General features: G+C 71.6%; 75 protein-coding genes, 1 tRNA gene and 3 pseudogenes. 33 read left to right on the top strand and 46 right to left on the bottom strand.

Going from position 1 to position 91,940, the window contains the following annotated elements:
* Positions 1-417 (bottom strand): annotated as a pseudogene (locus AB0D99_RS25180) (ATPase); the annotation flags it as partial.
* Between the two features lie 76 nt (positions 418-493).
* On the opposite strand from AB0D99_RS25180, the gene AB0D99_RS25175 reads away from it, so the two are divergent.
* Positions 494-1,342, top strand: a complete 849-nt coding sequence (locus AB0D99_RS25175; RefSeq protein ID WP_362366424.1) for a MurR/RpiR family transcriptional regulator — start codon at positions 494-496, stop codon at positions 1,340-1,342.
* 73 nt (positions 1,343-1,415) lie between these two features.
* Here AB0D99_RS25175 and AB0D99_RS25170 read toward each other — a convergent pair whose 3' ends face one another.
* From AB0D99_RS25170 to uvrC, 10 genes are all read right to left on the bottom strand, one after another.
* A complete protein-coding gene (locus AB0D99_RS25170) occupies positions 1,416-1,751 on the bottom strand; it encodes an RNA polymerase-binding protein RbpA (protein ID WP_003976875.1) in 336 nt (111 codons plus the stop codon).
* A gap of 77 nt (positions 1,752-1,828) precedes the next feature.
* A complete protein-coding gene (secG, locus tag AB0D99_RS25165; RefSeq protein ID WP_260228894.1) occupies positions 1,829-2,059 on the bottom strand; it encodes a preprotein translocase subunit SecG in 231 nt (76 codons plus the stop codon).
* A gap of 112 nt (positions 2,060-2,171) precedes the next feature.
* Positions 2,172-2,927 carry a triose-phosphate isomerase gene (tpiA, locus tag AB0D99_RS25160; RefSeq protein WP_362366430.1) on the bottom strand — a complete coding sequence of 252 codons (756 nt, stop codon included), beginning with the start codon at positions 2,925-2,927 and terminating at the stop codon, positions 2,172-2,174.
* A 30-nt stretch (positions 2,928-2,957) separates the two neighbouring features.
* Positions 2,958-4,169, bottom strand: a complete 1,212-nt coding sequence (locus AB0D99_RS25155; protein WP_362366420.1) for a phosphoglycerate kinase — start codon at positions 4,167-4,169, stop codon at positions 2,958-2,960.
* 110 nt (positions 4,170-4,279) lie between these two features.
* Positions 4,280-5,290 carry a type I glyceraldehyde-3-phosphate dehydrogenase gene (gene gap / locus AB0D99_RS25150; RefSeq protein ID WP_362366416.1) on the bottom strand — a complete coding sequence of 337 codons (1,011 nt, stop codon included), beginning with the start codon at positions 5,288-5,290 and terminating at the stop codon, positions 4,280-4,282.
* Between the two features lie 227 nt (positions 5,291-5,517).
* A complete protein-coding gene (locus AB0D99_RS25145) occupies positions 5,518-8,472 on the bottom strand; it encodes a M14 family zinc carboxypeptidase (protein WP_362366412.1) in 2,955 nt (984 codons plus the stop codon).
* Positions 8,473-8,677: 205 nt separating this feature from the next.
* Positions 8,678-9,667 (bottom strand): DNA-binding protein WhiA, encoded by a 990-nt coding sequence (whiA, locus tag AB0D99_RS25140; protein WP_137990081.1) that lies wholly within the window; start codon positions 9,665-9,667, stop codon positions 8,678-8,680.
* Positions 9,658-10,710 carry a uridine diphosphate-N-acetylglucosamine-binding protein YvcK gene (gene yvcK, locus AB0D99_RS25135; protein WP_362366408.1) on the bottom strand — a complete coding sequence of 351 codons (1,053 nt, stop codon included), beginning with the start codon at positions 10,708-10,710 and terminating at the stop codon, positions 9,658-9,660. Before yvcK ends, whiA begins: the two co-directional genes overlap by 10 nt.
* Complete coding sequence (rapZ, locus tag AB0D99_RS25130; protein WP_362366405.1) at positions 10,707-11,672, bottom strand: RNase adapter RapZ; 966 nt, start codon at positions 11,670-11,672, stop codon at positions 10,707-10,709. The genes yvcK and rapZ overlap by 4 nt, the downstream gene beginning before the upstream one ends.
* On the bottom strand, positions 11,669-13,777 hold the full coding sequence (uvrC, locus tag AB0D99_RS25125) for an excinuclease ABC subunit UvrC (RefSeq protein WP_362366402.1): 2,109 nt from the start codon (positions 13,775-13,777) through the stop codon (positions 11,669-11,671). The genes rapZ and uvrC overlap by 4 nt, the downstream gene beginning before the upstream one ends.
* Here uvrC and AB0D99_RS25120 point away from each other — a divergent pair.
* Positions 13,776-14,594: an SDR family NAD(P)-dependent oxidoreductase gene (locus AB0D99_RS25120; protein ID WP_362366397.1), complete on the top strand. Its 819-nt coding sequence runs from the start codon at positions 13,776-13,778 to the stop codon at positions 14,592-14,594. The two genes, uvrC and AB0D99_RS25120, sit on opposite strands and share 2 nt — an antisense overlap.
* 165 nt (positions 14,595-14,759) lie before the next feature.
* On the opposite strand, the gene AB0D99_RS25115 is transcribed toward AB0D99_RS25120, so the two are convergent.
* Both AB0D99_RS25115 and AB0D99_RS25110 read right to left on the bottom strand, forming a co-directional pair.
* Entirely contained in the window at positions 14,760-15,524 is a 765-nt protein-coding gene (locus AB0D99_RS25115; protein WP_362366394.1) for a hypothetical protein, read from the bottom strand.
* Positions 15,525-15,529: 5 nt separating this feature from the next.
* Positions 15,530-16,126 (bottom strand): papain-like cysteine protease family protein, encoded by a 597-nt coding sequence (locus AB0D99_RS25110; protein ID WP_362366391.1) that lies wholly within the window; start codon positions 16,124-16,126, stop codon positions 15,530-15,532.
* Between the two features lie 236 nt (positions 16,127-16,362).
* Here AB0D99_RS25110 and AB0D99_RS25105 point away from each other — a divergent pair, with 236 nt between their 5' ends.
* Positions 16,363-17,289, top strand: coding sequence for a hypothetical protein (locus tag AB0D99_RS25105; protein ID WP_362366388.1), 927 nt, complete (start codon positions 16,363-16,365; stop codon positions 17,287-17,289).
* A 150-nt stretch (positions 17,290-17,439) separates the two neighbouring features.
* On the opposite strand, the gene AB0D99_RS25100 is transcribed toward AB0D99_RS25105, so the two are convergent.
* A complete protein-coding gene (locus AB0D99_RS25100) occupies positions 17,440-17,865 on the bottom strand; it encodes a Rieske (2Fe-2S) protein (protein ID WP_362366385.1) in 426 nt (141 codons plus the stop codon).
* A 116-nt stretch (positions 17,866-17,981) separates the two neighbouring features.
* On the opposite strand from AB0D99_RS25100, the gene AB0D99_RS25095 reads away from it, so the two are divergent.
* Entirely contained in the window at positions 17,982-18,923 is a 942-nt protein-coding gene (locus AB0D99_RS25095) for a carbohydrate kinase (RefSeq protein ID WP_362366382.1), read from the top strand.
* A gap of 205 nt (positions 18,924-19,128) precedes the next feature.
* Here the strand turns inward: AB0D99_RS25095 and uvrA are convergent, their stop codons facing one another.
* On the bottom strand, positions 19,129-22,119 hold the full coding sequence (gene uvrA, locus AB0D99_RS25090; protein WP_362366379.1) for an excinuclease ABC subunit UvrA: 2,991 nt from the start codon (positions 22,117-22,119) through the stop codon (positions 19,129-19,131).
* Between the two features lie 189 nt (positions 22,120-22,308).
* Here uvrA and AB0D99_RS25085 point away from each other — a divergent pair, with 189 nt between their 5' ends.
* The 3 genes from AB0D99_RS25085 (at position 22,309) to AB0D99_RS25075 (ending at position 25,215) form a co-directional block, all read left to right on the top strand.
* Positions 22,309-23,010, top strand: coding sequence for a maleylpyruvate isomerase family mycothiol-dependent enzyme (locus tag AB0D99_RS25085; protein ID WP_362366376.1), 702 nt, complete (start codon positions 22,309-22,311; stop codon positions 23,008-23,010).
* 50 nt (positions 23,011-23,060) lie between these two features.
* Entirely contained in the window at positions 23,061-23,717 is a 657-nt protein-coding gene (locus tag AB0D99_RS25080; RefSeq protein WP_362366373.1) for an MBL fold metallo-hydrolase, read from the top strand.
* 220 nt (positions 23,718-23,937) lie between these two features.
* Positions 23,938-25,215: an MFS transporter gene (locus AB0D99_RS25075; protein WP_362366370.1), complete on the top strand. Its 1,278-nt coding sequence runs from the start codon at positions 23,938-23,940 to the stop codon at positions 25,213-25,215.
* Positions 25,216-25,292: 77 nt separating this feature from the next.
* On the opposite strand, the gene AB0D99_RS25070 is transcribed toward AB0D99_RS25075, so the two are convergent.
* The 5 genes from AB0D99_RS25070 to AB0D99_RS25050 form a co-directional block, all read right to left on the bottom strand.
* Positions 25,293-26,327 (bottom strand): TerC family protein, encoded by a 1,035-nt coding sequence (locus AB0D99_RS25070; protein WP_362366367.1) that lies wholly within the window; start codon positions 26,325-26,327, stop codon positions 25,293-25,295.
* A 231-nt stretch (positions 26,328-26,558) separates the two neighbouring features.
* Positions 26,559-28,496 carry a TerD family protein gene (locus AB0D99_RS25065; RefSeq protein ID WP_362366364.1) on the bottom strand — a complete coding sequence of 646 codons (1,938 nt, stop codon included), beginning with the start codon at positions 28,494-28,496 and terminating at the stop codon, positions 26,559-26,561.
* 123 nt (positions 28,497-28,619) lie between these two features.
* Entirely contained in the window at positions 28,620-29,198 is a 579-nt protein-coding gene (locus AB0D99_RS25060; protein WP_362366361.1) for a TerD family protein, read from the bottom strand.
* Positions 29,199-29,349: 151 nt separating this feature from the next.
* Entirely contained in the window at positions 29,350-31,479 is a 2,130-nt protein-coding gene (uvrB, locus tag AB0D99_RS25055; protein WP_362366356.1) for an excinuclease ABC subunit UvrB, read from the bottom strand.
* Between the two features lie 60 nt (positions 31,480-31,539).
* On the bottom strand, positions 31,540-32,442 hold the full coding sequence (locus AB0D99_RS25050) for an MHYT domain-containing protein (protein ID WP_362366353.1): 903 nt from the start codon (positions 32,440-32,442) through the stop codon (positions 31,540-31,542).
* Between the two features lie 193 nt (positions 32,443-32,635).
* Between AB0D99_RS25050 and AB0D99_RS25045 the strand changes: the two genes are divergently transcribed.
* Together AB0D99_RS25045 and AB0D99_RS25040 are read left to right on the top strand one after the other, a co-directional pair.
* A complete protein-coding gene (locus AB0D99_RS25045; protein ID WP_362366350.1) occupies positions 32,636-33,169 on the top strand; it encodes a methylated-DNA--[protein]-cysteine S-methyltransferase in 534 nt (177 codons plus the stop codon).
* 122 nt (positions 33,170-33,291) lie between these two features.
* On the top strand, positions 33,292-34,548 hold the full coding sequence (locus AB0D99_RS25040) for an MFS transporter (RefSeq protein WP_362366427.1): 1,257 nt from the start codon (positions 33,292-33,294) through the stop codon (positions 34,546-34,548).
* A 152-nt stretch (positions 34,549-34,700) separates the two neighbouring features.
* Here the strand turns inward: AB0D99_RS25040 and AB0D99_RS25035 are convergent, their stop codons facing one another.
* Positions 34,701-35,057, bottom strand: a complete 357-nt coding sequence (locus tag AB0D99_RS25035) for a cupin domain-containing protein (protein ID WP_362366347.1) — start codon at positions 35,055-35,057, stop codon at positions 34,701-34,703.
* A gap of 550 nt (positions 35,058-35,607) precedes the next feature.
* Here AB0D99_RS25035 and AB0D99_RS25030 point away from each other — a divergent pair.
* Genes AB0D99_RS25030 through AB0D99_RS25015 form a run of 4 tightly spaced genes read left to right on the top strand, consistent with a single transcriptional unit; the run spans position 35,608 to position 39,484 of the window.
* Positions 35,608-36,450: a hypothetical protein gene (locus AB0D99_RS25030; protein WP_362366344.1), complete on the top strand. Its 843-nt coding sequence runs from the start codon at positions 35,608-35,610 to the stop codon at positions 36,448-36,450.
* Positions 36,434-37,588 (top strand): hypothetical protein, encoded by a 1,155-nt coding sequence (locus AB0D99_RS25025; protein WP_362366341.1) that lies wholly within the window; start codon positions 36,434-36,436, stop codon positions 37,586-37,588. The genes AB0D99_RS25030 and AB0D99_RS25025 overlap by 17 nt, the downstream gene beginning before the upstream one ends.
* 49 nt (positions 37,589-37,637) lie before the next feature.
* Complete coding sequence (locus AB0D99_RS25020) at positions 37,638-38,552, top strand: pseudouridine-5'-phosphate glycosidase (RefSeq protein WP_362366338.1); 915 nt, start codon at positions 37,638-37,640, stop codon at positions 38,550-38,552.
* Positions 38,549-39,484 carry a carbohydrate kinase family protein gene (locus AB0D99_RS25015; RefSeq protein WP_362366335.1) on the top strand — a complete coding sequence of 312 codons (936 nt, stop codon included), beginning with the start codon at positions 38,549-38,551 and terminating at the stop codon, positions 39,482-39,484. Before AB0D99_RS25020 ends, AB0D99_RS25015 begins: the two co-directional genes overlap by 4 nt.
* 6 nt (positions 39,485-39,490) lie before the next feature.
* On the opposite strand, the gene AB0D99_RS25010 is transcribed toward AB0D99_RS25015, so the two are convergent.
* The 3 genes from AB0D99_RS25010 to AB0D99_RS25000 form a co-directional block, all read right to left on the bottom strand.
* Positions 39,491-40,141 (bottom strand): uridine kinase, encoded by a 651-nt coding sequence (locus AB0D99_RS25010; protein WP_362366332.1) that lies wholly within the window; start codon positions 40,139-40,141, stop codon positions 39,491-39,493.
* A 42-nt stretch (positions 40,142-40,183) separates the two neighbouring features.
* Positions 40,184-40,633 (bottom strand): cupin domain-containing protein, encoded by a 450-nt coding sequence (locus tag AB0D99_RS25005; protein ID WP_362366329.1) that lies wholly within the window; start codon positions 40,631-40,633, stop codon positions 40,184-40,186.
* A gap of 100 nt (positions 40,634-40,733) precedes the next feature.
* Positions 40,734-41,390: a winged helix-turn-helix transcriptional regulator gene (locus AB0D99_RS25000; protein ID WP_362366326.1), complete on the bottom strand. Its 657-nt coding sequence runs from the start codon at positions 41,388-41,390 to the stop codon at positions 40,734-40,736.
* 84 nt (positions 41,391-41,474) lie between these two features.
* On the opposite strand from AB0D99_RS25000, the gene AB0D99_RS24995 reads away from it, so the two are divergent.
* Both AB0D99_RS24995 and AB0D99_RS24990 read left to right on the top strand, forming a co-directional pair.
* Entirely contained in the window at positions 41,475-42,686 is a 1,212-nt protein-coding gene (locus tag AB0D99_RS24995; RefSeq protein ID WP_362366322.1) for a pyridoxal phosphate-dependent aminotransferase, read from the top strand.
* Between the two features lie 63 nt (positions 42,687-42,749).
* Positions 42,750-44,159, top strand: coding sequence for an MFS transporter (locus AB0D99_RS24990; protein ID WP_362366319.1), 1,410 nt, complete (start codon positions 42,750-42,752; stop codon positions 44,157-44,159).
* Positions 44,160-44,831: 672 nt separating this feature from the next.
* Here the strand turns inward: AB0D99_RS24990 and AB0D99_RS24985 are convergent.
* Positions 44,832-44,919 (bottom strand): annotated as a pseudogene (locus AB0D99_RS24985).
* A 36-nt stretch (positions 44,920-44,955) separates the two neighbouring features.
* Positions 44,956-45,690 (bottom strand): hypothetical protein, encoded by a 735-nt coding sequence (locus tag AB0D99_RS24980; protein ID WP_362366316.1) that lies wholly within the window; start codon positions 45,688-45,690, stop codon positions 44,956-44,958.
* Between the two features lie 81 nt (positions 45,691-45,771).
* On the opposite strand from AB0D99_RS24980, the gene AB0D99_RS24975 reads away from it, so the two are divergent.
* Together AB0D99_RS24975 and AB0D99_RS24970 are read left to right on the top strand one after the other, a co-directional pair.
* Positions 45,772-46,230 carry a hypothetical protein gene (locus AB0D99_RS24975; RefSeq protein ID WP_362366313.1) on the top strand — a complete coding sequence of 153 codons (459 nt, stop codon included), beginning with the start codon at positions 45,772-45,774 and terminating at the stop codon, positions 46,228-46,230.
* Between the two features lie 10 nt (positions 46,231-46,240).
* Positions 46,241-46,900, top strand: coding sequence for a DUF2293 domain-containing protein (locus AB0D99_RS24970; RefSeq protein WP_362366310.1), 660 nt, complete (start codon positions 46,241-46,243; stop codon positions 46,898-46,900).
* 15 nt (positions 46,901-46,915) lie between these two features.
* Here AB0D99_RS24970 and AB0D99_RS24965 read toward each other — a convergent pair whose 3' ends face one another.
* The 3 genes from AB0D99_RS24965 to AB0D99_RS24955 form a co-directional block, all read right to left on the bottom strand.
* Positions 46,916-47,707: a chaplin gene (locus AB0D99_RS24965; RefSeq protein WP_362366307.1), complete on the bottom strand. Its 792-nt coding sequence runs from the start codon at positions 47,705-47,707 to the stop codon at positions 46,916-46,918.
* 216 nt (positions 47,708-47,923) lie between these two features.
* Entirely contained in the window at positions 47,924-49,198 is a 1,275-nt protein-coding gene (locus AB0D99_RS24960) for an SWIM zinc finger family protein (protein ID WP_362366304.1), read from the bottom strand.
* Positions 49,195-52,050, bottom strand: a complete 2,856-nt coding sequence (locus tag AB0D99_RS24955) for a DEAD/DEAH box helicase (RefSeq protein WP_362366301.1) — start codon at positions 52,048-52,050, stop codon at positions 49,195-49,197. Before AB0D99_RS24955 ends, AB0D99_RS24960 begins: the two co-directional genes overlap by 4 nt.
* Before the next feature lie 268 nt (positions 52,051-52,318).
* Between AB0D99_RS24955 and AB0D99_RS24950 the strand changes: the two genes are divergently transcribed.
* Positions 52,319-52,651 (top strand): hypothetical protein, encoded by a 333-nt coding sequence (locus AB0D99_RS24950; RefSeq protein WP_362366298.1) that lies wholly within the window; start codon positions 52,319-52,321, stop codon positions 52,649-52,651.
* Between the two features lie 82 nt (positions 52,652-52,733).
* Here AB0D99_RS24950 and AB0D99_RS24945 read toward each other — a convergent pair whose 3' ends face one another.
* On the bottom strand, positions 52,734-53,429 hold the full coding sequence (locus AB0D99_RS24945; RefSeq protein WP_362366295.1) for a class I SAM-dependent methyltransferase: 696 nt from the start codon (positions 53,427-53,429) through the stop codon (positions 52,734-52,736).
* 131 nt (positions 53,430-53,560) lie between these two features.
* Here AB0D99_RS24945 and AB0D99_RS24940 point away from each other — a divergent pair, with 131 nt between their 5' ends.
* Entirely contained in the window at positions 53,561-53,833 is a 273-nt protein-coding gene (locus AB0D99_RS24940; protein WP_362366292.1) for a DUF6343 family protein, read from the top strand.
* Between the two features lie 98 nt (positions 53,834-53,931).
* Here AB0D99_RS24940 and AB0D99_RS24935 read toward each other — a convergent pair whose 3' ends face one another.
* The 4 genes from AB0D99_RS24935 to rpsA form a co-directional block, all read right to left on the bottom strand.
* Positions 53,932-54,300, bottom strand: a complete 369-nt coding sequence (locus tag AB0D99_RS24935; RefSeq protein ID WP_362366289.1) for a tetratricopeptide repeat protein — start codon at positions 54,298-54,300, stop codon at positions 53,932-53,934.
* A 150-nt stretch (positions 54,301-54,450) separates the two neighbouring features.
* On the bottom strand, positions 54,451-55,059 hold the full coding sequence (gene coaE, locus AB0D99_RS24930; protein WP_362366286.1) for a dephospho-CoA kinase: 609 nt from the start codon (positions 55,057-55,059) through the stop codon (positions 54,451-54,453).
* Positions 55,060-55,124: 65 nt separating this feature from the next.
* Positions 55,125-56,063: a PAC2 family protein gene (locus AB0D99_RS24925; RefSeq protein ID WP_362366283.1), complete on the bottom strand. Its 939-nt coding sequence runs from the start codon at positions 56,061-56,063 to the stop codon at positions 55,125-55,127.
* Positions 56,064-56,301: 238 nt separating this feature from the next.
* Positions 56,302-57,804, bottom strand: coding sequence for a 30S ribosomal protein S1 (gene rpsA, locus AB0D99_RS24920; RefSeq protein WP_019885395.1), 1,503 nt, complete (start codon positions 57,802-57,804; stop codon positions 56,302-56,304).
* Positions 57,805-58,151: 347 nt separating this feature from the next.
* Here rpsA and AB0D99_RS24915 point away from each other — a divergent pair, with 347 nt between their 5' ends.
* Both AB0D99_RS24915 and AB0D99_RS24910 read left to right on the top strand, forming a co-directional pair.
* The gene (locus tag AB0D99_RS24915; protein WP_362366279.1) at positions 58,152-58,979 is read left to right on the top strand and encodes a class I SAM-dependent methyltransferase; all 828 of its coding nucleotides are present in this window, start codon (positions 58,152-58,154) and stop codon (positions 58,977-58,979) included.
* 107 nt (positions 58,980-59,086) lie between these two features.
* A complete protein-coding gene (locus AB0D99_RS24910; protein ID WP_362366276.1) occupies positions 59,087-61,717 on the top strand; it encodes an ATP-dependent helicase C-terminal domain-containing protein in 2,631 nt (876 codons plus the stop codon).
* Here the strand turns inward: AB0D99_RS24910 and AB0D99_RS24905 are convergent.
* From AB0D99_RS24905 to AB0D99_RS24895, 3 genes are all read right to left on the bottom strand, one after another.
* Entirely contained in the window at positions 61,701-62,663 is a 963-nt protein-coding gene (locus AB0D99_RS24905) for a DUF3068 domain-containing protein (RefSeq protein WP_362366273.1), read from the bottom strand. The genes AB0D99_RS24910 and AB0D99_RS24905 overlap by 17 nt on opposite strands.
* Before the next feature lie 10 nt (positions 62,664-62,673).
* Positions 62,674-62,814: an SPW_0924 family protein gene (locus tag AB0D99_RS24900; RefSeq protein WP_362366270.1), complete on the bottom strand. Its 141-nt coding sequence runs from the start codon at positions 62,812-62,814 to the stop codon at positions 62,674-62,676.
* Between the two features lie 157 nt (positions 62,815-62,971).
* Positions 62,972-64,711, bottom strand: a complete 1,740-nt coding sequence (locus AB0D99_RS24895) for a lytic murein transglycosylase (RefSeq protein ID WP_362366267.1) — start codon at positions 64,709-64,711, stop codon at positions 62,972-62,974.
* Positions 64,712-64,944: 233 nt separating this feature from the next.
* Here AB0D99_RS24895 and AB0D99_RS24890 point away from each other — a divergent pair, with 233 nt between their 5' ends.
* Complete coding sequence (locus AB0D99_RS24890) at positions 64,945-65,805, top strand: DUF4184 family protein (RefSeq protein WP_362366264.1); 861 nt, start codon at positions 64,945-64,947, stop codon at positions 65,803-65,805.
* Between the two features lie 69 nt (positions 65,806-65,874).
* Here AB0D99_RS24890 and polA read toward each other — a convergent pair whose 3' ends face one another.
* Positions 65,875-68,583, bottom strand: coding sequence for a DNA polymerase I (gene polA, locus AB0D99_RS24885; RefSeq protein ID WP_362366261.1), 2,709 nt, complete (start codon positions 68,581-68,583; stop codon positions 65,875-65,877).
* Positions 68,584-68,706: 123 nt separating this feature from the next.
* On the opposite strand from polA, the gene AB0D99_RS24880 reads away from it, so the two are divergent.
* The 8 genes from AB0D99_RS24880 (at position 68,707) to AB0D99_RS24845 (ending at position 79,038) form a co-directional block, all read left to right on the top strand.
* Positions 68,707-70,989: an FdhF/YdeP family oxidoreductase gene (locus AB0D99_RS24880; protein WP_362366258.1), complete on the top strand. Its 2,283-nt coding sequence runs from the start codon at positions 68,707-68,709 to the stop codon at positions 70,987-70,989.
* Between the two features lie 75 nt (positions 70,990-71,064).
* Entirely contained in the window at positions 71,065-71,577 is a 513-nt protein-coding gene (locus AB0D99_RS24875) for a hotdog fold thioesterase (protein ID WP_362366255.1), read from the top strand.
* An 834-nt stretch (positions 71,578-72,411) separates the two neighbouring features.
* Complete coding sequence (locus tag AB0D99_RS24870; protein WP_362366253.1) at positions 72,412-72,813, top strand: hypothetical protein; 402 nt, start codon at positions 72,412-72,414, stop codon at positions 72,811-72,813.
* Positions 72,814-73,250: 437 nt separating this feature from the next.
* Positions 73,251-74,483 (top strand): branched-chain amino acid ABC transporter substrate-binding protein, encoded by a 1,233-nt coding sequence (locus AB0D99_RS24865; RefSeq protein ID WP_362366251.1) that lies wholly within the window; start codon positions 73,251-73,253, stop codon positions 74,481-74,483.
* A 106-nt stretch (positions 74,484-74,589) separates the two neighbouring features.
* On the top strand, positions 74,590-75,522 hold the full coding sequence (locus AB0D99_RS24860) for a branched-chain amino acid ABC transporter permease (RefSeq protein ID WP_362366248.1): 933 nt from the start codon (positions 74,590-74,592) through the stop codon (positions 75,520-75,522).
* Between the two features lie 5 nt (positions 75,523-75,527).
* Complete coding sequence (locus tag AB0D99_RS24855; protein ID WP_362366245.1) at positions 75,528-77,282, top strand: branched-chain amino acid ABC transporter permease; 1,755 nt, start codon at positions 75,528-75,530, stop codon at positions 77,280-77,282.
* A 2-nt stretch (positions 77,283-77,284) separates the two neighbouring features.
* Positions 77,285-78,325 (top strand): ABC transporter ATP-binding protein, encoded by a 1,041-nt coding sequence (locus AB0D99_RS24850; RefSeq protein WP_362366242.1) that lies wholly within the window; start codon positions 77,285-77,287, stop codon positions 78,323-78,325.
* Positions 78,322-79,038: an ABC transporter ATP-binding protein gene (locus AB0D99_RS24845; RefSeq protein ID WP_362366239.1), complete on the top strand. Its 717-nt coding sequence runs from the start codon at positions 78,322-78,324 to the stop codon at positions 79,036-79,038. Before AB0D99_RS24850 ends, AB0D99_RS24845 begins: the two co-directional genes overlap by 4 nt.
* 79 nt (positions 79,039-79,117) lie before the next feature.
* Here AB0D99_RS24845 and AB0D99_RS24840 read toward each other — a convergent pair whose 3' ends face one another.
* Positions 79,118-79,771: a response regulator gene (locus AB0D99_RS24840; protein WP_362366236.1), complete on the bottom strand. Its 654-nt coding sequence runs from the start codon at positions 79,769-79,771 to the stop codon at positions 79,118-79,120.
* Between the two features lie 98 nt (positions 79,772-79,869).
* Here AB0D99_RS24840 and AB0D99_RS24835 point away from each other — a divergent pair.
* Both AB0D99_RS24835 and AB0D99_RS24830 read left to right on the top strand, forming a co-directional pair.
* Positions 79,870-79,944 (top strand) — tRNA-Leu (locus tag AB0D99_RS24835).
* 109 nt (positions 79,945-80,053) lie between these two features.
* A complete protein-coding gene (locus AB0D99_RS24830) occupies positions 80,054-80,836 on the top strand; it encodes a helix-turn-helix domain-containing protein (protein WP_362366233.1) in 783 nt (260 codons plus the stop codon).
* A 15-nt stretch (positions 80,837-80,851) separates the two neighbouring features.
* Here AB0D99_RS24830 and AB0D99_RS24825 read toward each other — a convergent pair whose 3' ends face one another.
* The 3 genes from AB0D99_RS24825 to AB0D99_RS24815 all read right to left on the bottom strand — a co-directional run bounded on the left by AB0D99_RS24825 (position 80,852) and on the right by AB0D99_RS24815 (position 84,101).
* Entirely contained in the window at positions 80,852-81,805 is a 954-nt protein-coding gene (locus tag AB0D99_RS24825; RefSeq protein ID WP_362366230.1) for a DUF4331 family protein, read from the bottom strand.
* 54 nt (positions 81,806-81,859) lie between these two features.
* Positions 81,860-83,296: a pyruvate kinase gene (pyk, locus tag AB0D99_RS24820; RefSeq protein ID WP_362366227.1), complete on the bottom strand. Its 1,437-nt coding sequence runs from the start codon at positions 83,294-83,296 to the stop codon at positions 81,860-81,862.
* 133 nt (positions 83,297-83,429) lie between these two features.
* Complete coding sequence (locus AB0D99_RS24815; RefSeq protein WP_362366224.1) at positions 83,430-84,101, bottom strand: SIMPL domain-containing protein; 672 nt, start codon at positions 84,099-84,101, stop codon at positions 83,430-83,432.
* Between the two features lie 140 nt (positions 84,102-84,241).
* On the opposite strand from AB0D99_RS24815, the gene AB0D99_RS24810 reads away from it, so the two are divergent.
* A complete protein-coding gene (locus AB0D99_RS24810) occupies positions 84,242-86,041 on the top strand; it encodes a 5'-nucleotidase C-terminal domain-containing protein (protein ID WP_362366221.1) in 1,800 nt (599 codons plus the stop codon).
* A gap of 10 nt (positions 86,042-86,051) precedes the next feature.
* Here AB0D99_RS24810 and AB0D99_RS24805 read toward each other — a convergent pair whose 3' ends face one another.
* The 4 genes and pseudogenes from AB0D99_RS24805 to AB0D99_RS24790 form a co-directional block, all read right to left on the bottom strand.
* Positions 86,052-87,464: a SidA/IucD/PvdA family monooxygenase gene (locus tag AB0D99_RS24805; RefSeq protein WP_362366218.1), complete on the bottom strand. Its 1,413-nt coding sequence runs from the start codon at positions 87,462-87,464 to the stop codon at positions 86,052-86,054.
* Entirely contained in the window at positions 87,461-88,864 is a 1,404-nt protein-coding gene (locus AB0D99_RS24800; RefSeq protein ID WP_362366215.1) for an aminotransferase class V-fold PLP-dependent enzyme, read from the bottom strand. Before AB0D99_RS24800 ends, AB0D99_RS24805 begins: the two co-directional genes overlap by 4 nt.
* Before the next feature lie 128 nt (positions 88,865-88,992).
* Positions 88,993-91,488 carry an aminopeptidase N gene (pepN, locus tag AB0D99_RS24795; RefSeq protein ID WP_362366212.1) on the bottom strand — a complete coding sequence of 832 codons (2,496 nt, stop codon included), beginning with the start codon at positions 91,486-91,488 and terminating at the stop codon, positions 88,993-88,995.
* Positions 91,489-91,838: 350 nt separating this feature from the next.
* A pseudogene (locus AB0D99_RS24790) lies at positions 91,839-91,940 on the bottom strand (IS5/IS1182 family transposase); the annotation flags it as partial.

Below are 91,940 nucleotides of genomic sequence, written 5' to 3'. Positions count from 1 at the left end.
ATCGGGGGCGCCGGTGCCCGCGATCAGCACGAGCCCGTCCGCCGGAGCGCCCGGCCCCGTGGCGAAGGCGATGTCCGCGTCCCCCCCGACCTCGACCCCGGCGGGGTCGGCGCCGACCTCCGCCAGCGCCGCGGCGAGAGCCGATCCGGCCTTCTCGGCCCCGCCGCCGGGTCCGCCCCCGGCGAAGCCCGCCACCACGGAGACGAGGGCGCCCGCCCGGCCGTGCGGCACGGCGCCCCGCACGGCCGACACCAGGTTCCGTACGAGGTCGGCGTGGGGCACGCTCAGCGCGTTGCCCGGGCCGCCCGCGCCCTCCCCTAGCACCGCTCCGGTCCGCGCGTCGCAGAGGCGTGCCCTGATCCGCGTGCCTCCGGCGTCGATGCCGAGCACGCACGTCTGAATCCCGGATTCGCTCATCAGCTCGCATGGTGGTTGATAGATTCACCGATCGACAAGACCCGCGCACCAGGCAGGTCGGGAGGGAACCCGCACCGTGATCACCGCTCTGATCCGCTCCGAACTGCCCCGCATGTCGGGTTCCTTGCGCAAGGTCGGCGCCTGGGTCCTCGACGATCCGGGCCGGGTGTCCGGAGTCTCCGCCGCGGAGCTCGGCCGGCGCACCGGTACGTCCCAGGCGACCGTGACGCGCTTCTGCCACGCCCTCGGCCTCGGCTCGTACCAGGAGTTGCTGCTCGCCCTCGCGCAGGAGCGCGGCGAGAACGCCCGCGGCGGGCGGGAACGCCCCCTCGGGCCCGACATCGGCCCCGACGATCCGCTCGACCAGGTCGTCGCCGCCGTCACCCAGGCCGATCTGGGGGCGCTGCGCCGGACCGCCGACCGGCTGGACCTCGACGCGCTGGAGCGGGCCGCCCGGATCCTCGCCGAGGCACGCCGGATCGACGTCTACGGCGTCGGCGCCTCCGGCGTCGTGGCCCGGGAGACCGAGGCCCGGCTCTTCACCATCGGCTGCGACGCCCGCGGGTGGACGGAAGTGCATGCCGCGGAGACCTCGGCGGCGCTCCTCACCCCCGCGGACGCGGTCGTGGCGCTCTCCCACTCCGGGGCGACCCGCGAGGTCCTCTCCCCGCTGCGGCTCGCGGCCGAACGGGGTGCGCGGACGATCGCGGTGACCGGCGACGCCCGCTCACCGGTCGCCAAGACCGCCTCCACCCATCTGACGGCGACCTCGGCGGAGACCAGCTTCCGGCGCGGGGACTTCGGGGCCCGGCACTCGGTGCTGCTGATCCTGGACTGTCTCTACGCGCGCGTGGCCCAGCTGACCTACGCGCGCGCGACCGCCACGATGGCGCTCACCGCGCACATTCCCGGCAGCCACCGCTAGCCGCACGCGAACGGGCCCCGTCCGCGAATCGCTTCGCGGGCGGGGCCCGTTCGTCACACTGTCACACCACGCATCAGATCTCGCCGCGCAGTTTGGCGAGCGCCTCGGCGAGGATCGCCTCGCCGTCCGCGTCGCTGCGCCGCTCGCGTACGTACGCGAGGTGCGTCTTGTACGGCTCGGTGCGCGGCGGGTCCGGCGGGTTGTCCCGGTCCTGACCGGCCGGGAAGCCGCAGCGCGGGCAGTCCCACGTCTCCGGAACCTGTGCGTCACTGGCGAAGCTCGGCTGCGTCTCGTGCCCGTTCGAGCACCAGAAGGAGATGCGGAGGCGCGGCGCCGACTCGCCCCGCTCGGCCTCCCCCATCGGCCCCGCTCCGACCCGGCTTCCCCGGATCGCGTTGCCACTTGCCACGGTCGTAACTCCCTGCGTGATGGTGCTCGAAGATGCCCCAGTCTACGTAAGGCCCAACGCGCGTCCAGTGATTGGAGTTACACGTCCAACTTCATCAGAAGCGCAAGTACGACAATGCACGCGAACCACAGCAGACCGACCACGACGGTGATGCGGTCCAGGTTGCGCTCGGCGACCGAGGAGCCACCGACGGACGACTGCATGCCGCCACCGAACATGTCGGAGAGGCCGCCGCCCTTCCCCTTGTGCATCAGCACCAGCAGCATCAGCAGGCCGCTGAAGACGATCAGGGCGATCGAGAACCCCATAACCACGGCTGGACCAACTTCCTCGGACTAAAACGGACGGGGGTCGGGCAGGTCCTGCCCGACCCCCGCAAGGGTACGACGGATCGTCGCTACCGCCTACTCACTGATCACATCACTGGTCGCGGAAGCGGACGATCTTGACGAACTCGTCGGAGTCCAGCGCCGCGCCGCCCACCAGGGCGCCGTCGACATCGGGCTGGGCCATGATCGCGGCCACGTTGCCCGCCTTGACCGAGCCGCCGTACTGGATGCGGACCTTGTCGGCCAGCTCCTGCGAGTACAGCTCCGCGAGACGGCCGCGGATCGCTCCGCAGACCTCCTGCGCGTCGTCGGGGGTGGCGACCTCACCGGTGCCGATGGCCCACACCGGCTCGTAGGCGATCACGATGGACTCGGCCTGCTCGGCCGGGAGGTCCTTCAGGCCGCCGTCGAGCTGGTTCAGGGTGAACTGGACCTGCTGGCCGGCCTTGCGGACGTCCAGGCCCTCGCCGACGCACAGGATCGGGGTGATCCCGTGCTGGTAGGCGGCCTTCACCTTGGCGTTGCAGACCTCGTCCGTCTCGGCGTGGTACTGCCGGCGCTCGGAGTGGCCCACGGCGACATAGGCGCACTTCAGCTTGGCCAGCATGGCGCCCGAGATCTCGCCGGTGTAGGCGCCCGAGTCGTGCGCCGAGATGTCCTGGGCGCCGTACTTGATCTTGAGCTTGTCGCCGTCGATCAGGGTCTGGACGGAGCGCAGGTCCGTGAAGGGCGGCAGGACCGCGACCTCGACGGCGTCGTAGTCCTTGTCGGTCAGCGCGAAGGCGAGCTTCTGGACGTGGGCGATGGCCTCGAGGTGGTTGAGGTTCATCTTCCAGTTGCCCGCCATCAGCGGGGTGCGGGTGCTGCTCACAGGTGTTCAGTCCTCCAGTGCGGCGAGGCCGGGGAGCGTCTTGCCCTCGAGGTACTCGAGGGAGGCGCCGCCGCCGGTCGAAATGTGGCCGAAGGCATTCTCGTCGAAGCCCAGGGTGCGGACGGCGGCGGCACTGTCGCCACCGCCGACGACGGTGAAGCCGGGGCTGTCGAGCAGGGCCTGCGCGACGGCCTTGGTTCCGCCCGCGTAGTCGGGGTGCTCGAAGACGCCCAGCGGGCCGTTCCAGAACACCGTCTCGGCGTCGGCCAGCTTCGACGCGTACAGCTCACGCGTCTTCGGGCCGATGTCCAGGCCCTCCTTCGTCGACGGGATCTCGTCCGCGTCGACGGTCTCGAAGTCGGCCGGGGCCTTGGTCTTCAGGTCCGGGAACTCCGAGGAGACGAGCACGTCGACCGGGAGGACCAGCTCGACGCCGTTCTCCTCGGCACGCTTCATGTACTCCTTGACGACCTCCACCTGGTCCTTCTGGAGCAGGGAGATGCCGACCTCGTAGCCCTTGGCGTAGAGGAAGGTGTACGCCATGCCGCCGCCGATCAGGAGGCGGTCGGCCCTGCCGAGCAGCTCGTCGATGACGGCGAGCTTGTCGGAGACCTTGGCGCCGCCCAGGACGACCACGTACGGGCGCTCGACCTCGTCGGTCAGCTTCTTCAGGACGCCGACCTCGGTCGCGATGAGGTAGCCGGCGGCGTGCGGAAGACGGGCCGGGAGGTCGAAGACCGAGGCGTGCTTGCGGTGCACGGCGCCGAAGCCGTCGCCGACGTAGACGTCGGCGAGGGCGGCGAGCTGGTCCGCGAACGCGCCGCGCTCGGCGTCGTCCTTGGAGGTCTCGCCGGCGTTGAAGCGGAGGTTCTCGATCACGGCGACCTGGCCGTCGGTGAGGCCGGCGACGGTCGCCCGGGCGGACTCGCCGACCGTGTCCGTCGCGAACGCGACGTCGGCACCGAGCAGTTCACCGAGGCGGGCGGCGGCCGGGGCGAGGGAGAACGCCGGGTCCGGAGCGCCCTTCGGGCGGCCCAGGTGCGAGGCGACGACGACCCGGGCGCCGGCGTCGGCCAGCGCCTTGACCGTGGGCGTGACGGCGCGGATGCGGCCGTCGTCGGTGATGGTGGTGCCGTCCAGCGGCACGTTGAGATCGGCGCGGACGAATACGCGCTTTCCGGCGACGCCTTCGGCGAGAAGCTCGTCGATGGTCTTCATCTTCTACTGACTCCTTGGTACGCGGTGAAGCACACGAGACAGGGCTCGCACAGCGCATCATCGCGCTGTCCGAGCCCTGTGCTCACATCGAGGTGCCGGTTCCGGAGGCTTTAGAGCTGGTTGCCGACGAAGACGGTGAGGTCGACGAGGCGGTTGGAGTAGCCCCACTCGTTGTCGTACCAGCCGAGGATCTTCACCGAGTTGCCCTCCTGGACCATGGTCAGGGAGGAGTCGAAGGTGCAGGAGGCCGGGTCGCCGACGATGTCCGAGGAGACGATCGCGTCCTCGGTGTAGTAGAGGATGCCCTTCAGGTCGCCGTCGTCGGCGGCCTTCTTGAACGCGGCGTTGACCTCGTCCTTGGTGACCTCGCGCTGCAGCGTGACGACCAGGTCGGTGGCCGAGCCGGTCGGGACCGGGACGCGCATGGCGATGCCGTCCAGCTTGCCCTTGAGCTGCGGGAGGACCAGCGCGGTCGCCTTGGCGGCACCCGTGGTGGTCGGGATGATGTTCTCCGCGGCGGCGCGGGCGCGACGCAGGTCGGAGTGCGGGAAGTCCAGGATGCGCTGGTCGTTGGTGTAGGCGTGGACCGTCGTCATCAGACCCTTGACGATGCCGAAGTTCTCGTCGAGGACCTTGGCCATCGGCGCCACGCAGTTGGTGGTGCAGGAGGCGTTCGAGATGACGTGGTGGTTCGCCGGCTCGTACTTGTCCTGGTTGACACCCATGACGATGGTGATGTCCTCGTCCTTGGCCGGAGCCGAGATGAGGACCTTCTTCGCGCCACCGGCGATGTGCTTCTCAGCGTCGGCCTTCTTGGTGAAGATGCCGGTCGACTCGATGACGATGTCGACGCCCAGCTCGCCCCAGGGGATGTCGGCCGGGTTGCGCTCGGAGAGCACCTTGATGGTGTGGCCGTCGACGGTGATGGTGTCGGCGGTGTGGGTGACCTCGGCCTTGAGGCGTCCCAGGATCGTGTCGTACTTCAGCAGGTGGGCGGTGGTCGCGGTGTCACCAAGGTCGTTGACAGCCACGATCTCGATGTCGGCACCCTGCTCGAGCAGCGCGCGGAAGTAGTTGCGACCGATGCGGCCAAAGCCGTTGATGCCTACGCGGATCGTCACGAACCGATCTCCTCGTGAGAGTACGCCGGGTTTCGACGCCGGCGAGATTCTTTTTTAGGGATGTCCCCGACCGCTTACGACCCTACCTCTCTCATCGGCTCAGAGTGACATCGCGTGCGGTCGGAATAGCTCGAGAACGCACCATGGCCCGTTATTACCGGCGGGTTCGAGCCATGGTGCCCATTTCGTCCCGATCACTGACTGTGATCAAAAGGGCGGGTGTCCGCTCAGCCGTGCACGACCCCCAGTGCCCTCCGCAGAAGTGACGCGCGCCGCGCCTCGCCGGTGACGTGTTCCAGGCCGAAACCGAGCAGGACGGTGTCGCGCGTGGCGACCGCGGCCTGGGAGTGGAAGAGCCCCGGTGAGCGGGTCCACTCGCTGCCGTTGCCGGGGCTGCCCGCGGGCGGACCGGGGACGGACCAGGCGCCGAGCGAGGTCTCGAAGCCCTCGCTCTGGCCCGGCGTGCCACCGACGACGAGCGCGGTGTCGTCGACGAAGGCGCCCATCTCACCGGTCCCGGGGTCGGAGATGTACGAGAGGGACAGCTCGACCCGCTTGCCCGCGTAGGCACTCAGGTCGACGGACGCCTGCCGCCAGCCGTTGGAGGGCCCGGTGAAGGCGTTCCAGGAGCCGGTGGTGCCGGTGGTGGCGCAGCCGTCCTCGCCGACGGTCAGATAGCGGGCGAGGAAGGGGTGGCCCTGGACGTAGTAGCCCTCGCCGCAGTCGGCGGGGGCGGCCGTCGAGGTGCCGCCGTTGGCGTCGGGCAGTGTCGTCCAGTCGTCCTGGCCGACGGTGTGGGCCTCGACGACGAGGTTGTCGTAGCCGGGCTCGGTGTCGTAGCTGACCTGGAAGCGCAGGCTCGGCCTGTCGGCGGCGGTGACGCCGGTGAGGTCGACGGTGCGGCTGAGGCGGGACCAGGTGTCGTCGGAGTGCCGGACGGCAGCGAAGGACGCGCCCTCGTAGGGCTCGAAGGGGGTGCGGACGCCCGGGTAGTCGCCGGCGGACCTGCTGTCGGCGAACTGCGGGAAGCGGCGCGGTTCGAGCGTGTCCGAGGTGACGGTGTACGCGCCGGCGTCGTCCAGCGGGTTGTCCGTCGTGCCGCCGAGGCCGGCGGTGAGCCCCCCGAAGCCGTGGGAGCCGGCGAAGGCGGGCGGGGTCTTCAGCCCGGCCCGGTGGTAGGCCCCGAGGAAGTACTGGGCGAAGTCGTTGGAGCTCGCCCTGCCGATGTCGACGAGGCCGCCGGACTTCTCTCCCGCGTTGATCAGCTTGCCGCCCTCGTTGAGGTAGTCCCGCACGGCCAGCGTGACGGGCCCGGAGGGCTGCTCGGCGCCGGTGTACCAGACGACCGTACGGAAGTGGCCGAGCACGCCGAGCGCGTCCGGGGTGCCCTGGGTGGCGACGTCCCAGACGGCGGCCCTGCGGCCGCTGTCGGCGAGCGCCTCGACGTAGGCGGCGGTGTGCCGCGCGGCGTCGGTGCCGCCCTCCTCGGCCAGGACGAGCACGTCGCCGCGGGCGCGGTCGGCCACGGTGTACGTGAACGGCGCGGACGAGGTCGCCCTGCCCTCGCGGGTACGGGCAGTGAACCAGACCTGGACGGTGTCGCCCGGCCGGGCGCCCTCGACCTCGGCCCGGTACTCGTCGAAGTAGAGGTTGTCCTCGCCGCCGTAGGTCTCGCCGCCGTCCCACGCCTCCAGCCGCTCGGCGTGCGTCCGGCCGCCGTTGACGCGGTACTTGAGCTCCTTGGAGCGCAGCGACGTGCGGGCGGTCACGGCGACCTCCTGGTCGCCGCCGCGGGCGTAGGAGGTGGTGAAGGCGTCCGGGGTGAAGTCGGGGGCGTCGAGGCCGGTGACGGAGACGGGCCGGTCCGGGTGGGCCGAGGTCTCGGCGACGGCCAGGGCGAACGGGACGTTCTTGGCGAACTCCGCCTGGATCAGCTTCTCGTCGTCGGGGAAGGTGAAGACGGAGGCGCAGTCGGCGGGCTCCCAGGCGTCGTTCGGGTCGACGCGGGAGGCCGTGGCGCAGGTGGACATCTCCGGGGTGAACATCTGCATCCCGTTGACGTTCGCCGCGTGTCCGTCGGCCTCGCCGTTGGTGGTGTAGAGCTCGGACGAGACCTGCGGGCGGTAGCCGGGCACGGCGGACTTCTCCGGGGTGCCGGCGAGGGACTTGAGCGCCACGTCGTCGGGGGTGTCGGTGGCGACCTGCCAGCCGACGCCGTAGAGGAGCAGCTGGGCGGCGGAGTGGTAGTTGATGCCGTACTGGAAGCCGATGCGCTTCTGGAAGGCGTCGATCGCCTTGGTCTCGGGCTCGGACATCGGGCCGGTCCCGCGGTAGGTCTCGTCGGCCGGGTCGGGCGACGAACCCTCGTTGTCGTAGCCCCACTTGTAGGCGAAATTGCGGTTGAGGTCGACGCCGTCGCCGGACTCGATCCGCCCGTCGCCGTCGTTGTCGCGGAGGTTCTTGCGCCACTGCCGGTTGGCTGGGTCGGCGTGGGTGAAGTCGTAGCCGTCCGGGTTGGCGGAGAGCACGAACCACAGCTCGGTGGAGTCGACGATCTTCGTGACCCGCTGGTCCTTGCCGTAGCCGTCGAGGTAGTGGTGCATCAGCCGCCGGGTCATCTCGGGGGTGATCCACTCACGGGCGTGCTGGTTGGACATGTACAGCGTGGCGGGCCGGGTGCCGTCCTTGGCCTTCTTGGCGCCCTTGGTGACCTTGAGGGCGAGGATGTCCTGCCCCTTCACCGTCCTGCCGAGGGAGACGACCTTGGTGAGCTCGGGGTGGGCCTGGGAGGTGGCCAGGATCTCCTGCTTGAGCCCGTTCGCTCCGCCGTACGGGCGGAAGACACCGTCTCCCGCTCCCGCGACCCTCTTCTCGGCCCGGGTGGAGAGGGTGTGCTCGGTGAGTTCGACGCCCTTGCCCCGCAGCTGTCCGGCCTGCTTGTCGGTGAGGTAGAGCTCAAGCGTGGCGGAGCCCTTCTCCGGCACCTGCTCGGTCAGTTCGTGACCGTCGGCGCCGGCTTCCAGGAGCAGCGGCACCTGCTCCTCGGCGACCTGCGCGCGCCATACGGAGAGGGCGTCGCCGCCGTCTCCGCCGTTCGGTTCCGCTCCGGCGACGGGTGCCGTCGCCAGCCCCGCGATCAGCAGTGAAGCCGCGGCGAGGATCGATCTCGCTCTGCGTCTCATTAGCCCCCCTTGCTGTTGTCTGCCACGAAAGAGAACAGACGCCAGGCTGATCACCGTTCATGATCATGTCAAGGGCGCGTGCGGCCGCGTCGCGGATCATCCCCGATCGGACCAGAACGCCGCTGCCGGTGCCTCAGAAAGACACCGGCAGCGGCGAGTTGGGCGGGAGGCGGGGGCTCGGGGCCGACGGACTCCCGGATGGGGGTCAGCCGACCAGGCTGTCGTCCAGCTCCTCGGTGAGGCTCGACTCCGTGCCCGGGATGCCCAGGTCCTGCGCCCGCTTGTCGGCCATGGCCAGCAGACGGCGGATCCGGCCCGCGACCGCGTCCTTGGTCAGCGGCGGGTCGGCGAGCGCGCCGAGCTCCTCCAGGGACGCCTGCTTGTGCTCCATGCGCAGCCGGCCCGCGGCGGCCAGGTGCTCGGGCACCTCCTCGCCGAGGATCTCCAGCGCACGCTGCACCCGGGCGCCGGCGGCCACCGCCGCGCGCGCCGAGCGGCGCAGGTTGGCGTCGTCGAAGTTCGCCAGCCGGTTCGCGGTCGCCCGGACCTCGCGGCGCATCCGCCGCTCCTCCCAGGCCAGCACCGATTCGTGCGCGCCCAGCCGGGTCAGCAGGGCGCCGATGGCGTCCCCGTCCCGTACGACGACGCGGTCCACGCCGCGCACCTCACGGGCCTTCGCCGCGATGCTCAGCCGACGTGCCGCGCCCACCAGGGCGAGGGCGGCCTCGGGCCCCGGGCAGGTCACCTCCAGGGAGGAGGAGCGCCCGGGCTCGGTCAGCGAGCCGTGGGCCAGGAACGCACCGCGCCAGGCCGCCTCGGCGTCGCAGGTGGCGCCCGAGACGACCTGCGGGGGCAGCCCGCGGATCGGGCGGCCCCTGCCGTCGACCAGGCCGGTCTGCCGGGCCAGCTGGTCGCCGCCCGCCACGACCCGCACGACGAAGCGGGAGCCGCGCCGCAGCCCGCCGGGGGCCATCACGATCAGCTCCGAACTGTGCCCGAAGATCTCCAGGATGTCCCGCTTGAGCCGGCGCGCCGCCATCGCGGTGTCCAGCTCCGCCTCGATCACGATCCGCCCGCTCACCAGGTGCAGACCGCCGGCGAACCGCAGGATCGACGAGACCTCGGCCTTCCTGCAGCAGGTCCGGGTGACGGGAAGCCGGGAGATCTCGTCCTTCACCGCTGCCGTCATCGCCATGGGCCGATCCTTCCATGCATCCGAAAAATACGGTCGTACGCGGCGGCCAACAGCTCCGGATCATGCCTCGGTTGCCCTCCCCCATGGCCTTCGGCATGGGAGGGACCCCCGGCACGGGCCACCGGCGCCAGCTCGACCGCGGCACCGAGCCGCTTGGCGGCGTCGGCGAGGGACTCGCGATCGGGCACGGCGGCCTCGTCGGCCAGCACCACGTCCAGGGCGAGTTTAGGGGCGTGTCGTCCCAAAACCTCCAAATGACGCTGCGGAGAGAACCCCTCGGTTTCTCCCGGCTGCGGCGCGAGGTTCAGGGACAGCACCTTGCGGGCCTTGGTCTCGGTGAGCGCGTCGAGCAGCTCGGGCACGAGCAGGTGCGGAATCACCGAGGAGAACCAGGAGCCCGGGCCCAGCACCACCCAGTCCGCGTCGCGGACCGCGGCGACGGCCTCGGGCACGGCGGGCGGGTCGTGCGGGACCAGGTGCACGGACTGCACCTCACCGGGAGTGAGCGCCACCGTGGCCTGGCCACGGACCGTGTCGACGTCGTCCGGGCGCGCCGGATCGTGCCCCTTGACCATCGCCTGGAGCTCCAGGGGCACGGCGGACATCGGGAGCACCCGGCCGTGCGCGCCCAGCAGCTTGCCGACCAGGTCCAGCGCGAGGACGTGGTCGCCGAGCTGCTCCCAGAGGGCGACGATCAGCAGATTGCCGACCGCGTGCTCGTGCAGGTCGCCCTTGGACTGGAACCGGTGCTGGATGACCCGGGCCCAGGTCTGGCCCCAGTCGTCGTCCCCGCACAGCGCGGCGAGCGCCTTGCGCAGGTCGCCGGGCGGCAGCACGCCCAGCTCCTCCCGGAGCCGGCCGCTGGAGCCGCCGTCGTCGGCGACGGTGACGACGGCGGTGAGGTCACCGGTGATCCGGCGCAGGGCGGCGAGGGAGGCCGAGAGACCCATGCCCCCGCCGAGCGCGACGACCTTGGGCTGGGCGCCGCGCCTGCGGAGCGTACGGACCGAGAGGGTGGACGTACGCCGACGGTACGGCTTCACTCGCGCCCCATGTCCCGGTGGACGACGACGGTCTCGACCCCTTCCGCGGCGAGGCGGGCGGCCAGCTTCTCGGACGTGGCGACCGAGCGGTGCTTGCCGCCGGTGCAGCCCACGGCGATGGTGACGTACCGCTTGCCCTCGCGGCGGTATCCCGCCGCGATCAGCTGGAGCAGCTCGGTGTAGCGGTCGAGGAACTCCTTGGCACCGGGCTGGTTGAAGACGTACGCGGAGACCTCCTCGTTGAGCCCGGTGAAGGGCCGCAGCTCGGGGACCCAGTGCGGGTTCGGCAGGAAGCGCATGTCGACGACGAGGTCGGCGTCGACGGGCAGCCCGTACTTGAATCCGAACGACATGACGGTGGCCCGCAGCTCCGGCTCCTCGTCGCCGGCGAACTGGGCGTCCATCTTGGCGCGCAGTTCGTGGACGTTGAGGCTGGAGGTGTCGATCACCAGGTCGGCGTCGCCGCGCAGCTCGCGCAGCAGGTCCCGCTCGGCGGCGATGCCGTCGGTGATGCGGCCGTCACCCTGGAGCGGGTGCGGCCTGCGGACCGACTCGAACCGCCTGACCAGGGCCTCGTCGGAGGACTCCAGGAAGACGATCCTGCGGGTGACCTGCTGGGCGTCGAGTGCGGCGAGGGACTCCCGCAGGGCGTCGAAGAACTGCCGGCCGCGGACGTCGACGACGACGGCGATCCGGGCCACGTTGCCCTGGGAGCGGGCGCCGAGGTCCACCATGGTGGGAATCAGCGCGGGCGGCAGATTGTCGACGACGAACCAGCCGAGGTCCTCCAGGCACTTCGCCGCGGTGGACCGGCCGGCGCCGGACATGCCGGAGATGATCACCAGCTCGGGGATGGCCGCCGCGTCGGCGGTCTCACCGGCCTCCTTCGTGCCCGTACTCACGTGTCCTGCTCCGTCTTCTCGCTGCTTGTCTTGCTCGTCGTGCTGGTCGTGCCCGGTCATGCGGTGCTGCCCCCGTCGTCTTCCATGATCTCTCCTGTTGCCGTGTTCACGGCTGGTGCGGCCGGGGCCGCCTGCGCGAGGGCCACCGCCACGGCCTCGGCCGTCTTGCGGCCCATGCCGGGGACCTCGCAGATCTGCTCGATTGTCGCCTGTCGCAGCCGCTTCACCGAGCCGAAATGCTTGATCAACGCCTGTTTGCGGGTATCGCCGAGGCCGGGGACGGAGTCCAGGGGGCTGGTCCTGACGCGCTTGTTCCGCTTCGAGCGCTGGTAGCGGATGGCGAAGTCGTGAGCCGTGTCACGTACCCGCTGGAGGAGGTACAGGCCCTCGCTGGAGCGGGGCAGCACGACGGGATCGTCGTCGCCGGGCAGCCAGACCTCCTCCAGACGCTTGGCGAGGCCGCAGACGGCGATGTCGTCGATCCCGAGCTCGTCGAGCGCCCGCCGGGCGGCGGCGACCTGGGGCTGCCCGCCGTCGACGACGACGAGCTGAGGCGGGTACGCGAAGCGCTTGGGGCGCCCGTCGTCGGCGGGGACCTCGCCGGAGACGGGTCCCGAGCCGTTGGCACGGCGGGGTACGGCGTCGGCGCCCGGCCCGGTCCGCACGGCGGCCGCGGAGTCCGGAGCGCTCACCGAGCCGCCGGCGTCCACCGCGTCGCCCTCGGCGTCCACGGCCACGCCCTCCTGGTCCCACTCGCCCGTCTTCTCCTTCTCGGCGAGATAGCGCTTGAAGCGCCGACTGATCACCTCGTGCATCGAGCGGACGTCGTCCTGGCCCTCGAAGCCCTTGATCTGGAAGCGGCGGTACTCGCTCTTGCGCGGGAGCCCGTCCTCGAAGACGACCATGGACGCCACCACGTCCTCGCCCTGGAGGTGCGAGATGTCGAAGCACTCGATCCGCAGCGGCGCGGAGTCCAGGTCCAGGGCGTCCGCGATCTCCTCCAGGGCCCGGGAGCGGGTCGTCAGGTCGCTGGCGCGCTTGGTCTTGTGCAGCACCAGCGCCTGCTGGGCGTTGCGCGCGACCGTCTCCATCAGGTCCTTCTTGTCGCCGCGCTGCGGGACCCGGAGGGAGACCTGGGAACCCCGGCGACCGCTCAGCCACAGCGTGACCGCCTCGGCGTCCTCGGGCACGGCCGGGACGAGGACCTCCTTGGGGACGGCGTCGCCGCTCTCCTCCCCGTACAGCTGCTGGAGCGCGTGCTCGACGAGGCCGGCCGTGGAGACGGCCTCGACCTTGTCGGTGACCCAGCCCCGCTGGCCGCGCACCCGTCCGCCGCGGACGTGGAAGATCTGGACGGCCGCCTCCAGCTCGTCCTCGGCGAGCGCGATCAGATCGGCGTCGGTGGCGTCGGCGAGGACGACGGCGTTCTTCTCCATCGCGCGCCGCAGCGCCTCTATGTCGTCGCGGAGCCGGGCCGCCTTCTCGTACTCCATCTCCTCCGCGGCCGCCATCATCCGCTTCTCCAGCCGGCGGATGTACGTCCCGGTGCGACCGGCCATGAAGTCGCAGAACTCCCCGGCCAGTTCGCGGTGCTCGTCGGGGGTGACCCGGCCCACGCAGGGGGCGGAGCACTTGCCGATGTAGCCGAGCAGGCAAGGACGTCCGGCGGAGGCGGCATTGCGGAAGACGCCGGCGGAGCACGTGCGGACGGGGAAGACGCGGAGCATCAGGTCCACGGTCTCGCGGATGGCCCACGCGTGGGCGTACGGGCCGAAGTAGCGCACGCCCTTCTTCTTGTGGCCGCGCATCACCTGGACACGGGGGAACTCCTCGTCGAGGGTCACCGCGAGGTAGGGATAGCTCTTGTCGTCCCGGTACTTGACGTTGAACCGGGGGTCGAACTCCTTGATCCAGGAGTACTCCAGCTGGAGCGCCTCGACCTCGGTCGAGACGACCGTCCACTCCACGGAGGCCGCGGTGGTGACCATCGTGGCCGTGCGCGGGTGCAGGCTCGCGAGCGGCTGGAAGTAGTTGGCCAGCCGCTGGCGCAGGGACTTCGCCTTCCCGACGTAGATCACCCGGCGGTGATCGTCGCGGAACTTGTAGACCCCCGGGGTGTCGGGGATCTGTCCCGGCCTGGGGCGGTAGCTGGAGGGGTCGGCCATGCCACCCACCCTACTGGCGGCGACCGACACTCAGACCGCGCGCGCTCGTTGGCCGGGCATGGCGAACGAGGCGACAGGACGGCTCGCGGGCCGGGTGTGCGTGATCACCGGCGCGGCGAGCGGGATCGGGCGGGCGACGGCGGTGCTCTTCGCGCGGGAGGGGGCCCGCGTGGTCGCCGCCGACGTGGACGCGGAGCGTCTCGCGACGCTCGACGCGGACATGGTGGCGGTGGTCGGGGACGTCTCGCGGGACGAGGACGCCCGACGGATGATCACGACTGCGGTCGAGCGGTTCGGACGGCTGGACGTCCTGGTGGCGAACGCCGGGGTGATCCCGCTCTCCGACGTCACGGAGGCGACCGGGGACGACTGGGACAGGGTCATGGCCGTGGACGGCCGGGGCATGTTCCTGACCTGCAAGTACGCGATCGAGGCGATGGCCGGGCAGGAGGGCGGCGGGGCGATCGTCTGCACCTCGTCGATCTCCGGGGTGGCGGGCCAGGCCCGCCAGGCGGTCTACGGCCCGGCCAAGTTCGTGGCCTCGGGCCTGACGAAGCACCTGGCGGTGGAGTGGGCGGACCGCGGGATCCGGGTCAACGCGGTGGCCCCGGGCACGATCGAGACCGAACGGGTCGCCGCGGCCCGCACCGAACCGGGCGGGCCGGAGTACCTGTCGGAGATCGTCCGCGCCCACCCCATGGCCCGCTTCGGCACCCCGGAGGAGGTGGCGTCGGCCATCCTCTTCCTGGCATCGCCGGAGGCGTCCTTCATCACCGGCGTCGTCCTGCCGGTGGACGGCGGCTATCTGGCCCGGTGAGGGGCGGCGGGGCGGGTGCACGCGCTCCCGCCCCGCCCCTTCCCCCGTCATGGGCACCCGTTCCGCGTGGGGGTCCCCCGGGACGTCGTCCCGGGGGCGGAACGGACGGCTCCACGATCCGGCACGGGGGCCGCGCGGCCGGCGGCGTGCGGCCCCCGTCCGGCGTCAGTCCGCGCGCCTGCGGCGCACGGCCCGTACCCCGACCAGTCCCAGGGCCAGTACCGCGCCCCCGCCGGCCGCGGCGGCGGCGGCCGTGACGAGAGGCTCCTCGTGGGCGGGTGCCCGCGTCGCGTACCCGCCGGCCGCGCCCTTCCGGGCGTACGCGGAGGCCGGCAGCTTGTCTCCGTAGGCCGTCGCGACCCGCTCCCGGTACGCCGCCAGGCTCGTGCCGTTCCGTCCCACGGCCCGTACCGCGTCCTCGTCCAGCGGAAGCACCTTGGTGCCCTTCTGGACGTACCACGCGTCGATCTGCGGCTCACGGAACACGACTCCGCCCGGGAGCGCCCGCGCGCCCCGGGCCGCGTACCGGATCTCGTCGTCGCCGGTGGCGATGTTCACCACCTGCCAGCCACCGGCCTGCCGCACGGTCCACAGCGAGGCCGTCTGCCCGTCCGAGGCGACCGCCTTGCTGGCGTGGAACTCGACGCGGGCGACGGGCGCGCCCGCCTTCCCCGCCACGAAGTCCGGGGACAGCACCCGCACGGGCACGGACGCGCCCTCGATCCGGGGCCGCGCCGCCGAGCGGGCGAGGGCTCCGTCGCGGGCGAAGAAGCGGGAGAGCGTGTCCAGGGTCTCGGGTGCGGACGCCGCCTGCTCCGGGGTCGCCGCGGAAGGCGGTGCGTCGGCCGCGGCGGCCGGTACGGCGCCGAGGGCGACGAGGGCGACGGCGGACAGGAGTCCGGCGCCGGTCGCGCGTGCGCGTACGTTCATCGTCGTCACGCCCCTATCCGGTAGAGCGAGTGCGTCCAGGAGAACGACCCGTTGTTCACGTACCAGGCGTGCGAGGCCCAGTTGTAGCGGTCGCTGGAGGGCCAGGGATCGCCCCAGTAGACCCAGCTGTTCGCGTCGTCGTAGCCGTAGATCACATGCATGTGGCCGCCGCCGCTCGACCACTGGATCCGCGTCTCGATCGGACGGTCGGCGTTGATCTCGGTCTGCACGGTCGCGTAGCGCAGCCAGCCGGTCACGTAGGAGCCGGGGTTGACGCCCGCCCAGCGCAGTCCGGTCTGCACGTTGCCGAGGGTGGCCTGGTCGTTGGGGCAGTCGTAGCCCTGCTGCCGGTTGAAGGCGGCGTTGCAGAACTGGTTCTGGCTGTAGTTCCGGCCGAACCAGGTGGCGATGGTGTTGCCGGCGGCGGCCCAGCACCAGTTGGTCTTCTGCTGCGCCTGCATGGTGATGTCGAGCCGCTTGTACGCGAGGGCCGCTTGGGTGGAGGCGTCCTCGCTCGTCGGCGCGGCGGTCGCCGACGACATGGGGAGCAGGAAGAGGGCGGCAGCGGCGAGTGCCGCCATGGACAGCTTTCTACTGCGCATCGCGTTCCTCCCGGGGTGGGGGGCGGGGATGTGGGGAGTCGGAGGAGCGCGTCCGGACGCTGTCAGGAGCATCGAGCGTTGTCCGGAACGGGTCAACACGCTTCAATGCGGGGTGACGGCAGGCTGTGAACGGTGTGACCCGGGTGTGAACACGCGCCTCCCCGTCACCTGCGGCCCCGCCCCCGTCGGCGCGGTGGCCCGCCCCCTTCGTCGTGAACGTTCACTGAGGAGTCCCCGTGGGGCACACCGAGGCCGATCTGGCGCAATTGCTGCACACCGGACCGTTCCATCTGGCGCTGCGGACGGCGCTCGCGGTGCGCGGTCTGCCGCTCCAGCGGGTGCAGCACCATCTCGCCCACCGGGGGATCAAGCTCGGGGTGACCAGCCTCAGTTACTGGCAGCAGGGCGCCCGTCGGCCGCAGCGGCCCGAGTCGATGAAGGCGGTGCGCGCGCTGGAGGAGGTCCTGCAGCTGCCGGGCAACTCGCTGATCCGGCTGCTGGCCGAGGACGGCGGGGCGCGCGAGGTCGAGCGGCCGGCGGGGCGCTCCTACCGCTCGCTGGTGGAGGCGTCGGGGGCCGTGGAGGGGCTGCTGACGGAGCTGGAGTCGCCGGTGGACGGCGGGCTGCACACGGTCGGCCACCACGAGCGGGTGCGGATCGGCGCGGGCCGGGAACTGGTGGGCCGCGACTCGCAGCACGTGGTGCGGGCGCACCGGGACGGCATCGACCGCTATCTCGCCATCCATCACGGCGATCCGGGCTGTGATCCCTCGCGGGTGGCGGTGCGGGCGACGGACAACTGCCGCACGGGGCGGGTCCGGTGGCATGCGGAGACGGGGGTGCTGGTCGCGGAGCTGCTCTTCGACGCGCGGCTGCGCGCCGGGGACACGTACCTCTTCGGGTACGGATTCGAGGACGGCACGGGCGGTCCGAGCGGGGAGTACGTCCGGGGGTTCAGCTTCGCCGGCGGCCAGTACGTGCTTCAGGTGCGCTTCGACGAGGCCGCGCTGCCGGTGCGGTGCCGGCGCTTCGCGCAGGTCTCGGCCGGTGCGCCGCGCGGCGCCCGTGCGGACCTGACGCTGACCGGGCGGCACCGCACGGTGCACCTGGTGGAGCAGGGGGTACGGCCGGGGATCCTGGGGATCGACTGGGACTGGGCGTAGGGCCGGCGCCGGGCCCAGGGCTGGGACCGGCGCAGGGCCCAGGGCTGGGGCTGGCTGGGGCTGGGGCAGGGTCGGGCCCAGGGCTGGGGCTGGGGGCAGGGGCAGGGTCGGGCCCAGGGCTGGCACTGGCGCAGGGCCGGGCCCAGGGCGTCAGGCTTCGGGGCCCGCGACGAGCTTCCCGCCCTCGACGCGGACCGGGACCTCGGGGAGCGGGACCGTCGCCGGGCCCTTGAGGGCCTTGCCGGTGGTCACGTCGAAGCGGCTGCCGTGGCAGGGGCAGTTGCCCTCGTTGTTCTCGATCTTGTCGAGGACGCAGCCGGCGTGGGTGCACTGGGCGCTGAACGCCTTGTACTGGCCCTCGGCCGGACAGCTGACCATGACGCGCTGCTCGCGGTAGAGCCTGGCTCCGCCGACGGGCACGTCCTCGGGCGCGCCGAGGGTGACCGGTGCGGTCGGGGTCGGGACCTGGGCGTGGCCGAGCTTGGAATCGGTGGAGCAGGCGGCGACACCCAGCCCGGCGGCCCCGGCGAGCGCGGCGCCCTTCAGTACGGTGCGGCGGGTGGACTGGCCGGACATGAGCGCTCCACGGTGCGATCGGGGCAAGAGGTGACCGAACCGACGATACCGGCGGCTTCCCGCGCCCCTTCGCGGGGGTTGTCGTGGCCCGTGGGGCATGGGTTACGTTCACGGGCGTGATCGTCGTCGCCGGTGAGTCCTTGATCGATCTGGTCCCCGAGGGGACCGCCGTCACGCCGCTGTCCCCGCTCACGCCCCGGCCGGGTGGGGGCCCGTACAACACGGCCGTGGCGCTCGGCCGGATGGGCGCGGACGTGACGTTCTGTTCCCGGGTCTCCACGGACGCCTTCGGGGTGGCCCTGGTGGACGGGCTGCGGGCGGCGGGAGTCTCGGACCGGCTGGTGCAGCGCGGTCCGGAGCCGACGACTCTGGCGGTCGCCTCGGTGGGCGCGGACGGTTCGGCGGAGTACGGCTTCTATGTCGAGGGAACGGCCGACCGGCTCTTCGCCGCGCCGGAGCGGCTTCCCGAGGGGGTGCGGGCGGTGGCGTTCGGCACCTGCTCGCTGGCCCTGGAGCCGGGCGCGAGCGCGTACGAGGAGCTGCTTCGCCATGCGGCGGAGAAGGGTGCGCTGACGCTCCTCGACCCGAACATCCGCGCGGGACTGATCCCGGACGCCGCCGCGTACCGCGCGCGCTTCGTCGGCTGGCTGCCGTACGTCTCGCTGCTGAAGCTCTCCGAGGAGGACGCCGCCTGGCTGGGCGGTTCACCGGCCGAGTGGCTGGGGCGGGGCCCGTCCGCGGTGGTCCTGACCCGTGGCGGGGCGGGGCTGACGGTCTTCACGCCGTCGTTCGAGGTGTCGGTTCCGGCGGTCCGCGTGCGGGTCGCGGACACGATCGGCGCCGGCGACACGGTGAACGCCGCGCTGCTGCACGGTCTGGGTGACCGCGCGGTGGCCTCCCTGGACGCGGACGCCTGGTCGGCCCTGCTGTCGTACGCGGCGAGGGCGGCGGCCCTGACCTGCACCCGCCCGGGCGCGGAGCCGCCGTTCGCGAGCGAGCTGGGCGGTCGCGGCCCGCTCGCGAGCGAGCTGGGCGGTCCCGGCCCGTCCACGACCTGAGCCTCCCCGCCGGGGCGGGCGCGGGCACGGGCCTCCGCCTCCGGCGCCCGTCCGGGTACGGGCCCGGCCCCAAAGTCTCCGGCGCCCGGCCGGGTGCGGGGCGCGGGCATCCGGCGCCAGCCCGGGTGCGGGCCCGCGCCTCCCACACCCACCCGGGGCGGGGTGGGGAGAGCGCGGTGCGGGCGCCCGCCCCCACCCGGACCGGTCACGCCTTGCGTGCGCGCGCCGCCGTCTTCTTCGCGGGCGCGGCCTTCGTCGCGGCCGTCTTCTTCGCGGCGGCCTTCTTGGCGGGCGCCTTCTTCGCGGAGGCGGACGCCTTGCGTGCCGCCGGCACGGTCGCGTCGCTGATCCGGTCCGCGCCGAGGATCTCGCGGAGGAACTTGCCGGTGTGGCTCGCCGGGACCGACGCGACCTCCTCCGGCGTGCCCTCGGCGATCACCAGACCGCCGCCGCTGCCGCCCTCGGGGCCCATGTCGACGACCCAGTCCGCGGTCTTGATGACATCGAGGTTGTGCTCGATGACGATCACCGAGTTGCCCTTGTCGACCAGCCCGGACAGGACGGTGATCAGCTTCGAGATGTCCTCGAAGTGCAGACCCGTGGTCGGCTCGTCCAGCACGTAGACCGTGCGGCCCGTCGACCGCTTCTGGAGCTCGGAGGCGAGCTTCACGCGCTGCGCCTCGCCGCCCGAGAGCGTCGGCGCCGACTGCCCGAGCCGGACGTAGCCGAGACCGACCTCGTTGAGCGTGCGCAGATGGCGCGCGATCGTCGGAACCGCCTCGAAGAAGTCGAGGGCCTCCTCGATCGGCATGTCCAGGACCTCGGCGATGGACTTGCCCTTGTAGTGGACCTCCAGGGTCTCCCGGTTGTACCGGGCGCCGTGGCAGACCTCGCACGGGACGTACACGTCCGGGAGGAAGTTCATCTCGATCTTGATCGTGCCGTCGCCGGAGCAGTTCTCGCAGCGGCCGCCCTTGACGTTGAAGGAGAAGCGGCCCGGCAGATAGCCGCGGACCTTCGCCTCCATCGTCTCGGCGAAGAGCTTGCGGACGTGGTCGAAGACCCCGGTGTACGTCGCCGGGTTCGACCGCGGGGTGCGGCCGATGGGCGACTGGTCGACGTGGACGACCTTGTCGACGAGGTCGTCGCCGTCCACGCGCGTGTGCCGCCCGGGCACCGACTTGGCGCCGTTCAGCTCACGGGCCAGGTGGGTGTACAGGATGTCGTTGACCAGCGTCGACTTGCCCGATCCCGAGACTCCGGTGACAGCGGTGAGCACGCCCAGCGGGAAGGAGACGTCGATGTCCCGGAGGTTGTTCTCCCGGGCACCGTGCACCGTGAGCCGGCGCGTGGGGTCGACCGGGCGGCGGATCTCCGGGGTCCCGATGGCCCTCCGGCCCGAGAGGTACTGCCCGGTCATCGACTCCTTGTTGGCGAGCAGCTCCTTCAAGGGGCCGGAGTGGACGACCTTGCCGCCGTGCTCACCGGCGCCGGGGCCGATGTCGACGACCCAGTCGGCGACCTTGATGGTGTCCTCGTCGTGCTCGACGACGATGAGCGTGTTGCCCATGTCCCGCAGCCGGACGAGCGTCTCGATGAGACGGTGGTTGTCGCGCTGGTGGAGGCCGATGGACGGCTCGTCGAGGACGTACAGCACGCCGACCAGGCCGGAGCCGATCTGGGTGGCGAGCCGGATGCGCTGGGCCTCGCCTCCGGAGAGCGTGCCGGCGGCCCGGTTGAGCGAGAGGTAGTCGAGGCCGACGTCGACGAGGAACCTCAGTCGTTCGTTGACCTCCTTCAGGACCCGCTCGGCGATCTTCTTGTCGCGGGCGTTGAGCTTCAGGCGGCCGAGGAACTCGGCGCACTCGCTGATCGACATCGCCGCGACCTCGGCGATGGACCGCTCCATGACCGTGACGGCGAGGACGATGGGCTTCAGCCGGGTGCCCTCGCAGGTGGGGCAGGGCACCTCGCGCATGTAGCCCTCGAAGCGCTCGCGGCTGGAGTCGCTCTCGGCCTCGCTGTGCCGCCGCTTGACGAAGGAGACGGCGCCTTCGAAGGCCGGGGTGGTGTACGCCCGCTCGCGTCCGTACCGGTTGCGGTAGCGGACCTCCACCTGGGTCTTGTGGCCGTGCATCAGGGCCTTCTTGGCCCGCGCCGGGAGGCCGGCGTACGGCAGGTCCGTACGGAAGCCGAGCGCCTGGGAGAGCCCGCCGATGAGCCGGCCGAAGTACTCCTTGGTGTGGCCGTGCGACCAGGGGTGGATCGCGCCCTCGTCGAGCGACTTGTCCTCGTCGGGCACGATCAGCTCGGGGTCGACCTCCATGCGGGTGCCGATGCCGGTGCAGTCCGGGCAGGCGCCGAAGGGCGAGTTGAAGGAGAAGGAGCGGGGCTCCAGCTCCTCGAAGGAGAGGTCGTCGTACGGGCAGTAGAGGTGCTCGGAGTACATCCGCTCGCGCTCCGGGTCGTCCTCGGCGAGGTCGACGAAGTCGAGCACGACCATGCCGCCGGAGAGCCCGAGGGCGGTCTCGACGGAGTCGGTGAGCCGGCGCTTGGCGCTGTCCTTGACGGTGAGGCGGTCGACGACCACCTCGATGGTGTGCTTCTCCTGCTTCTTCAGCGTCGGCGGCTCGCTGAGCTGGATGGTCTGCCCGTCGACCCGCGCGCGGCTGTAGCCCTTGGTCTGGAGGTCGGCGAAGAGGTCGACGAACTCTCCCTTGCGCTCGCGCACGAGCGGCGAGAGGACCTGGAACCGGCTTCCCTCGGGAAGCTCCAGGACCTTGTCGACGATGGCCTGCGGCGACTGGCGGGAGATCGGCCGGCGGCACTCGGGGCAGTGCGGCTTGCCGATGCGGGCGAAGAGCAGGCGGAGGTAGTCGTAGACCTCGGTGATCGTGCCGACCGTCGAGCGCGGGTTGCGTGAGGTCGACTTCTGGTCGATGGAGACGGCGGGCGAGAGACCCTCGATGAAGTCGACGTCGGGCTTGTCCATCTGGCCGAGGAACTGCCGGGCGTACGACGACAGCGATTCGACGTACCGGCGCTGTCCCTCGGCGAAGATCGTGTCGAACGCGAGGGAGGACTTGCCCGACCCGGACAGCCCGGTGAAGACGATGAGGGAGTCACGCGGGAGGTCGAGCGAGACGTTCTTGAGGTTGTGCTCGCGAGCGCCACGAACGATGAGACGGTCGGCCACGCCGGTCCGCACCTTTCTTGAGAGAGCGGAGGCACAGGGAGTGCGGGTCGCAGATTTGTCTGGATGTGCCTGAGTACCCAACAACCAAGGATGCCGGATGCTTCCGTCGAGCCTATAGCACGCACATTCGATTTCCGGCCTCGCTCTCACCGCTTCACCCGAACGAGTGGCGGCGCTAGGGTCGGCGCCATGATCGACCATGTGCGTGACCTGGCCTCTGTACGCGAAGCGACCGAGCGACTCCTCGACGCAGCCGCCTCCCTGGACAACGCGGCGCTGGCCGAGCCGTCACGGCTTCCCGGCTGGACCCGTGGCCATGTCCTGGCCCACATCGCCCGCAACGCCGACGCCCTGGTGAACGTTCTCCAGGGCCGGCCCATGTATCCGGACGCCGCGAGCCGCGACGCCGACATCGAGCGCGACGCCCCGCGCCCGCTCGACGTCCACCTCGCCGACGTGCGCGAGAGCGGCGAGCGCTTCCAGGCCGTGGGCGACGAGCCCGCCGACTGGGAGCGGACCGTGGAGCTGCGCAACGGCGTCACGGACCGGGCGGGCCGCGTCCCCTTCCGCCGCTGGGTCGAGGTGGCCCTGCACCACGTCGACCTGGGCATCGGCTACGAGCTGGAGGACCTGCCGGAGGATTTCGTCCTGCGGGAGATCGAATTCCTCGCCGACCGCTGGTCGGGCCGCCCGGAGGTCCCTCCGGTGACGCTCCTCCTCGGGTACGACGAGAGCGCCCCCAGCTGGCGGACCGGCGGCGACAAGGGTGACCCGGTCGTCCTCGGCGGGACCCTCGCCGACCTCCTCGGCTGGCTGTCCGGCCGTGGCGACAAGGGCGCCCATCTCGCCGTCCTCACGGGCGACCACCTCCCGGAGCTCCCGCCGCTGTAGTCCCGGCTGTTGGGCCTCCGCCCGCGGGTGCCCGACGATAGGCTGAGCCCATGACGTACAGCGGAGCGGTGAAGGTCGGCGGACCGGCCGATGTGCACGAACTGACGGACCTGATGATCTCCAAGGTCGCGGTCGGCCCGATGGACAACAACGCGTATCTGCTGCGCTGCCGGGCGACCGGCGAGCAGCTTCTGATCGACGCCGCCAACGACGCGGACACCCTCCTCACGCTGATCGGTGACGACGGCATCGCGTCCGTCGTCACCACTCATCGGCACGGCGACCACTGGCAGGCGCTCGCCGAGGTGGTCGCCGCGACCGGGGCCCGGACGTACGCCGGGGCGTACGACGCCGAGGGCATTCCCGTGCCGACCGACGTGCCGGTGCAGGACGGCGACACGATCACGGTCGGCCGGGTCGAGATGACCGCCCGCAGGCTGGTCGGACACACCCCGGGCTCGATCGCGCTGATCTACGACGACCCGCACGGCCACCCGCACGTCTTCACCGGCGACTGCCTCTTCCCCGGCGGGGTGGGGAACACGTGGAAGGACCCGCAGGCATTCGCGAGCCTGATCCACGACGTGGAGGCCAAGCTCTTCGCGGTTCTTCCGGACGAGAGCTGGGTCTATCCCGGGCACGGCAAGGACACCACGCTCGGTGACGAGCGCCCGCAGCTCCCCGCATGGCACGCCCGGGGCTGGTGACGCTCCCGACGGGGCCCTGACCGGCACAGGCGCGCGGCCCACCGCCGCGTGCCTCCGCACGCCCCCGTAACTCCGGCGAGCGCCGGGTAGTTGGCGCGACATGCGCCCCAGTCACTCTCCGCGTACGCCCTCACCCACGGACGCCCCGCCCCGGGCCACTGCTCCGCCGGGCCCCCGGGGCCCCTCGGACGCGCCGGACACTCCCCCGGCCCCACCCTCGATGGGGCGGCTCGCCGCCGCGTCGCTCGTCGGCACGGCCATCGAGTTCTTCGACTTCTTCGTCTACGGGACCGCCGCCGCGCTCGTCCTCGGGCCGCTCTTCTTCCCGACCTTCTCCCCCGTCGCCGGCACCCTGGCAGCCTTCGGCACCTTCGCCGTCGGGTTCCTCTCGCGCCCGCTCGGCTCGGTCCTCTTCGGACACATCGGTGACAGGCACGGGCGGCGTCCCGTCATGTTCGCCTCGCTGGTGCTCACCGGCTGCGCCACGGTCGCGGTCGGCCTCGTCCCGACGTACGAAAGCATCGGCATCACCGCCCCCGTCCTGCTGCTCGTGCTGCGCTTTCTGCAGGGCCTCGGCCTCGGCGGCGAGTGGGGCGGTGCCGTCCTGCTCACCGCGGAACACGCGCCGGAGCGGCGCCGCGCCCTGTGGGCGAGCTTCCCGCAGATCGGTCCCTCGGTCGGCTTCCTGCTGGCGAACGGCGTGATGCTGGCGCTCTCCGCCGCGCTGACCGACGCCCAGTTCCGCGCATGGGGCTGGCGAGTGCCGTTCTGGGCGGCCGGACTGCTGGCCGTCGGCGGGCTGCTGCTGCGCTCCTCCCTCGCGGAGACTCCGCAGTTCCGGGAACTCAGCGCGAGCGGGCGGCGCGCGAACGCCCCGCTCGCCGAGGTGGCGCGCGACCACTGGCGACTCGTCCTGCTCACCGCGGGGGCGCTCGCCGTCGGCTACGCGGTGTTCTACACGGTCTCCACCTGGGCCCTGGCCTACGGCACCGAGCGCCTGGGCGTCTCCCGGACGACCATGCTGATCTGCATCATGGCCGCGGTGGCGATCAAGGGGGCCACGACCCCGCTGGCGGCGATGCTGGGCGACCGGTACGGGCGCCGGCCGCTCTGCCTGGCCGGCTGCGCGGCGTCCGCGCTGTGGATGTTCCCGATGGTCGCGCTGCTGCACACGGCCCGCCCGGTCCTGATGTTCCTCGGCTTCCTGGGCGCCCTGCTCGCCTTCATCACGATGTTCGCGGTGGTCGCCGCGTACCTCCCCGAGCTCTACGAGCCGAGGGTCCGGTGCACGGGCGCGGCCGTCGGCTACAACCTGGCGGGCGTTCTGGGCGGGGCGCTCACCCCGATCCTGGCGACGACCCTGGCCGCGGGTTCGGGGCCGCCCTGGGGCGTGGCGGCGTATCTGACGGTGGTGGCGCTGGTGAGCCTGGGATGCTTCGCGCTGCTCCCGGAGACGCTTCCCGCCCGGCCGGAGGAGCCGGAGAAGGTTCTCGCCTAGAACGCGCCGCGGCCGGTACGGGCGGTGGTGTGCCGCCCGCACCGGCCGCGGTGCGTCGCTGGGGTGCCGAGGTCAGGTCAGGCGTCGACGCTGTCCTTCTCGGCCTCGCCGGACTTCGCCGCCGGGACCTCGGTCGCCGGCTCGGCGGCAGCCTCGGCGGCCTCGCGCTCGGCCTGCTTCTTGGAAGCGATGAGGCTGGTGATCGTGGTGATGACCAGGACGCCACCGATGACCGTGAGCGAGAACGGGATGGAGATCTCGGGGACGTGCACCCCGGACTCGTGCAGTGCGTGCAGCACCAGCTTCACGCCGATGAAGCCGAGGATCACCGACAGGCCGTAGCTGAGGTGGACCAGCTTCTTCAGCAGACCGCCGATCAGGAAGTACAGCTGACGCAGACCCATCAGGGCGAAGGCGTTGGCCGTGAAGACGATGTACGGGTCCTGGGTCAGGCCGAAGATCGCCGGGATCGAGTCGAGGGCGAAGAGCACGTCGGTCGTGCCGATGGCCAGCATGACGACCATCAGCGGCGTCAGCACCCGCTTGCCGTTGACCTTGATGAAGAGCTTCGTGCCGTGGTACTTGTCCGCGACGCCGAACTTCTTCTCGACCGACTTGAGGAGGCGGTTCTCCTCCCACTCGTCCTCGTCGTCGCCGGCGCGAGCCTCCTGGATGAGCTTCCAGGCGGTGTAGATCAGGAACGCGCCGAAGAGGTAGAAGACCCAGGAGAAGCTGGCGATGATCGTGGCACCGGCGGCGATGAAGATCGCGCGCAGGACCAGGGCGATCAGCACACCGATCAGCAGCACCCGCTGCTGGAGGTGGGAGGGCACCGAGAACTTCGCCATGATCAGGACGAAGACGAAGAGATTGTCGACACTGAGCGACTTCTCGGTGATGAATCCGGCGAAGAACTCACCCGCCGCCTGGCCGTTGCCGAACATCGCCAGCCCCAGGCCGAAGAGGACGGCGAGCGCGATCCAGACGATCGTCCAGATTCCGGCTTCCTTGACCGACACGTCATGGGGCTTGCGCCCGATGAAGAAGTCGATCGCGATGAGGGCGGACAGACCGAGAATGGTCGCCACCCAGAGAGTCGTCGAAACGTCCACTGCGCCTCCGGCGTCGTACGGCTACTTGATCAGCGTCGTCGCTGCCGGAGGTCTCTTCCACCCGGGTCGTCTGGGACGAGCCGGGCCGACGCCCCGGGATCGGACCACTCGGGGTCCGTCCGTATTGACGGGAACGCCGCGCTTGGGGAGTACTCCCCTCCGCGCCGAGAAGACTACCCGAAGAACCAAGAGAAGGTAAAGGGGAGGGTAAAGAGGCACCAAGAAGGCAGGTCAACGCCCCCACTGGCGACGGGCGTCGGCCACCTGGGCGAGGACCTGACGGAGCACGGCGCTGCCGGGCGGGAAGCGGGGCGGCTCGTACGTCCAGGCGTGACCGACCCACGGATCGGCGAGGTGGTCCTCGGCCACGGGTGTGATCCGCAGCAGGGAGCGCCACAGCGGGTCGAGCACCGGACCGTAGGCGGAGGCGTCCTCGCGGTCCGCCACCAGCATCAGGTGGACGCCGACGGCCGGGCCCTCGTCCGCCAGGTAGCGCAGCTGGGTCACCGCCCGGTCGTCGAAGCCGTGCGGGAAGTCGTGGACGATCAGCAGCTGCTCCGCGGTGTCCATCCCGGGCGGCAGCGCGTCGGGCGCGCCCGCCCTCAGCGCCATCTGGACCAGGTCGACCCGCTCGGTCAGCCGCGCGAGGACGGCGGAGACCCCGGCCGCCCCGGCCGCGGGCGGCCCTGCCAGCACGCCCGCCTCGACCAGCGGGGCGAGCGCCGCGGCTCCGGAGCCCGCCGGGTCGACGACGTGGACGGCGAACTCACCGGTCGGGTGGACGGCGAGGAGCCGGGCGGCATGCGCGACGGCGGTGTCCAGGGCGAGCCGGCGCAGCTCGGCCTCGTCGAGGAGTCCGGCCGCCTCGGAGTGACCGCGTCCGGAGTCCACCCAGAGCCCGCGCTCCAGCGGGAGCCGGACGAGCATGGGGATGCGCAGGTCGGTCCGCTCGGGCAGATGCAGGTCGCCCAGGCGCAGCGCCATCGGCGCCTCCATGGGGACGCGGTACGCCTGCCAGACGGGGTTGTCCCAGCCGGCGTAGGCGGCCGGGAGCGCGGGTTCGACGACCTCGGACTCGGCGACGAGCTGGGCGAGGTCCCGGTCGAGGGCCTCCTTGGCGCGGGCGGTGAGCTCGTCGTGCTTGGCACGGGCCGCCTCACGGGCGGCGTCCCCCGCGCCTCCGATGCGGCCGCGCGGGTCGGAGAGCGCGCGGTCGAGCTCCTGGTCGAGGCGGGACTCGGCGAAGTCGCAGGCGCTGCGGTACGCGGCGGTGCTGCGTGCCAGGTCCTCGAACATGCCCCACACCTGGTTGTAGAGGCGCTCCTCCATGGACCAGCCGCTGGCGTCCCCCGCGACGGGGACGGGCGGGCCCTGCTGCGGCTCGGGGGTCGCCGTCGCACGGCGGGGGTGGGCGTAGCTGATCGGGCCGCCGGTGCCGCCCGTGGACGTCGTCGGCGCCGTCACCGGAACGGTGGGCGCGGGGTCGGACGCGCGCGTCGGACCGGGGCCGCGCGCCGGGTCGGACCCGGGCATGGTGTCCGAGCCGGTCGTGGGCGCCGCGTGGCGCACGCGCTCCGTCTCCGGGACGCGCGGGGGCGGGGCGGAGACCGAGCGGGCCAGGCCCCGGGCGACGGCGTCCAGGATCGACGCGGCCAGGTCGGCCGGGCGCTCCAGGCCCTGGTCGCCGAGCATCGCGGCCAGGCCGCCCTCGTAGCCCTGGCCCATGGCACGGACCTTCCAGGCGCCCTGACGGCGGTACAGCTCGACGGCGACGACGGCGGACTCGCGGTCGAGGCCGGTGATCGTGTAGCTGGCGATCTCGGCGCCGTCGAGGGCGGTGACGGCGACGAAGGGGGCCGCGAGGGTGCCGAAGCGGGCCGGGCCGCCGACGCCGACGGGGAGCGCCAGGAGCACGCAGACGCGGTGCACGGCGGCCGGCAGCGCCTCCAGGTCCACGGCGAGGCGGTGGTCGGCCGCGGCCTGCTGGGAGACCTCCACGCCGGGCAGCGAGGGCGAGCCCGGGTGGGCGATCCACTCGACGCCGGGGACGGTGCCCCGCTCGTCGGCGAGGGTGGCGCCGGCGACGACCGGTTGGCCGGCCGAGACCCGGATCTCCAGTCGGGTGTCGGGCAGGGGATGGTTCTGCCCCCGGACCAGCTCGGCCGTCATCGACTCTGTCCCCTCGGCTTGCTTCGTTCTGTGCGGACTACGGGCGGATCATGGCGGTTCATGTGGGACAGCTCCCGGTGGCCTGCCGCCTCCGGGAGCTGTGGGTGCGTCTGCGGTGCCCGCCTACAGGTGCGGCAGGATCGCGGGCATCAGGTCCTGGAAGGTCCGGCCGTTGGCCGGGTTGCCCAGGGCGGTCATCTGCCAGCCGGAACCGACCCGGTGCACCTTCGCCATGATCTGCGCGGTGTACTGGCCGCCGCCGTCCAGGGTGTAGCGCGCGAGCTCCTGTCCGGTCGCCTCGTCGACGATCCGGCAGAACGCGTTCTGCACCTCCTGGAACGTCTGGCCGGTGAAGGAGTTCACCGTGAAGACGATCTGGTCGATGTGGACGGGGACGCGCTGGAGGTCGACCAGGATCGACTCGTCGTCACCGCCCTGGCCGGCGCCGCCCACCAGGTTGTCGCCGGTGTGCCGGACCGAGCCGTCGTCGCTCACGAGGTGGCGGAAGAAGACCACGTCCACCGGCTGCTTGTCGGCGAAGAGCACCGCGGAGGCGTCCAGGTCGACCTCGCGGGTCCGCGAGCCGAACAGACCGCGACGGGGCGCCGCCTGCCAGCCGAGCCCCATCCGTACGGACGACAGGTTGCCCCCGCCCTGCTTCTCCAGGCTGATGGCCTGACCCTTGGTCATGTTGACCGTCACGCGCTGTCCCCTCTCCTAGCGATCCCCGCGGCCGCCCTCTGCTGTGCGTGCGGTTGTCAGCACCCTACGCAGGGGCGGTGACAACGCAGCAGACGTGGTCGCGTTTTGTGTCGGTCTTGCAACACTGCGGAGGCTCACTGCCCCCGGGGCGTCAGGCCAGCCCCGCCTCTCTCATCTGGCGCAGCTCCTTCTTCAGTTCGCCCACCTCGTCGCGCAAGCGCGCGGCCACCTCGAACTGCAGCTCCGCCGCCGCGGCCCGCATCCGGTCGGTCATCTCCTCGATGATCGCGGCCAGTTCGGCGGCCGGCCGGTCGCCGAGCTCGACCGTGGAGCCCGCCTTGCCCCCCTTGGCCTTGGCCTTCGTGGAGTGCGCGGCGAGGGAGGGCACGGGCGCCTTGGCGCCCTTCTCGTGGCGGTATCCGGTGCCGAGCAGCTCCTCGGTGTCGACCTCCTCGCGCGCGATGGTGGCGACGATGTCGTTGATCTTCTTGCGGAGCGGCTGCGGATCGATGCCGTTGGCCGTGTTGTACGCGATCTGCTTCTCGCGCCGCCGGTTGGTCTCGTCGATGGCCTTCTCCATCGCCGGCGTGATCGTGTCCGCGTACATGTGGACCTGGCCGGAGACGTTGCGCGCCGCGCGGCCGATGGTCTGGATCAGCGAGGTGCCGGAGCGCAGGAAGCCCTGCTTGTCGGCGTCGAGAATGGCGACGAGCGAGACCTCGGGCAGGTCGAGACCCTCGCGGAGCAGGTTGATGCCGACCAGGACGTCGTACTCGCCGGCGCGCAGCTCCCGCAGCAGCTCGATACGGCGCAGGGTGTCGACGTCGCTGTGCAGGTAGCGGACCTGGATGCCGAGCTCCAGGAAGTACTCGGTGAGGTCCTCGGCCATCTTCTTGGTGAGCGTGGTGACCAGCACCCGCTCGTCCTTCTCGGTGCGCAGCCGGATCTCGTGGACCAGGTCGTCGATCTGCCCCTCGGTGGGCTTGACCACGACCTGGGGGTCGACCAGGCCGGTGGGGCGGATGATCTGCTCGACGAAGCCGTCGCCGCGCGAGAGCTCGTACGTGCCGGGGGTGGCCGAGAGGTACACGGTCTGGCCGATCCGCTGCTGGAACTCCTCCCACTTCAGCGGGCGGTTGTCGAGCGCGGAGGGCAGCCGGAAGCCGTGGTCGACCAGGGTGCGCTTGCGGGAGGCGTCGCCCTCGTACATGGCGCCGATCTGCGGGACCGTGACGTGCGACTCGTCGATGACGAGGAGGAAGTCCTCGGGGAAGTAGTCGAGGAGCGTGTTGGGCGCGGAGCCGGGCTCACGGTCGTCGAAGTGCATCGAGTAGTTCTCGATGCCGGAGCAGGAGCCGATCTGGCGCATCATCTCGATGTCGTACGTGGTGCGCATCCGCAGGCGCTGGGACTCCAGCATCTTGCCCTGCTTGTCCAGCTCGGCGAGCCGACTCTCGAGCTCGCGCTCGATGCCGTTGATCGCCTTCTCCATGCGCTCGGGTCCCGCCACGTAGTGGCTGGCGGGGAAGACGTACAGCTCCCGGTCCTCGCTGATGACCTCACCGGTGAGGGGGTGCAGCGTGGAGAGCGCCTCGATCTCGTCACCGAACATCTCGATGCGGACCGCGAGCTCCTCGTAGACCGGGAAGATCTCGATCGTGTCGCCGCGGACCCGGAAGGTGCCCCGGGCGAACGCCACGTCGTTGCGGGTGTACTGGATGTCGACGAAGCGGCGCAGCAGCTGGTCCCGGTCGATCTCCTCGCCGACCTTGAGCGGGACCATGCGGTCCACGTACTCCTGCGGTGTGCCGAGGCCGTAGATGCAGGAGACGGAGGCGACCACCACGACGTCGCGCCGGGTGAGCAGGGAGTTGGTCGCGGAGTGGCGCAGCCGCTCGACCTCCTCGTTGATCGAGGAGTCCTTCTCGATGTAGGTGTCCGACTGCGGGACGTACGCCTCGGGCTGGTAGTAGTCGTAGTACGAGACGAAGTACTCGACCGCGTTGTTCGGCAGGAGCTCGCGGAACTCGTTCGCCAACTGTGCGGCCAGTGTCTTGTTCGGCGCCATCACCAGGGTGGGGCGCTGCAGCTTCTCGATCATCCAGGCGGTGGTCGCCGACTTGCCGGTGCCGGTGGCGCCGAGCAGGACGACGTCCTTCTCGCCCGCGCGGATGCGCCGGTCGAGGTCGGCGATGGCCGTCGGCTGGTCGCCGCTGGGCTGGTAGGGGCTGACGACCTCGAAAGGCGCCACCGTACGTTCGATCTGGGAAACGGGCCGCATGTGACCACCGTACGACCCCCCACTGACAGTCGGGCCGTGAACGGCTCGGCGGCCCTTTCCTCACCAGTCCTGGGAGCGGTGGCCGCCGCGGGCCGCGCCTCTGCGGCCGTCCCGGCCGGTGGGCCGGCGGGCGGACCAGTTCGCGGGTTCGCCGTACGCGGGGGCGCGGCGCGGGGCGGGGACTCCGGGGCGGTGCGGGCTGTGGGCCGCGGGGCGCTGCCAGTCCGGGTCGCCCATCACGAGCAGCGGGTCGAACATGACGATCACCGCGGCGAGGAGGAGGAAGACGGCGGGGCCGATCAGCATCGGCAGGATGAGCGAGGTGGCGGTGTCGCCGGTTCCGGTGACGGCGCCGTCGCCGTGGAGGTGGACGTTGACGGCGGCCATCGCGGTGTAGTGCATACCACTGACGGCGAGGCCCATCACCAGGCTCGCCCCGAGACTGGCGAGAAATCCGTACACCGAGACGGCCGCCCAGAGGGCGGTGGTGGCCGCGACGACGGCGATCACGACGGAGAGGGCGACGGTGAGGGTGTCGTACTCGATGCGTCCCTGGAGGCGCATCCCCGCCATGCCGAGGTAGTGCATGGTGGCGATGCCGAGTCCGGTGATGGTGCCGCCGGTGACCAGGGCGAGCGGGGTGGCCCCGCGGTATCCGACGATGAAGATCCCGATGCCGACCATCACGACGGCGACGGCCAGGCTCGCGAAGGTGATGGGCCGGTCGTAGCTGATCGGGGCCTGCCGGACCGAGAAGCCCATCATCGCGATGAAGTGCATCGTCCAGATGCCGGTGCCTATGGCGGTCGCCCCCAGGGCCAGCCAGCCGGCCTTGAAGGTGTCCCGGTGACGCAGCGATCTGATGGTGCAGCGCAGCCCCAGGGCTCCACCGAGGCAGGCCATGAGATAGGCGGCGACCGGCGTCACGAGGCCGTAGCTGAATCCGTCGACCGTGCCCTGCATGCGCGTGTGCCCTCCACCCGTCGTGGAACGTCGTCCGAAAACAGTCGGTACCGCTGAGTAGTCCTACCGGGGCGAGATTATGGCGCGCGGGGCGCCGCACGACCATGCGGTCCGGGATTTGGCTTCGGCGAGATCGAGAAGTGACCGGGCCGTGACGGCGGCGATGTCAGTGGGCGGTCGTACCGTGATCCCCATGGACACCACGGTGGAATGGACGGTCGTCGCGAGCGACATCGGCCCCCTGCTGCTCGCGTCGACCGACCGCGGCCTGGTGAGCGTGGTCTTCCACGCCGAGGAGGGGGTGCGGGACGCGGCGCTGGAGCGGCTCGCCGATCGGCTGGGCGCGGAGCCCGTGCGGAGCGAGGCCGGCCGGCTGGCCGAGCCGATACGGCAGCTCGGGGAGTACTTCGCGGGTGGGCGCCGGGACTTCGATCTCGCCCTGGACTGGACGCTGACGACCGGGTTCAACCGCGAGGTGCTGCGGGAGCTGGCGCGGGGCGTGCCGTTCGGGACGGTCGTGGGTTACGGCGACCTGGCCCGTCGGGTCGGGCAGCCGGGTGCGGCTCAGGCGGTGGGGGCGGCGATGGGCGCCAATCCGCTGCCGGTGGTGGTGCCGTGCCATCGCGTGGTGGAGAGCGACGGCGGGATCGGCGGCTTCGGGGGCGGTCTGGAGACCAAGCGGACGCTGCTGGCGCTGGAGGGCGTACTGCCGGAACCGCTGTTCTGAGCGTCCGCCGCGGTGCCCCTGGGGGGTATGTGGGGGTGGCGTTCCCCTCGACGGGGATGGCTGGCACACTCACGTAAGTGACCAAGACCCCCAGTGCCCCTGACGCCGCCGACGCGGCGGAGATAGCCGCTTCCGCCGAGGCCGCCGCGCTGCCGGCGCTCCGGCGGCGCATCCAGGCCGTGCTGATCGCGAGCCAGATCCTCGGCGGACTCGGCATCGCCATCGGCATCGCCCTCGCGGCGGTCCTGGCCAAGGACGTCAGCGGTACGGAGGCGCTGTCGGGCCTCGCCTCGACGGCCTCGGTGGCCGGTCCCGCGCTGCTCGCCATGCCCCTCGCCTCCCTGATGGGCTCGCGGGGGCGACGGCCGGGTCTGGTGCTGGCCTATCTGGTGGGGGCGCTGGGGGCCGGGATCGTGGTCCTGGGAGCGGTCGTCGACAGCTTCCCCCTCCTCCTGGCTGGTCTGGTCGGGTTCGGGGCCGGGTCGTCGGCCAATCTCGCCGCCCGGTTCGCGGCCGCGGACCTGGCCGAGCCGGACCGCAGGGGCCGGGCCATCTCGACGGTGGTGTGGGCGACGACGATCGGTGCCGTCCTCGGGCCCAACGTCGCCGCGCCGGCCGGGGAGAGCGTGGCGGGTCTCGGCATTCCCGCGGCGGCCGGACCGTTCGTCTGGGCCGCCGGGGTGTTCGTGGTCGCCGCCGTCATGGTGGCGCTGCTGCTGCGTCCCGACCCGCTGCTGACGGCCCGCGCGCTGTCGGGTGCGGAGGAGGGCGCGGCGGCGGCCGAGGGGCGTTCGCTCAAGGCCGGGATGCGGGCGGTGCGGGAGTCCTCGCGGGCCCGTCTCGCCCTGGTGACGGTGGCCGCCTCCCACACCGCGATGGTCTCGATCATGTCGATGACCCCGGTGGCGCTGAGCCACCACGGCGCGGGCATCCAGCTGATCGGCCTGGTCATCAGCGGGCACATCGCGGGCATGTACGCCTTCTCCCCGGTGATGGGCTGGCTCTCCGACCGCCTGGGACGCCTCGCGGTGATCGGCCTGGCGGTCGGGCTGCTGTCGTTCGCGGCGCTGCTCGCGGGCACGGCGGGGCCGAGCCACGGGCAGACCGCGGCCGGCCTGTTCGTGCTGGGGCTCGGCTGGTCGGCGGGCCTGGTGTCGGGCTCCGCCCTGCTCACGGACTCGGTTCCGCAGGAAGCCCGGGCCGCGGTCCAGGGACTGTCGGACTTCATCATGAACAGCGCCGCCGGAGTGGGCGGACTGACGGCGGGACTGATCGTCGCGCGGGCGGGTTACGGCTGGCTGAACCTGGTGGGCGCGTGCCTGCTGCTGCCCATGGCGGCGCTGGCGGTGCGCGGAGCGGTGCGGCGGCGGCCCGCCTGACGCGGACGGGGCGGGGACCAGACCGCCCGGATCCCCCGGTCCCCCGGCCCCCGGCCCACCAGGCGACCGGCCCCCCGGCCCACCGGGCGACCGGCCCCCGGTCCACCGGGCGACCGGGCGACCGGACTCGGCGGCGGCCGACACCCCGATGCCTAGAGGCTGATGTGGTACGCCTTGCGCAGCGTCTCGTGGACCGTCCAGGTGGTCCTGTCCCCCTCGCGCAGCACGCAGGCGTCGCCGGGCCCGATCTCCAGCGTCGCGCCGCCCTCGACGGCGACGGTGGCGCGACCGCTGACGACGACGAAGAGTTCGTTCGCCTCGGTGTCGGTCACCACTCCGGGGGTGATCTGCCAGATGCCGCGCACCTGCTTGCCGTCGGCGGACTCCCAGAGGACCTTGCCGGTCACCTCGGGCTCGCCCGAGACGATCTGTCCGGGGTCGAGGGGCTCCGGCTCCAGTTCCGCATCGGGGATGTGGACGGCGAAGGAGGGCTGGTCGTGTGTCGTCATGGGCGGTGACTGTAGCCGGGATCCAGGGCGGTCCCACCGCCGGGACCACGCGGAATGAAGAGCTCCGGTTCGCCTCCGACCAGGCGTCTTCCGCGAGTTCGCCGAAGGCGACGAAATCCGCAGCACGGCTCGGGGAGCGCCGCCCGGGAGGTCGGACGACGTGTCCGGGCCGCACCCGGGGCGGCTCCACGGGGCGGACGCGGCGACAGGGCACCGAATCCGCAGGCGTGTTCGACGCGTCCCCCCAGTCGGCGTAATCAGGTCGTGCTCGACCGCGAGGGCGTCGTAGAAGTGACGAATGGACACCTCTGCCCCTTCGGGGGCGAAATCAGCCATACGCGCACCCCGCGAGACAGGGCGCCACAGCGCCATACGGCCGAAAACCAGGCCCGGGAAACGGCTCGCCGCCGGATGTCCCCGCTGGTCACGAGAGGCGCCTTTGGTGCGCCCAATGTTGGTCGGGGGCATTCGCCCGAGCCCCCTGTCCCGCCTGGCGTGCGCGCGTCAAACTCCCCCTGGACTCGTCCCCCACCTCCGACAGGAGAGTGCGATGCCCGCGTCAGCCTTCTTCCCCCACCGCGCCGCCCTGACCACCACCGCCCTGACAGCCGCCGCGCTGCTCGCGGCCACCGTGGCCGCCCCCGCCGCCCTCGCGGCCGATCCCGTGGCCCCCGGCGCCTCCTACAAGGCCGCGTACGACACCCTCGGCCCGCAGCGTCTCACCCCCGCCCAGCAGAGACTCAGCGCCGCCAAGCAGGCGCAGGCGGCGAGAGAGTACGACGGGGTGCGCCCCCGGGCGGCGCTGGCCGGATACAAGCTCTCCGGCGGCCTCCACCAGTCGCAGAAGACGTCCTACTGGTGCGGGCCCGCGACCCTCGTGATCACCCAGTCCGCGGCCGACGAGGTCGCCGGCCGCTCGCAGCAGGACGCGGCGACGCTCCTCAAGACGAACTCCAGCGGAACCGCCTGGTACGGCGTCAACATCAACGTCGCCAACCCCACGGGCTATCCGATGGCCGACGCGCTGAACCAGCGTCTGCCCGGGGCCGGCTACGTCCCCAAGGCACTGCCGTACACCCCGACCGCCACCGACAAGGCCAACTTCAAGCAGCACATCACGCACAACACCGACCACGACTACGCGATAGCCGGCAACGCCTGGGAGGTCCCGGGCGGGCCGCATCTCGTCGGACACCCGAACATCGAGATATTCCACTGGGTCTCGATCGACGGCTACAACACGGACTCCGCCGCCGGGCAGGTCAACTACCTGGATCCGGTGGGAGGAGTGAGCACGAGCGTGATCTCCTGGGCGGGATCCGTCCCCAAGTCGGCGCGCATCTCGTCCGACACCATCACCACCATCATGGGCGGCCGTGGGTACGTCTGGTAACTCCTCCTCACCGCTCGGCGCCCGCACGGCGCCGGCCCTGCTGCTGGCGGGCATCCTGCTCTCGGGATGCTCGCCGGCACGTCCCGGTCCCGAGCCGGCACCGCGCGAGTCGTCGGCCCCGGCGCCGCGGCCGACCGCGCTCGCCGCCGCGTGCGAGGTACGGCTCCCGGCCAGCTGGAGCTCCGCCCTCGCCGCGGGCGAGCTGCGCGCACCGGCCGGCGAGCGGGCGGTGCTCACGGACACGGGACCCGGCTGGACGGCCGTCCAGCTCACCGGCGCCGGGCAGCGCCGGGCCGCCCTGCTGCGCGGCACCGGCGCTCCCCGCACCCTGCTCACCCTCGCCGACCCCGTCGAACACCAGCTTCTCGCGGCCGACTTCGACGGCCGGCGGTGGGCCGCGTTCGCGGTCCTGGAGGGACGGACCCTGGACAGCCCGTGGAGCCTGTACGTCTGGGACGCCACCACCGGCACGTCCCGGCGGCTCGCCCGGGCCGACCGCCCGGGCCCGCTGCCCCAGCCCGTCGTCCGCGACGGCACCGTCCACTGGGCCCAGGGAGTCGGCGACGGCAAGGCCACCGTGTACGCGGCGGCGGCCGCGGGCGGCGCGCCGCGCGCCCTGCGCACCGGGGTGATGGACGCCCCGTTCGCCGCCGGGGACCTGCTGGTGTGGCGCGAGTCGACGGGTTCGGGGACACGGCTCGCCGCCGTCTCCCGCACCGGCGCCCGGACCGCAGCGCTGCCGAAGGCCCTGGCGGCACTGCGGGACGTCCGGTCCGTGGTCTCCGACGGCAGGACCTGGGCCTGGGTGGCGGGCGAGACCGCGCCCCGGCTGATGGTGTGGCGGACGGGTGACGCGCGGCCGACGGCGGTCGTGACGGAGTCACCGGCCGTCGACGGCATGGACCAGCTGAGGATCAGCGGCCGCCTGGTCACCTGGCGGACTCCGGAGACCTCCTACGCGCTCGACCTCGACTCCGGCTCGTACGCGCGGATCACCCCGGCCTACGGGTACGCGCAGGCCCGGGGCGGTGCGCTGGCCGTGGCGTACAGCGTCGGCAACGCCAAGACGTCCGGCTCCCGGCCGGTGATCCAGGTGGTGGACGCGGGCCGGCTGCCCGGCCTGCCGCGCTGTGGCTGATCGTCGCCACCGAGGTTTGAGTGGTTCGCGGTTGCGCCAGAGATGGGACATGTCCACACAGGTGTCCGAAGAGGTGCGGGAGGCTCTCGCGGAGGGCCGTCCCGTCGTCGCGCTCGAGTCCACGATCATCGCCCACGGGCTGCCGCGCCCGCGCAATCTGGCCGTGGCGCGGGAGCTGGAGGGGCTCGTACGGGACGGCGGCGGGGTGCCCGCCACGATCGCCGTGATCGACGGCACGGCCCATGTCGGCCTCGACCAGGCGGGGTTGACCCGCATCGCGGAGGACCCGTCCGTGCGGAAGCTGGGCCACCGCGACCTGGCGCCCGCGCTCGCGACCGGGGCGACGGGGGCGACGACGGTCTCGGCGACGGCGTGGCTGGCGGAGTCCGCCGGCATACGGGTCTTCGCGACCGGTGGACTCGGCGGAGTGCACCGCGAGTGGAGCGAGACGCAGGACGAGTCGGCCGACCTGCGGCTGCTGTCCAGGGTCGGGGTGACGGTGGTGTGCGCGGGGGTCAAGTCGATCCTCGACGTCCCGGCGACGCTGCAGCGGCTTGAGACGCTCGGCGTGACGGTGGTGGGGTACGGGACGGAGCACTTCCCCGGGTTCTACCTGGCCTCGTCAGGCGAGCCCGTGGACTGGAGCCTGCGTTCGCCCGAGGCGGTGGCGGGCGTGATACGGGCCCAGGACGATCTCGGCGGGCCCCGTGCGGCGCTGATCGTCGCCAACCCGGTGCCGGTGGCCGACCAGTTGGATCCGGCGCTGCACGACCGGGTCCTCGCGCAGGGCCTGGCGGCGGCGCGGGAGAAGGGGATCTCGGGGCAGGCCGTGACCCCGTTCCTGCTGGAGTACCTGACGGTGCACACCGAAGGGGCCTCGCTGGAGGCGAACCTCGCGGCCGTGCGGGGCAATGTGCGGCTCGCCGCGCGGATCGCCGCGGCGTACGCCGAAGGCGGCGCGTGAGCGGCCTGCTGGTCGTCGGCGATGTGGTGACCGACGTCGTGGCCAGGCACGGCACCCCGCTGGCGCCCGCGACCGACACGGCGGCGGCCATCCGCATGCTGCCCGGCGGAGCCGGGGCCAACGCGGCCTGCTGGGCGGCGCGCGCGGGGTGGGCCGACGTGCGGATGCTCGGCCGGGTCGGGACCGAGGCGGCCGAGTGGCACGAGAGGGCGCTCCGCAGGGCCGGTGTGCGGCCGATGCTGGTGGAGGACGCGGACGCCGCCACGGCGACGGTGATCGCGCTGGTCGACGCGAGCGCCGAGCGCACGTTCCTGACCGACAGCGGGGCGGCGCTGCGCCTCTCCCCCGGCGACTGGAGCGACTCCTTCCTCGACGGCGTCGCCCATCTGCACCTGTCCGGGTACCTCTTCTTCGCGGCGCCCGGTCGCGCGACCGCGCTCCGCGCCCTGCGAGCGGCGCGGGAGGCAGGGGTTCCGGTGAGTGTCGATCCGGCGTCGACGGGCTTTCTGAAGCAGCTCGGCGTGGACCGGTTCCTGGCGGACGCCGAGGGCGCGGCGGTGCTGTTCCCGAACGCCGACGAGGCCCGCCTGCTGACCGGCTGCGGCGAACCGGAGCAGGCGGCGGGCGTGTTGAGCCGTGCGTTCCCGCTGGTCGCGGTCACTCTCGGCGCGGCGGGCGCGCTGGTCGCGGAGGCCGGCTCGGTGACCGGCCGGGTCGCGGCGCCGGCGGTGCGGGCGGTGGACTCGACGGGCGCGGGCGACGCCTTCACGGGGGCGTTCCTGGCCGCCCGGCTCGCGGGCGCCGACCCGACGACGGCGGCAGCGGCAGGGTGCCGGGCGGGCGCGGAGGCGGTGACGGTGGTGGGCGGCCGCCCCGCCGAGGACACCCCGGGCCGCGCGCCCGGCCCCCGGCCCCTCAGTCCCCGGCCCTGAGTCGTCCTACCCCCGGTCCCCCAGGTCCGCGAGTCCGGTCCACGCCGGGTGACGCGGGTCGTCGGTGCGGACGACGACGTCCGCCGCGTCGGAGGGGCCGACCTCGTTCGCGTACCGCTCGAAGGCCGGCAGGGTCCAGGACTCCTCGGTGCGGCGGGCGAGGACGCCGGGCGAGAGCCGCAGGTGGACGGTCAGGTCGAACGGGAACCAGTGCCCGAGCAGGAAGGGCCCGTGCACCACGAGCACGCCTCCGGGCGGCAGTTCCACATAGTCGCTGCGGGTGGCCCGGTCGCGTACGGGGTCCCAGAGGTCGGGCAGCACCCGCCCGCTCCCTCCCTCCTCCAGCGGCCCGAACACCTCGCGCCACAGTGCCCCGGTGTCGTACCAGCCGCTGTAGTACGAGTCGGGGTCCCGCTTCCCGTACTCGAAGCGGAGCGACGCGGGGCGCAGGAAGCCCTCGGTGCCGACGACGAGCACGGAGCGGCCGAGCAGCCTGAGCGCCTCGGCGATCCTCTCGGCGGTCTCCCCGGTCGGCGCGGCGGGCGGACCGTCAACGGCGATCTTGAGCCGGCCCCCGCCGTCCCCGGGCTCCAGCCCGTCGATGTGCCCGGCCAGGGCAGCGGCCAGCCGCTCCCAGGTGATCGCTTCGACTCGCACGGGCGTGACCTTGCTCTGGGCGTCGGGGTTCGTCCACCGATTCTACGAACAGGGGTCGAGGGAAGGCGGATCCACGCACAGGGCCCAGGGAAGGCGGAGCGCGCAGTCCGGGGCTTCCGCGGCTATGGAGAGCGGCGCGTCCTGGGGCAGCAGACAGGTCATGTGGAGCACCACGGGCTCGGAACCGAGGTTGTGCCCGATGTGCCGGTTCCTGCGGCCCGCCGGTTCGACGAACGCGTCCCCCGCGGAGGCCGTCTCGACCGTGCAGTCGTGCAGGACCCGGGTGAGTGTGCCGGACTGGACGACGGCGATGATCTGGCCGGGGTGGTGGTGCCAGCCGGTGGATTCGCCCGGGGCGAGCGTGACCGTGCGGAAGACGACGTCCGTTCGGCCCTTGGGTGGCCGGATCCGGAGGGTGCCGCTGGAGGTGCCCTTGGCCACCAGGGTCTGTGCGGGGGGTGCGCCCCGGTCGGTGCGGATGTCGATCGCCATGGAGCGGCCCCTCCCGTTTTCCCGCGCGACCCCTCGGTCCATGGCCGCCAAACAGCCCCACGCTACTCGTAAGGGGGATGACCGGGACGGGGATTGACGATCAGTTCACCGGCAGCAGTGCGAGCCGGGCCGGCAGTTCACCGGCGAGGTGCCCGTCCCCCTCCACCCGGACCCGGCCGTCCCTCACCGCCTGGCCGAGAGTCGCCTCCCCGGCCGCCAGCGCCCGGCAGGTCGCGGAGTCCGTCCGCAGCCGTACGTCGGCGGTGTCGGACGGCGCCCCGTCCCCGTACTCCGGAGGCTGCCCGTCGCCCCCGACGCGTACATGGAAGTCGCCCTCGTCCAGCGTCACATGCACCACTCCGGCCGCCGCCCCCTCCAGGGAGGACAGCAGCGGGATCGCGAACCAGTGGGCCCGTACGGCGTCGGTCGGACGCGGCTCCTCCAGGGCGGGCGCGCCCCACTCCGCCAGGGCCCGCAGCACCGGCAGCAGCTCGCGGCCCCGTCGGGTGAGTTCGTAGACGTACGCCGAGGCGGGCGGCGGGAGGCGGCGGCGCGTGACGAGTTCGGCGCCCTCCATGTCCTTGAGGCGGCCGGCCAGCATGTCCGTGCTGACACCGGGGAGGTCGGCATGCAGATCCGTGTAGCGGCGGGGACCGGCGAGGAGTTCACGGACGATCAGCAGAGTCCAGCGGTCGCCGACGGCGTCGAGGGCGCGGGCGGCGGCGCAGTACTGGTCATAGCTTCGGCGGCGAGGCATACGACGCAGTCTAGACATGTTGTTGGACTTTCCAAGCTCGAACTTGGTAAAACCAAGCATCAATCCTTCTGGGGAGGTCGTCGCATGGAGTTCCGGCAGTCGAGCAAGCTGAGCGAGGTCTGCTACGAGATTCGCGGCCCGGTCATCGAGCACGCCAACGCCCTGGAGGAGGCGGGCCACAGCGTCCTGCGCCTCAACACCGGCAACCCCGCGCTCTTCGGCTTCGAGGCGCCCGAGGAGATCGTCCAGGACATGATCCGGATGCTCCCCAAGGCGCACGGCTACACCGACTCCCGGGGCATCCTCTCCGCCCGCCGCGCCGTCGCCCAGCGCTACCAGGCCATGGGCCTGCCGGACGTCGGCGTCGACGACGTCTTCCTCGGCAACGGCGTCTCCGAACTCGTCTCCATGGCCGTCCAGGCGCTCCTCGAAGACGGCGACGAGGTCCTGATCCCGGCCCCCGACTTCCCCCTGTGGACGGCGGTGACCACCCTCGCGGGCGGCAAGGCCGTGCACTACCTGTGCGACGAGTCGGCCGACTGGTATCCGGACCTCGACGACATGGCCGCGAAGATCACCGACCGCACCCGTGCCGTCGTGATCATCAACCCCAACAACCCCACGGGCGCGGTGTACCCGCGCGAGATCGTCGAGGGCATCCTCGACCTCGCCCGCCGACACGGGCTGATGGTCTTCGCCGACGAGATCTACGACCAGATCGTCTACGACGAGGCCGTCCACTACCCGGCCGCCTCCCTCGCCCCCGACCTGGTCGTCCTCACCTTCGGCGGCCTCTCCAAGACCTACCGGGTGGCCGGCTTCCGCTCCGGCTGGCTGGTCGTCAGCGGCCCCCAGCAGCACGCGAAGAGCTATCTGGAGGGGCTGACCATGCTGGCCTCCATGCGCCTGTGTCCGAACGCCCCCGCCCAGTACGCCATCCAGGCCGCGCTCGGCGGCCGGCAGTCGATCCACGAACTGACCGCGCCGGGCGGCAGGCTCCACGAGCAGCGCGACAGGGCCTGGGAGAAGCTCAACGAGATCCCCGGCGTCTCCTGCGTCAAGCCGAAGGGCGCGCTCTACGCCTTCCCACGCCTCGACCCGAAGGTGCACCGGATCCACGACGACGAGAAGTTCGTCCTCGACCTGCTGCTGCGCGAGAAGATCCAGGTCGTGCAGGGCACCGGCTTCAACTGGCCGCGACCGGACCACTTCCGCATTCTGACGCTGCCCTACGCCGACGACCTCGACGCGGCGATCAGCCGCATCGGCCGCTTCCTGAGCGGCTACCGCCAGTAGGGCGGCGCGGCCCCTACTGTGGCTCGGGACAGGGGCCTCCGCGGACGGATGGGAGTTGGGGCCGTGGAGTTCGGGAAGTCGTCCGGCGGGTCCACGCCCGCGCCCGAACCGTCGCCGGAGCCGGAGCGACGCTCCTGGGTACCGCTGCTGGCGGTGTGCGCCGGGTACTTCATGGTCATCCTGGACGTGACGATCCTCAATGTCGCCGTACCCGTGATCGGCCGGGAGCTGTCGGCCTCGCTCACGGGCATCCAGTGGATCACCGACGGGTACACCCTCGTCTTCGCCGGATTCCTGCTGACCGGCGGCGCGCTGGGCGACCGGCTCGGCAACCGCCGGGTCTTCTGCGCGGGCGTCGTGGTGTTCATCGTCTCCTCGACCGCCTGCGCGGTCGCCCCCAGCACCCCCTTCCTCGTGACGGCCCGCCTGGTGGAAGGGCTCGGCGCGGCGCTGATCGTGCCCGGTTCCCTCGCCCTCCTCCAGCAGTCCTACCCGGCACCGGCCGCGCGGTCGCGGGCGTTCGGACTGTGGGGTTCGATGGCCGGCATCGCCGCCTCCGCCGGGCCGCTCCTGGGCGGGCTCCTCGTCTCCACCGTGGGATGGCGCTGGGTCTTCCTCATCAACCTGCCCGTCGGCGCGGTCTGCCTGCTGCTGACCCTGCGGCACGTGGGGCGCTCGCCGAGGCGATCCACCCGGGCCCTCGACTGGCCCGCGCAGTGCGCGGTCGTCGCGGGCGTGGCGCTGCTGACGGGGGCCCTGAACGAGGCCGGACGACGGGGCTGGTCCGATCCGCTCGTTCTCGGCGGGCTGGCTCTGGCCGTGCTCGCGGCCGTCGCCTTCGTCGTACGCGAGCGACTGGCCCGGTCCCCCGCGCTCCCGCTGGACCTGCTGCGTTCGCGCGCCATGGGCGGCGGAGCGGTCATCGGCCTGCTGTTCAACTTCGGTTTCTACGGCATGGTGTTCACGGCCAGTCTGGAGTTCCAGCAGCAGCGCGGCTTCAGCGCCCTCGAAACGGGACTCGCGCTCTTCCCGGCCGTGGCGATGACCATGTTCGCGTCCGTGCTCTCCGGGCGGCTCGCCCGCCGCACCGGCGACCGTCCGCTGGTGGTCTCCGGCATGCTCCTGGCCGCCCTGGGGCTGGCCGGCTGGGCCGCGGCGGGAGCCGACCCCGCCTACGCGCTGCTGGTGGTCCCGATGATGGCCGCGGGGTTCGGTACCTCGTTCGCCCTCACCGGCTCGACCGCCACCGTGATGGGCGCCGCGCCGACCGCGTACTCGGGAACCGCGTCGGCCCTGTTCAACACCACCCGGCAGATCGGGAGCGCCACCGGGGTCGCGCTCGGCGGCAGTCTGCTCGCCACGGCCGCCGCCGGCACCGGACTGCGGATCAGCATGGGCGTCGGCGCGCTCGCCTACCTGGCGGCCGCGATCCTGGCCTGGCTGTGCGTCCCGGCGAAGATCCGCAGGAGCTAGGTGTATCGAACAACCCGCTCTGACCTGACCGCCGCTCCGGGTGAGAGCGGCGGATCCCGACCGGTGCCGGCCTGCTTTAATGATCTCCGTTTGAAATGAACATCGCCAACAGCGGCGGTCCGGCCTGGTGTTGAGTGCAGTGTCCTGACCTGCCGCGCCACGCACGGGGGACGTCGTGACAGCTCGTATCACCAAGGCCGCACTCCTGGAGCCCGTCGACGCCGCCGAGGAGGCCACGACCTCGCTGGTCAGGTGGAACTGAGCAAGGCGTGCGGACCGGAGGCCCCGGCCGAGGGGCTTCCGGCCGAACACCGAATCCCGTCACCAGGTGGCCGGTCCCGTTCCGATGCCGAGCGAGCAGCCGGGCCATGCCCGTGCGAGAGGCGGAAAAGGAGCGGGTCCGAGGGCGTAGCCTGCCCCCGGACCCTGTCGATGCCGCTCACATCACACGCCGGCACGCTTGAGGGCTCGGGTCAGTCGTCATTGCGTCGCGTCCTGCCATTGGACCACCGCCGATCGAGCTCGGCGGACCAGATTCGAACTGGCATTTCGACGCACCAGGGCCCGTGCCCGGTCGATCCGGCGATGAGCGGCGAATGCTGATTCTGGAGCAATAGTCTGAGATTGATCGCGGTCTGCCTCTGCCTGGTTGGGCTATCCCGGCACGGCGAGCGCCGGGAGGAGGACTCGAACCTCCACTGGAACCGCGGATGTCACGACAAGGCTCAGTTTCAGCTTTGCGCTCCTCGCGCACCCCGGCCGTGCTCTGTGGCCGGGGAGTTCATGGGTGTCCCCGCTACCCGAAGAGGTAGCCGAAGACGGCGTCCCCGACGCGCTGGTCGGTGACCTCGGCGCTGTTCGCCTCCTCGCGGGCGAACTTCACCGCCTGCTGGAGCTTCTCCACCCGCTCCAGGAGTTCGTTCACCCGCCGGGCCGGCAGGGCGCCGGAGAACTTCACGGTGGTCCAGTACCCCACCGGCACGTCCTCGTAGTACACCTCGACCTGCGCCGGGTGCTTGTCCGTCGCCTCCGCCTTCACGTGGTTGCGCGGGACCTTCTTCGTCCGGACCGTGCGGACGACATCGGTCTTCCACGCGTCGGTCGACGGGTCCTGCGTCCACGACTCGGCCGCGTCCAGGACCGGCAGCTTGCGGACGAAGGTGTTGATGTCCGTCAGCTGCTTCTCCAGGAACAGCAGGTACGCCACGGGCACCCGGCTCACCAGCACGCGGCCGTCGACCGTGATGTCGGCGCGCGCCTCGCAGTTGGCCCAGTCCTTGGTGGCGGTCACATCGAACAGTCGCGTCAACGCCCGCGCGGTGTCGCGCAGCACGTCCTCGGCCTTCACCTGCACCAGCGTGGACTCGGGCGGAAGCTGCTCGCCCTCCTCGTCCTTCGGCTGGTACGTACGGGAGATGCCCGCGAGCAGCGCGGGCTTCTGCAGCCCGTGGTGCGCCGCCGTGAGGTCCTGGTGCGCCCTGGACTTGACGCCCTTCTCCACTGCGATGATCTGATTGAGTTTCGTTGCCACGAGAGGGACCCTAGCGAGTGCCGGGGCCCCGGATCGAACGATTTTCGACGCCCACTTGAGCACGCCGAGGAGCAACCGGTCATGGAGACGGCGCTGATCGCCGTGGTGGGCACCCTGCTGGGTGTCGTCGCCACACACTGGTTCCAGGGCCGAGCCGCCGAACGCACGGCGGTACTGGCCCGTGACGAACAGCTGCGCCAGGAACGGATCGCCGCCTACAGCGCCTTCGCCGGCGCGGTCGTCGACTACCGGCGCAGCCAGAACGACCGCTGGTTCCGAGCCGCCCAGGACCCCTCCTCGGAGGAGGCCGAGGAGTCGCGCTACGCCTCGTACCACCAGCGCACCGCCACCCGTCAGGCCCTCTTCCGTGTCCAGCTGGTGTGTGACGACGCGGCCACCCGCCAACTGGCCGAATCCGCCTTCGACATGACCAACTGCATGCACGAGGCGAACGGCGAGGAGGATCGCGCGCGCCGCTCCCAGCGGGCGAAGGAGACCCTCGACGAGTTCATCGCCGCGGCCGCGCCCGGCGTGCGCTGAGGGGGCCGCCGTGGACCTGGTCGCACCCGTCGTCGTCGAACCGCTCAAGCGCCGCCGCTGCTCGGAGTGCCGGCAGGGACCGCTGGAGCGGATGATCGTCGAGTTCAACGCGCCCGTCTGCCTGGACTGCGCCGACCTGGGCCATCTGGTGTTCCTGCGCCGCGGCGACACGGCCCTCACCCGGCGTGCGCGCGAGGGGAGTTCGCTCTGGGCGGTGGTGGTACGGCACAACCGGCGCCGAACGCGGTACGAGCGTCAGGGGCTGCTCGTCGAGGAGGCCGCGCTCGTCCGGGCGGAGGCGGCCTGCCTGGCCGACGCGGAGGCGCGGGCGCGGCGCAGGGCCCGTGACGCCGCGCGCCGCGCGGACCGGGACGCCGAGGTCACGGCGGCCTTGGAGGCCGAGATCCTGCGGCTCTATCCCCGCTGCCCGGCCGATCGGGCCGCCGAGATCGCAACCCACGCCGCGCAGGTGGGCAGCGGCCGGGTGGGACGTACGGCGGCCGGGCGGGCGCTGGACCGGGGTGCGGTCACAGCGGCCGTGCGGGCGGCCGTACGCCATGTCGACACCGAGTACGACACCCTGCTCATGCGGGGCGTACCCCGTCACCAGGCCCGGACGAGGGTCACACCGGCCATCGAGGCGGTGCTCCGGGCCTGGCGCCGTGCGTGAGGACCCGCGCGGGCCTCAGACCTGCGCGCCCATGCGGCGGGCACGGCGGTAGACCAGGGCGCCGCCGACCAGGAGCGCCGCACCGGCCGCGGCCGCGGAGCCGACCAGCTCCGAGCCCGTGCTGGCGAGCGCGACCGAGCTGGTCTGCGGGGCGGGCGCCGGGGCCTCCGGCTCGTTCTCGGTCTCGGTGACCGGGACGGGCTGCGGCTTCGGGGGCACGTTCCGGTTCGGCGTCTCGCCGGGCGCCTCGGGGTGGGAGGGGCCGTTGACCGCGGTGTTGCCGATGGCCGGGTTGCCGATGCCGACGACGTTGACCGAGTTGCCCGCGACGTTCACGGGCAGGTCGACGGGCAGCTGGAGTCCGTTGCCGGAGAGCACGCCGGGGGAACCCTCGGCGTGGCCTTCGGCGAGGGACCCCCCGCCGTTGGCGGAGTTGCCCCCGCTGTGTCCGCCCATGTGTCCGCCGTGGCTGCCGCCGCCCGGCGCACCGGCCCGCGGGGAGGCGGGCATGTCCTTGTGCGTCCGGCCGCCGCCGTTCGCGTCCGAGCCGTACCCGTCGGACCCGCTGATGTTCGCGCAGCGGTTGCCCGCGGCGGGGTTGAGCAACCCGATGACGTTGACGGTGTTCCCGCAGACGTTGACCGGGACGTGTACCGGCAGCTGAACCGCGTTGCCGGAGATCACACCCGGCGAACCGACCGCGGCGCCCTGCGCGCCGGAGTCGGCGTGGGCGGCGCCCGCCGAGAGCGCGAGCGCGCCACCCGTGACCATCAGTGTGGCCAGACCACTTCGGCGAATCTGCCTCATGGCTTCCTGCCTTCCGGAGGTTCTCACGGGCATTCGCCCGCATCGCACTTAACGCGATCCCGACCCGGCCGGATCAGGCCGTTGGCGCGATTCACTCCATCGAGTGGGTATGAGCTCGAACGTATGGGGAACTAGCGGCTCCGCTCGCCGCTGATTATCGTTCCGCGACTCGACCTGCGGAGATCGCGACGACCCGACCCGTGACCGGTCCTCGGGTCAGTGGCCGAGCAGATCGGTGAGCGCGCCGACGGGATCGGCGTCGGGGGTGCCGCGCGGCCACCAGTCCTCGCGGTCGGCATCGGACTCGTACCCGTACCAGAGCCCGTCGCGTCCGAAACGGAGCTGCAGAGATCGCGTCGACAGCCGGTTGCGCCAGGGGCGGAAGGCGGGGAAGTCGGCGGCGAGCAGGGCGGGCCGGGCCCGGTCGAAGGGACCGGCGGGCGGGTCCCAGGGCTCTTCGAGGACGGCGAGTCCGGCGAGTCCGCCCTGGCGCCAGGCGGCGACCGCTCGGGCCAGGTCGCTGGGCGTGCGGTCCAGGGCGTACGCGAGGTCCCGGTACAACGCGCGGGTGGAGGCGGTCAGTCCGGAGCCGGGGTGTGCCGCGGCCAGCCGCACGGCGTCCTGCCAGGGGGTGAGCGTGGCGACGGGATCGTGTCCGGTCACCAGGAAGGAATGGGCCCGGGCGGCCGCCTCCGTCGCGAGCAGGTCCAGGGCGAGGGGGTCCGGGGCGTCGGCGTCCGGAGGGTAGGCCGGGGGGCGGCCGGGATGCGCCGGGGTGGGCAGCGGCGGGGGCGGCGCCAGCGCGCGACCGGCGTCGTGTGCGAAGGCGGCGCGGGCCGGGACCGTGGCCGTCGACGGCGCGGAGGCGGTCTGTTCGGCGGCGGAACGGGCCGCGTTGCGCTGGGTGAGGGCGGCGAGGATCTCCTGCTCGCCGCGGCCGCGCATGAGGAAGAGGACGAACGGGTCCTCGTCGAGGAGCCGGGCCGACTGGTAGCAGAGGGCGGCGGCGTGCTTGCAGGGGAAACCGTCGTCCGGGCAGGAGCAGTCGGGGATCAGGTCCCCGGGCGCGGGCAGCAGCCCGGTGACGGCCTCGACGGCATGGGGGATGTCCTTGTCGAGGAGGGCGGCGATGTGGTCGGGCCGTGCGGCGACCTCGTCCAGGAAGCGCTCCCATCCGTCGTCGCCGAGCGTGCGGAGCCGGATCTCGGTGCGGTACGGGCGGGGGCGGGTGCCGTGGACGTACGCGACGACCCGGCCCGGGCTGACCGTGATCGCGTCGACGTGACCGCGCCCGGCGTAGGACTTGCCGCGGGCCAGGCGGGCGGGGTCGAGGGCGGTGTCCTCCAGCGCGTCGACCCAGGCGTTGCCCCACCAGGTGGCCGCGAACCGGCCGTCCGGTGCCCCGAGCGGGGCGAGCGCCGGGAAGGTGCGGCGCCGGTCGTCGTGGCGCGGCCCGGCGAACCGCGCGGCCGGGCGTCGGCGAGCGCTCATGACGGCCTCCTCAGCGAGACCAGATCCGCCAGCTCGCGGTCGGTCAGCTCGGTCAGCGCGGCCTCTCCGGAGCCGAGCACGGCGTCGGCGAGGGCCCGCTTGGCCACCAGCATCTCGGCGATCCGGTCCTCCACGGTGCCCTCGGCGATCAGCCGGTGGACCTGGACGGGCTGCGTCTGCCCGATGCGATAGGCCCGGTCGGTCGCCTGTTCCTCGACCGCCGGGTTCCACCAGCGGTCGAAGTGGACGACGTGTCCGGCCCGGGTCAGGTTGAGCCCGGTACCGGCCGCCTTCAGCGAGAGCAGGAAGACGGGCACGTCGCCGGATTGGAAGCGGTCCACCATCCGCTCGCGCTCGGCCACGGGCGTTCCCCCGTGCAGCAGTTGGGCCGGGACGGCGCGGGCGGCGAGGTGGTCCGCGAGGAGCCGGGCCATGGTCACGTACTGGGTGAAGACGAGGACGGAGCCGTCCTCGGCGAGGATGGTGTCGAGGAGCTCGTCGAGCAGGGCGAGCTTGCCCGAGCGGCCGGCGAGCCGGGCCGTGCCGCTTCCCTTGGGCGTCTGCTCCTTCAGGTACTGGGCGGGGTGGTTGCAGATCTGCTTGAGCGAGGTGAGCAGCTTCATGACGAGCCCGCGGCGGGCGATGCCCTCGGCGGCCTCGATCTGCGCCATGGTCTCGCGGACCACCGCCTCGTAGAGCGACGCCTGTTCGCGGGTGAGCGCCACGGGGTGGTCGGACTCCGTCTTGGGCGGCAGTTCGGGGACGATCCCGGGGTCGGACTTGCGGCGGCGCAGCAGGAAGGGCCTGACGAGGCGGGCGAGACGGGCGACGGCCTCCTCGTTCTCGATCTCCTCGTTGTTCTCCACGGCGCGGGCGTGGCGGGAGCGGAAGGTCTTCAGGGGGCCGAGGAGTCCGGGGGTGGTCCAGTCGAGCAGGGCCCACAGCTCGGAGAGGTTGTTCTCCACGGGGGTGCCGGTGAGGGCGACCCTGGCCGGCGCCGGGATGGTGCGCAGCGCCCTGGCCGTCGCGGAGAAGGGGTTCTTGACGTGCTGGGCCTCGTCCGCGACGACCATCCCCCAGCGCTGCCCCGCCAGTCGGGGTGCGCTGGTGCGCAGGGTGCCGTAGGTGGTGAGGACGAATCCCCCGGCGTCGGGGCCCGCGTCGAGTCCGTCCAGGGAACGGTCGGCGCCGTGGAAGCGGCGGACGGGCACTCCGGGGGCGAACCGCCGGATCTCCCGCTGCCAGTTGCCGAGCAGGGAGGCGGGGCAGACGACCAGGGTGGGGGCTCGGCGGGCCCGGCGCAGATGGAGCGCGATGAGGGTGACGGTCTTGCCGAGGCCCATGTCGTCGGCGAGGCAGCCGCCGAGTCCGAGGGAGGTCATCAGGTCGAGCCAGGCCAGTCCGCGCAGCTGGTAGTCGCGCAGGGTGGCGTCCAGACCGGCGGGCGCGGCGATGTCCTCGGGTCCGGCGACGAGCCGGTCCCGCAGGGTGGCCAACGCGCCCACGGGCACGGCCTCGACGGTCTCTCCTTCCACCTCCGCCGTGCCGGTGAGGGCGACGGCGAGGGCGTCGACCGGCTCCAGGAGGCCCAGTTCCCGCTTGCGGGCCTTGCGGACGAGGTCGGGGTCGACGACCACCCACTGGTCGCGCAGCCGCACGATGGGGCGGTGGGACTCGGCGAGGGTGTCCATCTCCCGTTCGGTGAGCGGGTCCCCGTCGAGGGCGAGCTGCCAGTTGAACCGGAGCAGTTCCTCGCTGTCGAAGAAGCTCGTGCCGTCGGTGGCGGAGCCGGGGGCGGAGAGCGCCGGCCGCACCACCGCGGACGCGCTGAGCGAGCGGGCCAGCTCACGGGGCCAGTGGACGGCGACCCCCGCGTCGGCGAGTCGGGTCGCGGCGGGGCCGAGGAGTTCGTACAGCTCGTCCTCGGTCAGGGCGAGGACGTCGGGGACGTCCCGCTCCAGGAGCCTGCCGAGCGGCGGCCACACGCGGGCGGCGCGACGGAGCGCCAGGACGGCGTCGATCCGGGCGCGCGGCCCGAAGAGGTCGTCGCCGCCGCCGTCCCAGAGCGCCGCCGCGTCGATGACGAGCGTGGGGTCGGCGAGGCTGTGGACCTGGAGCACGGCCGCGGCGGCCTGCCGCTCGTCGCCGCCCTCCTCGGCGATGTCGAAGAGTTCGTGGCCGGCGAGATCGAGGCGGAGCGAGACCCGGACCCCGGCGTCCATGCCGGCGGCGGCCTCGGCCGCCCAGGCACGCGCGCGGGGCAGGTGCTGAGCGGCCCGCGCGGCGAACGGCGCGCCGGCCGCGTGGGCCGCGGCGGGGGTACGGGGCAGGGTGTCGGCGACCGCGTCCAGGAAGGCGCGCACCAGTGCCTCGGGCTCCGGCAGCTGGAGCGGGCTGAGGCCGGGGACGGGGACGGCGTGGCCTTCGGGGGGCAGGGCGGCGGCGACGGCCCTGAGGTGGGCGATGTCGTCCGCGTCCAGCGGTCCCGCGCGCCAGGCGTCCAGATCATCGGCGGTGAGCCCCGGGAGCAGTCGGCCCCGGGCGACGAGGTGGAGCGCGTGCAGGGCGGCGGCGCCCCAGCAGGCGGTGGCGGGGTGGGCGGCCGGGTGGTGGCGGGCGGCGACCAGATGGGGCAGGGCCTCGGCGACGCCGAGGACCACGGCGGGGACGGTGCGGCTGCGGACTCCGGCGCCGTGTCGCCGGACGACAGTGAGCTCCGTGAGCTCGGCTCCCCCGCCCGGGGCCACGGACGGTGCGCCTCCGGCCGGCGACCAGAAGGCGACCCGCCCCTCCCGGGGCAGTGAGGCCGGGAGGAACACGGAGGCGCAGCTGTGCCAGGCGTGCTGGGTCATGGCGCCGGTCACCTCCCGTCCCGCGGCGAATTCCTTCTGGATCTCCGACCTTACGGGTGGGGTCTGACAGTGAGGGTACGGACGGGGTCGCCGGGTGCGAACGCGTTCCGGGAGCCCCTCCACCGGCTCGGCGATCCGTGGGAGAGCCGGCGGGCTCCGTGCCGCTTCGCCCGGGCGGCCCAGCAGCGGGTGACAGGCCGCCCGGCAGGCGGCAGGGTGGCGGAGAACAGGGCTTATGCCGCCTTCGCCCGACAGACGAGGAACCGCCATGTCCGTTCACCGGCGTCTCGGCACCGCCGCCGGGGCCGCGCTCCTGACCCTCGCCGTCGCGGGCTGCTCCGGCCTCGGCCGCACCGCGGTGGGCCCCGTGATCTACGAGACCGAGCGCGAGGTCGTGATCTCCGTGACGAGCCCGTCGGTGAACGGCTGCCACCGCCTGGCACCGTCCGGCGTGAGGGCGATCGAGAACGAGACACTCATCGATCTCAAGGCGTACACGAACCGGAACTGCCAGGGTGACTCCATCTACGTGGCCACCAACACGAGCAACAGGATCGCGCCCGACACGCTCCCCTGGCGCAGTTACAGCTTCGTGCACTGAGCGCGAGGGGAACGCCTCACCTCGTCGTTCCGCCACCCGGCGCGAGGACACCGGCGGCTCCGCGAGGACACCGGCGGCTCGCTCACTCCGCGATGGGGCGGGCTCTGACCCAGGTGCCGTCGTCCGTCAGATAGGCGTCCACCGCAAGCCCGGCCTCACCCAGGTACCGCTCGAACTCCTCCTTGCCGAGGGGCCGAGAGCGGAAGGTCTGGGTCCAGCGCATGTCCGGGAAGAGGTACTCGGCGACGACCGAGTTGACGCCGTCTCCCACCGGCTCCGCCGACACGATCCGTACCGTGCAGCCGCCCGGGTCCTCGCGCTCCCGTGGCACGTCCAGGTGCCAGCTCTCGCCCTCGCGCTGGATCAGGACGTGGCCGTCGTCCCGCACATGCCGTCTGCAGCTCTCCAGAAATCCCTGCCTGGTGTCGTGTTCGGCCGTGTGCACCAGGAACGAGCCGAGCATCACCACATCGAACCGCCGGTCCAGCCGCAGCGATTCGATCGGGCTCCGTACCGTCCGCGCACCGGGCACGCGCTCCCGGACCGCGTCGAGCATCTCGGCCGACTCGTCCACCGCCGTCACGGTGAAGCCCCGCTCGACCAGAGGCCCCGTCACCCGTCCGGCTCCGCAGCCCAGTTCGAGCAGCGAGGCTCCGGCCGGCACGGCGGCCTCGATCACCTCGGGCTCGCTGCCGACCCCCAGGCGCCGGTAGACCTCCACCGCGCATCCGTCCGGGGTGATGGCGCCGGGCCCTGTCCCTTGGTGTCCCTCACGCATCCGTCCGCTCATGCCCCGAAGAACGAGGGGGGACGCGCGGCCGTTCCCGGGGCCGGGCCCGTTCGCCCCCGCGCCACGGGGGTACACCCTCAGTAGAGCCTCGGGAGTTCTCGCTGGGAGAGGCGACCGCGATGCGTACGGGGAGTGAGCCCAGGACCGCGCGCAGTGCCCTGCGGCTGCGGTTCTGGCTGAGCCTGTGGGGGCTGCTCTGGGCAGCCTTCGGTACGACGGTGTTCGCCCTGGTCGGCAGGCCGGGATGGGCCGCGGCCTGCGGGGTGCTGTTCCTGGTGGCCGCTGTCGACATGTCGATGGTGCTGCGCCACATCCACCAGGGGCCGCACTGGCAGCCGGGGCGGGACATCCCGCCGTACGAACCCGACCGCGGCGGCACGGGCCGCCGCTGACGCGGGCGTGCGCGGGGCGGTCCAGGCGGAGCAAGCCCGTGTCGCCAGAGTGCTGACGCACGCGGGGCGGCCTTCGCGGCGCCCGCGCCCGCCCGAGGTCAGTCCGCGGTGCCGAAGCGGGCCGCTTGGAGGTACTCGGGCTTGGGGTCGAGCGCGGCCGCCAGCCTGAAGTGCCGGGTGGCCTGGTCGGGGCGTCCGGAGCGCTGGAACGTGCGGGCCAGCGCGAAGTGCGCGAACGCGTTGTCCGGCTCTCGCTCCAGGACGAGTTCGAACTCGAGCTCCGCGGGCCGCAGCTGCGCGGCGGCGAAGAACGCGCGGGCGCGCAGCAGCCGTGCCGCGGTGTTCTCGGGGTGGGCGGCGATCACCGAGTCGAGCAGCTTCACGGCACCGCGGGGGTCCCGCGCGGCCAGCAGCTGCTCGGCGGCGCGGAAGTCGATGACGTGGGTTTCCGGGTTCCTCTCGGCCACGGTGGCATCCTTCCCTTGCTCCGGCGGTTCAACATCGCTTACGGCGGCTGTATTCCGTACCGGAGGACCGATCCGGCCACCACCTCCGCGATCCCTACCCATCCGGGCGCGTGGGCGATCTGCGCGCGCCGGGGAGCTTGCGCGCAATCCCTAGCGCCCCTCGTCGGCCGCCCGCCGCGTCAGCTCCGCCCAGACCTTCCGCACCTGGGGTTCCAGCGTCTCCAGCGGCCCGTCGTTGTCGATGATCAGGTGCCCGATCGCCCGCCGCTCCTCGCGTGTGGCCTGGGCCGCCATCCGGGCCCGCGCCTCGGCCTCGGCCATGCCGCGCAGCCGTACGAGTCGGTCGAGCTGGGTCTCGGGGGACGCGTCCACGACGACGACCAGGTCGTAGAGGGGGGCGAGTCCGTTCTCGGTGAGGAGGGGCACGTCGTGGACGACGACGTCGTCCGGCCCCGCGGCGCTCTCCAGCTCGGCGGAGCGGGCGCCGACGAGGGGATGGACGATGGCGTTCAGGGTGGCGAGGCGGTCGGCGTCGGCGAAGACGATCGAGCCCAGCCTCGGCCGGTCCAGGGTGCCCTCGGCGGTCAGGATCTCCGCCCCGAACGCCTCCACGACGGCCGCGAGCCCGGGTGTTCCGGGCTCGACGACCTCGCGCGCGATCTTGTCGGCGTCGATCAGCACGGCCCCGTACGAGACGAGCAGCCGCGACACTTCACTCTTGCCGGCGCCGATACCACCGGTCAGGCCCACCTTCAGCATGAGCGGCAGCTTAGGGCCCATGGGCCGCTGCCGGCCCGGCGGGGCCGGGCCCGGGATCGGCGGGGCTACGCGTCGCCTTCCCGCTCGGCGAGGAAGCGCTCGAACTCGCGGCCCAGCTCGTCCGCGGACGGCAGGTCCACGGGTTCGGCGACCAGGCTGCCCCGGGTCTCGGCGCCGGCCGCCGCGTCGTACTGGTGCTCAAGGCCCTGGACCAGCGCCGTGAGCTCGTCGTCACCCTCGCCGATCTGGCGCTCGATCTCGGTCTGTGTCCGGCGGGCCTCCGTGCGCAGCGCGTGCGCGACGCCGGGCAGCACGAGCCCGGTGGCGGCCGTGATGGCCTCCAGGGCGGTCAGGGCGGCGTCCGGGTAGGACGAGCGGGCGACGTAGTGCGGGACATGGGCCGCGACGCCGAGCGTGTCGTGTCCGGACTCGGTGAGCCGGAATTCGAGGAGGGACTCCGCGCTGCCGGGCACCTGGGCCTCGTCGAAGGGGCTGCGGTGGCCGGGCATGAGGTCCGTCCGGCTGCCGTGCGGGGTGATGCCGACGGGGCGGGTGTGGGGTACCCCCATGGGGATGCCGTGGAAGTTCACGGACAGACGCACGCCGAGCCGCTCGACGATCTGGCGGACCGCGGCGGCGAAGCGCTCCCACTCCACGTCCGGCTCGGGGCCGGAGAGCAGCAGGAACGGCGCGCCGGTGGCGTCCTGGACGAGCCGGACCTCGATGGCGGGTGTCTCGTAGGCCGTCCAGCGGTCCCGGCGGAAGGTGAGCAGCGGACGACGGGCGCGGTAGTCGACGAGCCGGTCGTGGTCGAAGCGGGCCACGACCTGGTGCGGCAGCGTGTCGAGCAGGCGCTCGACGATCTGCTCGCCTGTCTCACCCGCGTCGATGTAGCCGTCGAAGTGGTACAGCATGACCAACCCGGCCGACTCCTGCGCCAGGGCCATGTCCACGACGGCCAGGCCCTTCTGGTCCCATTCGTACAAATCCTGGGGATCAAGCACGATTACCGCTCCTCCTCGCGTTCGTAGGAAAGAACGCCCGGCGGCCCAGGGGCATTCCCCGGCGACGGCTTTCGTGGACGGAGTGTCAGCGGACGGGCACGCGCGGGGCGCGGCGCGGGCGCGGGGCGCGGGCGCGGGGCGCGGGGCGGCGTTGGGCGCGGGAACGACTGAGGCCCGCTCCCCGGAGGGGGAACGGGCCTCGATCGTTGGCTAGCTAGTGCCTAGGGGCAGAGCCGATTCAGCTCTGGCCGCCGGCCAGCTTCTCGCGCAGGGCAGCCAGGGCCTCGTCCGACGCCAGGGCGCCGGAGTTGTCGTCCGACTCCGAGGAGTACGAACCACCGGAGACGCCCGCCGGGGCACCGGCCGGAGCGGCGGCGCCACCCTCGGCAGCGGCGGCCTCGTCGGCCTCGCGGGACTTGATGACCTGAGCCTGGTGCTGCTCGAAGCGCTGCTGCGCCTCGGCGTACTGGGTCTCCCAGGCCTCGCGCTGGGTCTCGTAGCCCTCGAGCCAGTCGTTGGTCTCGGGGTCGAAGCCCTCGGGGTAGATGTAGTTGCCCTGGTCGTCGTAGGACGCGGCCATGCCGTACAGGGTCGGGTCGAACTCGACCGACGCCGGGTCGGCACCGAAGGACTCGTTGGCCTGCTTCAGGGACAGCGAGATCCGGCGACGCTCGAGGTCGATGTCGATGACCTTGACGAAGATCTCGTCGTTGACCTGGACGACCTGCTCCGGGATCTCCACGTGGCGCTCGGCCAGCTCGGAGATGTGGACCAGACCCTCGATGCCCTCGTCCACGCGGACGAACGCACCGAACGGAACCAGCTTGGTGACCTTGCCCGGGACGACCTGACCGATCTGGTGCGTGCGGGCGAACTGCTGCCACGGGTCCTCCTGCGTCGCCTTCAGCGACAGGGAGACACGCTCGCGGTCCATGTCCACGTCGAGAACCTCGACGGTGACCTCCTGGCCGACCTCGACAACCTCGGACGGGTGGTCGATGTGCTTCCAGGAGAGCTCGGAGACGTGCACGAGGCCGTCGACGCCACCCAGGTCCACGAAGGCACCGAAGTTGACGATCGAGGACACGACGCCGGAGCGGACCTGACCCTTCTGGAGGGTCGTGAGGAAGGTCTGGCGAACCTCGGACTGGGTCTGCTCCAGCCAGGCACGGCGGGACAGGACCACGTTGTTGCGGTTCTTGTCCAGCTCGATGATCTTCGCCTCGAGCTCCTTGCCCACGTAGGGCTGGAGGTCGCGGACGCGACGCATCTCGACCAGGGAGGCCGGGAGGAAGCCGCGGAGGCCGATGTCGAGGATGAGACCACCCTTGACGACCTCGATGACGGTACCGGTGACGATGCCGTCCTCTTCCTTGATCTTCTCGATGGTGCCCCAAGCACGCTCGTACTGGGCGCGCTTCTTCGAGAGGATCAGGCGGCCTTCCTTGTCCTCCTTCTGGAGAACCAGGGCCTCGATCTCGTCGCCGACCTTGACGACCTCGTTCGGGTCGACGTCGTGCTTGATCGAGAGCTCGCGGCTCGGGATGACACCTTCGGTCTTGTAACCGATGTCGAGCAGGACCTCGTCCCGGTCGACCTTCACGATGACGCCGTCGACGATGTCGCCGTCGTTGAAGTACTTGATCGTCTCGTCGATCGCGGCGAGGAAGGCTTCCTCGTTACCGATGTCGTTGACCGCAACCTGCGGGGTGGTGGCGGTGGTCTCGGTGCTGCTCGTCATGTGGGAAAGGGCTCCGGTTACGGACAGAAAGTCGTAGGTACTGCTACGCCGTGAGCCCGTATCGCACCGAAGAAGCCGGACAGCCAATGAAGCGCCTTGCCGACTGAACGGCGGGGCGCCTCGCGAACCGAGGGGACATACAACCGTGCGAGCGCGGCCTGCTCCGTCTGAGGCGCGCAGGCCCGCAGCGCAACCTTTAGCATACGGGGGCAGCCGGACAGGGTCAATGCGCGAAGCGCGCACCCGGGGCGGATCACCGCATAACCGGCACAACTCACGTCCCCCCAGGCCATCCCGGCGCGGGGGCAGCGCAGCCGCGCTGAGCGCAAACTACATCGACGGGCGAGATGAACCAAGAGTACGGACAGGAAGACGGACTCGACGAGGAGCCGGAGGCGACCCGGCGTGACGCCGGCGACGCGGAGAGCAGCCGGGCGAGCCGCGGCTGGTGGGACCGGAACGCGGACGAGTACCAGAACGACCACGGCGCCTTCCTCGGGGACGACCGGTTCGTGTGGGGTCCGGAGGGTCTGGACGAGGCCGAGGCCGGACTGCTCGGACCGGCCGGCGCGCTGAAGGGGCTGGACGTCCTGGAGATCGGCGCGGGGGCGGCGCAGTGCTCGCGCTGGCTCGCGGCGCAGGGGGCGCGGCCGGTGGCGCTGGACCTCTCGCACCGCCAGCTCCAGCACGCGCTGCGGATCGGCGGGGACGTGCCGCTGGTCGAGGCGGACGCGGGAGCGCTGCCCTTCGCCGACGGCGCCTTCGACCTCGCGTGCTCGGCGTACGGCGCGGTGCCGTTCGTGGCGGACCCGGTCAAGGTGTTCCGCGAGGTGCGCCGGGTGCTGCGGCCGGGCGGCCGGTGGGTGTTCTCGGTGACGCACCCGATCCGCTGGGCGTTCCCGGACGAGCCCGGCCCGGAGGGGCTGTCGGTCGCGTCCTCCTACTTCGACCGCACTCCCTATGTGGAGCAGGACGAGCAGGGGCGCGCCGTCTATGTGGAGCACCACCGGACGATCGGCGACCGGGTACGGGACGTGGTGGCCGGCGGTTTCCGGCTGGTGGACCTGGTGGAGCCGGAGTGGCCGGCGTGGAACGGCCAGGAGTGGGGCGGCTGGTCCCCGCTGCGGGGGAATCTGATCCCGGGAACGGCGATCTTCGTCTGCGAGCGGGACTGACGGTCACAGAGGCCCCACCGTCCCCCCGAGCCCCACTTGTCATATGAGAGGACGGGGCCTGTGGACGGCCGGACCCGCCGTCTGCGAGGACGTACGAGACTGAGTGCGTGATCCGACACGACGCACTCGACCGTCTCCCCGTCCGCCATGCCGTACCCGAGTTGCTGACCGCGCTCGAGGAGCGCGGCACGGCGGTGCTGTACGCGCCTCCCGGCACCGGCAAGACCACGCTGGTGCCGCTCGCGCTCGCGGGTCTCATAGGGGACGGCCCGCGGCGTCGGGTGCTGGTGGCCGAGCCGCGCCGGATGGCGGTGCGGGCGGCGGCCCGGCGGATGGCGTGGCTGCTGGGCCAGGAGGTCGGCGAGGCCGTCGGCTTCTCCGTGCGCGGTGAGCGCCGCGCGGGCCCCGCGACCCGCGTCGAGGTGGTGACGACGGGTGTCCTGCTCCAGCGGCTCCAGCGCGATCCGGAGCTGGCGGGCGTGGACGTGGTGCTCCTCGACGAGTGCCACGAGCGCCATCTGGACGCGGACACGGCGATGGCGTTCCTGGTGGACGTCCGCGCGACGCTGCGGCCCGAGCTGAGGCTGATCGCCGCGTCGGCCACGAGTGACGCCGAGGCGTGGGCGGAGCTCCTCACCGTCCTCGACGGCAGCGGTCCCGCGCCGATCGTGTGGGGCAAGGGGGAGGGGCACGGCTACGGCGTCCGCTTCGCCCCGCCCCCGGCCGGTGTCCGGCCCTCCCACGGCACCTGGGTCGATCCCGCCCTGCTGCGTCATGTGGCGGCGACGGTCAGGCTCGCCTGCGAGCGCCACGAGGGCGATGTCCTCTGTTTCCTGCCCGGCACGGGAGAGATCGCGCGCACGGCCGGGATGCTGGCGGACCTCGACGCCGACGTGCTCCAGCTGCACGGGCGGGCCCCGGCGGCCGTGCAGGACACGGTGCTGCGCGGGACGGAGCCCGGTGGACGGCGGAGGGTGATCCTCGCGACCTCCGTGGCGGAGTCGAGCCTCACCGTGCCGGGGGTGCGGATCGTCGTGGACTCGGGTCTCGCCCGGGAGCCGCGGATGGACCACGCCCGAGGGCTCGGGTCGCTGGCCACGGTGCCGGTGTCGGTCGCGGGCGCCACGCAGCGCTCGGGGCGGGCCGGGCGCGAGGCACCCGGCGTGGTCTACCGCTGCTGGGCGGAGGCGGACGACGGACGCCGAGCACGCTTCCCCTCCCCCGAGATCGAGATCGCGGACCTGGCCTCCTTCGCGCTGCGCACCGCGTGCTGGGGCGACCCCTCGGCGGCGGGGCTCGCCCTCCTGGACGCCCCTCCGGCGGGGGCCATGACGGCGGCCCGCGCCGCGCTGACCGCGGCCGGAGCGGTGGACGACGCGGGCAGGGCCACGGAACGGGGCCTGCGGATGTCCCGGCTCGGCGTGCATCCCCGGCTGGCCCGGGCGCTTCTGGACGGCGCGCCCGAGGTGGGCGTCCGGCGGGCGGCCGAGGTGGTGGCGCTGCTCAGTGAGGAGCCGCCCCGGGAGTACGGCGACGATCTGGCGGCGGCCTGGCGTGCGGCGCGGCGCGGCAGTGACGCCTACGGGGCGCGCTGGAAGGCCGAGGCCCGGCGCCTGGAGCGGTCGGCCGCCGAGGCGGGCGCCGACACGCCGGCCGGCGGCGGCACGCGGGCCGGGTGCCCGACGGGCGGCCCTGGCCGCGCCGCGGCCCCGGCGCGGCCGGCGGGATCCGGTGGCACCGGGCACCCGATGGCGGGGGACGACGCGGTGGCCGGGCTGGTGACGGCGCTGGCGTTTCCCGAGCGGGTGGCCAGGGCCCGCGAGGGGGGCGGGTTCCTGATGGTGTCGGGGACGGGCGCCGAGCTCGCCGAGGCGTCGGGGCTGCGCAGCACCCCCTGGCTGGCCGTGGCGGTGGCGGACCGGCCGGTGCGGAGCGCCACGGCCAGGGTGCGGCTGGCGGCCGTGGTGGACGAGGACGTCGCGCGGGCCGCCTGCGGTCATCTGTACGTGGCGGGCGAGGAGGTCCACTGGGAGGAGGGGGACGTGGTAGCCCGTTCCGTGTCCCGGCTGGGCGCCGTCGAACTGTCCACGCGCCCCCTCAGGGAGGACGCCGATCCCGCGCTCGTGCGGGCGGCCCTGCTCGACGGGTTGCGGCGCGAGGGGCTCGGGCTGTTGCGGTGGAGCCGTGAGGCGGAGGAGCTGAGACAGCGACTGGGGTTTCTGCGCCGGGTGCTCGGCGAGCCCTGGCCGGAGGTGGCGGAGGAGCCGCTGCTGGATCGCGCGGAGGAGTGGCTGGAGCCCGAGCTGTCCCGGGCGCGGCGGCGGGCCGATCTGGGCCGGATCGATGCGGGGCAGGCGCTGCAGCGCCTGCTGCCCTGGGCGACGGGCGAGGCCGGCCGGCTCGGCGAGCTGGCTCCGGAGCGGATCGAGGTCCCGAGCGGATCGTGGATTCGCGTCGACTACGGCGGCGAACAGCCGGTCCTCGCGGTGAAGTTGCAGGAGATGTTCGGCCTGGCCGAGACGCCGGAGGTCGCGGGGACACCGGTCGTCGTCCATCTCCTCTCCCCCGCCGGTCGCCCGGCGGCCGTCACCGCCGATCTGGCCTCGTTCTGGCGCGAGGGGTACCGCGCGGTGCGGGCGGAGCTGCGCGGGCGCTATCCCAAGCACCCGTGGCCGGAGGACCCCGCCGCCGCGGAGCCGACCCGGCACACCAGTGCGCGGCTCAGGAGGGAGCGGTAGCGGGCGCGGAGCCGGCGCGTCGGCCGCGGGCCTCCAGCCAGAGGGCGAGGGCGAGCAGGGCGAGGGCCAGGGTGACGAAGGTCCACGGCAGATAGGAGGTGACAAGGAGGACGACCGTCCGGTTGGTCTTGACGAGCTCGACGGTGGAGCGGATGTAGTCCTCGCGCATCTTCACGTGGCCGGAGAAGGCGGTGACCTTCCACGCGGTCTTGTCGTTGCGGAGCTCCTCCTTGTGGATCTCCTCGCCGTTGACCGGGGCGCCGGTGACGGGGTCGACCCAGAACATCCGCTTGGTGGTGTACCAGATCGTCATGCCCGACTGGGCGATCATCTCCGGGGTGATGCCCTTGACCGGCATCGTCTTGGGCATGGGGACCTTGGTCCAGGGGATGGTCTGCTCGAAGTAGTAGACCTCCATGCCGCGGAAGGTCTGGGTGCCCTTGTAGTGGATGGGGGCCGTGGTGCGGGACCGGGCGTCGTAGTACTGGTAGTCCCGCTTCTCGGTGAGGAAGGGCCACTTGAACTCGATGCCCTCGCGCCGTACGGCGTCGCCGTCGACCATCGCGCCGGTGGCGTTGACCGGATCCTGGGTGTGGGCGTCGAAGATGTAGCGCTCGGGGATCTGGGAGACCATCTTGCCGTCGGGGCCGGTGATGTAGGTGAGGGCGTCCCAGACGACGACATCGCGGCCGGCGTCCCGCTCGATCCGCTTCGACTCCTCCACGTTGCCCTTGAGCGTCTGGATGATCGTGAGCTTCTCGACCTCCTTGGCCGTGAGGGTGGAGTAGTCGACGAGGGTGGCGGGCTTCGACTCCAGGACGATCTCCTGGTACTGGTTCGGCGGGATCTTCACCACGCGGGGGAAGACGTACCACCGCAGGGTGGGGGCCATCGCGGCGAAGAACACGGCGAACGAGAGCAGGACGAGGCTGGCTCGGCGGCGCACGGGGCTCCTCCTACTTCTTCGGGCCGGGGTCGGCGGTGAGGAGGGGCTGGGGTGAGGTGGGTCCGTCGGGGGGCAGGTCCACCACCGCGACGAGGAGGATGACGAGGAGGACTGGGACCAGCCCGATGGCGGCGGCTACGAGGGCGCGCATGGTCGGCCTCCCGGTGCGATCTGATGCGGCGTCAGGGCTGGGGCACCGTAGCAACGCCGCCGCGAGATGAGAACACGTTGCACTCAGAACACAGAGAGCCGCCCCCGCGTCCGGGCGGACACGGGGGCGGCGGGGTCGTACGGGCCGGCGGCCGACGTCAGGGCGTCGGCGTCGCCTCGGTCGAGCCGCTCGGCGACGGCGTCGGGGTCGGCTCGGGCGCCGGGGCGGTGACCTCGAGTTCGATGGTCACGGTGCCGCCGCCGGGGGCGGTGAGGCGCAGCAGGAAGGTGCCGGTCTCGCCGTCCGCGTAGATGTCGGGGAGCGTGAGCAGACCGTTCGCGTCCGTCGTGAGCCCTGTCAGCGTGCGCACCGGGTTGCCGTCGGCGTCCTTGAAGTACGGGCCCTTCGAGTTCGCCGTCGGGTCCTCCGCCGAGGTGATCATGGTGGCGGTCAGAGCGACCCCCGAGGCCGCGGCGCCGTCGAGGGTGGCCTTGACCAGGACGCGGTCGGCGAAGCGCTCGCCTGCGGTGGCGGTCGGCTTCTCGGCGTCGTCGCGCACCAGGGTGTCGGCGCTCCGCTCGACGACCGTCGCGGCGAAGTCGACGGGAGCGAGCGTCCGGCCCACGACCGTGGCCCGGACCGTGAACGTGCCCGGCTTCTCGCCCGCCCTGACGAGCGGCGCGACGGCCTTGCCCGCCGCGTCGGTGGTCACGGTCACGCTCTTCGCCACGCCGCCGAGGTTGGCGCCGGTGGAGCCGACGATCTCGAACCGCACGCCGAGTCCCTTGACCGGCTTGCCGTGCGCGTCGAGCGCGAGGACGGCCGGACGGCCGGCGAAGACGCCGCCGGCGGTGGCCGTCAGGGCGCCCGTGCCGGCGTCCTTGATCCGCGTCACCTTCGCGGTGGCGGGCAGATCGACGGGCGGCGTGGTCGGCGGCGTGGTCGGGGGTGTGGTGGGCGTGGACGGGTTCGGCTTGGGCGTGCCCGTCGAAGGGGAGGGCTTGGGGGTGACCGGAGTGGTCGGCGCAGGTGTCCGCCCGGGCGTGGTGGTGCGGGGGGTGTCGCTGCGGTCCACCGGCAACTGACCGGTGCCGTCGGGCACCTGGTGCGTGCCGCGCTTGTAGTACTCGAACCAGGAGAGCACCGTGTGCAGGTACTCCGTCGAGCGGTTGTAGCTGAGGATCGCCCGGTCCAGGTCGGCCTTGACGGCGAGGTCGCGGTTGTTCGCGCAGAGGTAGAGACCGGCGGCCTGGGCGGCGTCGTAGATGTTGTTGGGGTCCTTGCGGCCGTCGCCGTTGGCGTCCTGACCCCAGGTCGCCCAGGTGGAGGGGATGAACTGCATCGGGCCGACCGCGCGGTCGTGCGTCGAGTCGCCGTCGTAGGCGCCGTTGTCGGTGTCCGAGATGTTGGCGAAGCCGACACCGTTGAGCACCGGGCCGAGGATCGGCGAGTGGGTGGTGCCGTTGGCGTCGACACGGCCGCCGCGCGCCTGCCCGGACTCGACCTTGCCGATTCCGGCGAGCAGCTGCCACGGGAGGTTGCAGGCGGGGTCACTGGTCCGTATGGACTGTTCCGCCCGCTTGTAGGCGGCGAGCACGGACGCGGGTATGCCCGCCTCGGCGGGACCGGTGACGAGGGGCAGGTCTATGGAGGTGCCGGGCTTGTTGGGCGTGTTCAGCGGAGGCAGGTCGGTGTAGTACGGGGAGTCACCGGTCGCCGTGCCGTCGGGGGACGACGGCGTGTCACCGACGCCGACGGGCCGGTCGCCACCCGCGCTGTCCGAGGGCGGCGCGGTGGCGCCGGGCGCCTGCGAGGCGGCCAGCGCCGCCACCGCCGCGGCCACGACGGCACCGCTGGTCGCTCCCCTGCGCAGCAGGCGGCCGAGTTCCGCTGCCATACGTCTGGTCCCTCCCCTTGGACTGCACCCGCGCTCCCCGCGCGTGAACACAGGAGACCCTATGACACCTGCGCTCCCCGGAACACCGCGCCCTGACCGTGTTTCACGCTTTCGCCACCTGTTGGCCGCTCGCTGTCCCTTCCCGATCACTCCCGCATACTGGGCGTGATCGCCGACCCTCGCCCGCGGGGGGAAGTCCGTTGGTCGGCGCGGTTCCTGAGGGGGATGTTCCGATGCCGTTCACGCTGAGCCATGCCGCCGCGGTGCTGCCCGGCATCCGCCGCGACGGCACCGCACGGGGGCCGCTGGTCGCCTCCGCGCTGGTGGCCGGATCGTTCTCGCCCGACATGACCTACTTCGCGGCCACGGCGGTCCCGGACGCGATGTTCTTCGGCGACGTGACGCACTCCGCCCTGGGAGTGCTGACCGTCGACGTCCTGATCACCGCGGCTCTCGTGGCCGCGTGGCTGATGGTGCGTGAGCCGCTGGTGGCCCTGCTGCCGGCACGGTGGCGGGGGCGGGTGTACGGGTTCGTCCGCGGACGCTCCTGGCGGGGGCGGCCGATGGCGCCGCTGGCCTGCTGGTTCGCGCTGTCGGCGGCGCTCGGCGCCACGACCCATGTGGTGTGGGACGCCTTCACCCACCTCGACCGCTGGGGCACGCGGGCGATTCCGTTCCTCGGCGAGATCGTGGCCGGCTTCCCGGTCTATCTGTATCTCCAGTACGGGGGTTCGGCGCTCGCCCTCGTCCTGCTGTGCTGGTTCACGGTACGGGCGCTGCGGGCGACCGCCGACGGCCTCGCGGCGCCCGCGGCCGTACCGGTGCTCGGCCGGCGGGAGCGCCTGCTTGCGGGCGGCCTGATCGGCCTGTGCGTGCTGGCCGGAGTGGTCCACCGCTGCCTGCGCTGGTACGCGTACTGGGGCCGTGTCGAGACGCCCCTCGACATCATTCCGACGGCCTGCTTCGGCGCCGGCGCAGGCCTCGCCGTCGGGCTCGTGCTGTACGGGGCGGGGATGCGGCTGCGCAGGACGGGGGCGTCCCCCGCCGCACGCACGGGGGACCGGGACACGGCGGACTCCCGCCCGGGGCGATGATCGGCTCCGGCACGCCCGCCGCAGAACCCGGCAGGGCCCCCACGGTGTGACCGTGGGGGCCCTGTCGCGTCAGTGCGCCGCCGAGTCCCAGTCCGGGCCCACACCGACCGACACGTCGAGCGGGGCGCGGAGCGTGACCGCCGTGGACATCTCCCGGCGGAGCAGGGCCTCGACCTGCTCGCGCTCGCCGGGGGCCAGCTCCAGCACGATTTCGTCGTGGACCTGGAGCAGCATCCGGGAGGTGAGACCCGCCTCCGTCAGCGCCCGGTCGACGTTCAGCATCGCGACCTTCACGATGTCCGCCGCGGTGCCCTGGATCGGGGCGTTGAGCGCCATCCGCTCGGCGGCCTCGCGGCGCTGGCGGTTGTCGCTGTTCAGGTCCGGGAGGTAGCGACGGCGGCCCAGCATCGTCTCGGTGTATCCCGTGGCGCGCGCCTCGTCGACCACCCGGCGCAGATAGTCGCGCACCCCGCCGAAGCGCTCGAAGTACGTGTCCATCAGGGCACGCGCCTCGCCCGCCTCGATGTTCAGTTGCTGGGAGAGACCGAAGGCGGAGAGCCCGTACGCCAGACCGTACGACATGGCCTTGATCTTCCGCCGCATCTCGGCGTCGACCGCGGAGCGCTCGACGCCGAAGACCTGCGAGGCGACCGTGGTGTGCAGGTCCTCGCCGGAGGTGAACGCCTCGATGAGGCCCTCGTCCTCGGACAGATGGGCCATGACGCGCAGCTCGATCTGGCTGTAGTCCGCCGTCATCAGGGCCTCGAAGCCCTCGCCGACGACGAAGCCGTGCCGGATCGCCCGGCCCTCGTCGGTGCGCACCGGCACGTTCTGCAGGTTCGGGTCGGTGGAGGACAGCCGTCCGGTCGCGGCCACGGTCTGGCTGAAGGTGGTGTGGATGCGGCCGTCGGCGGCGACGGTCTTGATCAGGCCCTCGACCGTGGAGCGCAGCCTCGCCTGCTCGCGGTGGCGAAGCATGATCACCGGCAGCTCGTGCTCGGTCTGCGCGGCCAGCCACGCGAGGGCGTCCGCGTCCGTCGTGTAGCCGGTCTTGGTCTTCTTCGTCTTCGGCAGGTTCAGCTCGCCGAAGAAGACCTCCTGGAGCTGCTTGGGCGAGCCGAGGTTGAACTCGTGCCCGACCGAGGCGTGCGCCTCCTTCACCGCCTGCTGGACGGCACCGGCGAACTGCTGCTCCATGGCCTCCAGGTGGGCCCGGTCGGCGGCGATGCCGTGCCGCTCGAGACGGGCCAGCAGCAGGGAGGTGGGCAGCTCGACCTCGTGCAGGAGCTCCCTGGCCCCGACCTCGCCGAGCTTCTCCTCGAAGGCCGCGCCCAGGTCGAGCACCGCCCGGGCCTGGGCCATCAGGGCCTCGGCCTCGGCGGTGTCGTCGGCGCCGAAGGCGAGCTGGCCGTCGGCGGCGGCGGCCGGGGCGAGCTCCCGGCCCAGGTACTCGACGGAGAGCGCGTCCAGCGCGAAGGAGCGGCGGCCCGGCTTGACCAGATAGGCGGCGAGCGCGGTGTCCATGGTGATGCCGGCGATGCTCCAGCCGTGCTCGGGGAAGACCCGCAGCGCGCCCTTGGCGTTGTGCAGGACCTTGGGCCGCTTCGGGTCCGCGATCCAGGAGGCGAACGCCCGCTCGTCGGCCTCGTCGAGCTGGGTGGTGTCGAACCAGGCCGCGGCGCCTCCGGCCGCGGCCAGCGCGATCTCGGTGACGCTGCCGGCCCCCAGGGCCCAGCTGTCGACCGTGGCCACGCCGAGCGGCTCGGCGCCGTGCTCGGCGAGCCAGGGCGCGAGCTCACCGGCGCCGAGGACGGTGCCGTCCAGCTCCACCCCGGCGGCGGGCGCGGCGGGCTCCGCCTCCGCGGCGCCCGGGTCGACGGCGAGGAGCCGCTCGCGCAGCGAGGGGTTGCGGATCTCCAGGGTGTCGAGGACCAGCGCGACGGCCGTGCGGTCGTACGGCGCCCGCTCCAGGTCCTGGACGGTCCGCGGCAGCTCGACGTCCCGCACCATCTCGGTGAGGACGCGGTTGAGCTTCACCGACTCCAGGTGGTCGCGGAGGTTCTGCCCGGCCTTGCCCTTGACCTCGTCGACCCGCTCCACCAGCTCGGCGAAGGAACCGAACTGATTGATCCACTTCGCCGCGGTCTTCTCGCCGACGCCGGGGATGCCGGGCAGATTGTCCGACGGGTCTCCGCGCAGCGCGGCGAAGTCCGGGTACTGCTGGGGGGTGAGGCCGTACTTCTCCTCGACCTTCTCGGGCGTGAAGCGGGTCAGCTCGGAGACGCCCTTGGTCGGGTACAGCACGGTCACGTGGTCCGTGATCAGCTGGAAGGAGTCGCGGTCGCCGGTGACGATCAGGACCTCGAAGCCCTCGGCCTCGGCCTGGGTCGCCAGCGTGGCGATGACGTCGTCGGCCTCGAAGCCGTCGATCGCGAACCGCTGCGCGCGCATCGCGTCCAGCAGCTCGCCGATCAGCTCCACCTGCCCCTTGAACTCGTCCGGGGTCTTGGAACGGTTCGCCTTGTACTCGGGGAACTCCTCGGAGCGCCAGGTCTTGCGGGACACGTCGAAGGCGACGGCGAAGTGCGTGGGCGCCTCGTCGCGGAGCGTGTTCGCCAGCATCGACGCGAAGCCGTAGATGGCGTTCGTCGGCTGCCCGGTCGCGGTCGTGAAGTTCTCCGCAGGCAGCGCGAAGAACGCCCGGTACGCCAGTGAGTGCCCGTCCATGAGGAGCAGGCGCGGACGGTTGTCTTGGGTCTTCGATGCTGTCTCGGCCACGGGGACGATCCTGCCACGGACCACTGACATTCCCGCCCTCGTCGACCGACCGTACGGGCTGTCCGTGACGCGTGACAGGATCGGGTGCGTACGCCACACGATGACCGCTCAAGGGAGAGCGCGATGGTCAGCAAGCCCCCCGCCGGTGACCCGGTCCAGGACGCACCGCAGGTAGCGCCGCCCCAGCACGCCGCCGCCGGGCTGCCCGCCGTCGCCCACACCCTCAGGATCGCCCAGGCGCAGATGGGGGTGCGGCGCACCGCGCGGACCCTGCTCAAGGTCAATCAGAAGGACGGCTTCGACTGCCCCGGCTGCGCCTGGCCGGAGGCGGACAAGCGTCATGTGGCGGAGTTCTGCGAGAACGGGGCGAAGGCGGTCGCCGAGGAGGCGACGCTGCACCGGGTCACGCCCGACTTCTTCGCCGCGCACCCGGTGGCGGACCTGGCGACGCGCAGCGGGTACTGGCTCGGGCAGCAGGGCCGGCTCACGCAGCCGATGTACCTTCCCGAGGGCGCGGAGCGGTACGAGCCGGTGACCTGGGAACGGGCGTTCTCGATCCTCGCCGAGGAGCTGACCGCCCTCTCCTCCCCCGACGAGGCGCTCTTCTACACCTCGGGGCGGACGAGCAACGAGGCGGCGTTCCTGCTCCAGCTCTTCGCCCGCGAGTTCGGCACCAACAACCTGCCGGACTGTTCCAACATGTGCCACGAGTCGTCGGGTTCGGCGCTCAACGAGACGATCGGGATCGGCAAGGGCAGCGTCTCCCTGGAGGATCTGCACCAGGCCGATCTGATCGTCGTCGCCGGGCAGAATCCGGGGACGAACCACCCGCGGATGCTCTCCGCCCTGGAGAAGGCGAAGGCCGGGGGCGCGCGGATCATCTCGGTGAACCCGCTGCCGGAGGCCGGACTCGAACGGTTCAAGAACCCGCAGACCCCGCAGGGCATGTTCCGGGGCACGGCGCTCAACGACCTCTTCCTCCAGATCCGCATCGGCGGCGACCAGGCCCTGTTCCGGCTGATCAACAAGCTGATCCTGGAGACTCCGGGCGCCGTCGACGAGCGGTTCGTCCGCGAGCACACCCACGGGTACGAGGAGTTCACCGCGGCCGCCCGCGCGGCGGACTGGGACGAGACCCTCGCCGCGACCGGGCTGACCCGCGCCGAGATCGAGCGCGCCCTGGAGATGGTCCTCGCCTCGAAGCGGACCATCGTCTGCTGGGCGATGGGCCTCACCCAGCACAAGCACTCCGTGCCGACCATTCGCGAAGTGGTCAACTTCCTGCTGCTGCGGGGCAACATCGGCCGGCCGGGCGCGGGCGTCTGCCCGGTGCGCGGCCATTCGAACGTGCAGGGCGACCGCACGATGGGGATCTTCGAGCGGCCCGCGCCCGCCTTCCTCGACGCCCTCGACAAGGAATTCGGGATCGTCTCCCCGCGCCACCACGGCTTCGACGTGGTCCGCTCGATCCAGGCGCTGCGCGACGGCGAGGCGAAGGTCTTCTTCGCGATGGGCGGCAACTTCGTCGGGGCCACCCCCGACACCGAGGTCACCGAGGCGGCCATGCGCCGGGCCCGGCTGACGGTGCACGTCTCGACGAAGCTGAACCGTTCGCATGCGGTCACCGGCACGCGCGCGTTGATCCTTCCGACGCTCGGCCGCACCGACAAGGACGTCCAGGCGAGCGGCAAGCAGTTCGTGACGGTCGAGGACTCCATGGGTCTCGTGCACGCCTCCCGCGGCAACCTGCCGCCCGCGAGCCCGCACCTGCTCTCCGAGCCGGCGATCGTCGCCCGGATGGCGCGGGCGGTGCTCGGCGACGCCTCGGTCACCCCGTGGGAGGAGTTCGAGAAGGACTACGCCACGATCCGCGACCGCATCGCGCGCGTGGTGCCCGGCTTCGAGGACTTCAACGCCCGCCTCGCCGCCTCCCCGGGCGGTTTCGCTCTCCCGCATGCCCCACGCGACGAGCGCCGCTTCCCCACCGCCACCGGCAAGGCGAACTTCACGGCCGCGCCCGTCGAGTACCCCACGGTGCCCGAGGGCCGGCTGCTGCTGCAGACCCTGCGCTCGCACGACCAGTACAACACCACGATCTACGGCCTCGACGACCGCTACCGCGGCATCACAGGCGGCCGCCGGGTCGTCCTGGTCCACCCCGAGGACGCGGCGGCGCTCGGACTGGCGGACGGGTCGTACACCGATCTGGTCAGTGAGTGGAAGGACGGCACCGAGCGCCGGGCCCCCGGCTTCCGGGTGGTGCACTACCCGACGGCCCGGGGCTGCGCGGCCGCGTACTACCCGGAGACGAACGTCCTGGTGCCCCTGGAGTCCACGGCGGACATCAGCAACACCCCCGCCAGCAAGTCCGTCGTCGTGCGTCTGGAACAATCACCCCCTGCCTAAGCGTTTGCTCAGGCGGATCAGGGTTCAGCGGATCGATGGATCAGCAGCCGTACGAAGACGAACGGAGCCGGGCCGATGGGTGAGCAGCAGCATGTGAAGTTCCCGCAGGAGGTGCTCGACGAGTACGCCGCGCTCGGCGTCGATCTTCCCGCCCTCTTCTCGGCCGGGCACCTCGGCAACCGCATGGGCGTGCAGATCATCGAGGCCTCGGCCGAGAAGGTCGTCGGGACGATGCCGGTGGAGGGCAACACCCAGCCGTACGGTCTGCTCCACGGCGGCGCCTCCGCGGTCCTCGCCGAGACCCTCGGCTCGATCGGCTCGATGCTGCACGGCGGAGTCTCCAAGATCGCCGTCGGTGTGGACCTGAACTGCACCCACCACCGGGGCGCCCGCAGCGGCCTCGTGACGGGCGTGGCGACGCCGGTCCACCGCGGCCGCTCCACGGCGACGTACGAGATCGTGATCACCGACGAGCAGGACAAGCGGGTCTGCTCGGCGCGCCTGACCTGCATGCTCCGCGAGATCACGGCCAAGGACGCCGACAACCTGCCGGACGCCGGCAGGCACGGCGACGCGGCGAGCGCCTGACCTCGCACCACCACCGCGCAGCGTTTTCCCCGGCCCGGGACGGACACCACCGTCCCGGGCCGCGCCATACCCGGGCCGCGCCGCGGCCAGGTCACGCCGGACCTCACCCCACCCGGACCGCACGACGCCCGGGCCGCGCCACGGCCAGGCAGCTCCACGCCCGGACCGCAGGGCTCCCCGCTGGGCGGCGCGCGTCGGGTGCGGCCGCGCCGAGGCCCCCTCGCGCGGGCGATCACGGCACCGCGGTCACCGGGTGTCACCGTCGGGCGAAACCCTCGGCCTCCCGATCACGAGTGGGAGCCTCCGATCCGGAGGGGATGGAGGCCCCTGTTCCGGGGCTCGTGAGGGGTGCGGCGCGGCGAGCCGCGGAACACCGGCTCCCGGACGCGGAGCATCGGCTTCCGAACGCCGGGCGCGCCGCCCGGGCCCCTCCGACGGAGCGCGGGCGTATCGACTTCCGGACACCGCGGCCGCCTCCCGGCCCTCCTCGGGCCGGGGCCGGGGACCGCATCACCGGGCGCTCCCCCGACCGTACCGGGGCACCGACCGGCTCCGTCGCGCCCAACGCCGCACGGATCCGGCTCCGCACACCCGGCCCTCGGGGCAACAGCGGTACGTGTCAGGGTGATTCGGGCGTACCGAACGCCACCGTCGCGACCCCTCCCGCGGGCCCGTGAGCCCGCCCGACGGCAACGGGGCGCCCGCCCCGCCACGACCCGCGCCCCGCCCGCCGGCGCGCCCCGCCCCGCGCCCACCCCCTCGCACGCCGCGCCTCAACTACCTTAACCAGCCAGCCTGTTGTGCCATCGAACGAGATCCCTTAGCGTCCCGGACATGAGGCTCCCGCCGCACGCCCCGGCAGGGACCGCGCTCGCCGCGGTCCTGACCGCCGGCGCCCTGGCCAGCCTGTCCGGCTGCGCCGACGACAGCCCCGCCCCGGCGCCCGAGCGCCCGGGGACGGCCGTGGACATCTGCGCCGACCTCGTCGCGTACTGGGTGAAGGAGGCGCTCAACGGGAGCAAGTGGGCCGGGCTCGACTGGGAACAAAAAGGGCTTTCGAACGAGCAGTTGAAGATCCACGACGAGGTCCTCACCAGCGCCCGGGCCAAGGAACGCCAGGAGGGACGCGAGGCCGCACTGGCCTTCGCCGACCAGGAGACCCGAAGACGGTGCGCGGCGGCGGACGGGGCGACCGGAAGCTCGGAGAACTGGCAGACGCCCCGTAACGCTCCGTGACATCCGCTCCACTTCCGGGCGGGCTCAGCCGTCGACGTTCCGTCCGCTGACGCCGGGACCGGTGTCCGGTATCCGGAGAGCGTCAAAAGCGGTCCGACAGGAGCAAGTTCTACTCAAGCCCCTTAGCGGAACTGGGCGTTCTCACTATGTGAACAGCACATTGCTGACCGATATGCCCGAGTTTGCCCACCCCCTGTCCACCTCCTCTCCCCCTCGCGATAACAAGACAGTCACATCCTGACCTCCTCGCTCCCCACCTCCCTCACCTGCGCTTAGAGTCACCGCCAGTCACCGCGCCGCCGGGCGCGTCCACTGCTTGACCCAGCACCACCCAGTCACCCCCCAGTACGGCCCGGCATTCACAAACGGCACCTCCAGCTCCACGCTTCACGGCACCACCTCAGCTCGAGGGGGCCGCGCCAGGGAAAGGATTCATCGTGCGACACCGTTCCTTGCTCATCCTCACCACCGTGATCACCACGGGAGCACTCACCCTCACCGCCTGCGGTTCGCGCGACGACAAGGGAACGAGCGACAACTCCAGCGGCACCACCACCGTCGTCATCGGTGTCGACGCGCCGCTCACCGGTTCGCTCTCCGCGCTGGGACAGGGCATCAAGAACTCCGTGGACCTGGCGGTCCAGACCGCCAACAAGAACAAAGAGGTCCCGGGCGTCACCTTCAAGATCGAGGCCCTCGACGACCAGGCCGTCCCGGCCACCGGTAAGGCCAACGCCACCAAGCTCGTCGGCATCAAGGACGTCCTCGGCGTCGTCGGCCCGCTGAACTCCGGTGTCTCGCAGTCCATGCAGGCGGACTTCGACAAGGCCAACCTCACGCAGGTCTCCCCGGCCAACACCAACCCCTCCCTCTCGCAGGGCGACAACTGGGGCAAGGGCGAGTTCAAGCGCCCCTTCAAGACCTACTTCCGTACCGCCACCACGGACGTCGTCCAGGGCAAGTTCGCCGCGAACTACCTCTTCAAGGACGCCGGCAAGAAGAAGGTCTTCGTCGTCAACGACAAGCAGACCTACGGCGCCGGCCTCGCCGCGATCTTCGCCGAGGAGTTCAAGCGCCTGGGCGGCACCGTCGTCGGCACCGACTCCGTGACCGTGAAGGAGACCGACTTCTCCTCCACCGCCAACAAGATCAAGGGCTCGGGCGCGGACTCCGTCTACTTCGGCGGCCAGTACCCCGAGGGCGGCCTGCTCTCGGACCAGGTCAAGAAGGCCGGCGCCAAGATCCCCACCATGGGCGGCGACGGCATCTACGACCCGCAGTTCATCAAGGCCTCCGGCGAGGCCAACGACGGTGACCTGGCCACCTCGGTCGGCTTCCCCGTCGAGAAGCTCCCGACCGCCAAGAAGTTCATCGCGGACTACACGGCGGCCGGCTACAAGGACCCGTACGCGGCCTACGGCGGCTACTCCTACGACGCCGCCTGGTCCATCATCCAGGCCGTCAAGGCCGTCGTCGCCGCCAACAACGGCAAGCTGCCCGACGACGCCCGCGCCAAGGTCACCGAGGCCATGTCCAAGGTCTCCTTCGAGGGCGTGACCGGCAAGGTCTCCTTCGACGAGTACGGCGACACCACGAACAAGCAGCTCACCGTCTACCAGGTCAAGAACGGCGCCTGGGTCGACGTCAAGTCCGAGACCTTCAAGGACTGACCCCCGCACCACCCCGTAACACGCACCACATGAACCAAGCCGCGCGAGGGCGCAAACAGCGCCCTCGCGCGGTGTCATATCCGACACGCTCATCGGAGGCCCTGCGGTGAACGAACTGCCGCAACAGCTGGCCGACGGCCTTGCCCTGGGAGCCCTTTACGGGCTCATCGCCATCGGTTACACGATGGTCTACGGCATCGTCCAGCTCATCAACTTCGCCCATGGCGAGATCTTCATGATCGGGGGCTTCGGCGCCCTCACGGCATACACGATCCTGCCCGAGGGCACGGCCCTCGTGATCGCGATTCCCGTGATGCTGATAGGTGGCGCGGTGGTCTCCGTGGCCGTCGCCACCGCAGCCGAACGCTTCGCCTACCGACCCCTGCGCGGCGCCCCCCGCCTCGCCCCCCTGATCACGGCCATCGGCCTGTCGATCGTGCTCCAGCAGCTCGTCTGGGGCTTCTACCCCGAGGCCAAGAGCCCGGTCAGCTTCCCCGAGTTCAAGGGTGACAGCTTCCAGCTCTTCGAGGGCCTGGCCATCTCCCGCGCCGACGCCTTCGTCCTCGTCGCCGCCCCCGCGTGCATGCTCGCGCTCGGCCTCTTCGTCTCGAAGAGCCGCAGCGGACGCGCCATGCAGGCCACGGCGCAGGACCCGGACACCGCGAAGCTGATGGGCATCAACACCGACCGCATCATCGTGATGGCCTTCGCCATCGGCGCCGCCTTCGCCGCGGTCGCAGCGGTCGCCGAAGGCCTCGACAAGGGCCAGATCCGCTTCGAAATGGGCTTCCTGCTCGGCCTGAAGGCCTTCACCGCAGCCGTCCTCGGCGGCATCGGCAACATCTACGGCGCCATGATCGGCGGCGTCGTCCTCGGTGTCGCGGAAACCCTCTCCATCGCCTACGTCGAGCACATCCCCGGCATGGCACAGTTCGGCGGCGGCGCCTGGAAGGACATCTGGGTGTTCTCCCTCCTCATCCTGGTGCTCCTGTTCAGACCACAAGGTCTGCTCGGACAACGCGCCTCGGACAGGGCGTGATCGCTATGACGACCGACCTCACCAAGACCCCCGAGGCCCCCCAGGAGTCCGACGTCCTCCAGACGACGGACGCCAAGAACACCGGCCTCCTGCACTGGATCGTCGCGGCCGGCGGCCTCGCCACCGTCGCGAGCACCTTCCTCGCCTGGACCTACACCTCCGAATTCCCCGGCGACCTCACCGTCACCGGCTACCCCGGCGGCCTCCAGGTCCTCACCCTCGTCGCAGGCTTCCTCCTGATCGCCTTCGCCCTCTCCGGGCTCGGCATCAAGGGCCTGCGCTGGCTCACCCCCGGCGGCTCCACGAAGGCCCTGCAGTTCCTGGCCCTCGGCGCCCTCGGCACCACCTGGTACACCGTGATCGCCATCGCGGCGCAGCTCGGCGGCCTGGCCCACCTGGAGCCCGGCGGCTTCGTCGCCGCCGTCGCCACCCTCGTCCCGCTCGCCGCGTTCGCACTCAAGGACGACTCCCGCAAGCCGGCGAAGCCCAAGGAGATCCCCTCCTGGGCCGAGATCCTCATCATCGTCGCCGCGTTCGCGATCGGCATGTACGCCGTCACGTACGGCATCTCCACCGAGTACCCCGAGCTGTTCATCGGCTACCTGCTCCTCGCGGGCTTCGGTGCCGGCGCGCTCAACAAGTCCGGCCTGATGAGCCGCATCTCGGCCATCGCCTCGAAGAACAAGCAGGTCGCCGCCGTCGCGGCCTTCGCCGCAGCGGCCGTCTTCCCCTTCACCCAGACCACCGACACGTTCACCGTGATCGCGGTGCAGATCCTGATCTTCGCCACGGTCGCCCTCGGTCTCAACGTCGTCGTCGGCCTGGCGGGACTGCTCGACCTCGGATACGTCGCCTTCCTCGGCGTCGGCGCCTACACGGCCGCCCTCGTCTCGGGATCGACCGCCTCCGCCTTCGACATCCAGCTCCCGTTCTGGGTCGCCATGATCATCGGCGCCATCGCCTCCCTGGTCTTCGGCGTCATCATCGGCGCACCGACCCTGCGACTCCACGGTGACTACCTCGCCATCGTGACGCTCGGCTTCGGCGAGATCTTCCGCATCACCGTCAACAACATGGACGGCGACAACGGACCCCAGATCACCAACGGCCCCAACGGCATCCCGAACATCCCGGCGCTGAACATCTTCGGCTACGACTTCGGCGAGACCCACACCATCCTCGGCGTGGAACTCGGCTCGTACGCCAACTACTACCTGCTGATGCTCCTCGTCATGGTCTTCGTCGTCCTGGTCTTCAGCCGGGCACAGGACTCCCGCATCGGCCGCGCCTGGGTCGCCATCCGCGAGGACGAGACCGCCGCCACCGCCATGGGCATCAACGGCTTCCGGGTCAAGCTCATCGCCTTCGCCCTCGGCGCCACCCTCGCCGGCGTCGCCGGCACCGTCCAAGCCCACTTCCAGGGCACCGTCCTCCCCGAGATGTACGTGTTCGCCGGCCCCGTCGCCCCGAACTCCGCGTTCCTCCTCGCGGCCGTCATCCTCGGCGGCATGGGCACCATCCGCGGCCCGCTCCTCGGCGCGGCGCTGCTCTTCCTCATCCCCGAGAAGCTGGCCTTCCTGAAGGACTACCAGCTCCTCGCGTTCGGCCTCGCGCTCATCCTGCTGATGCGCTTCCGCCCGGAGGGCCTCATCCCCAACCGGCGCGCCCAGCTCGAATACCACGAGCACGAGGAGAACGCTGACAAGCTCGACGTACCGGAGCAGCGCTCCGGCGCCGGAACCGCGAAGGCGGGGGCGTGAACATGACGACCACCACCACGGAAACCACCGCAGCGGTCTCCACCGCCGCCACCGTCCTCGACGCCAGCGGTGTCACGATGCGCTTCGGCGGACTCACCGCCGTACGCAACGTGGACCTGACCGTCCGCGAAGGCGAGATCGTCGGACTCATCGGCCCCAACGGCGCCGGCAAGACGACCTTCTTCAACTGCCTCACCGGTCTGTACATCCCCACCGAGGGACAGGTCAGCTACAAGGGCACCGTGCTGCCCCCCAAGCCGCACCTGGTCACCAAGGCCGGCATCGCCCGCACCTTCCAGAACATCCGCCTCTTCTCCAACATGACGGTCCTGGAGAACGTCCTCGTCGGACGCCACACCCGGACCAAGGAGGGCCTCTGGTCCGCGCTCCTGCGCGGCCCGGGCTTCAAGAAGGCGGAAATCGCCTCCCGCGAACGCGCCATGGAACTCCTCGAGTTCGTCGGCCTGGCCAACAAGGCGGAACACCTCGCCCGCAACCTGCCCTACGGCGAGCAGCGCAAGCTGGAGATCGCCCGGGCACTCGCCAGCGACCCCGGCCTGCTCCTCCTCGACGAGCCCACCGCCGGCATGAACCAGAACGAGACCCGCACGACCGAGGAGCTCGTCTTCGCGATCCGTGACAAGGGCATCGCCGTCCTGGTCATCGAGCACGACATGAAGTTCATCTTCAACCTGTGCGACCGCGTCGCCGTCCTGGTCCAGGGCGAGAAGCTCGTCGAGGGCACCTCCGAGGTCGTCCAAGGCGACGAACGCGTCGTCGCGGCCTACCTCGGCACCCCGTTCGAGGGCGCGCCGGGCGCCGAAGAGGTCGCCGAGGTCGAGGCCGCGGAAGCACACGCCGAAGCCGAGGCAACCACCGCGACGGAAGCCGAGGAGACGGAAGCCGACCAGGCCCCCGCCACCGACGCTCCCGCCGACGACGCCGAGGCCGACGAGGCGCCCGAAGCCCCCGCGGCCGACGACGCCACCGAGGCCGACGACGCCCCGGCAGCGGAAAGCACCACCGAAGGAGACTCCAAGTGACCGCACTTCTCGAGGTCGAAGACCTCAGGGTCGCCTACGGCAAGATCGAGGCCGTCAAGGGCATCTCCTTCTCCGTCGAGGCCGGTCAGGTCGTCAGCCTCATCGGCACCAACGGCGCAGGCAAGACCACCACCCTGCGCACCCTCTCGGGCCTCATCAAGCCCACCAGCGGAAAGATCACCTTCGACGGCCAGGTGCTCAACGGCATCCCCGCCCACAAAGTGGTCTCCCTCGGCATGGCCCACTCCCCCGAGGGCCGCCACATCTTCCCGAAGCTGAGCATCGCCGAGAACCTCCAGCTCGGCGCCTTCCTCCGCAAGGACAAGGACGGCATCGAGCGGGACGTCCAGCGCGCCTACGACCTCTTCCCCATCCTGGGCGAGCGTCGCAAGCAGGCCGCCGGCACCCTCTCCGGCGGTGAGCAGCAGATGCTGGCGATGGGCCGGGCCCTCATGTCCCAGCCCAAGCTCCTCATGCTCGACGAGCCGTCGATGGGCCTCTCCCCGATCATGATGCAGAAGATCATGGAGACCATCGCCACGCTCAAGGCAGAGGGCATGACCATCCTCCTCATCGAGCAGAACGCGCAGGCCGCCCTCTCCCTGGCGGACTACGGGTACGTCCTCGAAGTCGGCTCCATCAAGCTCTCCGGCACCGGCCAGGACCTCCTGGTCGACGACGAGGTCCGCAAGACCTACCTCGGCGAGGAGTAAGCAAGCCGCACCACGGACGGAAGGCCCGCCCCACAGCGTTGTGGGGCGGGCCTTCTCCTGTCCTCCGGCGACGGGACCGCTACTGCCCCTTCGCCGCCTTCTTCTCCTCGGCGTCCTCGATGACCGCCTCGGCAACCTGCTGCATCGACATCCGACGGTCCATGGACGTCTTCTGGATCCACCGGAACGCGGCCGGCTCCGTCAGGCCGTACTGCGTCTGCAGAATGCTCTTCGCCCGGTCCACCAGCTTCCGCGTCTCCAGCCGCTGGGAGAGATCGGCGACCTCCTGCTCCAACGCCCGCAACTCGGCGAACCGCGACACCGCCATCTCGATCGCCGGCACGACGTCGCTCTTGCTGAACGGCTTCACGAGATACGCCATGGCACCCGCGTCCCGCGCCCGCTCGACCAGGTCCCGCTGCGAGAACGCGGTGAGCATCAGGACGGGCGCGATGGACTCCCCCGCGATCTTCTCCGCCGCGGAGATCCCGTCCAGCACGGGCATCTTCACATCGAGGATGACGAGATCGGGGCGGTGCTCCCGCGCGAGCTCGACGGCCCGGGCACCGTCGCCGGCCTCGCCGACGACCGAGTACCCCTCCTCTTCGAGCATCTCTTTGAGATCGAGGCGGATGAGGGCCTCGTCCTCGGCGATGACGACACGGGTCGTCAGCGGCGGGACGTGCGACGCGTCGGCGTCGTCGGCGGGCTGGGGCGACTCGGGGGCGGTCACGGGGGCTCCTCGTTGCGGGGCAAACTGCTCCCCATGAGCCTACCTAGCTGCGGTATGGTGGACGCGCAGCGGGTCATGGACAACCTTTGATTTCGCGGGCCCCGGTAGCCCAATTGGCAGCAGGCAGTGGATTCAAAACCCACACAGTGTCGGTTCGAGTCCGACCCGGGGCACTTTTCCTACGATTCCAAGGTCACGATCGCGTGATCATTGTTCACTCACATCAGTGAACACCCGTCCAGGCGTCACGATTGCCAGCACATCTCGGCGACGCTCGCAATCATGTACGACCTTGAGACGCGCAAACACGCCCTGGCTCTCGCCGCCGAAGGCCGCAGCCTCAACTCCGTCAGCAAACAGACGGGCATCTCCCGAGCCGCGTTACGCGCCTGGAAGTCCCGCATCGAGCCTCTCCCCCGGATCAACGCGCAGGCCGCGCCGTGCGAGAGATGCCGACCGCTGCCCGGAGCTCCTGACGACCCTTCGATGTACGCGTATCTCCTCGGGCTCTATCTCGGCGACGGCTGTATCAGCGACCACCCCCGAGGCGGCCACCACCTCCGCATCGCCTGCGCGGACGCCTGGCCGGGGCTGATCGAGGCGTGCCGCGCGGCGATCCTGGCCGTACGCCCCACCGGAAGCGTCTGCATCCTGCAGAAACAGGGATGCGTCATGGTCACCAGCTACGGCCGCCATTGGAAGTGTCTCTTCCCCCAGCACGGCACCGGCAGGAAACACGAGCGCCCCATCGTCCTCGAACCCTGGCAACAGACGATCGTCGACGCGCACCCCTGGGCGTTCATCCGCGGGCTCATCCATTCCGATGGATGCAGGATCGTCAACTGGACGGAGAAGGCCATCGGGGGCCGGGTGAAGCGGTACGAGTACCCCCGCTACTTCTTCACCAACTCGTCCCCCGACATCATCGGGCTCCTCACCGCCGCCCTGGACCGCGTCGGTGTCGAGTGGAAGGCGGCCAACCAGTCGCGCACCGCGCAGAACATCTCCGTCGCCCGCAAAGCCTCCGTCGCCCTCATGGACCGGCACGTGGGGCCCAAGCGCTGAGCCCCCGCTCTCGCGTCAGTGCGGCGTCCCCAGGTACGGGAAGTGCGGCAGCAGGTCCGCGTGGGGGCCGATGTGGTCCGAGGTGACCTTGCCGCCCGAGATCATCGCCAGTCGGGCCGAGGTGACGTCGTCCGTCAGGGTCCGGCCGTTGGGGTAGGCGGCCGGCTTGGTGCGGTCGTAGCGGAGGATGTCCGGGAGGACGGTCCGCAGTGCCTCTTCCGCCGCGGCGGGGGCGTAGCCGCCGGTGTGGGCGAGGGTGGCCTTCCAGGGTTCGAGGTAGGTGGCCACGTCGTCGGCCGGTTCTCCCGCGTTGTAGGCGTCCTTGGCCTCGTCGGCGTTGAAGTACGCGGTGAGGGAGGGGTGGGCGCCCCGGTCGACGGACTTCAGTTCGCCGTCGGTGTGGAGGCTGACGCGGGCCCAGACGCCGATCCTGGGGTTGTCGCCGAGGGCGCCTTCGGGTACTTCGAGGGAGATGCCGAAGACGTTCTTGTCGGCGCCCCAGTCGGTGCCGGTCCAGTTGAAGTCGGCGAGGATGCCGTCGAGGTCGGCGAAGAAGGGGTCGCTGCGCAGTCCGGCGGAGACTTTGTAGCCGTCGGCTTCGGTGACGGAGAGTTCGCGGCCGAAGGAGACGGGGACGTCGGTGAAGAGGGGGGTGCCGGCGGCTTCGTGGGCGCGGGCTTCGGTTCCGGTGGCGCGGTGGAGGGTGAGGGTCTGCTCGCCGTCGTCGGCGGGGTCGGAGAAGGTGAAGCTGTAGGCGATGTCGGCCTGGTCGTCGCCGTCGGTGTCGATGTTGATGCGGTAGACGGCGTCGGGGTGGAACGCGGTGCCCCCGGTGGGTGCGATCGGGTTGACGTTCATGATGAGCGCGGTGCGCCCGCCGGGGACGGTGAAGGCGAAGAGGTCGGTGAGGTCCAGGCGGGCGTCGTCCATCGGGGAGCGCAGGTGGGGTCCGCTGAGGTGGTGTGACATGGCGTCACCTTCGCGGTACGACGTGGGAGTCGTGGAGCGACGGGGCCGCCGTGGTCACTCCTTCGGGCTGTCGTCCTCGCCGATGTGGTGGACACGGACGAGGTTGGTGGAGCCGGGGACGCCGGGTGGGGAGCCGGCGGTGATGACGACGATGTCGCCCTTGCGGCAGCGTCCGATGCGGAGGAGTTCTTCGTCGACCTGGGCGACCATGGCGTCGGTGGAGTCGACGTGGGGGCCGAGGAAGGTTTCGACGCCCCAGGTGAGGTTGAGCTGGGAGCGGGTGGCGGGGTCGGGGGTGAAGGCGAGCAGGGGGATGGGTGAGCGGTAGCGGGAGAGGCGTTTGACGGTGTCGCCGGACTGGGTGAAGGCGACGAGGAATTTGGCGCCGAGGAAGTCGCCCATTTCGGCTGCGGCGCGGGCGACGGCTCCGCCTTGGGTGCGGGGCTTGTTGCGTTCGGTGAGTGGGGGGAGGCCCTTGGCGAGGACGTCTTCTTCGGCGGCTTCGACGATTCGGCCCATGGTGCGGACGGTGTCGATGGGGTATTTGCCGACGCTGGTTTCGCCGGAGAGCATGACGGCGTCGGTGCCGTCGATGACGGCGTTGGCGACGTCGCTGGCTTCGGCGCGTGTGGGGCGGGAGTTGTCGATCATCGAGTCGAGCATCTGGGTGGCGACGATGACGGGTTTGGCGTTGCGCTTGGCGAGTTTGATGGCGCGCTTTTGGACGATGGGGACCTGTTCGAGGGGCATTTCGACGCCGAGGTCGCCGCGGGCGACCATGATGCCGTCGAAGGCGGCGACGATGTCGTCGATGTTCTCGACGGCCTGGGGCTTCTCGATCTTGGCGATGACGGGGAGGCGGCGGCCTTCCTCGTCCATGATGCGGTGGACGTCGTCGATGTCGCGGCCGCTGCGGACGAAGGAGAGGGCGATGACGTCGGCTCCGGTGCGCAGGGCCCAGCGGAGGTCGTCGATGTCCTTGTCGGAGAGGGCGGGGACGGAGACGGCGACGCCGGGGAGGTTGAGGCCCTTGTTGTCGGAGACCATGCCGCCTTCGACGACGCGGGTGTGGACGCGGGGTCCGTCGACGGAGGTGACTTCGAGGGTGACGCGTCCGTCGTCGACGAGGATGCGTTCGCCGGTGGTGACGTCGGTGGCGAGTCCTTCGTAGGTGGTGCCGCAGATGTGGCGGTCGCCTTCGACGGGTTCGACGGTGATGGTGAAGTCGTCTCCGCGTTCAAGGAGTACGGGGCCTTCGCGGAAGCGGCCGAGGCGGATCTTCGGGCCTTGAAGGTCGGCGAGGACGCCGATGCTGCGGCCGGTTTCGTCGGAGGCTTTGCGGACGTGCTGGTAGCGCTCCTCGTGTTCGGCGTAGCTGCCGTGGCTGAGGTTGAGTCGGGCGACGTCCATGCCGGCTTCGACCAGTGCCTTGATCTGGTCGTATGTGTCGGTGGCGGGGCCCAGGGTGCAGACGATCTTTGCTCGGCGCATGGTTCGAGCCTAGGGCTTACCGGTGGGTAGAGAGGTGGCTGGGCATGACTGTTCAACAACCTTTGGGTGAAGGGCTATTGACAAGTCTTGAATCTGTGCGGGCGGGTGCTCCGATGAGCGTTTCGGGGGTGGTTCAGAGGGTGGGTGGGGCCATGGTGAAGCGGGCGGTGACTTCGGCGGTGACGGTCTGGCGCTGGGGTTCCAGGTCGAGGGGTGGGGGTGCGTCGGTGGACTCGGCGGCGAAGGCCATGCGCATGCCGCCGAGTGGGGTGGGGGGTGGGACGAGGCCGGTGTCGGAGAGTTCGAGGAGGGCGGTGAGGGTGGTGCCGAGGGCGTCCGCGTAGGCGCGGGCGCGCTGGACGGCTTCGGTGACCGCGGTGTGGCGGGCTCGGGCGTAGGCGGGTGAGTCGGGGCGCAGGTCCCACCAGGGGCCGTCGACGCGGGTCAGGTCGAGGTCGGCGAGGCGGGTGGTGAGTTCGCCGAGGGCGGTGAAGTCGGAGAGTTCGACGGTGAGGTGGACGCGGCCGTGGTAGGCGCGGATGCGTTCGCCGCGGCCGTGTTTTCCTGGTTCGGGGGTGATGGAGAAGGTGCCGGTCTCCAGTTTCTCGATGGCGTCGCCGTAGGTCTTGGCGAGGTCGAGGGCGCGTGTGTTGCGGCGGGTGAGGTCGGCGAGGGTGGTTGATCGGTCGGTGCCGCGGGCGCTGACGGTGATGGTGATGCGGGCGACTTCGGGGTCGACGTCGAGGTGTGCTTCTCCGCGGACGGCGACGTGGGGTGCTTCGGGGGTGGGGTGGGGGGTCGTCATTTTCTGGCTCCCTGGTGCCGGGTGGTCGGTTGGGCTCCTGCCGAACACTTTCCCACTCCGTAACCCGAAAGCTCTGTTGTCCGAGTGGCGGGTGGGCCAGAATCTACGCGCGTTGTGCACCACTGGACCGAGGAGAACACATGCCGCTGAACCGTCGGACGTTTCTGGAGAGCTCCGTCGCCGTCGGAGCCGGAGCCGCTGTGGCCACGGGGGTGGCCGTCGCCCCGGCGCAGGCCCACGGCCCTGGCCACCGGCCGGCGAAGCGGTACTCCTTCACCGTGATGGGCACGACCGATCTGCACGGGAACGTCTTCAACTGGGACTACTTCACGGACAAGGAGTTCGACGACAAGGCGCACAACGACGTCGGTCTCGCGAAGATCTCCACCCTGGTCGAGGAGGTGCGCAAGGCGAAGGGGAAGCGCAACACGCTCCTGATCGACGCCGGTGACACCATCCAGGGCACGCAGTTGTCGTACTACTACGCCAAGGTGGATCCGATCACCGCCCGGCGGGGGCCCGTGCATCCCATGGCGCAGGCGATGAACGCGATCGGCTACGACGCCGCGGCCCTCGGCAATCACGAGTTCAACTACGGCATCCCGGTGCTGCGGAAGTTCGAGGAGCAGTGCGACTTCCCGCTGCTCGGTGCGAACGCGCTCGACGCGAAGACGCTGCGGCCGGCGTTCCCTCCGTACAGCATGCATCGGCTGCGGACTCCACACGGCCGGGATGTGCGGGTGGCGGTGCTCGGTCTGACGAACCCGGGCATCGCCATCTGGGACAAGGCGAACGTCAGCGGCAGGATGGTCTTTCCGGGGCTGGAGGAGCAGGCGGCGAAGTGGGTGCCGAAGCTGCGTTCGATGGGTGCGGACGTGGTGGTGGTGTCGGCGCACAGCGGTTCCAGTGGCACGTCCTCGTACGGTGACCAGCTTCCCCACATCGAGAACGCGGCCGGGCTGGTGGCGGAGCAGGTCCCGGGGATCGACGCGATCCTGGTGGGGCATGCCCACACCGAGATCCCCGAGTACCGGGTGAGGAACAAGGAGACCGGCAAGGACGTCGTGCTGTCCGAGCCGTTGAAGTGGGGGCAGCGCCTGACCCTCTTCGACTTCGACTTGGTGTGGGAGAAGGGCCGCTGGGTGGTCGAGAAGGTCGGCGCCCAGGTGCTGAACTCCAACACGGTGGAGGAGGATCCGGAGATCGTCGGGCTGCTGTCCGACGAGCACGCGAAGGTGGTCGCGTACGTCAACCAGGTCATCGGCACCTCCACCGCGACCATGGCCACGGTGGAGGCGCCGTGGAAGGACGAGCCGATCATCGATCTGATCAACCATGTGCAGGCCGAGACGGTGAGGGCGGCGCTGGCGGGTGGCGAGTACGCGGCCCTGCCGGTGCTCTCGCAGGCGTCGTGCTTCTCTCGTACGGCGGCGATTCCGGCGGGGCAGGTCACGATCAGGGACGCGGCGGGGCTGTACGTCTTCGAGAACACTCTGGAGGCCCGGGTTCTGACCGGTGCCCAGATCAAGGACTATCTGGAGTTCTCCGCGCGGTACTACGTGCAGACGCCGGCGGGGGCTCCGGTGGACACCGCGAAGCTGACGAACGCGGACGGTACGCCGGACTACAACTACGACGCCGTGTACGGGGTGACGTACGAGATCGACATCGCGAAGCCGGCCGGGTCGCGGATCGTGAACCTGTCCTTCGGTGGCGGGCCGATCGATCCGGCGGCGCGGTTCGTGCTCGCGGTGAACAACTACCGGGCCAGTGGTGGTGGCGCGTTCCCGCATGTCGCGAACGCCAAGCAGGTGTGGGCGAACTCGGATGAGATCCGGAACACGATCATTCAGTGGGTGAAGGCGAAGGGGTCGATCGACCCGGGCCAGTTCGCGTCGGTGGACTGGAGGCTGACCCGGGAGGGTGTGCCGGTGTTCTGACCGGGGTGGTTCAGCTCTGTGTGAGAGGCGTCAGCGCCTGGCCCTGGGCCGGGATGCGTGGCGTCTCTCGCCGTTCGAGGCCGAAGCTGGTGAAGGCGGTGCGGCGTGGTAGCGGGTAGGGCTCTTCGCCGGTGAGCGAGTTGAGGATGGTGGCGCTGCGCCAGGCGGCGAGCCCGAGGTCGGGGGCGCCGACGCCGTGGGTGTGTTTCTCGGCGTTCTGGACGTAGACGGAGCCGGTGACGGAGTCGTCGAGGACGAGCCGGAACTCGCTGTCGATCCTGGGCCGGCCCGCGGAGTCGTGGCGGGTGTACGGGTCGAGGCCGGCGAGCATCCGGCCGAGGGGGCGTTCCTGGTAGCCGGTGGCGAGGACGACCGCGTCGGTGGTGAGGCGGGAGCGGCTGCCTTCCTGGAGGTGTTCCAGGTGGAGTTCCACCTTGGTGGTGGCCACTCGGCCGGCGGTGCGGACCTGGACGCCGGGGGTGAGGACGGCGTCGGGCCAGCCGCCGTTCAGGGTGCGCCGGTAGAGCTCCTCGTGGATGGCGGTGATGGTGTCGGTGTCGATGCCCTTGTGCAACTGCCATTGGCGGGGCACGAGTTCGTTGCGGACGGGTTCGGGGAGGGAGTGGAAGTAGCGGGTGTAGTCGGGGGTGAAGTGTTCGAGGCCGAGTTTGGAGTACTCCATCGGCGCGAAGGCTTCGGTCCGTGCCAGCCAGTGGATTCTCTCGGCGCCCGTGGGCCGGGCTCTGAGGAGGTCGAGGAAGATCTCGGCTCCTGACTGGCCGGAGCCGATGACGGTGATGTGGTCGGCGGTGAGGAGCCGTTCGCGGTGGTCGAGGTAGTCCGCGGAGTGGATGACGGGGACGTTCGGGGCGGTGGCGAGGGGCTTCAGCGGTTCGGGGACGTAGGGCTCGGTGCCGACGCCGAGGACGACGTTCCTGGTGTAGGCGCGGCCCAGTGCCTCGGCTTCGCCGTCCGTGTCGAGCTGGGTGAAGTCGACTTCGAACAGGGTGCGTTCGGGGTTCCAGCGGACGGCGTCGACCTGGTGGCCGAAGTGGAGTCCGGGGAGGTGGGTGCTGACCCAGCGGCAGTAGGCGTCGTATTCGGCGCGGTGGATGTGGAACTTCTCGGCGAAGTAGAAGGGGAAGAGCCGGTCGCGGCTGCGGAGGTAGCTGAGGAAGGACCAGGGGCTGGCGGGGTCGGCGAGGGTGACCAGGTCGGCGAGGAAGGGGACCTGGAGGGTGGCGCCTTCGATGAGGAGGCCGGGGTGCCAGTGGAAGGCGGGGTTCTGTTCGAAGAAGGCGGTCGAGAGGCCGTGGGGGATGCCGTGGGCCAGCGCGGCGAGGGAGAGGTTGAAGGGACCGATGCCGATGCCCACCAGGTCGTGGGTCTGGTCGGGGTCTCGCTGGGGGGTGCTGGCCGTCATCGGTCGGTGCTGCCTTCCGTCAGGGCTTCTACGCGGGTGAGGAGTTCTTCGAGGTCGCGGGGGGTGGTGTGGGGGTTGAGCAGGGTGGCTTTGAGCCAGAGCCGGCCGTCCTCGTGGGCTCGGCCGAGGACGGCGCGGCCTTCGTGGAGGAGGGTGCGGCGGATCGCGGCGACGGTGGTGTCGTCGGCGTCCCTGGGCCGGAGGAGGACGGTGGTCAGGGTGGGGCGCTCGTAGAGTTCGAGGCCGGGGGCCTTGTCGACGAGGTCGGCGAGGTGGTGGGCGAGTGCGCAGACGCGGTCGACGAGTGCGCCGAGTCCGGTGCGGCCGAGGGCGCGCAGGGTGACGGCGATCTTGAGGATGTCGGGGCGGCGGGTGGTGCGCAGGGAGCGGCCGAGGAGGTCGGGGAGGCCGGCCTCGGTGTCGTCGTCGGCGTTGAGGTAGTCGGCGGTGTGGCCGAGGGGGGTGAGGTCGGTCGCGTCGCGGACGGCGAGGAGTCCGGCGGCGACGGGCTGCCAGCCGAGTTTGTGCAGGTCGAGCGTGATGGAGCGGGCTCGGTCGAGGCCGGCGAGGAGGGGGCGGTGGGTGTCGCTGAAGAGGGCGGCTCCGCCGTAGGCCGCGTCGACGTGGAGGTCGGCGTGGTGGGCCTCGCAGAGCGTGGCGATCTCGGGGAGCGGGTCGATGCGGCCGGTGTCGGTCGTTCCCGCGGTCGCGGCGACGAGGAGGGGGCCGTGGAGGTCGGTGAGGGCCTCGTCGAGGGCGACGGGGTCGAGGGTGCCGTTGGGGGTGGGCACGGTGACGGGCTCGGGCAGGCCGAGGAGCCAGGCGGCGCGGTGGAAGGAGTGGTGGGCGTTGGCGCCGACGACGGTCTGGAGGGGGTGGCCGGGGCCGTGGCGTTCGCGGGCGAGGAGGAGGGCGAGTTGGTTGGACTCGGTGCCGCCGGTGGTGACGAGGGCGTCGGGGTGGGGCGCGGTGGGGTACGCGGTCTTGGCGAGGGCTTCGGTGACCAGGGTCTCCAGGGCGGAGGCGGCGGGTGCCTGGTCCCAGGAGTCCATGGAGGGGTTGAGCGCGCAGGCGGCGAGGTCGGCGGCGGCGGCGAGCGCGAGGGGTGGGGTGTGGAGGTGGGCGGCGCAGAGGGGGTGGGCGGGGTCGGCCGCGCCGGCCGCGAGGGCGCGGACGAGGGTGTGGAGGGTGGTGGTGGGGTCGGTGCCGGTCTCGGGGAGCGCTTCCCCCAGTGCGTCCCTGACCTGGGCCGCGACCGTGTCCGGGCCGCCGGGCGGGATGGGGCCGGGGCGGGCGTCGGCGCCTTCGCGCAGGGCGTCGAGGACGGTGTCCAGGAGGGGTCGCATCGCGGTCGGCCCCATGGGGCCCCCGGCGAGCGGTGGGGTGGGCGCGGCACACATGGCACCACCCTGCCGGGGGTTCTGTGGGTTTGTCCGCCGAGTGGTGGTACGCAACCCGAACGAGGGACAGGGGCCCTTGACAGGGCCCCTGTCTCGTGTTTAGGGGGGTCGGGGCGGGTCCCCGGGTGTCAGGGCCGGCGGACCTTCAGGGCGCGGCGGAGGTCGTCGAGTTGGTCCACCAGCTTGCGGTGGAGGGCGGGGGTCAGGGCTTCGTCCTTCAGGTGTTCCTCGCCCAGGGCCAGGGACTCGGCGTCGATGGCGTAGGACGGGAAGGCGTAGCGGCCCGCGGCCTCGGCCATGGCGGGGCCGCGGCGGGCGCCGAGGGCGGTGGCGTCGGGGTAGAAGCGGCTGACGTACTCCTGTACGAGTTCGGCCTGTTCGGGCTGCCAGAAGCCCTGGGCGGTCGCGGTGAACAGGTAGTTGGACAGGTCGTCCGAGTCGAAGAGGCGGGACCAGGCCGCCGCCTTCGCCTCCGCGTTCGGCAGGGCGGCGCGACAGCGTGCCGCGCCTTCCTGGCCGGTGGCGCTGGGGTCGCGCTCCAGCTCGGTGTCGATTCCCGTCTCGTCGATCGCGCCGAGCGCGGCGAGCCGGGCGAGGATGCGCCAGCGCAGTTCCGGGTCGATCTCGGGGCCGCCGGGGACGGTTCCGTCGGCGAGCCAGCCGGCGATGGTGTCGGGCTGGGTGGCGGAGCTGATGAAGGTGCGGACGGCCGTCAGGCGCAGTCCGGGGTTGTCGCCGTCCTCGGTGCGGCGCAGGAGGTCGCGGGCGAGGCCGGTGAGCAGGGCCAGTGCCGCGGGGCGCTCCTCGGCGGAGATGTACCGGTCGGCGATCTGGGCGCGGGCGAAGGCGAGGACGCCCTGCACGATGGCGAGGTCGCTCTCCTCGGGGAGGTGGGCGAGGGCGGTCTCCAGGTAGGCGGAGGGCTGCAGTTCGCCGTCGCGGACCATGTCGCGCAGGCTGTTCCAGACGAGGGCGCGGGTGAGGGCCTCGGGGATGCCGGAGAGGGTGCGCAGGGCGTTCTCCAGCGAGGTCTCGTCGAGGCGGACCTTGGCGTAGGTGAGGTCGCCGTCGTTGAGGACGACGAGGGCGGGGCGGGTGCCGGGGAGTTCGACGGGTTCGGTCTGCGGGACGTCGATGTCGAGGCGGTCGCGCGGGACGAGTCGGCGGCCGTCGACGAGGTCCTTGTCGTAGACGCCGACGGAGATGCGGTGCGGGCGGCTGCCGTCGTGGCGCACGGTGAGGGTGGCGCGGGTCTCGTTGCCGCCGAGGGCGGGGGTGAGGGTGTCGACGCCGGTGGTGCGCAGCCACTGCTCGGCCCAGGCGTGGACGTCGCGGTCGGTGGCGGAGGCGAGGTTGTCGATGAAGTCGGCGAGGGTGGCGTTGCCGAACCGGTGGCGCTTGAAGTGGGTGTTGATGCCGGTGAGGAAGTCCTTCTCCCCCATCCAGGCGACGAGCTGGCGCAGGGCGGACGCGCCCTTGGCGTAGGAGATGCCGTCGAAGTTGAGGAGCGCGGAGGCGGTGTCGGGGACGGCGTCCGGGTCGGGGGCGACGGGGTGGGTGGAGGGGCGCTGGTCGGCGTCGTAGCCCCATGCCTTGCGCTCGATGCCGAAGTCGATCCAGGTGTCGGGGAAGCGGTCGGCGCAGGCTTCGTTGACGGTCTGGTAGCCCATGTACTCGGCGAAGGACTCGTTCAGCCAGATGTCGTCCCACCAGCGCAGGGTGACGAGGTCGCCGAACCACATGTGGGCCATCTCGTGGGCGATGACCATGGCGCGGGTCTGGCGTTCGGTGACGGTGACGGCGGAGCGGTAGACGAATTCGTCGCGGAAGGTGACGAGGCCGGGGTTCTCCATGGCGCCGGCGTTGAACTCGGGGACGAACGCCTGGTCGTAGGAGTCGAAGGGGTAGGGCTCCTCGAACTTCTCGTGGAAGCGGTCGAAGCAGGCCCTGGTGATGTCGAGGATCTCGTCGGCGTCGGCGTCGAGGTAGGGCGCGAGGGAGCGGCGGCAGTGGATGCCGAAGGGCAGTCCGGCATGTTCGGTGCGGATCGAGTGCCAGGGTCCGGCGGCGACGCAGACGAAGTAGGTGGAGAGCAGCGGGGTGGTGGCGGCCTTCCAGCGGCCGTCGGCCTGCTTCTCGGTGATGCCGTTGGCGAGGACGGTCCAGCCTTCGGGTGCCGTGACGCTCATGTCGAAGACGGCCTTGAGGTCGGGCTGGTCGAAGGCGGCGAAGACGCGCTGGACGTCGTCCATGAAGAGCTGGGTGTAGACGTACGACTCGCCGTCGGTGGGGTCCGTGAAGCGGTGCATTCCCTCGCCGGTGCGGGAGTACCGCATCCGGGCCTCGACGCGCAGCTCGTGCTCGCCGGCGGCGAGGCCGGTGAGGGGCAGCCGGTTCTCGACGAGCGCCGCGGGGTCGAGGGGGGTGCCGTCGAGGGTGACGGAGCGGAGGGTGACGGGCTTCAGCTCGACGAAGGTGTCCCCGGCGGTGCGGGTGGTGAACCGGATCAGGGTGGTCGATTCGAAGGTCTCGTCGCCGGTGGTGAGGTCGAGGTCGACCGTGTAGTGCTGGACGTCGAGGAGCTGGGCACGGGTCTGCGCTTCGTCGCGCGTCAGTACGGACATGGGCCCATGCTGCCCGATGGGGTGGCGGCGGGGCACGGGGGTTCCGCTGACAGCTCAGCGGGGCGGGGTGTCGGGCGGGCCGCCGCGGCGGACGGGCGGAGGTGTCGGGACGTCCTCTAGGTGTTCCGAAAGTGGCGCCGTCCGCCCGGAGGGCGGGCCCCGCGGCGTCTGGCATGTGCGGTCGCAAGGCGGAGGGTCGCCCTCGTACCGGGCGTGCTCGGGTGATCCCGACAACGCGGCGAGCGCGCGTGCCAGGCGTCGCGGGGCAGGCGGGACTTTCGACACACGCCCTAAAGGGTGTTGCAGAAGGTTGGCCTCGGGCAGGCCTGAATGGCGTTTGACCTGCTGGTTCACCGCGTCATGGCGAGGTTGTGCATGGCGGCGACGGCCTGGACGGCATGGTGGAGGCCGTCGCCTTTCTGGCGGCAGTCGCGCAGGATCTTCCAGTTCTT

The organism is Streptomyces sp. NPDC047971 (assembly GCF_040653355.1).
Lineage (GTDB): Bacteria > Actinomycetota > Actinomycetes > Streptomycetales > Streptomycetaceae > Streptomyces.
Note: the sequence above shows the minus strand (reverse complement) of the source record. Positions and strands in the feature narration are given on the sequence as shown.

Bases quoted from the DNA above. Each gene is read 5' to 3' on its own strand.
- AB0D99_RS24960 (WP_362366304.1), bottom strand. From the start codon at position 49,198: ATGAGCGCTCGCCGACGCCCGGCCGCGCGGTTCGCCGGGCCGCGCCAC.
- AB0D99_RS24870 (WP_362366253.1), top strand. From the start codon at position 72,412: ATGAGGCTCCCGCCGCACGCCCCGGCAGGGACCGCGCTCGCCGCGGTC.
- AB0D99_RS24810 (WP_362366221.1), top strand. From the start codon at position 84,242: ATGCCGCTGAACCGTCGGACGTTTCTGGAGAGCTCCGTCGCCGTCGGA.
- secG (WP_260228894.1), bottom strand. From the start codon at position 2,059: ATGGGGTTCTCGATCGCCCTGATCGTCTTCAGCGGCCTGCTGATGCTG.
- AB0D99_RS25005 (WP_362366329.1), bottom strand. From the start codon at position 40,633: ATGGCGATCGACATCCGCACCGACCGGGGCGCACCCCCCGCACAGACC.
- AB0D99_RS24915 (WP_362366279.1), top strand. From the start codon at position 58,152: ATGAACCAAGAGTACGGACAGGAAGACGGACTCGACGAGGAGCCGGAG.
- AB0D99_RS24800 (WP_362366215.1), bottom strand. From the start codon at position 88,864: ATGTGTGCCGCGCCCACCCCACCGCTCGCCGGGGGCCCCATGGGGCCG.
- AB0D99_RS25030 (WP_362366344.1), top strand. From the start codon at position 35,608: ATGCCCGCGTCAGCCTTCTTCCCCCACCGCGCCGCCCTGACCACCACC.
- pepN (WP_362366212.1), bottom strand. From the start codon at position 91,488: ATGTCCGTACTGACGCGCGACGAAGCGCAGACCCGTGCCCAGCTCCTC.
- rapZ (WP_362366405.1), bottom strand. From the start codon at position 11,672: ATGACCGGGCACGACCAGCACGACGAGCAAGACAAGCAGCGAGAAGAC.
- AB0D99_RS25035 (WP_362366347.1), bottom strand. From the start codon at position 35,057: ATGACGACACACGACCAGCCCTCCTTCGCCGTCCACATCCCCGATGCG.
- AB0D99_RS24895 (WP_362366267.1), bottom strand. From the start codon at position 64,711: ATGGCAGCGGAACTCGGCCGCCTGCTGCGCAGGGGAGCGACCAGCGGT.
- AB0D99_RS25065 (WP_362366364.1), bottom strand. From the start codon at position 28,496: ATGACGGCCGAGCTGGTCCGGGGGCAGAACCATCCCCTGCCCGACACC.
- AB0D99_RS25145 (WP_362366412.1), bottom strand. From the start codon at position 8,472: ATGAGACGCAGAGCGAGATCGATCCTCGCCGCGGCTTCACTGCTGATC.
- AB0D99_RS24950 (WP_362366298.1), top strand. From the start codon at position 52,319: ATGTCCGTTCACCGGCGTCTCGGCACCGCCGCCGGGGCCGCGCTCCTG.
- AB0D99_RS24850 (WP_362366242.1), top strand. From the start codon at position 77,285: ATGACGACCACCACCACGGAAACCACCGCAGCGGTCTCCACCGCCGCC.
- pyk (WP_362366227.1), bottom strand. From the start codon at position 83,296: ATGCGCCGAGCAAAGATCGTCTGCACCCTGGGCCCCGCCACCGACACA.
- AB0D99_RS24875 (WP_362366255.1), top strand. From the start codon at position 71,065: ATGGGTGAGCAGCAGCATGTGAAGTTCCCGCAGGAGGTGCTCGACGAG.
- tpiA (WP_362366430.1), bottom strand. From the start codon at position 2,927: ATGGCGGGCAACTGGAAGATGAACCTCAACCACCTCGAGGCCATCGCC.
- AB0D99_RS25050 (WP_362366353.1), bottom strand. From the start codon at position 32,442: ATGCAGGGCACGGTCGACGGATTCAGCTACGGCCTCGTGACGCCGGTC.
- whiA (WP_137990081.1), bottom strand. From the start codon at position 9,667: ATGGCGATGACGGCAGCGGTGAAGGACGAGATCTCCCGGCTTCCCGTC.
- uvrC (WP_362366402.1), bottom strand. From the start codon at position 13,777: ATGGCCGACCCCTCCAGCTACCGCCCCAGGCCGGGACAGATCCCCGAC.
- AB0D99_RS25080 (WP_362366373.1), top strand. From the start codon at position 23,061: ATGACGTACAGCGGAGCGGTGAAGGTCGGCGGACCGGCCGATGTGCAC.
- uvrB (WP_362366356.1), bottom strand. From the start codon at position 31,479: ATGCGGCCCGTTTCCCAGATCGAACGTACGGTGGCGCCTTTCGAGGTC.
- AB0D99_RS24825 (WP_362366230.1), bottom strand. From the start codon at position 81,805: ATGTCACACCACCTCAGCGGACCCCACCTGCGCTCCCCGATGGACGAC.
- AB0D99_RS24890 (WP_362366264.1), top strand. From the start codon at position 64,945: ATGCCGTTCACGCTGAGCCATGCCGCCGCGGTGCTGCCCGGCATCCGC.
- AB0D99_RS24880 (WP_362366258.1), top strand. From the start codon at position 68,707: ATGGTCAGCAAGCCCCCCGCCGGTGACCCGGTCCAGGACGCACCGCAG.
- AB0D99_RS24945 (WP_362366295.1), bottom strand. From the start codon at position 53,429: ATGCGTGAGGGACACCAAGGGACAGGGCCCGGCGCCATCACCCCGGAC.
- AB0D99_RS24940 (WP_362366292.1), top strand. From the start codon at position 53,561: ATGCGTACGGGGAGTGAGCCCAGGACCGCGCGCAGTGCCCTGCGGCTG.
- AB0D99_RS25020 (WP_362366338.1), top strand. From the start codon at position 37,638: ATGTCCACACAGGTGTCCGAAGAGGTGCGGGAGGCTCTCGCGGAGGGC.
- AB0D99_RS24830 (WP_362366233.1), top strand. From the start codon at position 80,054: ATGTACGACCTTGAGACGCGCAAACACGCCCTGGCTCTCGCCGCCGAA.
- coaE (WP_362366286.1), bottom strand. From the start codon at position 55,059: ATGCTGAAGGTGGGCCTGACCGGTGGTATCGGCGCCGGCAAGAGTGAA.
- AB0D99_RS25110 (WP_362366391.1), bottom strand. From the start codon at position 16,126: ATGCGCAGTAGAAAGCTGTCCATGGCGGCACTCGCCGCTGCCGCCCTC.
- rpsA (WP_019885395.1), bottom strand. From the start codon at position 57,804: ATGACGAGCAGCACCGAGACCACCGCCACCACCCCGCAGGTTGCGGTC.
- AB0D99_RS24815 (WP_362366224.1), bottom strand. From the start codon at position 84,101: ATGACGACCCCCCACCCCACCCCCGAAGCACCCCACGTCGCCGTCCGC.
- AB0D99_RS25045 (WP_362366350.1), top strand. From the start codon at position 32,636: ATGGACACCACGGTGGAATGGACGGTCGTCGCGAGCGACATCGGCCCC.
- AB0D99_RS24955 (WP_362366301.1), bottom strand. From the start codon at position 52,050: ATGACCCAGCACGCCTGGCACAGCTGCGCCTCCGTGTTCCTCCCGGCC.
- AB0D99_RS24805 (WP_362366218.1), bottom strand. From the start codon at position 87,464: ATGACGGCCAGCACCCCCCAGCGAGACCCCGACCAGACCCACGACCTG.
- AB0D99_RS24900 (WP_362366270.1), bottom strand. From the start codon at position 62,814: ATGCGCGCCCTCGTAGCCGCCGCCATCGGGCTGGTCCCAGTCCTCCTC.
- AB0D99_RS24965 (WP_362366307.1), bottom strand. From the start codon at position 47,707: ATGAGGCAGATTCGCCGAAGTGGTCTGGCCACACTGATGGTCACGGGT.
- AB0D99_RS25120 (WP_362366397.1), top strand. From the start codon at position 13,776: ATGCCACCCACCCTACTGGCGGCGACCGACACTCAGACCGCGCGCGCT.
- AB0D99_RS24995 (WP_362366322.1), top strand. From the start codon at position 41,475: ATGGAGTTCCGGCAGTCGAGCAAGCTGAGCGAGGTCTGCTACGAGATT.
- AB0D99_RS25085 (WP_362366376.1), top strand. From the start codon at position 22,309: ATGATCGACCATGTGCGTGACCTGGCCTCTGTACGCGAAGCGACCGAG.
- AB0D99_RS24975 (WP_362366313.1), top strand. From the start codon at position 45,772: ATGGAGACGGCGCTGATCGCCGTGGTGGGCACCCTGCTGGGTGTCGTC.
- AB0D99_RS25100 (WP_362366385.1), bottom strand. From the start codon at position 17,865: ATGTCCGGCCAGTCCACCCGCCGCACCGTACTGAAGGGCGCCGCGCTC.
- AB0D99_RS24855 (WP_362366245.1), top strand. From the start codon at position 75,528: ATGACGACCGACCTCACCAAGACCCCCGAGGCCCCCCAGGAGTCCGAC.
- AB0D99_RS25000 (WP_362366326.1), bottom strand. From the start codon at position 41,390: ATGCCTCGCCGCCGAAGCTATGACCAGTACTGCGCCGCCGCCCGCGCC.
- AB0D99_RS25155 (WP_362366420.1), bottom strand. From the start codon at position 4,169: ATGAAGACCATCGACGAGCTTCTCGCCGAAGGCGTCGCCGGAAAGCGC.
- AB0D99_RS25075 (WP_362366370.1), top strand. From the start codon at position 23,938: ATGGGGCGGCTCGCCGCCGCGTCGCTCGTCGGCACGGCCATCGAGTTC.
- AB0D99_RS25115 (WP_362366394.1), bottom strand. From the start codon at position 15,524: ATGAACGTACGCGCACGCGCGACCGGCGCCGGACTCCTGTCCGCCGTC.